The organism is Arthrobacter sp. FW306-1B-F12A (assembly GCF_058781865.1).
The window spans coordinates 55,482-170,824 of record NZ_JBYSXD010000005.1 but is presented as its reverse complement, the minus strand read 5'-3'; the positions used below and the strand labels follow the sequence as shown (position 1 = coordinate 170,824).

At 64.0% G+C, this 115,343-nt stretch carries 104 protein-coding genes, 1 pseudogene and 1 riboswitch (2 of these 106 cut by a window edge); of the genes and pseudogenes, 69 read left to right on the top strand and 36 right to left on the bottom strand.

The window, feature by feature from the left end; translation table 11 throughout:
• The 6 genes in view from AC3WJU_RS04745 to AC3WJU_RS04720 are tightly spaced (at most 56 nt apart) and all read right to left on the bottom strand, a layout consistent with a single transcriptional unit that may run on beyond the window.
• On the bottom strand, positions 1-1,833 hold the 5' portion of the coding sequence (locus tag AC3WJU_RS04745) for an ABC transporter permease (protein WP_306962117.1). It extends 201 nt beyond the left edge of the window; only the first 1,833 of its 2,034 coding nucleotides appear in the window; it begins with the start codon at positions 1,831-1,833; its stop codon lies off the left edge, out of view.
• Positions 1,833-2,867 (bottom strand): quaternary amine ABC transporter ATP-binding protein, encoded by a 1,035-nt coding sequence (locus AC3WJU_RS04740; RefSeq protein WP_059388152.1) that lies wholly within the window; start codon positions 2,865-2,867, stop codon positions 1,833-1,835. The genes AC3WJU_RS04745 and AC3WJU_RS04740 overlap by 1 nt, the downstream gene beginning before the upstream one ends.
• The gene (locus AC3WJU_RS04735; protein ID WP_492259268.1) at positions 2,864-4,384 is read right to left on the bottom strand and encodes an aldehyde dehydrogenase family protein; all 1,521 of its coding nucleotides are present in this window, start codon (positions 4,382-4,384) and stop codon (positions 2,864-2,866) included. The genes AC3WJU_RS04740 and AC3WJU_RS04735 overlap by 4 nt, the downstream gene beginning before the upstream one ends.
• On the bottom strand, positions 4,381-6,129 hold the full coding sequence (gene betA / locus AC3WJU_RS04730; protein ID WP_084784710.1) for a choline dehydrogenase: 1,749 nt from the start codon (positions 6,127-6,129) through the stop codon (positions 4,381-4,383). Before betA ends, AC3WJU_RS04735 begins: the two co-directional genes overlap by 4 nt.
• 56 nt (positions 6,130-6,185) lie before the next feature.
• Positions 6,186-8,693, bottom strand: a complete 2,508-nt coding sequence (locus AC3WJU_RS04725) for a GcvT family protein (RefSeq protein ID WP_492259267.1) — start codon at positions 8,691-8,693, stop codon at positions 6,186-6,188.
• A gap of 50 nt (positions 8,694-8,743) precedes the next feature.
• Positions 8,744-9,094 carry a bifunctional 3-phenylpropionate/cinnamic acid dioxygenase ferredoxin subunit gene (locus AC3WJU_RS04720; protein WP_306962126.1) on the bottom strand — a complete coding sequence of 117 codons (351 nt, stop codon included), beginning with the start codon at positions 9,092-9,094 and terminating at the stop codon, positions 8,744-8,746.
• Positions 9,095-9,326: 232 nt separating this feature from the next.
• On the opposite strand from AC3WJU_RS04720, the gene AC3WJU_RS04715 reads away from it, so the two are divergent.
• From AC3WJU_RS04715 to AC3WJU_RS04700, 4 genes are all read left to right on the top strand, one after another.
• The gene (locus tag AC3WJU_RS04715) at positions 9,327-10,523 is read left to right on the top strand and encodes an NAD(P)/FAD-dependent oxidoreductase (RefSeq protein WP_306962128.1); all 1,197 of its coding nucleotides are present in this window, start codon (positions 9,327-9,329) and stop codon (positions 10,521-10,523) included.
• A gap of 44 nt (positions 10,524-10,567) precedes the next feature.
• On the top strand, positions 10,568-11,704 hold the full coding sequence (locus tag AC3WJU_RS04710; protein WP_284989676.1) for an aromatic ring-hydroxylating oxygenase subunit alpha: 1,137 nt from the start codon (positions 10,568-10,570) through the stop codon (positions 11,702-11,704).
• A gap of 61 nt (positions 11,705-11,765) precedes the next feature.
• Complete coding sequence (locus AC3WJU_RS04705; RefSeq protein ID WP_492259266.1) at positions 11,766-12,854, top strand: S-(hydroxymethyl)mycothiol dehydrogenase; 1,089 nt, start codon at positions 11,766-11,768, stop codon at positions 12,852-12,854.
• Complete coding sequence (locus AC3WJU_RS04700; protein ID WP_492259265.1) at positions 12,851-13,492, top strand: MBL fold metallo-hydrolase; 642 nt, start codon at positions 12,851-12,853, stop codon at positions 13,490-13,492. The genes AC3WJU_RS04705 and AC3WJU_RS04700 overlap by 4 nt, the downstream gene beginning before the upstream one ends.
• Here AC3WJU_RS04700 and AC3WJU_RS04695 read toward each other — a convergent pair.
• Positions 13,489-14,313 (bottom strand): IclR family transcriptional regulator, encoded by an 825-nt coding sequence (locus AC3WJU_RS04695; RefSeq protein ID WP_492259264.1) that lies wholly within the window; start codon positions 14,311-14,313, stop codon positions 13,489-13,491. The genes AC3WJU_RS04700 and AC3WJU_RS04695 overlap by 4 nt on opposite strands.
• 105 nt (positions 14,314-14,418) lie before the next feature.
• Here AC3WJU_RS04695 and AC3WJU_RS04690 point away from each other — a divergent pair, with 105 nt between their 5' ends.
• Positions 14,419-15,156, top strand: a complete 738-nt coding sequence (locus tag AC3WJU_RS04690; RefSeq protein WP_441433346.1) for a VOC family protein — start codon at positions 14,419-14,421, stop codon at positions 15,154-15,156.
• Between the two features lie 207 nt (positions 15,157-15,363).
• Here the strand turns inward: AC3WJU_RS04690 and AC3WJU_RS04685 are convergent, their stop codons facing one another.
• Complete coding sequence (locus tag AC3WJU_RS04685) at positions 15,364-15,903, bottom strand: hypothetical protein (protein ID WP_307052812.1); 540 nt, start codon at positions 15,901-15,903, stop codon at positions 15,364-15,366.
• A gap of 47 nt (positions 15,904-15,950) precedes the next feature.
• Positions 15,951-17,762, bottom strand: coding sequence for a hypothetical protein (locus tag AC3WJU_RS04680; RefSeq protein WP_492259263.1), 1,812 nt, complete (start codon positions 17,760-17,762; stop codon positions 15,951-15,953).
• Between the two features lie 254 nt (positions 17,763-18,016).
• On the opposite strand from AC3WJU_RS04680, the gene AC3WJU_RS04675 reads away from it, so the two are divergent.
• A complete protein-coding gene (locus AC3WJU_RS04675) occupies positions 18,017-18,868 on the top strand; it encodes a hypothetical protein (RefSeq protein ID WP_332601675.1) in 852 nt (283 codons plus the stop codon).
• Positions 18,853-19,134 carry a hypothetical protein gene (locus AC3WJU_RS04670; protein WP_059388145.1) on the top strand — a complete coding sequence of 94 codons (282 nt, stop codon included), beginning with the start codon at positions 18,853-18,855 and terminating at the stop codon, positions 19,132-19,134. The genes AC3WJU_RS04675 and AC3WJU_RS04670 overlap by 16 nt, the downstream gene beginning before the upstream one ends.
• Before the next feature lie 375 nt (positions 19,135-19,509).
• Here AC3WJU_RS04670 and AC3WJU_RS04665 read toward each other — a convergent pair whose 3' ends face one another.
• A complete protein-coding gene (locus AC3WJU_RS04665; protein ID WP_059388144.1) occupies positions 19,510-20,181 on the bottom strand; it encodes a GntR family transcriptional regulator in 672 nt (223 codons plus the stop codon).
• Between the two features lie 153 nt (positions 20,182-20,334).
• On the opposite strand from AC3WJU_RS04665, the gene glyA reads away from it, so the two are divergent.
• From glyA to purU, 7 genes are read left to right on the top strand one after another with little or no spacing between them, the layout of a single operon-like run.
• A complete protein-coding gene (glyA, locus tag AC3WJU_RS04660) occupies positions 20,335-21,705 on the top strand; it encodes a serine hydroxymethyltransferase (RefSeq protein ID WP_284989680.1) in 1,371 nt (456 codons plus the stop codon).
• Positions 21,702-22,922 (top strand): sarcosine oxidase subunit beta family protein, encoded by a 1,221-nt coding sequence (locus AC3WJU_RS04655; RefSeq protein ID WP_078106196.1) that lies wholly within the window; start codon positions 21,702-21,704, stop codon positions 22,920-22,922. Before glyA ends, AC3WJU_RS04655 begins: the two co-directional genes overlap by 4 nt.
• 24 nt (positions 22,923-22,946) lie before the next feature.
• The gene (locus AC3WJU_RS04650) at positions 22,947-23,261 is read left to right on the top strand and encodes a sarcosine oxidase subunit delta (RefSeq protein WP_059390258.1); all 315 of its coding nucleotides are present in this window, start codon (positions 22,947-22,949) and stop codon (positions 23,259-23,261) included.
• Positions 23,258-26,203, top strand: a complete 2,946-nt coding sequence (locus AC3WJU_RS04645) for an FAD-dependent oxidoreductase (RefSeq protein ID WP_492259262.1) — start codon at positions 23,258-23,260, stop codon at positions 26,201-26,203. Before AC3WJU_RS04650 ends, AC3WJU_RS04645 begins: the two co-directional genes overlap by 4 nt.
• Positions 26,196-26,831, top strand: a complete 636-nt coding sequence (locus AC3WJU_RS04640) for a sarcosine oxidase subunit gamma (protein ID WP_284989683.1) — start codon at positions 26,196-26,198, stop codon at positions 26,829-26,831. Before AC3WJU_RS04645 ends, AC3WJU_RS04640 begins: the two co-directional genes overlap by 8 nt.
• Complete coding sequence (locus AC3WJU_RS04635; protein WP_492259261.1) at positions 26,831-28,222, top strand: L-serine ammonia-lyase; 1,392 nt, start codon at positions 26,831-26,833, stop codon at positions 28,220-28,222. Before AC3WJU_RS04640 ends, AC3WJU_RS04635 begins: the two co-directional genes overlap by 1 nt.
• A 2-nt stretch (positions 28,223-28,224) precedes the next feature.
• The gene (gene purU, locus AC3WJU_RS04630) at positions 28,225-29,133 is read left to right on the top strand and encodes a formyltetrahydrofolate deformylase (RefSeq protein WP_059388142.1); all 909 of its coding nucleotides are present in this window, start codon (positions 28,225-28,227) and stop codon (positions 29,131-29,133) included.
• Between the two features lie 42 nt (positions 29,134-29,175).
• Here purU and AC3WJU_RS04625 read toward each other — a convergent pair whose 3' ends face one another.
• Complete coding sequence (locus AC3WJU_RS04625; RefSeq protein WP_492259260.1) at positions 29,176-30,663, bottom strand: PucR family transcriptional regulator; 1,488 nt, start codon at positions 30,661-30,663, stop codon at positions 29,176-29,178.
• Positions 30,664-30,772: 109 nt separating this feature from the next.
• Between AC3WJU_RS04625 and AC3WJU_RS04620 the strand changes: the two genes are divergently transcribed.
• Positions 30,773-32,284 carry a purine-cytosine permease family protein gene (locus tag AC3WJU_RS04620; protein ID WP_306962159.1) on the top strand — a complete coding sequence of 504 codons (1,512 nt, stop codon included), beginning with the start codon at positions 30,773-30,775 and terminating at the stop codon, positions 32,282-32,284.
• 11 nt (positions 32,285-32,295) lie between these two features.
• Positions 32,296-33,249: a polysaccharide deacetylase family protein gene (locus AC3WJU_RS04615; protein WP_284989685.1), complete on the top strand. Its 954-nt coding sequence runs from the start codon at positions 32,296-32,298 to the stop codon at positions 33,247-33,249.
• A 102-nt stretch (positions 33,250-33,351) separates the two neighbouring features.
• Here AC3WJU_RS04615 and AC3WJU_RS04610 read toward each other — a convergent pair whose 3' ends face one another.
• Both AC3WJU_RS04610 and AC3WJU_RS04605 read right to left on the bottom strand, forming a co-directional pair.
• Entirely contained in the window at positions 33,352-34,272 is a 921-nt protein-coding gene (locus tag AC3WJU_RS04610; RefSeq protein WP_442880142.1) for a matrixin family metalloprotease, read from the bottom strand.
• Positions 34,273-34,319: 47 nt separating this feature from the next.
• A complete protein-coding gene (locus AC3WJU_RS04605; protein ID WP_492259259.1) occupies positions 34,320-35,426 on the bottom strand; it encodes a VIT1/CCC1 transporter family protein in 1,107 nt (368 codons plus the stop codon).
• A 348-nt stretch (positions 35,427-35,774) separates the two neighbouring features.
• Between AC3WJU_RS04605 and AC3WJU_RS04600 the strand changes: the two genes are divergently transcribed.
• Positions 35,775-35,963 carry a hypothetical protein gene (locus tag AC3WJU_RS04600; protein WP_059388139.1) on the top strand — a complete coding sequence of 63 codons (189 nt, stop codon included), beginning with the start codon at positions 35,775-35,777 and terminating at the stop codon, positions 35,961-35,963.
• A gap of 25 nt (positions 35,964-35,988) precedes the next feature.
• On the opposite strand, the gene AC3WJU_RS04595 is transcribed toward AC3WJU_RS04600, so the two are convergent.
• On the bottom strand, positions 35,989-36,309 hold the full coding sequence (locus AC3WJU_RS04595) for a hypothetical protein (protein ID WP_059388138.1): 321 nt from the start codon (positions 36,307-36,309) through the stop codon (positions 35,989-35,991).
• 14 nt (positions 36,310-36,323) lie between these two features.
• Positions 36,324-36,443: riboswitch (SAM riboswitch) on the bottom strand.
• Between the two features lie 81 nt (positions 36,444-36,524).
• Entirely contained in the window at positions 36,525-38,057 is a 1,533-nt protein-coding gene (locus AC3WJU_RS04590; protein WP_284989688.1) for a sodium:solute symporter family protein, read from the bottom strand.
• Positions 38,058-38,360: 303 nt separating this feature from the next.
• Here AC3WJU_RS04590 and AC3WJU_RS04585 point away from each other — a divergent pair, with 303 nt between their 5' ends.
• The 3 genes from AC3WJU_RS04585 to AC3WJU_RS04575 all read left to right on the top strand — a co-directional run bounded on the left by AC3WJU_RS04585 (position 38,361) and on the right by AC3WJU_RS04575 (position 40,960).
• Positions 38,361-38,936 (top strand): helix-turn-helix domain-containing protein, encoded by a 576-nt coding sequence (locus AC3WJU_RS04585; protein ID WP_059388136.1) that lies wholly within the window; start codon positions 38,361-38,363, stop codon positions 38,934-38,936.
• Between the two features lie 270 nt (positions 38,937-39,206).
• The gene (locus tag AC3WJU_RS04580) at positions 39,207-40,622 is read left to right on the top strand and encodes an ammonium transporter (protein WP_492259258.1); all 1,416 of its coding nucleotides are present in this window, start codon (positions 39,207-39,209) and stop codon (positions 40,620-40,622) included.
• The gene (locus tag AC3WJU_RS04575) at positions 40,619-40,960 is read left to right on the top strand and encodes a P-II family nitrogen regulator (RefSeq protein ID WP_059388134.1); all 342 of its coding nucleotides are present in this window, start codon (positions 40,619-40,621) and stop codon (positions 40,958-40,960) included. Before AC3WJU_RS04580 ends, AC3WJU_RS04575 begins: the two co-directional genes overlap by 4 nt.
• 75 nt (positions 40,961-41,035) lie before the next feature.
• Here AC3WJU_RS04575 and AC3WJU_RS04570 read toward each other — a convergent pair whose 3' ends face one another.
• A complete protein-coding gene (locus AC3WJU_RS04570; protein WP_284989690.1) occupies positions 41,036-43,024 on the bottom strand; it encodes an APC family permease in 1,989 nt (662 codons plus the stop codon).
• Positions 43,025-43,304: 280 nt separating this feature from the next.
• On the opposite strand from AC3WJU_RS04570, the gene AC3WJU_RS04565 reads away from it, so the two are divergent.
• The 13 genes from AC3WJU_RS04565 to AC3WJU_RS04505 all read left to right on the top strand — a co-directional run bounded on the left by AC3WJU_RS04565 (position 43,305) and on the right by AC3WJU_RS04505 (position 63,088).
• Positions 43,305-45,965 (top strand): exo-alpha-sialidase, encoded by a 2,661-nt coding sequence (locus AC3WJU_RS04565; protein ID WP_492259257.1) that lies wholly within the window; start codon positions 43,305-43,307, stop codon positions 45,963-45,965.
• 203 nt (positions 45,966-46,168) lie between these two features.
• Positions 46,169-47,242 (top strand): agmatinase, encoded by a 1,074-nt coding sequence (speB, locus tag AC3WJU_RS04560; protein WP_441433336.1) that lies wholly within the window; start codon positions 46,169-46,171, stop codon positions 47,240-47,242.
• Positions 47,239-48,969 (top strand): thiamine pyrophosphate-binding protein, encoded by a 1,731-nt coding sequence (locus AC3WJU_RS04555; protein WP_492259256.1) that lies wholly within the window; start codon positions 47,239-47,241, stop codon positions 48,967-48,969. The genes speB and AC3WJU_RS04555 overlap by 4 nt, the downstream gene beginning before the upstream one ends.
• A gap of 179 nt (positions 48,970-49,148) precedes the next feature.
• On the top strand, positions 49,149-49,631 hold the full coding sequence (locus AC3WJU_RS04550) for a MarR family winged helix-turn-helix transcriptional regulator (protein ID WP_059388130.1): 483 nt from the start codon (positions 49,149-49,151) through the stop codon (positions 49,629-49,631).
• An 11-nt stretch (positions 49,632-49,642) separates the two neighbouring features.
• Positions 49,643-51,682, top strand: a complete 2,040-nt coding sequence (locus tag AC3WJU_RS04545) for an MFS transporter (protein ID WP_332601664.1) — start codon at positions 49,643-49,645, stop codon at positions 51,680-51,682.
• Between the two features lie 270 nt (positions 51,683-51,952).
• Complete coding sequence (locus AC3WJU_RS04540) at positions 51,953-53,686, top strand: ABC transporter ATP-binding protein (protein ID WP_492259255.1); 1,734 nt, start codon at positions 51,953-51,955, stop codon at positions 53,684-53,686.
• Positions 53,683-55,779, top strand: a complete 2,097-nt coding sequence (locus AC3WJU_RS04535; RefSeq protein WP_492259254.1) for an ABC transporter ATP-binding protein — start codon at positions 53,683-53,685, stop codon at positions 55,777-55,779. Before AC3WJU_RS04540 ends, AC3WJU_RS04535 begins: the two co-directional genes overlap by 4 nt.
• Positions 55,780-55,805: 26 nt before the next feature.
• The gene (locus tag AC3WJU_RS04530; RefSeq protein ID WP_306962182.1) at positions 55,806-56,222 is read left to right on the top strand and encodes an acyl-CoA thioesterase; all 417 of its coding nucleotides are present in this window, start codon (positions 55,806-55,808) and stop codon (positions 56,220-56,222) included.
• A gap of 52 nt (positions 56,223-56,274) precedes the next feature.
• Positions 56,275-57,015 carry a copper homeostasis protein CutC gene (locus AC3WJU_RS04525; protein WP_492259253.1) on the top strand — a complete coding sequence of 247 codons (741 nt, stop codon included), beginning with the start codon at positions 56,275-56,277 and terminating at the stop codon, positions 57,013-57,015.
• 151 nt (positions 57,016-57,166) lie between these two features.
• Entirely contained in the window at positions 57,167-59,098 is a 1,932-nt protein-coding gene (locus tag AC3WJU_RS04520; protein WP_492259252.1) for a DUF5107 domain-containing protein, read from the top strand.
• 143 nt (positions 59,099-59,241) lie between these two features.
• Positions 59,242-61,476, top strand: coding sequence for an McrB family protein (locus tag AC3WJU_RS04515; protein WP_492259251.1), 2,235 nt, complete (start codon positions 59,242-59,244; stop codon positions 61,474-61,476).
• A gap of 91 nt (positions 61,477-61,567) precedes the next feature.
• A complete protein-coding gene (locus AC3WJU_RS04510) occupies positions 61,568-62,758 on the top strand; it encodes a 5-methylcytosine restriction system specificity protein McrC (protein WP_059388129.1) in 1,191 nt (396 codons plus the stop codon).
• 93 nt (positions 62,759-62,851) lie between these two features.
• Complete coding sequence (locus tag AC3WJU_RS04505) at positions 62,852-63,088, top strand: PLDc N-terminal domain-containing protein (RefSeq protein ID WP_284751463.1); 237 nt, start codon at positions 62,852-62,854, stop codon at positions 63,086-63,088.
• Here AC3WJU_RS04505 and AC3WJU_RS04500 read toward each other — a convergent pair.
• Positions 63,030-63,497 carry a very short patch repair endonuclease gene (locus tag AC3WJU_RS04500; RefSeq protein WP_492259250.1) on the bottom strand — a complete coding sequence of 156 codons (468 nt, stop codon included), beginning with the start codon at positions 63,495-63,497 and terminating at the stop codon, positions 63,030-63,032. The two genes, AC3WJU_RS04505 and AC3WJU_RS04500, sit on opposite strands and share 59 nt — an antisense overlap.
• A 243-nt stretch (positions 63,498-63,740) precedes the next feature.
• On the opposite strand from AC3WJU_RS04500, the gene AC3WJU_RS04495 reads away from it, so the two are divergent.
• Entirely contained in the window at positions 63,741-65,150 is a 1,410-nt protein-coding gene (locus AC3WJU_RS04495) for a glycosyltransferase family 2 protein (RefSeq protein ID WP_492259249.1), read from the top strand.
• 2 nt (positions 65,151-65,152) lie between these two features.
• Positions 65,153-65,410 (top strand): hypothetical protein, encoded by a 258-nt coding sequence (locus AC3WJU_RS04490; RefSeq protein WP_306962195.1) that lies wholly within the window; start codon positions 65,153-65,155, stop codon positions 65,408-65,410.
• On the opposite strand, the gene AC3WJU_RS04485 is transcribed toward AC3WJU_RS04490, so the two are convergent.
• Genes AC3WJU_RS04485 through bioB form a run of 6 tightly spaced genes read right to left on the bottom strand, consistent with a single transcriptional unit; the run spans position 65,394 to position 70,959 of the window.
• Complete coding sequence (locus AC3WJU_RS04485) at positions 65,394-66,518, bottom strand: cytochrome P450 (RefSeq protein WP_307054024.1); 1,125 nt, start codon at positions 66,516-66,518, stop codon at positions 65,394-65,396. The two genes, AC3WJU_RS04490 and AC3WJU_RS04485, sit on opposite strands and share 17 nt — an antisense overlap.
• Positions 66,515-67,195 carry a dethiobiotin synthase gene (gene bioD, locus AC3WJU_RS04480; protein ID WP_492259248.1) on the bottom strand — a complete coding sequence of 227 codons (681 nt, stop codon included), beginning with the start codon at positions 67,193-67,195 and terminating at the stop codon, positions 66,515-66,517. The genes AC3WJU_RS04485 and bioD overlap by 4 nt, the downstream gene beginning before the upstream one ends.
• Complete coding sequence (locus tag AC3WJU_RS04475; protein WP_492259271.1) at positions 67,192-68,367, bottom strand: 8-amino-7-oxononanoate synthase; 1,176 nt, start codon at positions 68,365-68,367, stop codon at positions 67,192-67,194. Before AC3WJU_RS04475 ends, bioD begins: the two co-directional genes overlap by 4 nt.
• An 8-nt stretch (positions 68,368-68,375) precedes the next feature.
• Positions 68,376-69,686, bottom strand: a complete 1,311-nt coding sequence (locus tag AC3WJU_RS04470; RefSeq protein ID WP_492259247.1) for an adenosylmethionine--8-amino-7-oxononanoate transaminase — start codon at positions 69,684-69,686, stop codon at positions 68,376-68,378.
• On the bottom strand, positions 69,683-69,934 hold the full coding sequence (gene bsaP, locus AC3WJU_RS04465) for a biotin synthase auxiliary protein BsaP (protein WP_492259246.1): 252 nt from the start codon (positions 69,932-69,934) through the stop codon (positions 69,683-69,685). The genes AC3WJU_RS04470 and bsaP overlap by 4 nt, the downstream gene beginning before the upstream one ends.
• On the bottom strand, positions 69,931-70,959 hold the full coding sequence (gene bioB / locus AC3WJU_RS04460) for a biotin synthase BioB (RefSeq protein ID WP_492259245.1): 1,029 nt from the start codon (positions 70,957-70,959) through the stop codon (positions 69,931-69,933). The genes bsaP and bioB overlap by 4 nt, the downstream gene beginning before the upstream one ends.
• 234 nt (positions 70,960-71,193) lie before the next feature.
• Between bioB and AC3WJU_RS04455 the strand changes: the two genes are divergently transcribed.
• Both AC3WJU_RS04455 and AC3WJU_RS04450 read left to right on the top strand, forming a co-directional pair.
• Complete coding sequence (locus AC3WJU_RS04455; RefSeq protein ID WP_492259244.1) at positions 71,194-72,945, top strand: purine-cytosine permease family protein; 1,752 nt, start codon at positions 71,194-71,196, stop codon at positions 72,943-72,945.
• 313 nt (positions 72,946-73,258) lie between these two features.
• Entirely contained in the window at positions 73,259-74,110 is an 852-nt protein-coding gene (locus AC3WJU_RS04450) for a DUF8757 domain-containing protein (RefSeq protein WP_492259243.1), read from the top strand.
• Here the strand turns inward: AC3WJU_RS04450 and AC3WJU_RS04445 are convergent.
• A complete protein-coding gene (locus AC3WJU_RS04445; protein ID WP_492259242.1) occupies positions 74,107-74,559 on the bottom strand; it encodes a DUF488 domain-containing protein in 453 nt (150 codons plus the stop codon). The two genes, AC3WJU_RS04450 and AC3WJU_RS04445, sit on opposite strands and share 4 nt — an antisense overlap.
• 361 nt (positions 74,560-74,920) lie before the next feature.
• Here AC3WJU_RS04445 and AC3WJU_RS04440 point away from each other — a divergent pair, with 361 nt between their 5' ends.
• The 11 genes from AC3WJU_RS04440 to AC3WJU_RS04390 all read left to right on the top strand — a co-directional run bounded on the left by AC3WJU_RS04440 (position 74,921) and on the right by AC3WJU_RS04390 (position 86,016).
• Positions 74,921-75,556 (top strand): DUF6318 family protein, encoded by a 636-nt coding sequence (locus AC3WJU_RS04440; RefSeq protein ID WP_492259241.1) that lies wholly within the window; start codon positions 74,921-74,923, stop codon positions 75,554-75,556.
• A 50-nt stretch (positions 75,557-75,606) separates the two neighbouring features.
• Positions 75,607-76,491: a hypothetical protein gene (locus AC3WJU_RS04435; RefSeq protein WP_492259240.1), complete on the top strand. Its 885-nt coding sequence runs from the start codon at positions 75,607-75,609 to the stop codon at positions 76,489-76,491.
• 89 nt (positions 76,492-76,580) lie between these two features.
• Positions 76,581-77,651: an alkene reductase gene (locus tag AC3WJU_RS04430; RefSeq protein WP_284989711.1), complete on the top strand. Its 1,071-nt coding sequence runs from the start codon at positions 76,581-76,583 to the stop codon at positions 77,649-77,651.
• Positions 77,652-77,783: 132 nt separating this feature from the next.
• Positions 77,784-78,482: a GntR family transcriptional regulator gene (locus tag AC3WJU_RS04425; protein WP_284989712.1), complete on the top strand. Its 699-nt coding sequence runs from the start codon at positions 77,784-77,786 to the stop codon at positions 78,480-78,482.
• 282 nt (positions 78,483-78,764) lie between these two features.
• On the top strand, positions 78,765-79,796 hold the full coding sequence (locus AC3WJU_RS04420; RefSeq protein WP_492259239.1) for a sugar phosphate isomerase/epimerase family protein: 1,032 nt from the start codon (positions 78,765-78,767) through the stop codon (positions 79,794-79,796).
• Between the two features lie 4 nt (positions 79,797-79,800).
• Complete coding sequence (gene dhaL / locus AC3WJU_RS04415; protein ID WP_492259238.1) at positions 79,801-81,540, top strand: dihydroxyacetone kinase subunit DhaL; 1,740 nt, start codon at positions 79,801-79,803, stop codon at positions 81,538-81,540.
• A complete protein-coding gene (locus AC3WJU_RS04410) occupies positions 81,537-82,019 on the top strand; it encodes a ribose-5-phosphate isomerase (protein WP_492259237.1) in 483 nt (160 codons plus the stop codon). The genes dhaL and AC3WJU_RS04410 overlap by 4 nt, the downstream gene beginning before the upstream one ends.
• 1 nt (position 82,020) lies before the next feature.
• Entirely contained in the window at positions 82,021-83,010 is a 990-nt protein-coding gene (locus tag AC3WJU_RS04405) for a 3-hydroxyacyl-CoA dehydrogenase family protein (protein WP_492259236.1), read from the top strand.
• A 23-nt stretch (positions 83,011-83,033) separates the two neighbouring features.
• Positions 83,034-83,801: an SDR family NAD(P)-dependent oxidoreductase gene (locus tag AC3WJU_RS04400; RefSeq protein ID WP_492259235.1), complete on the top strand. Its 768-nt coding sequence runs from the start codon at positions 83,034-83,036 to the stop codon at positions 83,799-83,801.
• Between the two features lie 81 nt (positions 83,802-83,882).
• Positions 83,883-85,232 (top strand): MFS transporter, encoded by a 1,350-nt coding sequence (locus tag AC3WJU_RS04395; RefSeq protein ID WP_059388113.1) that lies wholly within the window; start codon positions 83,883-83,885, stop codon positions 85,230-85,232.
• The gene (locus tag AC3WJU_RS04390) at positions 85,183-86,016 is read left to right on the top strand and encodes a triose-phosphate isomerase family protein (protein ID WP_492259234.1); all 834 of its coding nucleotides are present in this window, start codon (positions 85,183-85,185) and stop codon (positions 86,014-86,016) included. The genes AC3WJU_RS04395 and AC3WJU_RS04390 overlap by 50 nt, the downstream gene beginning before the upstream one ends.
• Positions 86,017-86,054: 38 nt before the next feature.
• On the opposite strand, the gene AC3WJU_RS04385 is transcribed toward AC3WJU_RS04390, so the two are convergent.
• The 4 genes from AC3WJU_RS04385 to AC3WJU_RS04370 all read right to left on the bottom strand — a co-directional run bounded on the left by AC3WJU_RS04385 (position 86,055) and on the right by AC3WJU_RS04370 (position 90,804).
• Entirely contained in the window at positions 86,055-89,720 is a 3,666-nt protein-coding gene (locus tag AC3WJU_RS04385) for a TM0106 family RecB-like putative nuclease (RefSeq protein ID WP_492259233.1), read from the bottom strand.
• 90 nt (positions 89,721-89,810) lie between these two features.
• The gene (locus tag AC3WJU_RS04380; RefSeq protein WP_307054039.1) at positions 89,811-89,966 is read right to left on the bottom strand and encodes a DUF5808 domain-containing protein; all 156 of its coding nucleotides are present in this window, start codon (positions 89,964-89,966) and stop codon (positions 89,811-89,813) included.
• 35 nt (positions 89,967-90,001) lie between these two features.
• A complete protein-coding gene (locus tag AC3WJU_RS04375) occupies positions 90,002-90,415 on the bottom strand; it encodes a hypothetical protein (RefSeq protein ID WP_492259232.1) in 414 nt (137 codons plus the stop codon).
• Entirely contained in the window at positions 90,412-90,804 is a 393-nt protein-coding gene (locus tag AC3WJU_RS04370) for a GntR family transcriptional regulator (RefSeq protein WP_307054041.1), read from the bottom strand. Before AC3WJU_RS04370 ends, AC3WJU_RS04375 begins: the two co-directional genes overlap by 4 nt.
• A gap of 79 nt (positions 90,805-90,883) precedes the next feature.
• Between AC3WJU_RS04370 and AC3WJU_RS04365 the strand changes: the two genes are divergently transcribed.
• The 4 genes from AC3WJU_RS04365 to AC3WJU_RS04350 all read left to right on the top strand — a co-directional run bounded on the left by AC3WJU_RS04365 (position 90,884) and on the right by AC3WJU_RS04350 (position 95,954).
• Positions 90,884-91,342 (top strand): nucleoside deaminase, encoded by a 459-nt coding sequence (locus tag AC3WJU_RS04365; RefSeq protein ID WP_492259231.1) that lies wholly within the window; start codon positions 90,884-90,886, stop codon positions 91,340-91,342.
• 132 nt (positions 91,343-91,474) lie between these two features.
• A complete protein-coding gene (locus tag AC3WJU_RS04360; RefSeq protein ID WP_284989722.1) occupies positions 91,475-91,912 on the top strand; it encodes a CBS domain-containing protein in 438 nt (145 codons plus the stop codon).
• A 108-nt stretch (positions 91,913-92,020) separates the two neighbouring features.
• Entirely contained in the window at positions 92,021-94,474 is a 2,454-nt protein-coding gene (locus tag AC3WJU_RS04355) for a Tex family protein (protein ID WP_492259230.1), read from the top strand.
• A gap of 166 nt (positions 94,475-94,640) precedes the next feature.
• Positions 94,641-95,954, top strand: coding sequence for a sensor domain-containing phosphodiesterase (locus tag AC3WJU_RS04350; protein WP_492259229.1), 1,314 nt, complete (start codon positions 94,641-94,643; stop codon positions 95,952-95,954).
• Positions 95,955-96,157: 203 nt separating this feature from the next.
• Here AC3WJU_RS04350 and AC3WJU_RS04345 read toward each other — a convergent pair whose 3' ends face one another.
• Positions 96,158-96,562 (bottom strand): DUF1622 domain-containing protein, encoded by a 405-nt coding sequence (locus tag AC3WJU_RS04345; protein ID WP_307054045.1) that lies wholly within the window; start codon positions 96,560-96,562, stop codon positions 96,158-96,160.
• Between the two features lie 18 nt (positions 96,563-96,580).
• Entirely contained in the window at positions 96,581-97,486 is a 906-nt protein-coding gene (locus tag AC3WJU_RS04340; RefSeq protein ID WP_284989727.1) for an MSMEG_6728 family protein, read from the bottom strand.
• Positions 97,487-97,628: 142 nt separating this feature from the next.
• Here AC3WJU_RS04340 and AC3WJU_RS04335 point away from each other — a divergent pair, with 142 nt between their 5' ends.
• Positions 97,629-98,651, top strand: a complete 1,023-nt coding sequence (locus AC3WJU_RS04335) for an adenosine deaminase (RefSeq protein WP_492259228.1) — start codon at positions 97,629-97,631, stop codon at positions 98,649-98,651.
• Between the two features lie 61 nt (positions 98,652-98,712).
• On the opposite strand, the gene AC3WJU_RS04330 is transcribed toward AC3WJU_RS04335, so the two are convergent.
• Positions 98,713-99,411 (bottom strand): hypothetical protein, encoded by a 699-nt coding sequence (locus AC3WJU_RS04330; RefSeq protein ID WP_059388097.1) that lies wholly within the window; start codon positions 99,409-99,411, stop codon positions 98,713-98,715.
• 308 nt (positions 99,412-99,719) lie between these two features.
• Here AC3WJU_RS04330 and AC3WJU_RS04325 point away from each other — a divergent pair, with 308 nt between their 5' ends.
• Entirely contained in the window at positions 99,720-100,544 is an 825-nt protein-coding gene (locus AC3WJU_RS04325; RefSeq protein ID WP_492259227.1) for a pullulanase X25 domain-containing protein, read from the top strand.
• A 113-nt stretch (positions 100,545-100,657) separates the two neighbouring features.
• On the top strand, positions 100,658-101,011 hold the full coding sequence (locus tag AC3WJU_RS04320) for a GNAT family N-acetyltransferase (protein ID WP_059388095.1): 354 nt from the start codon (positions 100,658-100,660) through the stop codon (positions 101,009-101,011).
• Between the two features lie 27 nt (positions 101,012-101,038).
• Here the strand turns inward: AC3WJU_RS04320 and AC3WJU_RS04315 are convergent, their stop codons facing one another.
• From AC3WJU_RS04315 to AC3WJU_RS04300, 4 genes and pseudogenes are all read right to left on the bottom strand, one after another.
• On the bottom strand, positions 101,039-101,794 hold the full coding sequence (locus AC3WJU_RS04315; protein WP_078106162.1) for an ArsR/SmtB family transcription factor: 756 nt from the start codon (positions 101,792-101,794) through the stop codon (positions 101,039-101,041).
• Positions 101,795-101,876: 82 nt separating this feature from the next.
• Positions 101,877-102,074: a hypothetical protein gene (locus AC3WJU_RS04310; protein WP_492259270.1), complete on the bottom strand. Its 198-nt coding sequence runs from the start codon at positions 102,072-102,074 to the stop codon at positions 101,877-101,879.
• A 346-nt stretch (positions 102,075-102,420) separates the two neighbouring features.
• Positions 102,421-103,416 (bottom strand): annotated as a pseudogene (locus AC3WJU_RS04305) (DUF222 domain-containing protein); the annotation flags it as partial.
• Positions 103,417-103,755: 339 nt separating this feature from the next.
• Positions 103,756-104,079: a hypothetical protein gene (locus AC3WJU_RS04300; protein WP_492259226.1), complete on the bottom strand. Its 324-nt coding sequence runs from the start codon at positions 104,077-104,079 to the stop codon at positions 103,756-103,758.
• Between the two features lie 131 nt (positions 104,080-104,210).
• Between AC3WJU_RS04300 and AC3WJU_RS04295 the strand changes: the two genes are divergently transcribed.
• Both AC3WJU_RS04295 and AC3WJU_RS04290 read left to right on the top strand, forming a co-directional pair.
• Entirely contained in the window at positions 104,211-104,363 is a 153-nt protein-coding gene (locus AC3WJU_RS04295; RefSeq protein WP_492259225.1) for a hypothetical protein, read from the top strand.
• A gap of 164 nt (positions 104,364-104,527) precedes the next feature.
• A complete protein-coding gene (locus AC3WJU_RS04290) occupies positions 104,528-105,031 on the top strand; it encodes a mycothiol transferase (protein ID WP_492259224.1) in 504 nt (167 codons plus the stop codon).
• A 6-nt stretch (positions 105,032-105,037) separates the two neighbouring features.
• Here the strand turns inward: AC3WJU_RS04290 and AC3WJU_RS04285 are convergent, their stop codons facing one another.
• A complete protein-coding gene (locus AC3WJU_RS04285) occupies positions 105,038-106,447 on the bottom strand; it encodes an MFS transporter (protein ID WP_492259223.1) in 1,410 nt (469 codons plus the stop codon).
• A gap of 115 nt (positions 106,448-106,562) precedes the next feature.
• On the opposite strand from AC3WJU_RS04285, the gene AC3WJU_RS04280 reads away from it, so the two are divergent.
• The 12 genes from AC3WJU_RS04280 to AC3WJU_RS04225 form a co-directional block, all read left to right on the top strand.
• Positions 106,563-107,111 (top strand): TetR/AcrR family transcriptional regulator, encoded by a 549-nt coding sequence (locus tag AC3WJU_RS04280; RefSeq protein WP_059388091.1) that lies wholly within the window; start codon positions 106,563-106,565, stop codon positions 107,109-107,111.
• 235 nt (positions 107,112-107,346) lie between these two features.
• Complete coding sequence (locus AC3WJU_RS04275) at positions 107,347-108,264, top strand: glycoside hydrolase family 25 domain-containing protein (protein WP_492259222.1); 918 nt, start codon at positions 107,347-107,349, stop codon at positions 108,262-108,264.
• Positions 108,265-108,463: 199 nt separating this feature from the next.
• On the top strand, positions 108,464-108,775 hold the full coding sequence (locus AC3WJU_RS04270; RefSeq protein WP_307054056.1) for a hypothetical protein: 312 nt from the start codon (positions 108,464-108,466) through the stop codon (positions 108,773-108,775).
• Between the two features lie 83 nt (positions 108,776-108,858).
• The gene (locus AC3WJU_RS04265) at positions 108,859-110,226 is read left to right on the top strand and encodes an MFS transporter (protein ID WP_284991798.1); all 1,368 of its coding nucleotides are present in this window, start codon (positions 108,859-108,861) and stop codon (positions 110,224-110,226) included.
• 586 nt (positions 110,227-110,812) lie between these two features.
• Positions 110,813-111,517 carry a hypothetical protein gene (locus tag AC3WJU_RS04260; RefSeq protein WP_492259221.1) on the top strand — a complete coding sequence of 235 codons (705 nt, stop codon included), beginning with the start codon at positions 110,813-110,815 and terminating at the stop codon, positions 111,515-111,517.
• A 512-nt stretch (positions 111,518-112,029) separates the two neighbouring features.
• Positions 112,030-112,455, top strand: a complete 426-nt coding sequence (locus tag AC3WJU_RS04255) for a hypothetical protein (RefSeq protein WP_492259220.1) — start codon at positions 112,030-112,032, stop codon at positions 112,453-112,455.
• Between the two features lie 8 nt (positions 112,456-112,463).
• The gene (locus tag AC3WJU_RS04250) at positions 112,464-112,673 is read left to right on the top strand and encodes a response regulator transcription factor (protein ID WP_307054060.1); all 210 of its coding nucleotides are present in this window, start codon (positions 112,464-112,466) and stop codon (positions 112,671-112,673) included.
• A 268-nt stretch (positions 112,674-112,941) separates the two neighbouring features.
• Positions 112,942-113,166, top strand: a complete 225-nt coding sequence (locus AC3WJU_RS04245; RefSeq protein ID WP_492259219.1) for a hypothetical protein — start codon at positions 112,942-112,944, stop codon at positions 113,164-113,166.
• 339 nt (positions 113,167-113,505) lie between these two features.
• Positions 113,506-113,946, top strand: a complete 441-nt coding sequence (locus AC3WJU_RS04240) for a hypothetical protein (RefSeq protein WP_148667453.1) — start codon at positions 113,506-113,508, stop codon at positions 113,944-113,946.
• A 48-nt stretch (positions 113,947-113,994) separates the two neighbouring features.
• Positions 113,995-114,498, top strand: coding sequence for a hypothetical protein (locus AC3WJU_RS04235; protein ID WP_306962273.1), 504 nt, complete (start codon positions 113,995-113,997; stop codon positions 114,496-114,498).
• Between the two features lie 168 nt (positions 114,499-114,666).
• Positions 114,667-115,284 (top strand): DUF1326 domain-containing protein, encoded by a 618-nt coding sequence (locus AC3WJU_RS04230; protein ID WP_492259218.1) that lies wholly within the window; start codon positions 114,667-114,669, stop codon positions 115,282-115,284.
• On the top strand, positions 115,281-115,343 hold the beginning of the coding sequence (locus AC3WJU_RS04225; RefSeq protein ID WP_441438248.1) for a DUF2182 domain-containing protein. Its footprint extends 768 nt past the window's final position; the window shows 63 of its 831 coding nt (coding positions 1-63); it begins with the start codon at positions 115,281-115,283; its stop codon lies off the right edge, out of view. The genes AC3WJU_RS04230 and AC3WJU_RS04225 overlap by 4 nt, the downstream gene beginning before the upstream one ends.

The following is a 115,343-nucleotide window of genomic DNA, read 5'->3' as shown; positions in this document are numbered from 1 at the left end:
CATGGCCAAGACGTAGATCAAGCCTTGGTTTGCGGCGAGGGCCAGGGATTTCCTGGCCATGGGGAGCTGGACCTTGGTGATGACCTGCCACGGGGTTGACCCGCTGGATACTGCAGCCTCCATGACGGTCGGGGAGATCGCCGCGATGCCGTCGGCCGTGATCTTGATGGCCACAGGCGCTGCGTAGATAATTCCAGCGACGATGGCCGTGAATCTCGTTGCGCCGAAGAGGCCTAGGAATGGAACCAAGTAGACAAAGGCAGGCATGGTCTGGCCCGCATCCAGCATGGGCCGCATGATCTGGTCCACCTTGTTGGACCTGCCCATCGCCACACCGAAGATGATGCCCAGCACCATGACGACGGCCGTGGCAACAAGGGTGCTGGCCAAGGTGACCATGGCATCGCTCCACAGGCCCAGGTAAATGATCGCAGCCAGGCATGAGGCGGTGACCAGTGCCAGTTTCCAACCGCCAAGTGCGTAAGCCGCTACAAGGACAACCGCGACGAGGAGGTAGAAGGGGGTCTCGGTCAGAAGGGATTGGAACGGGTTAAGGATTCCGTTGGTCAGGGCCTCGCGGAACGACACCGTAAACAGGGAAAGATTTGTCTGCAGCCATGCGCTGGCAGCGCTGACTCCGCTGACGATGTCCGGGCCAAAGTTGAGGTTCTTCGGAAAGGCTGCTGCCCAGAGCATGGTCCGGGAAAGCTGGACCATGGCAAGGACAACGGCGAGGCTGGCAGCGAGCAGGATGTACCTGCTTTTCCGCGATATCCGGCGCTTGCGGGCTGCTCCGGGTTCGGCCCGGCGGCTGGCGGCCGTGGTGACCCGGTCCAGCACAATGGCCAGGAGGACGATCGACAGACCTGCGTTGACAGCTGTCCCGACGTCGAGCGATTGCAAGGCACGCACAACCACTTGTCCCAGGCCCGGCGCCGCGATCAGCGCCGCGATGGTGACCATGGACAAAGCAGCCATGGTGCTTTGGTTGATCCCCATCACGATGGTGCGCCGTGCCAGGGGGAGCTGCAGGGTGAGAAGCCGCTGCAACCCTGTGGTGCCCAAGGAATCGGAGGCTTCCCTGGTGTTCTCCGGGATGTTCCGGATTCCGTGTGCCGTCAGTCGGATGAGAGGAGGCACCGCGTAGATCACCGTGGCGATGACGGCGGAGGCAGGGCCGATCAGGAAGATGAGGGCCAAAGGAGCCAGATAGACGAACGTGGGGAGGATTTGCATGAAGTCGAGGACCGGAGTGATCACTTGGGAAACCCGGCCCGAGATCCCGGCCAAGACTCCGAGCGGGATGCCGATCAGCAGGCTGAACAGCACGGCTGTGAGGACGAGGGCGAAGGTGTAAGCCGCTTCCGTAAACAGGCCCTGGAGCCCGAAGAACGTGAATGCGGCCGCCGTCAGCAATCCCACCCGGGCATTGCCGACCGCAAAGGCGATCCAGCTGAGCAGGCCGACAGTTCCCAGCCAGCCGATTTCCGGTAGGCGCAGCCCGGTGGAGCTGGCGGCAAAAGTGCTGGTGAACAGATTTGCGACTGAATCGACGGCGGAACGGAAGGGAGTGAAGACGTACTGGAAAACCGGATTGTCCGCCCGGTTCGATGCGACCCAGGCATTGAATTGGTTGAGCGAACGGTGCAGGTCAGTCAATTCCGACGCCGGCAGCGTGAGGGTCGATGTGCCGTGCAGGAACAAGAAACCGAGGAGCCAGAGGACTCCGGCGGCACCCAGGAGCAAAACTCGGCGACTCAGCCGCTTGCGCGGCGGGCGGAGGGTGTTGGCGCTGGCCTGAACCGGGGCGCGATCGCGAACTAGAGTGGACATCACGCCGCAACTTCCGTGCTGCGGATGACCGACAAGATGCTGTCGCGGTCGATCTGGCCCGTGATTTTGCCGGACTCTTCCACGAGCACGGGACACGTCGAGTTCATGACCGTGGGGATGGCGTCGCGGATGATGGTGCCTGCGCTCAGGACGGGAGCATCCCCGGGAGTGCCCAAAGCTACCGGATCGGTGATCCATTTGAGCGTCAGGACATCCGCGCGGGGTACTTCCGAGACGAAGTCGGCAATGTACTTGTCCGCTGGCGATCCGACAAGATCATCGCCGGTGCCGCACTGGACAGTCTCGCCGTTCCGCATGATCAGGATGCGGTCCCCGAGTTTGAGCGCTTCGGATAGGTCGTGGGTAACGAACACCATCGTCTTGCCCATCTCTTTGTGCAGCCGGATGACTTCGGCCTGCATATCGCGCCGGATGAGGGGATCCAGGGCCGAGAACGGCTCGTCGAAGAGGATGGTGTCCGGATCGCCCGCCAAGGCGCGGCCAAGCCCAACACGCTGCTGCATTCCGCCGGAAAGCTGATCGGGGAAATGCTGCTCGTAACCCTTGAGGCCTACCAGTTCGATGATTTCGCGGGATTTGGCGTAACGCTCGTTTTTCGACGCCCCGCGGATCTGCAAGCCGTAGGACACGTTGTCCAGCACGGTGCGGTGCGGTAGGAGGCCGAAGTGCTGGAAGACCATGGACATCTTCCTCCGGCGCAGTTCCCGAAGTTCGGTGGTTCCCGCATCCAACACGTCTTTTCCGTCCACCAGGACGCTTCCCGACGTCGGTTCGATCAGCCGGGTGAGGCATCGGATCAGGGTGGATTTTCCTGATCCGGAGAGGCCCATGACGACGAACACCTCGCCCTTGGCGACGTCGAAGTTCATGTCCCGCACGGCAGCATTGCAGCCAGTGCGTTCAAGCAATTCGCCGGAGCTCAAGCTCGACAGCTCGGGATTCTTGGGGATCTTTTCACCTCCGGGTCCGAAGACCTTCCAGAGGTTGCGCACTGATATGTCAGGACTGCTCATTGCTGTACTCCTGCCTGTGACGGCTCGAACCAATGGCTGGGCCCGGGGCTGATGTTTTGCCAGATGTGCTTTGTTTCTCGGTATTCGGCCAAGCCCGCGAGCCCCAATTCGCGGCCGTTGCCTGATTGTCCGAAGCCGCCCCATTCGGCTTGCGGAACGTATGGGTGGTAGTCGTTGATCCAGACCGTCCCGTGGCGCAGCGCTTCGGATACCCGCTGGGCCTTCGAGGCGTCTGCCGTCCACACGGCGCCGGCCAGTCCGTAGACGGTATCGTTGGCCAGCCGGACGGCCTCTTCCTCGGTGGTGAATGTTTCCACCGTCATGACGGGGCCAAAGGATTCCTCCTGGACCACGCGCATCGAGGTCTTGCACCCGTCCAATACGGTGGGCGGGTAGAAACTGCCACGCCCCAGTTCCGGGGTGTCCGGAATGAAGCCTCCGCACAGCAACCGGGCGCCCTCCGCAACCCCGGCCTGCACGTAGGCGTGGACCTTGTCCCGGTGGGCCGTGGAGATCAGCGGGCCGGTCTGGGCCTCCTGGTCGAAGGGGCCGCCCAGCCGGATCTGGCGTGCACGGCGAACCACCTCGGCCACGAACTCTTCGTGAATGGACTCTTCGACAATGAGCCGCGCCCCGGCCGAGCAAACTTGGCCGGAGTTCAGGAAAACAGCCGTCAGGGCGTTGTCGATGGCGGCCTCACGGTCAGCGTCGGCAAAGACCACATTCGGGTTCTTGCCGCCGAGTTCGAGGGCCACGCGCTTGACCGTCTCCGCCGCGGCCACCATGATCCGCTTGCCGGTCTCCAGTCCGCCCGTGAAGGAGACCAGATCGACCCGCGGATCCGAACTGAGCACAGCCCCCACTTCCGGTCCCGTTCCCGTCACGAGGTTCGCGACGCCGTCGGGCACGCCGGCTTCGCGCAGCGTGTCCATGAGCAGGATCGACGTCGAAGGCGTCAGTTCGCTCGGCTTGAGGACAAAGGTGTTCCCGGCGAGCAGTGCCGGCGCAACCTTCCACGAAGCCTGCAGAAGCGGATAGTTCCACGGCGTGATGAGGCCGCAGACGCCCACGGGTGCATGGACGACCCGGCTGATGGCGCCGGGCCGGCCGGTATCGATCACGCGGCCTGCGTCCGTGCCTGCGACGCTGCCGTAGTAGCGGAAGCAGGCGATGACGTCGTCGATGTCGTATTCGGCTTCGACCAGTCGCTTGCCGGTGTCGAGGGCTTCGGACGCGGCGTAGCCGGCTTTGTCCCGCTGGAGCAGCCCGGCCACGCGGAGCAGGATCGCGCCGCGTTCCAGTTCCGGTGTGCCCGGCCAGCCGCCGTCGTCGAACGCCTTCCGGGCACTCGCCACCGCTGCCTCGGCGTCGGCCGAGGTGCACTCTGCGACGTCGGCAACGTGCGTTCCGTCCGCCGGGCAGTTGATGCTGCGGATTCCTCCGGCGGACTGCCGCCAGCCGCCGTCAACGTAGCTGCCGCGCACCGTGTGGGTCTGGGAAAATTGTGGGCTGTTCATGCCGCTCCTTGGTTCCTCGCGGGAGTGACCTGGGGCCGGCTGTCCAGGCCTTCCAGGCTGTCCGGAACCGGGCTGCTGCCGTGCCGGTAGAACTCGGCGGCGATCGGAGCAAGGGGTTCGCGGCCCTGGATCAGGTCAGCGGCTTTCTCGGCCAGCATCATGACCGGCGCGTAGATGTTGCCGTTGGTCACGTAGGGCATTGCCGAAGCGTCAGCCACCCGCAGGCCCGAGGTGCCGTGCACCCTCATGCTGAGCGGGTCCACCACGGACATCGGATCGGTGGCCGGGCCCATCTTGGCCGTGCAGGACGGGTGCAGCGCGGTTTCTGCGTCGCGGGCTACCCAGTCGAGGATTTCCTCGTCCGTCTGGACGGTTGGACCGGGGGAGAGCTCCCCGCCATCGAAAGGCGCCATGGCCGACTGCTCGAGGATCTGCCGGGAAATCCGGATGGCTTCGACCCACTCGCGCCGGTCCTGCTCCGTGGAAAGGTAGTTGAATTTCATGGACGGGTGGACGGTGGGGTCCGTGGAGGTGATCTTCAGGCTGCCGCGCGCATCGGAGTACATGGGCCCGATGTGCACTTGGTAGCCATGCTTGGCATCGGCCTTCTGGCCGTCGTAGCGGACGGCCACCGGCAGGAAGTGGAACATGAGGTTGGGGTAGGCCACGTCCTCGTTGGAGCGCACAAAGCCGCCGCCCTCGAAGTGGTTGGTGGCAGCAGGTCCCTTGCGCCCGAACAGCCACTGCAGGCCGATCCACGGGTAGCGCCACAGGCTCAGGCTGGGTTGCATGGACACCGGCTGGGTGCAGGCGTGCTGGATGTAGACCTCCAGGTGGTCCTGCAGGTTTTCGCCGACGCCGGGCAGGTCAACTACGGGTTTGATGCCGAGGGACGTGAGGTGCGTGGAGTCCCCGACGCCGGACAACTGCAGGAGCTGCGGGGTGTTGATGGCCCCTCCGCACAGGACTACTTCCTGGGCATCCACGCTGTGCTGCTTGCCGTTGCGTCGATAGCTCACGCCCGTGGCCCTGACATCGGACGTTCCAATGCCGTCGAAGTTGATTTTCGAGACGAGGGCCCGGGTCCTGACCGTGAGGTTGGGCCGGTTGAGGTGCGGCCGCAAGTAAGCCCTGGAGGCGGAGAGCCGCTGGCCCTTGTGCACATTGCGGTCGAAGGGACCGAAGCCCTCCTGCCGGTACCCGTTGACATCGTTGGTCCGTGCGAATCCGGCTTGTTGGGCCGCGCGGAAGAAGGCTTGGAAGAGGGGATTGCGCGCCGGACCGCGTTCAAGGACCAGCGGTCCGTCGTGTCCGCGCAGTTCATCGTCGGGTTCCGCGGCCAGCGCGGTCTCCATGCGGTTGAAGTAGGGGAGGCAGTGAGCGAAGTCCCAGGTCTCCATCCCGGCGTCGGCTCCCCAGCGTTCGTAGTCCAAGGGGTTGCCGCGCTGGAAGATCATCCCGTTGATGGAACTGGAGCCGCCCAGGACCTTGCCGCGGGTGTGGGCGATCCGGCGTCCGTGCATGTGCGGCTCAGGGTCGGATTGGTAGCGCCAGTCATAGAACCTGTTCCCGCTGGGGAAGGTGAGCGCCGCGGGCATCTGGATGAACAGGTCCCAGGGGTAGTCGCTGCGGCCGGCCTCCAGGACCAGGACGGTCTTGGTGCGGTCTGCGCTGAGCCTGTCCGCCAGCACCGATCCGGCGCTGCCCCCACCCACAATGACGTAGTCAAACTTTTCGTTGGCCATTAGTTGAACTCCTTTGAAGTGATCCCCATTGCTGTGTCGAGTAGCCAGGAGGGGCGTCAGCCCCGTAGCTTTTCCATGGTTGGATCCACGAGGGGATCGGCAGAGATGGTGGCCGGGATCCGCTTCCCGAAGTATTCGATCTCGACGGTGTCACCCTCGCCCGCTTCGGCGGGCAGCCAAGCGTAGGCGATGGGCTTCCGGACGGTGTAGCCGTAGGCGGCGCTTGTGACGTAGCCGGCGGGCTCTCCCTTGAAATAGACAGGTTCCTTGCCCAACACAACGGACGTGCCGTCGTCGACCGTCAGGCAACGCAAGCGGCGGTTGATGGGCAGTTCGCGGCGGGCTTTGAGGGCCTCGGCACCGATGTATCCTTCCTTGTCCTTGCCGACGGAGAAGCCAAGGCCCGCTTGGAAGGGCTCATGCTCGGGGGTCATGTCGGTGCCCCACAGCCGGTAGCCCTTCTCGAGGCGGAGGCTGTTGAACGCGCCGCGGCCGGCCGCGATGATGCCCTGCTCCTGGCCGGCCTCGAACAAAAGGTCCCAGAGCTTTTGGCCGTTTTCCGCCGTCGTGTACAGCTCCCAGCCCAACTCGCCGACGTAGGACAGCCGCATCGCGGTGACAGGGATCCCGCCGATCCGGACTTTCTTGGTGCGGAAGTACTTCAATCCGTCGTTGCTGAAATCGTCGTCGCTCACCTTGGCCATGACCTCGCGGGCGAGCGGCCCCCAAAGCCCCACGCAGCACGTGGAACCCGTGATGTCCCTGACCTGGACCCACTGGGTGACGTCCCCAGCGGTCTGTTTGCGGGCTTCGGTGGTGAGGTAGGCGAAGTCGATGTTGCCGTTCGCGCCTACCTGGAACGTGGTTTCGTCGAGGCGGGCCACCGTGATGTCGCTGCGGATGCCGCCGTCGCCGTTGAGGAGCAGGCAGTACGTCACCGCACCCGGCTTCTTGTCGACTTTCCCGGCGCTGAGGCGCTGCAAGAGGGCTTCGGCGCCAGGGCCGGAAACCTCCAGCCGCTTGAGAGGCGTCATATCGTAGAGCGCGACGGCGGTGCGCGTCTTCCACGCTTCGGCAGCGGAAATGGGGGAATGGAACATGGCGGCCCACGGTTCGCGTTCAGGTGCGCGCCATTCTTCCGGGAGGATCTCCAGCAAGCCGCGGTTTGCCTCGAACCAGTGCGGGCGCTCCCAACCCTGGGCTTCGAGGAAGAACGCCCCGAGCTCCTTCTGCCGGGCATTGAATGGGCTCACGCGCAGTTCGCGGGGCGAGACGCGTGGCTGCAGCGGGTGCAGGACATCGTAGATCTCTACGAAGTTCTGCTGGGAGGTTTCGCTGACGTAGCTCTCCGCGGTCTGGATCTCTTCGAAGCGGGAGACTTCGCATTCGTGGAGCGGAATCCGGGATTGGCCCTCGATCAAGAGCTCGGCCACTGCCCTGGCCACGCCGGCGGAGTGCGTCACCCACACGGCCTCGGCAACGAAGAACCCCTCAACCTCTTTGGACTCGCCCACCAAGGGACCGCCGTCGGGGGTGAAGGAGAAGATGCCGTTGAAGCCATCCGCAATCCCCGCGCCGGCAAGTGCCGGAAGGAGTTCCTTGGAGTCCTCCCAACTCGGCAGGAAGTCCTCTTCGGTGAACGCCAGGCGGGACGGCATGCGGTGCTCGGACATGTCCGCCGCAGCAACCTCGGGGAGCTCCCGGAGGTCCACGGGCATGGGCTTGTGGGCGTAGGAGCCAATGCCCATCCGGTCCCCGTGCTCGCGGTAATAGAGGTCTTTGTCCTGGTGGCGAAGGATGGGCATCCACGCGCCGTTGGCGGGATCAAGCAGCCGCGAGGCATCGTTCCGGCCCACGAGCTCCGGTACGGAGGTGGTCTTGACGTATTGGTGGGCCAGCGGGAGGAGTGGCACGGACATGCCCACCATGGCGCCGATCTTGGGTCCCCAGAACCCGGCGCAGGAAACTACGATGTCCGCAGGGATCACACCGTCGGGCGTTTCGACTCCCGTGACTTTGCCGCCTGTCTGTTCAATGCCGGTGACGGGAGTGGAACCGCGGAACGTGACGCCTGCGGCGCTCGCCTTGGCGATGAGCAGGCCGACGGCGCGGGCCGCGGAGGCCAGGCCGTCGGAGGGGACGTAGAGTCCGCCGAGTACTTTCTCCTGGTTGAGCAGCGGGTAGTGCTTGGCGCACTCGTCCGGATCGATGAGCCGACCTTCCACACCCCACGACGCCGCGTAGCCCAGCTTGCGCTTGAGGTCCTCCAGGCGCCCTGGCGTGGTGGCCACCTCGAGGCCGCCCACCTGATTGAAGCAGGAGACGCCGGAATCGCTGAGGGAGAGTAGCTTGTCCACGGTGTAGGACGCGAATTCGGTCATGGCCTTGGAGGCGTTGGTCTGGAACACGAGGCCGGGGGCGTGCGAGGTTGAGCCACCCGCCAACGTCAACGGGCCCTGCTCGACCACGGTGATATTGGTCCAGCCGCGGGTGGACAGCTCATCCGCAAGATTGGCGCCGACGATGCCGGCTCCGATAATGACGACGCGGGGTGATGTGGACATGCGTGTTGCTCCTGAGGTAAGTCGTATCGAAGTTTGGGGCTCGCCGGAAGCTAGACGTGGCCGTCGACGGTCAACCCGGGCGGCAGGTTGGGCTCGTCCTCGGATTCCTTGACCATGATCTGGCCGTCCACTACCAGGACTTCGTGGACCCTGACGGGCAGTTTGGCGGGAGGCGCATCGGCGGCTCCCGTGCGGAGATTGAACTTTGAAGCATGGAGGGGGCACTCCACCCAGCAGTCCTCCACCCAGCCGTCGGCGAGTGAGGCGTCTTGGTGCGTGCAGGTGTCGTCGAGGGCAAAGAGTTCGCCGTCTTCGGTGTGGAATACGGCAATCGGCGGAGACGTCTCGAGTCGAATCGCGTCCCCCGGAGCCAACGAGCTAAGCGGACAAGCACTGTGCATCTCACGAACCTCTTTCACCGGATTGGTCGAAAACCTGGGGGCGGTTGTCTCATGATCAACGAAGATCACAATACGCAACAGAGTGATGGACCTCACAGGGGCTTGTCAAGAGGTGGAAATTACTGCGCAGATTGCTTGACAGGCGATGTGAAGGCCGTCACACTGTTTCGCATAACGAAGTTCGTTGCGTAATGCGCAATAAAATTTCGAACGGCTCAACGAGGAGGAAGCCATGGAGACATTGGCCATCGTGGGCGCATCATTGGCTGGACTTTCCGCCGCCCGCGCTGCCCGCGCGCAGGGTTTTTGTGGCCGGCTGATCATCATTGGAGATGAGCAGCAGCGGCCCTATGACCGTCCGCCCCTGTCCAAGGAGTTCCTGGCAGGAAAGATCGGCATCAAGCACTTGATGTTGGAAGCGGAAGAGGGGGGAATGGCGGATCCCCTGCAGGCTGAATGGCTGTTGGGCTCGCCTGCGAAGAGCTTTGACGCGGCCAGCAGGACCATCACCCTAGGCAACGGACGCACGGTGGTGGCTGACGGCGTCGTGATCGCCACCGGAGCTTCGGCCCGCACCCTGCCCGAACTTGCGGGCCTGTCCAACGTTTTTACTCTGCGGACTCTCGAGGATGCGCAGGACCTGGCTCCGGAACTCGTTCCGGGCGGCCGCCTGTTGGTGGTTGGCGCAGGCTTCATCGGCGCGGAAGTGGCGTCAACGGCCAAGGGCCTGGGAATGGACGTGACCATTATCTGCAAGAGCCCGATCCCGCTAAGCGCTCCGATCGGTCCGGAGATGGCTGGCGTCATGGCCACGCTCCATGGGATCAATGGAGTGGAACTGATTTGTGACACGGGAATCGACTCGTATTACAGCTACGAAGGAAATGTGACCGGCGTCCGGCTCAGCGATGGACAGTACCGTTCTGCCGACGTCGTACTTCTCGGAATCGGTGCGGTCCCCAACGTCGGGTGGCTGGCCGGTTCGGGGCTGGCGATCGACGACGGCGTCACGTGCGATTCGATGGGACGGACAAACGTCCCCGGCGTGGTCGCCGTGGGAGACTGCGCGGCCTGGTACGACGAACGCAGCGGGCAGCACCATCGCGTGGAGCATTGGAGCGGCGCCCAGGAACGTGCCGCCCTTGCCGTGACAGGGCTCTTGGATCACTCAGCAGCACCCCAACCGCTCAACCTGCCGTACTTCTGGTCGGACCAGTACGGAGTAACGCTCCAGTTCGCCGGCCATGCGCGGGACGCGGAGCGCGTCGAAATTGAGGCAGGGCAGCTCGAGAACCACAGCTTCCTGGCCGTGTATTACCGGGGCGAGGAACCAGTGGGCGTACTAGGTGTGAACCAGCCGCGACTGTTCACCCGTTGGCGCCGGCAACTCAACGCCCGCAATGCCCCGCCCGTCCTCGCAACCCCTTAGTCCTCTCGAGCGCAAACCACGTTCATCACTGAATAGGAGTCAGCATGACCACTGAAGTTGTTTCCCCCAGCCTGATCCCCACTCTCCCCGGCCACACTTATGTCAGTGAAGACATCTTCCGTGCCGAGCAGGAACACATCTTCGAACAAATGTGGTTCTGCGCTGTGCGGACCGCGGACCTGGAAAAGGCCGGCTCGTTCAAAACCGTGCAGATCGGCCGTGAGAGCGTACTCATCAACCGCACCCGCAAGGGCGAGATCCGCGCGTTCTACAACATCTGCCGGCACCGTGGCGTGAAACTGTGCATGGAGGAGTCCGGCGAGGCCAACCGCTCGTTCCAGTGCCCGTACCACGCCTGGACCTACGATCTTGAGGGAAAGCTCATCGCGGCCCCGAACCTCACCAAGATGCCGGATATCGATCGAAACGAATACGGGCTGGTCAAGGTCCACGTCCGGGAATACATGGGCTACGTCTGGGTCAGCCTCGCGGATGAGCCACCGTCGTTCGAGGAAGACGTCATGGGCGCGATCGAGGAGCGCCTCGGGGATCTGAGGGCTGTCGACGACTATGACATCGCGAACCTGAGCCTTGGCCGGCGCATCAAGTACGACGTGAAGGCCAACTGGAAGCTCATCATCGAAAACTTCATGGAGTGCTACCACTGCGCCACGATCCACCCCGAACTCACCGAAGTCCTGCCCGAGTTCGCCGACGGCCTTGCGGCGCAGTATTTTGTGGGCCACGGCGCCGAGTTCGGTGACGACATCAAGGGCTTCACGATTGATGGTTCCGAAGGCCTGGATCGGATTCCCGGAGTCGGCGACGACCATGACCGCCGGTACTACGCAGTGACCATCAAGCCGAATGTCTTCGTCAACCTTGTTCCGGACCACGTCATCATCCACCGCATGTTCCCGCTGGCTGCCGACCACACGATCGTCGAATGCGACTGGCTGTACCTGCCCAGCGTGGTGGAATCCGGCAAGGATGTGAGCGCTTCGGTGGAGCTCTTCCACCGGGTCAACGAGCAGGACTTCGACGCCTGCGAACGCTGCCAGCCGGCCATGGGCTCCAAGATCTACGCCAAGGGCGGCGTCCTGGTACCGAGCGAGCACCACATTGAGGCGTTCCACAGCTGGGTCACGAGCAAGATCGCCGACGTCCCCGCCGACAGCTAGCCTGAGGAATGTCTGTCGTCGTAACGAGTAACCCGGAACCTAGGAAAAGGAACGCAAGCCAATGGTTCATAAAGTAAAAGCCGTCATCGCCAAGGAAAAGAACGCCCCGGTCACGCTGGAGACCATCCTGGTGCCGGACCCTGGTCCGGGGGAGGCGCTCGTGGACATCCTCACCTGCGGTGTCTGCCACACCGACCTGCACTACAAGGAGGGCGGCATCACCGATGATTTCCCCATCCTGCTCGGCCACGAAGCCACCGGCGTGGTCAGCGCCGTTGGCCCGGACGTCACCGATGTGGCGCCGGGGGACAGGGTCATCCTGAACTGGCGCGCCGTGTGCGGCCACTGCCGTGCGTGCGCCAAGGGCCAGCCGCAGTACTGCTTCAACACGCACAATGCCACCCAGAAGATGACCCTGGAGGACGGCACGGAACTGACCCCGGCACTGGGGATCGGCGCCTTCGCGGAGAAGACCCTCGTGGCCGCCGGGCAGTGCACCAAAGTGGACGACGACGTCGATCCCGCCGCCGTCGGGCTGCTCGGCTGCGGTGTGATGGCAGGCATCGGTGCCGCCATCAACACCGGTGAGGTCAAGCGGGGCGAGTCCGTGGCCGTGATCGGTTGCGGCGGCGTCGGCATCGCCGCTATTGCCGGGGCAAAGCTCGCCGGCGCCACGACGATCATCGCCGTGGACATCGACGCCAACAAAATCGGGATGGCCATGTCCCTCGGAGCCACACACGGTGTCAACTCCAGCCAAGAGGACCCCGTCGAGGCCATCCGGGCCCTGACCGGCGGCAACGGCGCCGATGTGGTGATTGACGCCGTCGGGCGCCCGGAGACCTACAAGCAGGCCTTCTACGCGCGCGACCTCGCCGGCCGCGTAGTGCTGGTGGGCGTCCCGACGCCGGGCATGTTGCTCGACCTGCCGTTGCTGGATGTCTTCGGCCGCGGCGGTTCGCTGAAGTCCTCCTGGTACGGGGACTGCCTGCCTTCCCGGGACTTCCCGATGCTCGTGGCGCACTACAAGCAAGGCAACCTGGACCTGGACGCGTTCGTGTCCGAACGGATCACCATCGACCAGGTGGAAGAGGCGTTCGCCAAGATGCACGAGGGCAAAGTGCTCCGTTCGGTGGTGGAAATCGGATGAGCGTCAGCATCGAAAACCTCGTCACCTCGGGCACGTTTTCGCTCGACGGCGGCACGTGGGACGTGGACAACAATGTCTGGATCGTCGGCAACGACGACGAATGCGTGATCATCGATTCGCCGCACGACGCGGAGGCAATCATCGGCCAGGTCCGTGGCCGGAAGGTGCGCGCCATCCTGCTCACCCACGCGCACAATGACCACATCGGAGCAGCGCTCGACGTCGCGAAGGCAGTGAACGCGCCGATCCACCTTCACTCGGCAGACATGGTCCTGTGGGAGCAGGTGTACCCGGACGCCGGCCCGGACCGTTACATCACGGACGGCGACGTCTTCGAAGTGGCGGGCACGGCACTGCAAGCCATCCACACCCCCGGCCACTCACCGGGTTCCACGTGCTTCTACCTCGAAAGCGAAGGCACGGTGTTCACCGGCGACACCCTCTTCAACGGCGGCCCGGGAGCAACCGGAAGGTCGCACAGCGACCACCCGACCATCCTGGCCTCGATCCGGGAACGCCTCCTGACGCTTCCGCCGGAAACCGTGGTCCGGACCGGTCACGGCGACAACACCACTATCAAAGCCGAGGCGGAAAACCTCGCCCAGGCAGCGCTGGATCGCCAGGCCGACGGCGCTTAGGCGCCGCCGGCTGCTGTGTAACCCATCTTGACGCTGATTGAATACCCGGCTTGCTTGAGCGCATCGAGCAGGCCGGGTATTTTTTCCGGCTCGAAACGGAAGGCCGGCCCGGAAAGGCTGATGGCTCCGATCACCGTGCCGCTGTGGTTGCGGATCGGAACGGCGACGGCGTTGAGTCCGCGCTCGAGTTCTTCATACGTGGCGGCGTACCCGGCCTCCGCAATGACCGGCATTTGCCGCTCCAGCTCGTCGCGGTCGGTGATGGTCTGCGGAGTGTATCGTGCCTGGCCGGATTCCCTGAGAACGCGGTCACGCGTCCCAGGCGGCAGCGCTGCAAGCATGACCTTCCCGCTGGACGTGGCGTGGAGCGGGGTGAGCCCGCCGATCCAGTCCTGCGTGCCAAGCGTGTTGGGGCCAATGGCCTGGTCCACGTTGACCGCGAAATTTGACCGAAGCACGGCCAGGTTGGCGGTCTCGGCGAACTTCTCCGCAAGGGCTTCGAGATCTTCCCGGGCTTCCTTTACCAAGCTGAGGCGGGCCGGAATGGCGCTGGCCAGGCGCAGGATGTTGAATCCGAGTTGGTATTTTCCGCGCTCGTGGTTCTGCTGAACCATGCCACGGGCGTCCAGGGCGCTCAGCAGTCGCGATGCCGTTGACTTGTGGACGCCCATTTCCTCAGCGATCTCACTCACGCCGGCATCGCCGTTGCGGGCGATGATTTCGAGCACGGTGATGGCCCGGTCAACGGACTGCACACCCGCGTGGTGTGCGCCGGCCGGATCGGAATCGGGGTCGTTGGCAGGGCTAGCATCAGCGTCCATGTGGTTCATCGTCTCAAACACGGTCAAATGCGCGGCCTCTCCGGTCAGCGTGTCCTGGGATGTTGCCGCTCAGCCGGGTATTGCCTGGTTATAGGATCGGGCGGTATGGCACTGCGACTTGTTCAAGTGAATTTCAAGGCCCGGGACGACTCGGCTCTGGGCCGGTTTTGGGCGGAGGCGCTTGGTTGGGATATTTCCAGCGAAGGCCCCGGTGTGAGCAATGTTGAACCCGCGGGCTTCACCGGGCCGGACCCCGCCGCCGTCTGCGTCGATGTCGTCACTGTGCCTGACCCCGAAACGGTGAGGTATCGCGCCCACCTCGACCTCGCCACCGCCTCTGAGGCCCATCAAGCGGAGCTTGTGGCGCGCCTGGTGAAGCTCGGCGCGACGCCTGCCGATATCGGCCAGGGCGATGTGCCGTGGACGGTCCTGGCCGATCCGGAGGGCAACGTGTTCTGCGTGTTGGAGCCTCGGCCGATCTACCAGGACACCGGGCCGATCGCCGCGGTGGTGGTCAATTGTGCGGATCCGCGGGCCATGGTGCGGTTCTGGAGCGGGGCGATGGACTGGACTGTGCACGAGGAGACTGATGATTTTGCGAGGCTGCGTTCGGCCAAGGGCGTTGGGCCGTATTTGGAATTCGTCCGGACTCCCGCCGCGAATGCCGCGCGCGGCCGGGTCCATCTCGACCTGAGGCCGTACCCCGGAGATGATCAAGCGGCGGAGGTGGCCCGGTTGCGGGACCTGGGCGCCACGGACGCCGACGTCGGCCAGGGCGACGTGCCATGGGTGTGCCTCGCCGACACGGAGGGCAACGAGTTCTGCGTTCTCAGCCCCGGCTGACGCAGCGCTTCGGCTTCCAAGGCGCGTCCAGTGCAGAGTATGCAGGGGTCTTCCAGTGCTCCTCATGGCCGCTGACTTGTGGACGCTCGCCTCCGCGATCACTCACATCGGCTTCGCCCGTTGCGCGTCGGCGAGATCGGTATCGAGCCGCAGCCATGCGTCCGGCCGAGCTCGACAACGATGATGAGGAAGCGCCCCTCACGAGCGTCACTGGTCGGTGCTGCCGCCAATGAATCCTCTCGTCGTCACCGCGTGCACTAACGGTTGTACCCCTGCGTCGCCGAGGGTATTTCGCATCGCATCGATCAGCTCGTTCACTTGGTGGACGGTGAAATAGTCGCCGGGTGACGAGTTGCGAATGCGTTCCGCGAAGTGCGATGCCAGAACCGGGCCGTAAAGGGTGAGCGCTCCTTCCGGGAAGTCCGGACGGATGAACCGATCGCCGAGACCGATGCTGCGGTTGCGGAGCATCTCGGTCGCCTCGGGAATGCCATCGCCGAGGTAAGAGACGGTGTCAGCCCAGCAGGATAGTTCTTCGACGTTCAGCCTTCTCGGCACGCCGTTCAGTCGAGATGTCAGGTGGGCGCGAAGCCATCGCTTCCACACTTCAGCACCGTCGACCCCGTCTGCACGAAGGAAATACACCACCGCCTGAGCAAACTCCGCTTCGTGCGCTCCGTCGGCGGCAAGAACGCTCTGATCGAGCAGGGTTTGGCGCGACTCCGGGGCGATACCAGCGAAGGACACGATCGAGATGACCAGGCCGAAGAATTGATTCTGGAGCTCGTTGACCCTTAGCGAGTCGAGCCGCGCCCACTCTGCGATGATACTGTCCAGGAAACCAGCGGCGAGCAGCTTGTCGTTGTAGCGAGGGTGGCGAAGGTAGGGAGGCCAAAACAACGGCGCGGTCGCGTCAGCACGGAATAACGGGAGCAGGTGCTCTGTCGCGATGGCCGGGTCGGCAGCGAATAAGAAGAACAAGTGGCTCGCCAGAGCGGGTCCTGTGGCATCGAACGCGTGCGCCGGCCCGCAGAGAAGCTGCGTAAGAGCCTCGTGCTCGTCATCGCTGAGGCCCAACCAGTCATCACGATGTTTCCGCCATCGTCGATCAACCTCAGCCATCCAGTACTGGGCGAGGTCTCCTGGCCAAGAATTGAGGTAAGCGGTGCCATCGAGTTCGGGTCCGCTGCCTCGGAATGCGTGAACGAGTGGCCATGCTTCCTCCAAAGGTCGAGGGCGATGCGGCGCATCGCCGCGAGAGCCGGTGTCTCGTCACTCTCGATCTGCTTTCGAACCTGCTCCAGCAGGAATCGGCCGACTGAGCGAGCGGATTCTAAACTTGCGACTTGTGTTGTAACTCGTGCGACGACGGTGTTGGCAATCGCACCCAGAGCCGATTCCGCCCAACCATCGACAATAGCTCGGCGAAGGTCGTCGGCCTGAGAACCGCGGTCTGGCCGATCATCGACGAGGGCCCAAAGTTGTTCGCCGAGGTCGGGGCGGGACTCAGCCACTTGGCTCACGAGAGAAAGAGCGTCGCGCCACTCTGGTTCGTTCAAGCTCCGTTCCGAGTAGTCCCCGGCTAGGAGGTCATCGACGGTACCAGCGGGATCCTTTTCAAGGGACCCGATAAAGTCATCCAGTTCCATCGGCAGTTTTCCGCCCCAGGTGCCGGTCGTCATCCACTTGTCGAAGTCGGGATTCTCCCGCGGGGCGAAAACATGGTTTGCGTCCTGTGCCTCTGCAAGGGCTGTGCCGGCCTCAGCCCATCCGGGCGCAACTTGGGTCAGCCATACAAGCAAGTTGTAGGTTGCGTATTTGGTGTGCTGTTCACGGTCGAGGATGTCTTCCGTGACGTCTTTGGGAAGGCTAGGCCCGGCTTGTGCGGCCGAAAGGAGGTGATCTCGTGCTTCTTTCGATGCTTTTTCCGCCGACACTTTGAGGATGCGATAAGTCTCGTGTTTGAGAGTAGTTTCGTAGAGAGCAGATCGTTCTAGCAGCCACGAGATCTTCTCGTCGTACGACCGCGAGGCGTCAAGTGCGACCAAATGTAGCGCGAGACGTCGGAAGAGGTCTCGACCGATCGACCACCACCGTTCGAACAGGTCCGGCCGTGCGAGCAGGGCTTTCTCGCCGTACGCTCGCAGCCCATCGATGACTGCGTCCACGGGATGGCGAAACCGATCCTGCCCGTGCGGTTCGATTGCCGAGCGACGAAAGTTGAGCGGATCCCACGAGCGTAGGCCGTGATAAGCGTCGAGAAGGTCGTAAGCGGCGCTCAGTGAGTCTTCGAGTACCGCTCCCAGCATCAAGTCGCCGGGTACGGTCGCCTCGATGACCTTCAAGACGTGCTTGGTGAGACTGCGCTCCTTGGTGTTCCAATGCACTTCGGCGTCGGGGAGAGTTGTCAGATCCTCGGAGCCATCAAGGGACCATCGTCGCTTGAGCACGAGGTAAGGCCTGAGAGCCGCCCTGAGCACCGTAGGGTCTTCAGGGCGGCTGTTCGGCTGATACGACAAAAATGTCTCGGTGGCAACCGGCGCAGAGTGACCGTGAATTGAGGTCGCGAGGAATGCTTTCCATCTCCGCCCGGCGTCAGGATCCACCTTGCTCAGATCGGCGGCTGCCCAACCGGCACCCCGGAAGAGGCCCCCGCCGAGCGTTTGGCCCAACCGCTGCATCGTCTGCAGTGCTGCTCCGTGAAGTTCCGGTAACGCGATGAAGCTCTGACAGAACCAGTTCCCAAGGATGGTGGTCGTATCGTCGAAGCACGGCGGCTACGAACGTTCTAACGTGCTTCCCCTCGCTACCACTCAAATATGGGCGATTCGCCACTCATTTTGATTCGGAAGACCACTCAGTGCAGTTTTCCCTTGTTAGCGTTTGCGATGAAGGCCCCCGTCGCGCCTTAAAGAACTCGGTGTATCTGTTCTTTCGATTACCGAAAAGGAACATCGATGAGGCCTTCGTGAGGCGGGTCGTCGACCACGCCCATGACAGTTTCACGATTGGGGACCAAATGATTATCAAAAGGATCCTGGCCTGTCTGGCCATGGCTGCGCTCCTAGCCGCTTCAACAGCGACACCCGCCATAGCTGACGTCGATGCCAACGCGGGAGGCGCTCCGGCGAGAGTGGAAAACGCACCCAAGGAAGCTGCGAAGGCTGAGGCCGTAGCGCGCAAGGTCTTTGAGTCCGACAATCCCGAGCTTGCGGCCAAATCGCTCGGCTCGGAAGAGCTTGGTTTGTTTGAGGCCTATAGCGCGGTCGCGAATGTCATCAGTTCGCCGAAAAGCTACGCGCCGGCAGATAGTCTGGCCAAGAAATCCACATTGAAGGGAATAACGCCGGCTCAGTTCGGCACTCTGGCTTCCGGATGCTGGAACACTTCATCCTGGGTGATAGGCACGAATGCCTTTGGAGGGTGGCTTTACAAGCTGACCGTTAGTGGCGGATGGTGTGGCAACGGTTCGTCAGCAACACAATCATGGTTCAACGGCACGTGGGGTGAGACGTTTGCAATCGGGTGGCGCGACAATGGCCAGGTCTCCAGGCACGCAATCATCTCGGGCGGCTCGGCTAAAATTGTCGGACAGCGCGAATTCAAACTCGGTGTCGGGGGTTGGGACGTGTCGTCGCCTCGCCCCTGCGTGCGGATCATAGGTCACGGCAATGGTCAAAAAGGAGATGACCAATCATGCAGCCCTTGGTAAGGAAGCGCTCAGGCGTTGCGCTCTCCAGATTTTTCCTGCTGGGAGCGGCCATCTTGTTGATTTTGCCGCTCTATCCATTCACAGCTATCTCTGCTGTCCTGTCAGGATCTGCCCTCTTTCTTGCAGCCAGAGAAGCCCCGAGTCGGAACCGCACCCTCACCTTGGCCACGGCCGTTGTGCTGCTCGGAATGGTCATCCTCTTGACGCTCCTGAGCCTGCAGACGGGAACCATTGGCCCCCACAGCGGCGAGGTCTCGAAAGTGTAGCTCCCGCTGTTCAATGCTCAGGCGCGCACGACGGCGACACGCCCCGAAAAGGACACGTCGCCGTCGTTGTCAATTCCTTTAGTGCGGCCCGCCGTCGATCGCCAAAGCCGTTCCTTCTTGGGCGCCGTCGTGCCACACTTGGTGGACTATCGATTGACTGGGGGATCCGGGTCAGGAGATTGGTATGAGTGTTCTGATGCAACCCCGCACCTCGGGCGGCCGACTGGTGGTGATCGAGCCATGATCATCGGTTGGGCTTACTTCATGGCGGGAGTAATGACGGTTGATGCGCTCTTGCTGGGGCTGCTGCTGTTTAACGTGAAGTGGCCGAAGCACTGGAAGAGAAACGGCTAGGCGCCAGCGTAGGTGCTGGACCTAGAGGACCTTGCGGATCGACTCTTCGAAACTCGCCACGTGGTGCAGGGCGAGCGCTGCCGCCCGGTCCTCGTCGCCGTCGGCGATCGCACTGAGCAGTTCTGCGTGCTCTGCGACGTGGCTCGTCACTGAAGGCATCTTGTCCAGCATGTGGCACCAGATGCGGGTTGCCAGGTTGTCGTAGCGGATCAGCACGTCCTCGAGGTGCGGATTGGCCGCGGCCCTGTAGATGAGCCGGTGCACCTGGATGTCGTAGCGCATGAGGTCCTGCTGGCCGGCGTCGTGTGCCTCCAGGCCGCTGATGGCTGCGGCGACCTCGCGCAGTTCTTCCCTCAGCTTCGGGCTGGCCATGCGGGCAGCCCGCCGTGACGCCAAGGGCTCAAGCAGCTCGCGGATTTCGGAGACGTCCGCGAGTTGGGTGATGTCGACGCCGGTGGCGAAGGTTCCGCGGCGGGGATATGAGACTACAAGGTGGTCGCTTTCCAGTCGCTTGATGGCCTCGCGCACGGGTGTCCGTCCGATGCCGAGCTCCGCGGCGACCTGCCCGTCGTTGATGGGGTCTCCGGGTTTGATGTCCAGCATGATGAGCCGGTCGCGCAGGAGCAGGTAGGCGTTTTCCGCCAAGGACGTTCCCTGCGTGCCTGTGTCCGGTGCTTCCAGTGCAGTGCTCATGTGCCTCTCCCGTTTGCCACAATTCCAAGTCTGGCGGTTCAGTTGCCGCCGGACTGTTGACGGCTGTGTGATCTTCAACATACTATGGCAACAGTTCTAATATATCAGTTGCTGATTAGTCAGTAAATATAAGTATCTCAAAAGGAGACCACGATGGTTGAACCGCTGATCCGCCCACTCGCCCAGGCGGACCCGGAGGTTGAGCAGGCGATCGCCCAGGAACTCATTCGCCAGCAGTCCACGCTGGAAATGATCGCCTCCGAAAACTTCGCTCCTGCAGCCGTCATGCAGGCACAGGGCTCGGTCCTGACCAACAAGTACGCGGAAGGCTACCCCGGCAAGCGCTACTACGGCGGCTGCGAGCATGTGGACGTCATCGAGCAGCTGGCCATCGATCGCGTCAAGGCCCTCTTCGGCGCCGAAGCCGCAAATGTCCAGCCGCACTCCGGCGCCCAGGCCAACGCCGCAGCCATGTTCGCGCTCCTTGAACCGGGGGACACCATCATGGGCCTCGACCTGGCGCACGGTGGCCACCTGACCCACGGCATGCGCATCAACTTCTCCGGCAAGCTGTACAACGTCATCCCGTACCACGTCAGCGAATCCGACCTCCGGGTGGATATGGCGGAAGTGGAAGCCCTCGCCCTGGAACACCGCCCGAAGCTGATCGTTGCCGGTTGGTCCGCCTACTCGCGCCACTTGGATTTCGCAGAATTCCGCCGCATCGCCGACCTCGTGGGCGCCTACCTCATGGTGGACATGGCCCACTTCGCCGGCCTCGTCGCAGCGGGACTGCACCCCAACCCGGTGCCGTATGCCGACGTCGTGACCACCACAACCCACAAGACACTCGGCGGCCCGCGCGGCGGAGTCATCCTGTCGAAGGAACAATACGCACGCAAGATCAACAGCGCGGTTTTCCCCGGCCAGCAAGGCGGCCCGCTGGAGCATGTGATCGCGGCCAAGGCCGTGGCGTTCAAGATGGCGGCTGAGCCTGAATTCCAGGAACGCCAAGCACGGGTGCTGGAAGGCGCCAAGCTCCTGGCCGAACGACTCCTGAAGGACGACGTGGCCGCAGCAGGGATCTCGGTGGTCAACGGAGGCACCGACGTCCACTTGGTCCTCGTTGACCTGCGCCACTCGGAACTGGACGGCCAGCAGGCCGAGGACACCTTGCACCGCATCGGCATCACCGTGAACCGCAACGCCGTCCCTTTCGACCCCCGGCCGCCGATGGTTTCCTCCGGACTCCGCATCGGCACCCCGGCGCTCGCCGCACGCGGCTTCGGTGCCAAGGAATTCGCGGAGGTCGCGGACATCATCGCGACGGCGTTGATCGCCTCCGCCAGCACTGGCACAAACAGCAGCGGCACCTTGGGAGACGAGGCCGCCGTCGAACTCCGGGGGAGGGTTACCGCGCTCGCCGAGCAATTCCCGCTTTACCCGCACCTTTCCCAGGCTGGCAGCGGCAACGACGCCGCTTCCACCGAACTTGAGGCAGAAATGATTGGAGCAGCCCAGTGAGCGCAGACCAACTCCCCGAACACCCGGATTTCCTGTGGCGTAACCCGGAGCCCAAGGCTTCCTACGATGCCGTGATCGTGGGTGGTGGCGGCCACGGCTTGGCCACCGCGTACTTCCTGGCCAAGAACCACGGCATGACCAACATCGCCGTCCTGGAAAAGGGCTGGCTGGCCGGCGGCAACATGGCGCGCAACACCACCATCATCCGTTCCAACTACCTGTGGGACGAGAGCGCCGCCATCTACGAGCACGCCCTTAAGCTCTGGGAGATCCTGCCCGAGGAACTCGAATACGATTTCCTCTTCAGCCAGCGCGGCGTCATGAACCTCGCCCACACCCTCGGCGACGTCCGCGAAAGCGTCCGCCGCGTCGGCGCGAACAAGCTCAACGGGGTCGACGCCGAATGGCTGGACCCGCAGCAGGTCAAGGAACTCTGCCCCATCCTGAACATCAGCGACAACATCCGCTACCCGGTGATGGGCGCTACTTACCAGCCCCGGGCTGGCATCGCGAAGCACGACCACGTCGCCTGGGCTTTCGCCCGCAAGTGCGACGAGCTCGGCGTGGATATCATCCAGAACTGCGAAGTAACGGGCTTCCTGAAGGACGGCAACCGCGTGGTGGGCGTCAAGACCAACCAGGGAACCATCCACACCGAAAAGGTTGGCCTCGCGGCCGCCGGCCACAGCTCGGTTCTCGCCGAAATGGCCGGCTTCCGCCTCCCGATCCAGTCCCACCCCCTCCAGGCGCTGGTATCGGAGCTGCATGAGCCGGTCCACCCCACGGTGGTCATGTCCAACCACGTGCATGTCTATGTTTCCCAGGCGCACAAGGGCGAGTTGGTCATGGGCGCCGGCGTCGACTCTTACAACGGCTATGGCCAGCGCGGGTCCTTCCACGTGATCGAGCACCAGATGGCTGCCGCCGTCGAACTGTTCCCGATCTTCGCCCGGGCCCATGTGCTCCGGACTTGGGGCGGAATTGTGGACACCACCATGGATGCCTCGCCGATCGTCGGACTCTCGCCGGTTGAGAACATGTTCGTCAACTGTGGATGGGGAACGGGCGGCTTCAAGGGCACGCCCGCTGCGGGCCTGACCTTCGCCCACACCATCGCCACGGGAACGCCGCACGAGCTCAACAAGCCCTTTTCACTGGAACGCTTCGAGACCGGTGCCCTGATCGACGAACACGGCGCCGCCGCCGTCGCCCACTAGCCGCAGCCTTTTAGGAGACCAACCATGCTGCTCATCAGCTGCCCCAATTGCGGGCCACGAGACGAAACCGAATTCCACTACGGCGGCCAGGCCCACGTGGCCTACCCGGAAAACCCGGACGCGCTAACGGACCGCCAGTGGGCCGAGTACTTGTTCTACCGCGACAACACGAAAGGCGCCTTCGCCGAACGCTGGGTACACAGCACCGGTTGCCGCCAATGGTTCAACATGCTCCGTGACACCGTCAGCTATGACATCCAGGCCATCTACAAGATGGGCGAACCGCGCCCTGATGTGAACCCCACAGCAGCCACCACTCCGGAAGGAGCAACGAAGTGACCCCGCAGAACGCCCGCCTCGCCACCGGCGGCCGCATCGACCGCAGCATCTCCTGGCGGTTCACCGTGGACGGCCAGGAATACACCGGCCACCCGGGGGACACTGTTGCTTCCGCTCTGCTGGCCAACGGCCGCATCAACGCAGGCAACTCGCTCTACGAGGACCGGCCCCGCGGCATCATGTCCGCCGGCGTGGAAGAATCCAACGCCTTGGTCAAGGTGGCTGCCCGCTTCCCCGGCCATGTCGCCGAGTCGATGCTTCCGGCGACCACCGTGTCCCTCGTGGACGGGCTCAGCGTTGAGTTCCTGAACGGCCTCGGCAAGCTCGATCCCAACGAGGACCGCGCCGAGTACGACAAGAAGTACGTCCACACAGACGTCCTGGTGGTTGGCGGCGGCGTTTCCGGCCTCGCGGCAGCCCGCGAAGCCGTCCGCACCGGAGCCAGGGTCATCCTGATCGATGACCAGCCCGAACTCGGCGGCTCGCTGCTTTCCGGCTCCGCTGCCCCGGAATTCGCCGAAGTGATCGAAGGCAAGCCGGCGCTCGAATGGATCGCCGATGTCGAGGCGGAGCTCGTTTCCGCCGCCGAATGCACCGTCCTCAACCGCACCACGGCGTTCGGCTCCTACGACGCGAACTATGTGATCGCAGCACAGAACCGTACGGACCACCTCGGCAGCCCGGCCGCGGACGGCGTCTCCCGCCAGCGTATTTGGCACATCCGTGCCAAGCAGGTGGTCCTGGCCCCCGGTGCCCACGAGCGTCCGCTCGTCTTCGAGAACAACGACCGGCCCGGCATCATGCTGGCCTCGGCTGTCCGTAGCTACCTCAACCGCTACGCAGTCGCCGCCGGACGGCGGGTCGTCATCGGCACCACCAACGATTCGGCCTACTTGCTCGCTGCGGATTTGCTGGCCGCAGGCGTCAAGGTCGCCGCCGTCGTCGACGCCCGCCCCAAGCTCAGCGAGAAAGCGGCAACCGCCGTCGAAAGCGGTATCCGCGTCCTCGTCGGCAGCGCCGTCGCCGATACCTCCGGCGCGGGGGAGAACGGCAGGATCGACGGCGTCACTATCCGCAGCCTCAACGACGACGGCGAAGTCACCTCCGGCGTCGAACGGATCGCTTGCGATCTGCTGGCGGTTTCCGGTGGCTGGAGTCCCGTGGTCCACCTCCACAGCCAGCGCCAGGGCAAGTTGCGTTGGGACGATGACCTGGCCGGCTTCGTGCCGAGCTCCGTGGTCAGGGACCAGCATGTTGCCGGTTCAGGCCGTGGCAGCTACGAGCTCGAGGATTGCCTGAGCGAAGGCGCATCCGCCGGTGCCGCGGCCGCTATCGCCGCAGGCTTCAGCACCCAGACGGTGCCCGTCGAGCCGAAGGCGCCCGTGGCCTCCGCCCCGACCCGCCAGTTGTGGCTGGTGCCGGGGCAGAGCGGAAACGCGGGGGAGTGGCACCACCACTTCGTCGACTTCCAGCGCGACCAGTCCGTGGCCGACGTGCTCCGTTCCACCGGGGCCGGCATGCGCTCGGTGGAACACATCAAGCGGTACACCTCCATCAGCACGGCCAACGACCAGGGCAAGACCTCCGGGGTCAACGCCATCGGCGTGATCGCGGCGGCCCTCAAGCAGGCTGGAGAGGCAGCCCGTGGCATCGGGGACATCGGCACCACGACCTACCGTGCCCCGTTCACGCCGGTGGCCTTCGCGGCGTTGGCCGGACGTCAGCGCGGCGAGCTGTTCGATCCCGCCCGCGTCACCTCCATCCACCCCTGGCACGTTGCCCAGGGAGCGCTCTTCGAGGACGTCGGCCAGTGGAAGCGGCCGTGGTACTACCCGCAAGCGGGCGAGGACATGGACGCCGCGGTGCTCCGCGAATGCGCCGCAGTCCGCGAATCCGTGGGCTTCATGGACGCCACCACGCTCGGCAAGATCGAGATCCGTGGCAAGGACGCCGGTGAGTTCCTGAACCGCATCTACACCAACGCGTTCAAGAAGCTTGCCCCCGGTTCCGCACGCTACGGGGTCATGTGCACCCCGGACGGCATGATCTTCGACGACGGCGTGACCCTGCGCCTCGACGAGGGCCGCTACTTCATGACCACCACCACCGGCGGCGCCGCCAAGGTCCTCGACTGGCTCGAGGAATGGCACCAGACCGAGTGGCCCGAACTCGACGTCGTGTGCACGTCGGTGACTGAACAGTGGACGACGATTGCCGTCGTCGGGCCGAAATCCCGCGCCGTGATCGCCAAAGTCGCCCCGCAGTTGGCGGCCGACGGCGGGCTGGACGCCGAAGCGTTCCCGTTCATGACCTTCCGCGAGACCACGCTGGCCTCCGGAGTCCAGGCACGGGTTTGCCGGATCTCGTTCTCCGGTGAGCTTGCCTACGAAATCAATGTTCCGTCCTGGTACGGGCTCAACACCTGGGAAGCCGTTGCTGCCGCAGGTGCCGAGTTCAACATCACCCCGTACGGCACGGAAACCATGCACGTGCTGCGTGCCGAGAAGGGCTACCCGATCGTCGGGCAGGACACGGACGGGACTGTCACCCCGCAGGATGCCGGGATGGAGTGGATCGTTTCCAAAGCCAAGGACTTCATCGGCAAGCGTTCGTACAGCCGCGAGGACGCGGTCCGCACTGACCGCAAGCACCTGGTCAGCGTCCTGCCGGCGGACGGCTCGTTCCGTCTTCCGGAAGGCACCCAGCTCGTGGAAAAGGGAATCCCGGTCAACCCGGCTTACGGCCCCGTGCCGATGCAGGGCTTCGTGACCTCGAGCTACCACAGTGCCGCATTGGGCCGTTCCTTCGGCCTGGCTCTGATCACCAACGGCCGCAACCGCATCGGCGAGACCTTGGTGGCCTCCGTCGGCGACCAGTTGCTGGACGTCGTTGTCGGAGAAACCGTACTTTTCGACGCAGAAGGGACCCGTAAAGATGGCTGAAACAGCAACCCCCGCAAACCCTGAGACGCTCCGTGCGGCACGCCGCAGCCCGGCGTCGCACTTGGCACCGACCTTCGAGTCCGGCTCCGTGGCTGGAACAGTGGCGTTGAAGGAGATCCCGTTCCAAACCATGGTGGGGATCCGGGTTGACAGGAATTCCGACGCCGGAGCCCGCCTCGCGTCCGTGACAGGCGGCCTGCCGGCTGCCTGCGGCGACATCAGCGGGGGTGAGAGGGCCACCACCCTGTGGCTTGGGCCGGAAGAATTCCTGGTGGTCGCACCGGAATCGGCCCACGATTCACTGGGCGGAGACCTTGTCCGCGCCCTGGTGGAGGCCTTGGGCGACGACCCTGGACAGGTGGTGGACTTGTCCGCCAACCGCACCACCTTCGAACTGTCCGGGATCCGGGCGCGAGACGTCCTGGAGAAGGGTTGTTCGCTGGACCTGCACCCCCGCGCCTTCCGCACCGGAACGGCACTGGCCACGGAAATCGGCAACATCCCCGCCATGCTGTTCAAGACCGGCGAGGACAGCTTCCGGATCTTCCCGAGGGCGTCGTTCGCCGACTTCCTGGGCCGCTGGCTGCTTGACGGCATGAGGGAATACGCCTCTCCTGAGGTCCCCTGATGGCATTGAGCGTGCTTGACCTGTTTTCCATTGGCATCGGGCCGTCGTCTTCGCACACGGTCGGCCCGATGCGGGCGGCGAAGCAGTTCACCGACGGCCTGGAATCCTCCGGGCAACTCGCGGCAACGGTGCGCGTCCAGGCAGAGCTTTTCGGCTCGCTGGGCGCCACCGGCCGCGGCCACGGTTCGGACAAAGCCGTGGTGCTGGGACTACAGGGCCAATCACCGGAAACGGTGGACACGTCCACTGCCGATGACCAGGTTGCCGCGGCCGCCCTCGACGCCGAATTGCGGATAGCCGGACATCACCGCGTGGACTTCAACTGGGATGAGGACGTGGTCCTGCACCGACGCAAATCCCTGCCTGCCCACCCCAACGGCATGACCTTCCGTGCCCTCGACCACACCGGGGAAGTGCTCCGCGAACGGAGCTACTATTCGATCGGCGGCGGCTTCGTGGTGGACGGTGACGCGTCCGGAAACGACAAAGTGGTCGCTGACAGCACCGTGCTGCCCTATCCGTTCAGCACTGCGGACGAGCTCCTGGCGATCTGCGCACGGGAGGGCATGTCCATTTCCGATGTCATGCTCGCCAACGAACTCGTGTGGCGCAGCGAGGCCGAACTTCGCGAGCGGCTGCTGCAGATCTGGGCCGTCATGCGCGAATGCGTCGACAATGGCTGCGCCGCGGAAGGAATCCTGCCGGGAGGCTTGAACGTCAGGCGACGGGCGCCGTCGTTGTTCAAGTCGCTCAAGGCCACCGACGCCGGTCTGCAAGGCTCAAGGTCGGCAGACCCGCTGCTCGCCATGGAATGGGTGAACCTGTTCGCGCTGGCCGTGAACGAGGAAAACGCCGCGGGTGGCCGCATTGTCACGGCACCCACCAACGGTGCGGCGGGCATTGTTCCGGCGGTACTGCACTATTACACGAAATTCGTGCAGGGCGCCGACGACGACGGCGTGGTCCGCTTCCTGCTCGCGGCGGCCGCCGTCGGGATCCTGTTCAAGATCAACGCCTCCATTTCCGGCGCCGAAGTCGGCTGCCAGGGTGAAGTGGGCTCAGCCTGTTCGATGGCTGCCGCTGGTCTGTGCGAGGTCCTTGGAGGCACTCCCAAACAAGTGGAGAACGCCGCGGAAGTGGGCATCGAACACAACCTTGGCCTCACGTGCGATCCCGTAGGCGGGTTGGTGCAGATCCCGTGCATCGAACGCAACGCCATCGCCAGCGTGAAGGCCATCAACGCTGCCCGTCTTGCCCTGCACGGCGACGGCAGCCACAAAGTGTCCCTTGATAAAGCCATCAAAACCATGCGAGAGACAGGAGCGGACATGAAAAGCAAGTACAAGGAGACCTCCCGCGGAGGCCTCGCCGTCAACGTAGTGGAGTGCTAGCCATGACTGTCACACAGAATGAATCCGCCCCGCGGCCTGGAGCGGCCCTGCCGGCTACCACCGTTGAGCATGTCCTGACGCTCGATTGCCCGGAAACGCGGGGCATCGTGCACGCCGTCTCCGGCTTCCTCCTGGAACACGGCTGCGACATCATCGACAACAAGCAATTCGACTCCCAACTGGATCACCATTTCTTCATGCGGATCCACTTCGCATCGGAAGGTGACGAATCGACGATCGACTCGCTCCGGGAAGCCTTTGCGCCTGTTGCCGAAAAGTTTGGCATGCGCTGGCAGTTGCAACGCCACGGTGCCAAGCGGCGCGTCCTGATCATGGTCTCGAAGTTCGAGCACTGCCTCAACGATCTCCTGTTCCGGGCCCGTATCGGGGAACTGCCGGTCGAGATTGTCGGGGTGGTCTCCAACCATCCGGACCACAGGCGGACGGTCGAATGGCATGGCATTCCGTTCTTCCACGTGCCCGTCACCGCGGACACCAAGGCGGCGGCTGAAGGACAACTTCTTGACCTGATCGATCGCCTGGACGTCGAGCTGGTGGTCCTGGCCCGCTACATGCAGGTCCTCAGCGACGATCTTGCCCGCAAGCTCGACGGCCGGGCCATCAACATCCACCATTCATTCCTGCCCAGCTTCAAGGGTGCCAAGCCGTACCACCAGGCTTACGCCCGGGGCGTCAAGACCGTGGGTGCCACCGCGCACTACGTCAACGGTGAGTTGGATGAGGGACCGATCATCGCCCAGCAAGTGGTAGAAGTTGACCACACCTTCGGTCCTGACGACCTCGTGGCAGCCGGCCGCGACACCGAGTGCAAAGCACTCAGCAACGCCGTCCGCTGGCATTGCGAAGGGCGCGTGATCCTGCAAGGCAGCAGAACCGTAGTGCTCAAGTAGCGTTTGAACGGCCCACCCAACGGTGGGCCGTTCAGGCGTTGCCTAAAGCCGCGCCAAGCGTGTTGCCACGTGAAGCGCGACGAGCCTGCCCGTTCCCCGGGGGTCCCCGCCGCACAACTCGAAAATCCGCTGGAGCCTGTGGTGCATCGACTGCCGTTCCAAGTGCAGTTCCCGTGCCGCGTGAGCGGTATTGCACCCCGTATCCAGCCAGACGGCCAACGTCCGCATCAGCTCCGAGCGCCGCAGCTCGTCATGCTCGACGACGGCGCCGAGCTGCCGCCGCACGAATCCCTCACGGACTGCCGCGTCGAGGCTTCCTTGTGCCAGTCGCTCGACGGCGAAGTCCTCGGTATCGACTACGCCGTTCGCGGCTCCCGGCCCGGACCCCGGCATGAGCTCGAGCGTCCGGCGCGCCTCTGCCAGCGACCACGGCGCCTCGCCGATTCCCTGCGCCAGCGGACCCACGGCGATGACCGAGCCGTCGGGGACCTCCAGGGCCTCAAGCGCATGGATGAGCGCGATGCGCGAAGCCACTGCCCTGGTGCGGGGAAGCGCGGCCAAGGCAATCAATTCCGCGTTGTCCGCGTAGCTCGCGCTTTGCGGAACCGTGCCGTCCAGGATGCCGTCGAGCCGTGGCCGGAGCTGCCCCGCCGCAGGGGAACGCACCACGACGGCGGCCACCGGGCCGCTGGCGGGAAACCCCGACGCCGGTCCCAATTGCTGCAGTCGCCATGACTGCGTACCCGAACTGACGGCCCGCATGAGTTCGATGCCGGCAAGTTCCTTGAGTCCCGGCGGCATGCGTTGCAGCAGGGCCAAGCCGAGGATATCGACGCACCGCTCGCCGGCCACCTGCGCGAGGTTGGCGTCGCCGTCGTCGGGCACTTCCAACTCCAGCCGGGCCGCAAGGACGCCGCGGACGGGCACATCGACGGTGGTGGTGGTCCCGGACTCGGGCTGCGCGGCCGCCGTCGCGCTTCCCAAAGTGATGCCCGACGGCGAGACGAGCCTCGCGCTGGAACCCGTCCGGCTGGCCAGCACCGCGAGGAGTTGATCCAGTCCGCCTCCGTGCGCGAGTTCCGCCGCCATGGCATGGCTCGTTTCGTCACCGAACTGCAATTGTGCGACCGATTCGCTGACCAACAGCGAGTTGATGGCTTGCATGATGCCGACGAAAGGGGCCACTTTGCATAACTCGATGATGGGGAGCCCGGCCTCCTGGCCGGCGTCGATCATGGACTCCGGAATTGCGGGCAGCTCGGGACCCGTTTCGATCGCCAAAGCGGTGATGCCGCGCGCCGCCAGTTGGCGGACGTAGTCCACGCGCCGCTCGTCCGAGGCGGTGGCGAGGGCCTGCCCGCCGCTCAGGAGCAGCTCTCCGCCCCGCAGCAACGGAGCGATGTCCAGCACTTCGCTTGAATGCACCCAACGGAGCTGCCGGGACAGTGCCTCGGGCACATCCGTCCGGAGAACTGGTTCGGCGGCTTTCAGGCTTTCGTGTTCGAAGGCGTCGGCAAGGAGCAGAGACATGACACTCCGTAACTAATTATTGGAATCTATCGTACACATCGTATCTTGTTGCTGTGATGTGGGGCACATACATTGAAGGAGTCCCTTTCCTACACGGAGGATCCCCCCAATGCACGAGAACTTATCCACTGCGACGCCTGGGGCTGCAACGGCGCAGACCGACGTCGAACAGAACCTGCAGTCCATTCCCGAATCAGCGCGTACCCGCAGCGTTGCGGGCCAATTCTGGATCTGGGCAGGCGCGAACCTTGCCCCCATCAACTGGGTCCTCGGGGCCCTCGGCGTCCAGCTTGGACTGGGCTTTGCCGATACCGTCACGGTCCTGGTGGTGGGAAACCTGATCGGCATGGCGCTCTTTGGCTTGTTTGTCCTCCTGGGCCAGCGGACCGGTGCCACCGGCATGGTCCTGGCCCGGGCCGTCTTCGGCCGCCGCGGCAACTACCTCCCGAGCGCCATCCAGGCACTCCTCGGAATCGGTTGGTGCGCCGTCAACACCTGGATCATCCTGGACCTCGTGATGGCACTCCTCGGCAAGCTCGGCATGGTCGATCCCGAGCAGCCCAACGTAGGCCCCAAGATCCTGGTGGCCTTCCTGATCATGTCCGCCCAGGTCACCATCGCCTGGTTCGGCTACAAGGCCATCGCGGCCTTCGAGAAGTGGACCGTCCCGCCCACCATCGTGGTGCTGATCGCGATGTCCGCCGTGGCCTGGTTCGGAATGAACATCGATTGGGGCTACGCTGGCCCTCCCGGGGCTGTCCTTGAAGGCGGCGCGCGGATCGCGGCCATGACCACCGTGATGACGGTTATCGGCATCGGCTGGGGGATCACCTGGTTCACCTACGCGGCGGACTATTCACGCTTCGTCAGCAAGTCCGTCCCCAAGCACAAGGTCTACCTGGCCTCCGTATTCGGCCAGTTCCTCCCGGTGGTGTGGCTCGGCATCCTTGGCGCGAGCTTGGCAACGAAAAGCGGCACGGCCGATCCCGGCCACCTCATCGTGGACAACTTCGGCGTGCTGGCCATCCCGGTGCTCTTCCTGGTGCTGCACGGTCCCATCGCGACGAACATCCTGAACATCTACACCTTTTCGGTGGCCGCCCAGGCCCTGGACATCAAGGCCAAGCGTCGCTCCTTGAACCTCTTCGTCGGACTCCTGGCCCTGGTCGGCGTCGTGTTCTTCATCCTGCAGGAGGATTTCGCGTCAACGCTGAGCACGTGGCTCGGCGGGCTCGTGGCGTGGGTAGCCGCGTGGGGAGGCATCATGTTGGTGCACTACTTCTGGGTGGACAAGCGCAGCCCCGTAGCAGTCGACCGGCTCTTCGACCCTGTGGGTACCCGCCGGCTCCCGGCGTTCAACTGGGCCGGGATCACCGCGCTCCTGGTAGGCATCTTTGCCACGTGGCTGTTCATGTACGGCGTCCTGCCGATCATGCAAGGCCCCATCGCCACGGCCATGGGCGGGATCGACTTGTCCTGGCTGGCCGGCGGACTTGTTGCCGCGGCAGTCTATGGCGCGCTGGGCCCACGGGTCCATGCCCGGTACCTTCCGCTGTCTTCCGAGACCGCGGCGCCGCAGCCCGTTGCGGAAGACGCCGTCGCCAATCTGGTCAACGACTGAAAGGACACCCGATGACCACCAACGCTTTCCCCGACGAGGCACACTCGATCACTTGGCCTGAAGGCTTCAGGGCAGCGGCGTCCTTCACGTTCGACGTCGACGCCGAATCCTGCACCATCGCGCACGATCCCACGAGCACCAGGCGCATGTCCCTCATGAGCCACCAGTCGTATGGCCCGAGGGTTGCTGTTCCGCGACTCTTGAAGATCCTCGAGCGCCAAGAGATCCAGGGAACCTTCTTCATCCCGGGGTTCACGGCGGAGAGCTATCCGGACGTGGTGCGGCGGATCGTCGACGGCGGCCATGAAGTCGCCCACCACGGCTACCTGCACGAGCCAATGCAGGGAATCGACGCCGCCACCGAGGCCAACTACCTGGACCGCGGGCTCGACGCGCTCGCGAAGGTAGCCGGGGTCAGGCCGGTCGGCTACAGGGCACCGTGGTGGGAGCTCAACTGGCATTCGCCGGCGCTGCTCGCGGACCGTGGCTTCCTCTACGATTCAAGCCTGCTCGACGGCGATGCCCCCTACCGCATGGCGGTTGCCTCGGATTCGGGTGATTCGCGGGACATCGTGGAGATCCCGGTGGATTGGGCCTTGGACGATTGGGAACAATACGCGTTCTATCCGGGAGTGACAGGCAGCGGGGTCATCGAGAGTCCGGCCAAGGTGTTGGAGATGTGGACCCTCGAAGCCGAAGCCCACCACACCCAAGGCAGCTGTTTCGTCTTGACCAACCACCCCTTCATCTCCGGCCGTCCGTCCAAGGCGGTTGCCTTGGAGCAGCTGATCGGACGAGTCAAGGCCATGGACGGGATGTGGGTGACCACCTTGGAACGGATCGCCGAGCACACCAAGGCCACGGTGAACGAGATCCACAGCCACGCCCGGATCGAGGTCCCGTCCTACCCGGGCGCAGGAGCCAGCTTCACGTCCGCCCGCGTGCTGGAAACCGCCCCCAACTAAGCCCGTCCCCACCCAACTGACTCGCAGTTGTTGTCGTTATCAGGGCCCAAAACGACACCTAATGCGAGCTAGTTGGGTGGGCCGGGCTAAGGGTGGGCCGGGCTACAGGTCGGTGCGGCACAGAGCGGTGTGGAGTTTGTAGAGTCCATTCAGGTCTCCGGCCGCCAAACCATCAGGGGCGCCGATCTCCGGGTACATGAGCTGGATCGGATCGTCTACGTGGTCAAGGCCAACCACGTGGCCAAGTTCGTGTTGGATCACCGCGGAGACGTAATGGGCGCCGCCGGAGACGCCCAGCAGTTCCGTGATTTGCGGGGCGTCCAAGTCCAGGCTTCCCGAGACGTAGCTCTTGGGTCCGGTGCCGAAGCTGTACATGGTGCTGCCGCCGGTTCCGATGACGGATCCTGTCAATGCGGGAGCCGCCTCGGGAGTGGTCCAGGAAATCAGCAGCGGTGCCCAACGGTCTCCGTAGAGCGCGGGCTGGTAAGGCTTGCGCTTCTCGGAGGGGGTTTCCTTGCTGGTGCCGTCGTCAACGAATGTGAGGCCCGTAGCAGCGGCAATCTTTGCAATGGCGTCGGCGATGAGCCCCTCGGATCCGGCCGGGGCGAGAGCCGCGTTGACCACGTAGTGCAGTGGCCGGCACGGAGAGTAGCCCACGGGGGTGCCGTCGGCATTGGTGGCCAGGAACTTGAAGGAGTTGCTGGCCACCGCAGGCTTGGCGGGGGAGCCAAGCGGGTGGCCGGCTTCTTCCAGGCCAGGCGGCGGTGTATCCGGCGCGCGGGCCGCCTTTGGCTGACCCTGTCCGGGAGCCCCGCCCGGCCCGGAGCTGCTTGCCGTGGCGTGGGCGGACGGGGCCAGGTTCGGAAGCAAGCCGGTGATTCCAGGGTCGCCCCGGAGGAATCCACTGACCAACACGGCTACGGCAGCGACCACCGCCACCAGCATCAAATTTCGGAACAGCGCGAGCGCGGTGCTGGGGCGCTTGGGCGGCGGGCCGCCGTCGTACCCGTAGTTTGAATGCAAGTCTTCCCCCAAATCCCCGTACCCGGCACCCCAGCGGGCCGGCGGTACTAACCGATGACAGCGCCGAAGACGAAGCCCAGCCCATACGTGGCCGCGGCCGCGCCGAGACCGATGGCGAGCTGCCGGAGGCCGCGGGTCAGCGGCGAGGTTCCGGACAACAAGCCGACGACGGCGCCGGTCGACAGAAGCGCGATGCCCACCAGCGTACCGGCCACAGCAAGTGCCGCGAAGCCCGTCATGCCGAAGATGAACGGCAGGATGGGCACGATGGCGCCCGAAGCGAAGAAGCAGAAGCTCGAGATTGCGGCGCCCCAAGCGGAGCCTACGGCTTCGTGCTCATTGACGGTTTCTTCCACTTCGGGGTGGAGCGAGAGGCTGGGATCGCAATCGCAGCTGTAGAGGCCCATGCGTTCGGCGGCCCGGTGTTCGGCGGCCTCGCGGGACATGCCCCGGGCCAGATACACGAGGACCAGCTCGTTGTGCTCGATGTCCAGGGCCGGGGCTGCGGTCAGCGTGGCCTGGGTAGGGCGGGTGGCCTTGAGGAGCTCGAGCTGCGAGCGGACAGAGACATATTCGCCGGCACCCATGGACAGCGCGCCTGCCAGCAGGCCGGCGATGCCGCTGAACAGGACCACAGTGGCGGGGACGCCGGTGGCCGCCATGCCCATCACGAGTGAAAGGTTGCTGACAAGGCCGTCGTTGGCGCCGAATACGGCCGCGCGGAAAGTGCCGGACAACCTGTTGCGGCCGCGCGTCGCCAGGCCGCGGACTACTTCCTCGTGGATCTGTTCGTCAGCCGCCATGGCGCGGGTCGCTGCTGGATCCTTGGCGTAAGGCGAGCGGCCTTCAGCCCTTTGGGCGAGGGCCAGCACGAACACTGATCCAAAGTTCCGGGCGAGGAAGCCGAGCATTTGGCTTCGGATCGAGGCCGCCTTCGGCATGCCGGCATGTTCCCCGAGGAGCTTGAGCCAGTGTGCCTCGTGGCGGCCCTCGGCCTCTGCGAGTGCCAACAGGATTTCGCGTTCCTCGCCGTCGCGGCGCTGCGCCAGTTGGCGGTACACGGCGGCCTCGGCCCGCTCGTCCGCCAAGTACTGACGCCAGCGCTTGATGTCCGACGACGACGGGGGAGTCTTGGGGGCCGCTTCATCTTGCAATGGACTGCTTTGGTCCGAGGGATTGTCGGGATGCGCGTTGTCTGGATCTGTCGGGTTCTGTGGATCTGCGTGCGGGTGCACCGGGACTCCTGGGTTGCTGGGGCGGGCTTCATCGCCTCATTGCGGCTCCACTCTATCGCCAATTTCCGCGGTTTTTCGGCTGGCAATCCTCACTGGACGGTTTAGGCGCACCTCAAAAACGGGAGGCTCCCGGGAGGCCTTGACCGCGGCTGGGGGCAGTGCTGGGATGGATGGACAGGGTCCACGAATTGGCGGGGTAGCGTGGTGACCGGCTGCCTCATGTGCCTGTGCGATGGGCTCAGCGGCACGTCGAACGGAGGTTGCACCATGGACAGCACCGAAACCCACGCCCGCCACCCCGACCGTCCCACGGTCGAGGCCGATCCCGCCTACGACTACAGCGAAGACCTTGAGGTGGACGAGGACTGGGAGGAACAATCCGAGGTCCTCGACGACGACGAACGGGTGGTTCCGCTCGACGCAGAGGAACACCGCGAGGACGAAGAGTTCGAATAGCCCCGGGCTCGCTAAACCCGGGGAGCTAAAACGCGCTCAGGATGAAGTGCCTCTGCACGCCTGCCCGGTGCCCGGTTGCCGCCACCGTCAGGGTGAGTTTCCGTGTGGCGGGGAACCAGCGGGCGGGCTGGACCGCTTTTGAAAGGGCTTGGGTGATGAGCCGCGGCTCATGGTGCCAATAGCGTTCCAGGTTTCCGTCCACGACGAACGTGACGGAGCCTTGGGAGAGGTCGACGCCGGGAATCACCCGGACGAATTCGTCCACCCGGCGGGGGCGGGGCGACAAGAGGGTGCTGGGCTGGGTGGTGCGGTCGGCTATGGCGGTGGCGCCGTTTTCGAAAGGCATGGCCTTCTCCTGTGGAGTTGCTCTTGCCCGTTCGGTTGTCTCTGGTCCGAGCCGGGCCGCTTCTTCATCCGAACCACCCGTGAACATGGGGTTGGCGTGTGGCAAGTCGGAGCTTGGCGCCACATCTCTTGAAGCTCTTCCTACTGTACATGCGACGGCGGCGCCGCACCCCGGAAAAAGGTGCGGCGCCGCCGTCGTACTTGACTCTGTGAAACTTAGTGGCTGGCCACCGGGTGGGCCTCCAGCGGGAGTTCCTCGGTGACTCCTCCGGCGACGCGACGGTCCCATGCTTCGCGGACCTCGGGCTCTGTGGGAGGCGTCAGCAGCGAGACCACGACGTACACCAGCAACGAGGCTCCGAGGCCCCAGTAGATGGGATCGTTGGCGTAGACGCCGTCTTCGCTGGGAATGATTCCCGTGGCATAGGCGATCAGCAGGGCCAGTGTGAGTACGGACCCCACGGCCATGGACCAGGCCGCGGCAATACCGGTGCCCCGCTTCCAGACCAGGCCACCCAGGATGGCAACCAGCAGGCCGCCCACCAGGATGTCGTAGGCGATGGTCAGGGCGACCACGACGTCTTGCGCCGCCATGGATATCAACACGGCCACGATGCCCAGTCCGAGGACCCAGTAGCGGTTGGCCTTGACGTCGTGCTCGGGGTTCTCGGTGTCGTCGGTGTTGATGGTCTTGCCGAACCAGCTGGCCACGAACGGGACCACGTCGGCGCGGGCAACGGTGGCCGCGGCGATGAGGGCTCCGGAAGCGGTGGACATCATGGCCGCGACTGCTGCGGCCATCACGAGGCCGCCGATGCCGATCGGCAGGATGTGCGTGGCAACCTCGGCGTAGACGACGTCCTTGCCGAGGGCCTTCACGTCGATGTTGGGCAGTGCCACGCGGGCGGCAAGGCCGATCAATGCGCCGGCGACGCCGTACAGGACGCAGTAGATGCCCGCGGTGGCACCGCCCCAACGGGCCACCTTGGGAGTCTTGGCGGTGAAGACGCGCTGCCAGATGTCCTGGCCGATCAGCAGGCCCAGGGTGTAGACCACGAAGTACGTGATGATGGTTTGTGCTCCGATGCCGTCCAACTGGAAGAAGCTGGCGTCAACGCGGGCACGGATGCCATCGAAGCCGCCTGCGGCGTTCAGGACGAACGGGAGCATGAGGAAGAAGATGCCCACGGTCTTGATGATGAACTGCACCTGGTCGGCGAGGGTGATGGACCACATGCCGCCGATCGTTGAGTAGACCAGGACGATGGCGCCGCCGACGGCGATGGCGAGCCAGCGCTCCCAGCCGAAGAGGACAACGAAGATGGTGGCGTAGGCGCCCGTGGACGTGGCGCACAACATCAGGGTGTAGGCGAGCATGACGATGCCGGAAGTCTGTGTGGCGCGCTGTCCGTAACGCAGGCTCAGCATCTGGGAGACCGTGTAGATCTTCAGCCGCTGGATGGTGCCGGCGAAAAGCAGGCTCAGGAGGAGCACGCCCGAACCGATCGCGACAACCAGCCACATGCCGGAGACGCCGAACTTGTAGCCGAGGCCGACGCCGCCAACCGTCGATGCGCCGCCGAGGACGACTGCGGCCATGGTGCCGGTGTAGAGCATCGGACCGAGGCGGCGTCCTGCCACGAGGAAGTCGCTGTTGTTCTTGGTGCGCGACTTGCCCCACCAGCCGAAGGCCAGCATGGCGAGCAAATACACCACCACGATCGCAATATTGATGAACGAAGAGTCCACGGTTGGCTCCTGAAAGTGATGCGCAGAGCCCTTGGGGATTCCGACGCCGGTCCGCTGGGTTTCGTTGCGGGTTGCGGAAGGTCTCTGCGCTGGTGATTGGGGAGAGTAGTCTGTGATGTATGCCTCACAAACAACACTTGTTGCCTATGAGGATACGTAGTGATGCGAGTAACAGTCAAGGTGCTGTCTCGCCCAGCGGACTCATCGGCGCTCCTCCAGCTTGCCAAAGGCCCTGCCGCGCGGGCGATCCGGCTACTATTGCTGCAATGACAGGGCCGCAGAAACGGCCTGAAAGGTTCGTGAATGAAGGCTCTCCCCGTTGAACCGAGCAATGTCCCCGTTGCCATCGGTTCCAGAATCCGTGCCGCCCGCCAATCGCAGCGGCTCACCATCGAGCAGGTTGCCGACGCCACCGGCCTGACCAAAGGGTTCCTGAGCCGGGTGGAACGTGACCTGACATCGCCGTCGGTCGCTTCCCTTGTGACGCTTTGCCAAGTTCTTTCAGTCTCCATCGGCGATCTTTTCGCCGCACCTGAGACGCACCTGACGCGGCGCGACGATGGGCCCCGGATTTCGCTTGGCGGCCAGGGAATCGTGGAGCGGCTCCTGACCGCCCGGTCGGAACGACGGCTGCAGATCCTACAGGCTTCCATCGAGCCCCGCGGCCGGGGAGAAGCCGAGCTTTACGCCGTCGATTGCGACGTCGACGTCCTGCACGTGGTCAAGGGCCGCATCAAATTGATCCTCACCAACGAGGAGTACGAACTCGAAGAGGGGGACACGCTGTCCTTCCCGGGCCGCGAGCCGCACACCTGGGTCAATCCAACCGACGAGCCCGTTGAAGTGCTCTGGATCCTGGTGCCGGCAGCCAGCCGCTGACGCCGGCACTTTGCGATACGGGACCGCCTGTGGCCGACACGCGGCGTAACACGCCTGAAACATGACTGACTCCGGGATTTAACCCTGGGGCCTTCGGTGTTACGTGCCTGAAATGATCCGTGCCGACTGCTGAAACAGGGCGACTGTACCTTCGAGTCAAGGCAACTCGTCAAGGTCGGTATCCCGTGGGGTACCAGGACCTGTTCGTTTTAAAAATGGTCTCGCCGTGCGGGCGCCATGGAGCGCCGTATATGCAGGAAGGCTCCCGAAATGAACCCAGTATTCTTCAGCGTAGGGCTGGATGTGAACCCCCAGACCCTCGATCCAGGCGCAACAGCCTGGATGCTTGCAGCTTCCGCCCTCGTCCTTCTCATGACGCCAGGTTTGGCGTTCTTCTACGGCGGCCTGGTCAGGATGAAGTCCGTCCTCAACATCATGATGATGAGCTTTGGCGCCATCGGCGTTGTCGCGGTGGTCTGGGCCCTGTGGGGCTACGGACTCGCGTTCGGCCCGGATACCTTGGGCGGCTTCATCGGAGATCCCTTCGCGAACTTCGGACTCAGCGGACTGGCCAGCGTCATCGGCGGGAAAGCCCCGGGGTTGCCGGACATGGTCTTCATAGGATTCCAAGCCACCTTCGCCATCATCACGGTGGCACTGATCAGTGGCGCGGTGGCAGAACGTGTCAGGTTTGGCCCCTGGCTGCTGTTTGCCGGCCTCTGGGTCACCATTGTCTACGCTCCTATTGCCCACTGGGTCTGGGGCGGCGGCCTCTTCGGATCCACAGGGATCATCGGCAGCAAGATCTCGGCCCTCGACTTTGCCGGTGGCACCGTCGTCCACATGAACGCCGGCATGGCAGGGCTGATGCTTGCGGTAGTGCTCGGCAAGCGGCTCGGATTCATGAAAGACCCCAACATCCGGCCGCACAACCTCCCCTTCGTGATGCTCGGGGCAGGCCTGTTGTGGTTCGGGTGGTTCGGATTCAACGCCGGTTCGGAACTGGCCGCTGATGGAATTGCCGCGCTCGCCTGGACGAATACCCTCTTGGCTACAAGCGCGGCGCTCCTCGGTTGGCTGCTTGTCGAAAGGCTGCGCGACGGCCACGCGACGTCCCTTGGTGCCGCATCCGGCGCGGTCGCCGGCTTGGTGGCGGTCACCCCGGCCTGTGGATTCGTGGACCCCATTGGCGCCATCGTCATCGGCGTCATCGCGGGTGCGGTCTGTGCACTGGCCATCGGACTGAAGTTCAAGATCGGCCTGGACGACTCCTTGGATGTTGTTGCCGTCCACTTTGTCGGCGGCCTGTGGGGGACCCTGTCCCTCGGATTCTTCGCGGTACCCTCGGCAAAGACTGAAGGCGGCCTTTTCTACGGCGGCGGCCTGAGCCAATTCTGGCCCCAAATATTGACGGCCTTGGTGGTCACCGCCTGGACGGCGATCATGACGACGCTCATCGGGCTCGCCATCCACAAGACAGTGGGCATGCGCGTCAAGGAGCACGAAGAGCTGGCCGGCATCGACATCACGGAGCACGCGGAAACAGCCTACGAGCTGGCCATGATTGGCGGGTCCTTCAATCCCGGAGAACCGCAGAACGGCAAAACTCCGTCGAGTTCCAGCGGTGACCCAGAAGCCAGCTCCAACGGGAAAACAGATCGGATGCGCAGCAAGGCGTCGACGTGAAACTGGTCACGGCCATCGTGAGGCCGGAGCGGATCGACGAGGTCCGGGAAGCTTTGGAACACTTTGGAGTCAACGGGATGACCGTGAGCCAAGCCAACGGTTACGGCCAGCAACGGGGCTTCGTGGAGGTGTACCGGGGCGCGGAATACAATTCCGATCTCCTTCCCAAAATCCGGGTGGAGGTCCTGGCCACGGACGATCTCGTGGACGGAATAGTGGACGCCATCATCTCCGGTGCAAGTACGGGCCAGTTCGGAGACGGGAAGATCTGGACGGTCGACGTTTCGCAAGCCGTCCGGGTCCGGACCGGGGAGCGTGGCGCCTCCGCGATCAGCTAGAAGACTGTGTTGGTGCCGCTCTGTTGGTGCCGCTCTGCGGCGAGCGACACCAACACTGCCATGTTCAGCCCATGTTCAGCCCACGTGCACCCATGGCCTGCGCGTGATGTCCGGTTCGGCTTCGCGCAGCACTTCGCGGGTCACTGGTGCAATCTCGCCCTCGCCGAAGAAGAGGAACTTGCTCAGGTTGGCGATCGGATTGCCTTCGGTCCAGCGGAAATAGATGTGCGGCATGAGTCCCGTGACGTCGCGGATGTGGAGGAGCACCGCGGCCAGTGTGTTGGGCACGTTGTTGCTGTGGATCTCCAGGATCTTGAAGCCGTGCCGGACTTTGCCTTCCACGAGGAGTTCCTGCTCGAAATCTGAGCTGTCATCCACGATGATCTCGATGAAGATCGCGTGGCTGTCCACCGGCAAGTGGTTGGCTTGCTGGGCATGCTGCAGCTTCAACTCGTACCGGTCGGCGCTCAGCCGCTTGGGCTCGTGGGCGATGATCCGGATGGGGCCTTCCTCGTTCGATGCCGTGAACTCGAGGGCCATCTGGTCCATCTTGATGTGGGTAGCCCGCAGTTCGAAGGACCGGCGTACCCGCGACGCGAAGCTCACCAGGACAATGCCGAGGATGAACAGGGCAGCGATCCTGATACCGTCCGGGCGTTCCACCACATTGGCCACCGTGGTGTAGGCGAAGACCACCGCCACAGCACCGAAAGCGAGGGTCTTGCCCCGTTGCTTCTTCCGGCGCGCGGACAGGGTGACTGCGATCGAGGCCGAGGTCATGAGGACCAGGACGCCGGTGGCGTAGGCACCGCCTTGGGCCTCCACGTTTGCCTCGAAGACCAACGTGATGATGAATCCAACCGCCGTGAAGACCAGGACCAGCGGGCGGACGGCTTTGGTCCACGCCGGGGCCATGCCGAAACGCGGCAAATAGCGCGGCACGAGGTTCAACAAGCCGGCCATGGCGGAGGCCCCGGCAAACCACAAGATGGCGATAGTGCTGATGTCATACACCGTGCCGAAGCCGTCGCCCAGGAACTGGTGCGCAAGGAATGCGAGGGCTCGACCGTCGGCTTTCCCTCCCGGCTGGAATTCAGCGGCCGGAATCAGGAACGTGGTGATGAAGCTCGAGGCCACCAGGAAGGCACTCATGATGAGTGCCGCCGTCGTGAGCAGTTTGTGGGTGCCGCGGATGCGGCCCGCGGGATTTTCCTCCGTGTCGCTCGGGCTGCCCTTGATCTGGGGCATGACCGCGACGCCGGTCTCGAACCCTGAGAGCCCCAGGGCAAGTTTCGGGAAGACCAGGAGCGCGATGCCCACCATGATCAACGGGTTGCCGTGCTGCTGGTTCAATGCAGCCCACCAGTCGGTCGCCACATGCGCCTCGGTCACCACGTGCGCCAAGCCGACCGCGACGACGACGGCGTTCAGCACCAGATAGACGCCCACCAACACGACGGCGACGTTGATGGCCTCCTTGAATCCCCTGAGGAACACCACGCCAAGCCCGGCGATGAGCGCCAGGGTGATGGTGATTTCCTGCCCATGGAGCCATTCCGGTGCAAAAGGGTTTTCGATGGCGTGGGCGCTCGCATCCGCGGCGGAGAGCGTCATGGTGATCATGAAGTCCGTGGCGGCGAATCCCAGCAAGGCGAGGACGAAGAGTTTGCCGCCCCACCGGGGGAGGAGCCGCTCAAGCATCGCGATGGAGCCTTCGCCGCGGGCGCTTTCGGAAGCCACCCGGCGGTAGACCGGTAGGGCGCCGAGCAAGGTGACGGCCACCAGGACAATCGTGGCGAGCGGCGAAACGATACCCGCGGCGAGCGCCGCAATGGCGGGCTGGTAGCCGAGGGTGGAGAAGTAGTCGACGCCGGTGAGGCACATGACCTTCCACCAGGACTGGGGAGTGTGGCCCTCGTCCGGCTTGCCGTGTGGACCCTGGCGTTTTCCCGAGGTCTCAGGCATTCCGTCGAGCAGCCATCGCTTGAATTGCCCCTGTTTGATGTCGCCCGCGGGCTTGTGCCGGTCAGAGGGTTCGGCCGGCGGCCTGGTCAGCGTTGTCACATGGTCCTTTCGCGCAGCCTGGAAGCTGCTCCAGATGGAGCGTACGGGTGTACCGGGGAGTGGATGCCCGTCTTTATGGAATCTTTACGCCGCTTGTGAGGCGGGTCACTTCCAGGAAAGACGCATTCAAGCATTTGGCGTGTGAGCGGCATCACGTAGCATATAGAACGTCCTATGTTGGATGTGACCAAAAACGAAAGGGCTACGCATGAATAACCCGCTACTCAGTGACAGGGTCAGGAGGCGGCCGGGATGGAGTCGGGGCAGACTAGCCGTCTCCTTGGCAGCCGCCGCAGTTCTCGTGACGTCAACCGTTGTGCCCGCCTACGCCGCGTTGGATCCATTCCCGAGTCCCAACGTTCCCTCCAACCCTCCGGGAAGCTACGCTGAGCAGGTCCTGGCTTCCAACGGTGACAACGCCATCGACCCCGTGCTCGGCAAGTACTACCGGATCGTCGCGCTCGCGGATTTGGGCGACGGAGTCCTCTTGGCTTCCTACGATGGCCGTCCCGATGGGGGCGATTCACCCTCGGCCAACTCGATCGTCCAGCGGCGCAGCACCGACGGCGGAAAGACGTGGGGCAGTCCCACCTTCATCGCTCGGGGACAGATGGGCTCAGCGGGCGTACAGAAATACGGTTTCAGCGACCCCAGCTACGTCGTGGACAAAGTCACCGGGACGGTGTTCAACTTCCACGTCTACTCGAAGAACCAGGGATTTGCGGGCAGCGTGCTCGGCAACGACGACACCGACCCCAACGTGATCAGCTCGCAAGTGTCCGTCTCCACCGACCGCGGACTCACGTGGTCCACGGATCCGGTCAATCAGCCCACCCTGCCTGTGCCCTCCAGCTACGCGGCGGGTTCCGCCTACGCCGGGTTTGCAGGTCCGCTGGTCACCAGTACCGTCAAGCCAAACGGCAGCACTGTCAACGGCGTCCCCAACGTTGGCGGCGTGGTCAGCATGTTCGCTTCGTCCGGCGAGGGCATCCAGCTCAAGTACGGAGCGCACGCCGGAAGGCTCATCCAGCAGTTTGCCGGAACCATTGTCCAGCCCGATGGGAGCCGCCAGATCCAGGCGTACAGTGTCTACTCCGATGACCACGGCAAGACGTGGAACATGGGTAAGCCCACCGGAACGGGCATGGACGAGAACAAGGCGGTGGAACTCTCCGACGGCCGCGTCATGTTGAACTCGCGGGACAGCACCGGCGCCAATCCGCATTTCCGGAAGGTGGCGTATTCCTCCGACGGCGGTGTCACCTACAGCACGCCTGTTGCCGAGACGCAGCTCCCTGATCCGCGGAACAACGGCTCGATCACCAGGATGTATCCGGACGCGGCTCAAGGATCGGCGGATGCCAAGAAGCTGCTCTTCTCGAATTCGCCCACTCCCACCGCCGGCGGCGCGCGGGTGGACGGTACTGTCCGCTACTCTGCCGACGACGGCAAGACGTGGGGCTCCTCGCGCGTCTTCAAGCCCGGAAGCATGTCCTACTCCACCCTGAGTGCCCTTTCGGACGGGACTTTCGGCGTCCTGTACGAAGGTGACAGCAACACCATCACCTTCGGGAAATTCGACACGGCCTGGCTGAGCCCGGTTGCCGCCGTCGTCGTCCCCGGTGCCGTCACCGTCACGAACGGTGGCAGCACCCAGCTCAGCGTGACCGTCACCAACAACGACAGTTCACCGCTTCCGGCATCGACCGTCAGCCTTGATGCCTTGCAGGATTGGACGTCGACGACGGCGCAGCTCGCCTCCCTCGATCCGGGCGCCTCGGCGACTGTCCAGCTGACTGTCACGGCGCCGTCGTACGCCAAGGCAGGTGCGGTTCCCCTGACGGCCAGGTTGAGGATCGGCGCTTCTTCGATTACCGCGCCGGTGTCCGTGACGGTTTCGGGTGGTTCCGCCAGCAACGTGGTGGGCGCCTACATTTTCGGCGCCCGCAATGACGCCGGACGGGACCTGGCAAGCCACCCGTACGCCGTAGGTAGTACGGTGCCTTACAAGTTCCGGGTGTACAGCACGGGCAACGTCACGGAATCCGTTGTCCCGCAGTCCGGCAACTTCCAACCGTTCCTGCCGCCAGGCTCGGGCAACTGCCGGTTCAGCGCCCTTGCTGTGTGGGGCAATTACCTCTGCGGCACCCCACAGCACACCGTGACGGCAGACGAAGTGGCCCAGGGGTTCTTCGTACCGAGCACCGTCTGGCAGGTGACCGGTAGTGGGGCTGCCACCCAGAACTACGCGGTCACGGGTGACGAGGTGGATCTGATGGTCCGTCATCCCCAAGTGAACGGATCGGTGGTCCCCACCTTCAATGATGTTGACGGGGATGGATTTGCCGGTCCGGGCGATACCGTCACCTTCGCCTACACGGTGAGCAACAGCGGCAATGTGGCGTTGACGGACCTTTCGGCTGCGGCCATTGGTTTGTCCAAGCCAACCCTGGCCGTGGGCGAGTCGGTCAACCTTACCTCCACCTACACGCTGGCCGACGCCGACATCGCGGCCAAGCAACTCCCGGCAATCACCATCCCGGTCAGCGCGAACAACGGTGCCAAGCTTGCGTCCCTTCAGTTGGCCAGGCCAGCGGTCGAGCTGAAGGTCAAGCCTGCGAAGCCTGGTTCGGAGCCTGCCGTGGCTTCCCAGGAGTTGATCGGCGCGAATCCGCCGCTGGACTTGGGGCTCGGAACGGATAAGTACCGCAGCGGGCAGACCGTGACGGTCCACAACGTGGAGTACGGCCAGTGGTACTACGTCTACCTGAACAAGCGCAGCTACCGTTTGGGCTGGTTCTTCCCGACGCAGCAAAACACCCTGACCTTCGTGCTGCCCGACGATGTGAAAAACGGCATGGACAGCCTCGTTGTGCTGGATACGGACGGCCATCAAGTGTCGTTTGGAGACTTCCAAGTGACGCCCTTCGGGAACAAGTAGCCCGGGAGGAGGCATGAGATGACAAGCTGGGCCGGGCGCAAAGGTGCCCGGCCCGGTCGCGCGCCCCCCGGCCCCGGTCTTGTTGAGGGGACTATGGCGGTTTTTGCTGATGTAAACAAGTGATGCATATAAGACAACTTTGAGTGTATGATTGGTGTCACAGTCACTGTCCGATCCACCTATTCACAAAGGAGTGGCGCATTTTGGAAGAGCTTCGTATTGAGGCCAACGGCAACCTCGGTCCCATTGATTCGGCCCGAATCCCGCGCTATGCCGGTGCTGCCACCTATGCCCGCTTGCCGCGACTGGACCAGGTTGCCAAGGCCGATGTCACGGTGGTCGGCGTCCCCTTCGACTCCGGTGTTTCCTACCGCCCCGGCGCCCGCTTCGGCGCCAACCACGTGCGTGAAGCCAGCCGTTTGCTGCGCCCGTACAACCCGGCCTGGGACGTCAGCCCCTTTGAGAACATCCAGGTTGCCGACGCCGGCGACATGGCCGTGAACCCGTTCAACATCAACGAGGCTATCGAGACCATCCAGCAGAACGCGCTGGACCTGACCGCCAATGGAAGCAAGCTCGTGACGCTCGGTGGCGACCACACCATCGCCCTGCCGCTGCTCCGCGCCGCCGCCGAACGCGCCGGCGAGCCCGTTGCCATGCTTCACTTCGACGCCCACCTGGACACCTGGGACACTTACTTCGGCGCCGAGTACACCCACGGCACCCCGTTCCGCCGCGCCGTCGAAGAAGGCATCCTGGACACCGAGGCCATCAGCCACGTCGGCACCCGCGGCCCGCTCTACGGCAAGAAGGACCTCGACGACGACCACCGCTTCGGCTTCGGCATCGTCACCTCGGCGGACGTCTACTACCAGGGCGTCCTCGAAACCGTGGCCAAGATCCGGGACCGCATCGGCAACCGTCCGCTGTACATTTCGGTGGACATCGACGTCCTCGATCCGGCCCACGCTCCGGGTACCGGCACGCCTGAAGCCGGCGGCATCACCAGCCGCGAGCTCCTCGAAATCATCCGTGGCTTCCGCGGCATGAACCTCGTGGGCGCGGACATCGTCGAGGTCGCACCGGCCTACGACCACGCCGAGATCACGGGCGTCGCGGCCAGCCACGTTGCCTACGAGCTCGTCACCCTCATGGCGGACAACGCCGTCGAAGGCAGCCGCCACGGCGCCCTTAATGGCTACGCTGCCCAGGCGCTTGGCCAGGAATCCCGGCGCCCGGCCGGTTTCGTCGCCAACGCTGCGGAGGCCCTCAAGTGAATCCCCAGCCGCTCCCCACCCTCGCAAGCTCGGCCGGGGGCCCCTCGCGGCCGGAGGCCCCTGGCAGGCCTGTCCGCAACGGCGGGGACCTCGTCGTCGAGACCCTCGAGGCGCTCGGTGCGAAGACCGTCTTTGGGATCCCCGGCCAGCACGCCCTGGGCCTGTTTGACGCCATGGGCCGCGGCAAGCTTCACTTCGTGTCCTCCCGCGTGGAAAACAACTCGGCGTTCGCCGCGGACGGGTACTCCCGTGCCACCGGCGAGGTCGGGGTGCTGTTCCTCTCCACCGGTCCGGGGGCGCTGACGTCCCTGGCGGGATTGCAGGAAGCGTACGCGAGCGGCGTGCCGATGGTCGTCGTCGCGAGCCAGATCCCGTTGGAAGGTCTGGGGGCGCGCCGGAAGGGCATGCTCCACCAGCTCGATGACCAGAAAGCCTCGGCCGCGAACGTCACCAAGAGCCAGCGCCTCATCCAGCACGCGTCCGGGATTCCCTCGGCCATCCAGGATGCCTGGACCGAGGCCATTTCCTCTCCGCAGGGCCCGGTGTGGATCGAGATTCCGCAGAACGTGCTCCTGGACCCCATCATGGTTCCGCCGGTGGAGGACGCCCTCGCCGAAGCGGCCGACAACCCGCCGCGCGTCGAGCTGATCCGCGAAGCCGTCAAGTGGCTCTCGACGGCGAAGCGTCCGGCGATCATCGCCGGCGGCGGCACGCGCCGCGGCCGGGCCGAAAAGTCGCTCCTGTCTATCGCCGAGAAACTCCGCGCCCCGGTGATCTGCACGCCCGGTGGCAACGGAGCGTTCCCGTGGACCCACGAGCTGTCCCTGCAGTCCTGGATCGAAGACCGCCACATGACGGATGTCCTCGAGGACGCCGACGTGCTGATCGTCATTGGTTCCTCCCTGGGCGAGGTGACGTCCAACTACTTCACCTTCGAGCCGCGCGGTCGCATCATCCAGATCGACGCCGAGCCCCGGGTCCTCGAGTCCAACCGGGCCGGCCTGGGCATCCGCGCCGACGCCGGCCAGGCCCTTGCCGCCTTGGATTCTGCCTTGGACGAGGCACTTGCTGCGACGGCTGCGGCACCGGATTGGCACGGCATCACGCCCGAGGACCTCGTCAAGGAGTCCCTCGCCAAGGTCAAGGCGCGGCTTGAAGAGCAGGACCTCGGCAAGGAACTGAAGTTCATGGCCGATATCCGCGAGGCCGTTCCGGCGGACATGCAGACCTTCTGGGACATGACGATTTCCGCGTACTGGGGTTGGAGCTGCTGGGATTCCCGCGAGGGCCAGTTCCACTCGGCCCAGGGCGCTGGCGGCCTCGGCTACGGCTTCCCGGCGGCCATCGGCGGTGCCGTGGGACTGGAAACCGTGGGCAAGCCGAGCCGCGTGCTGGCCGTCTCCGGTGACGGGTCCTCCATGTACTCGATCTCCGAGCTGGCCACGGCCAAGCAGCACAACGTCCCGGTCACATGGCTGATCGTGGACGACGGCGGCTACGGCATCCTGCGCGAATACATGGTGGGCGCCTTCGGCAAGGCCACGGCCACCGAGCTCGCCCGCCCGGACTTCGTCAAGCTTGCCGAGGCCTTCGGCGTCCCGGCCCGCAGGGTGGCCCCGGAGGACGTCGGGGACGCACTCAAAGAGGGCTTCGCCGCGGACGGCCCCAACGTCGTCGTGGTTGAAACCCTCCTGAAGATGTTCGGCCCGACGCACTTGGGCGACTGACACCCCAGACGCTTCACACCCCAGCGCGAGCTGGCAGGTAATGACCCATTTTTCGAAAGATGAGGGCATTAACTGCCAGCTCGCGCTCGGTGTTTAACGCATCTCACACATCATTAGTTTCCCAAAGCAATCATTTAGGCGTATAGTTGCTTTAGGCAAACAAAAGTGAGGTGTCTTCCATGGCTGTAGCATCCAGCACAGCAACCGAACTCGTCCATCAGATTTTCGATCTCCAGCGGGTGCTGCGTTGCATCGTGACCGCGAACATCGCGAAGGATGCCGACGTCGGGTTCGCCTTGCAAGGCGTCATGCGCTTCATCGGCGAGGGGGAGTCCCGGGCCACGAAGCTCGCATCCCGGCTCGGCGTCAGCCCACCGGTCCTCAGCAGGCACATCGCCGAACTGGAGGAACTCGGTTTGGTGGTCCGCCGTCCCGATCCTGCCGACGGCAGGGCCCAATTGGTGGCCCTCTCCGAAGCCGGCATCGAAAAGGTCCGGAACTTCGAAGAACAGCGCAGCCTCAATTTGCGGGCCTACCTCGCGGAGTGGAGCGAGGAAGACGCCTTGGAAGCAGGGCAGGTCCTGGAGAAATTGACCACATCACTCAACCACTCAGTCCGGGCAACGGCGGCCGGCTCCCACCACTTGAACCACACAGCTTAGGAGCAGCAGCAATGGCAACCCGAATACAAGAACGTTCGACGGCGGTACCGGCGTCATCCGCGCCCATGACGCACCGCCAGATCATGGAGGCCCTGACGGGCCTCCTCGCGGCATTCTTCACCGCCATCCTGAGCAGCACCATCGTGGCCAACGCCCTCCCGACCATCATGTCCGATCTCCACGGCACGCAAACGGACTTCGCGTGGGTCATCACGGCCGCACTGCTGGCCAACGCCGCAACTACCCCGATCTGGGGCAAGCTCGCCGATCTCTTCGACAAGAAGCTCCTGGTCCAGCTGAGCATCGTGGTCTTCGTGGCCGGCTCGGTCATGGCGGGCTTCTCCACGAGCATTCCCTTCCTGCTCACCGCCCGCGTCATCCAGGGCATCGCGATGGGCGGCCTCACCGCCTTGGCCCAGGCCATCATCGGCACCATGATTCCGCCGCGGGACCGCGGCAAGTACTCGGGTTACATGGGCGCCGTCATGGCGGTCGGTACCGCAGGTGGCCCGCTGCTCGGCGGCTTCATCGTTGACAGCCCGCTCGGCTGGCGCTGGACGTTCTTCGTCTGCGTGCCGCTCGCCGTCGTCGCACTCATCCTGCTCCAGGTGACCCTCAAGATCCAGCACATCAAGCGCCCCGCCAAGATCGACTGGCTCGGCTCCATCCTGCTGACCTCGGGCGTGAGCCTGCTCCTGATCTGGGTTTCCTTCGCCGGCAACCCGGACTATTACGACTGGATCTCCTGGCAATCCGCCCTCATGGTGGGCGGCGGCGTGCTTCTCCTCGCCCTGCTGGTAGTGGTCGAATCCAAGGTGGCCCAGCCCATCATTCCGCTGAAGATCATCTCCCAGCGCACCACGGCTTTGGCGATCCTGGCCTCCGTCGCCGTCGGTATCGCGATGTTCAGCTCCTCCACGTTCCTTGGCCAGTACTTCCAGGTAGCCCGTGGCGCCACGCCTACCGAGGCCGGCCTCCTGACGCTGCCCATGATTGCGGGCAACCTCTTGGGCTCGGTGGCATCCGGCCAGCTGATCAGCCGCTTCGGAAAGTGGAAGCGCTTCCTCCTGGCGGGTACCGTGTTCCTGGCCGGTGGCCTTGCCTTCACCGGCACCATCGACCACACCACCGAACTGTGGATCACCTGCTGCTACACCGCCATTTTCGGGCTGGGCCTTGGCTTGCTCATGCAGAACCTGGTCCTCGCGGTCCAGAACACCGTCCGCGCGCAGGACATCGGCACCGCCAGCGCGTCCGTGGCATTCTTCCGCTCCGTCGGCGGTGCGATCGGTGTTTCGGTGCTCGGTGCCATCATGGCCACGCACGTCAAGGACCTTGCCACCCAAGGCCTCGCGGCGGCACACATCCCGGTGAGCGGCGGCTCCAGCAATGCGAGCATGGACCTGACGGATTTGCCGGCCCCGATCCGCGACATCATGCGGGCCGCCTACGGCGATGCCACCGCCCAGATCTTCATGATCTCCGCGGCGATTGCCCTGGTCGCGTTCATCGCAGTGCTCTTCATCAAGGAAGTTCCACTGCGGAAAACCGTGGACGCAACGCCTGAGAGGGAATTGCTGGCAAACGCTTCCGGCGAGGCCGGGATGACTCTGGACACCTCCACCCTGCCGGTGATCGAATCCGCTGGGTTTGTCCCAGCAGCCGACGACGCCGGCACCCCCTTGGGTGCCAGCCGCGCCCGAGCGGCAGCCGAGAAGGAGCACGATGAGCTAGACCTTGAGTTCGCCCGCATCCTGACGCAGGAACGGCCCGATCCGGCGGCTGGCCTGCGCGAAGTCCAGGACCAGCTGGCCCGCACCCAACGGTTGCTGGCCGAGCAACAGCTTCAGTTGAGCAAGGCGCAGCGCGAGCTCCAAGTACGCGTGCAAGAACAACTTGCCACCGCCGTCGAGCAGTCGCGGATCGCCGAGGAGTTGGCCGCGCTGCGCAAGGAACTCAAGCGGGAACGCCGCCGCCAGGAACGGGCTGCCTTGCTGCTCCTCGCCGGTGATGCCTCACGGGCGGGCGAAACCGGGCGGCACGCGGGCTAGGGGGAGTCCGCCCCACCGCCCGCGGGACGCGGGCCGGGAGCCTGCCAGGCTGGCGACGGGAGCCGCTGCAGCGAGTTTTGAAGCGCTGCAGCGGCTCAGCTACGCCGCAAGGATGATATTTGGCTATCGATATTTCGCTGGGGCAACGGATTTCGTAGAGTTGAGGGACTAATACTGTCAGCGCCTGCTGCTATCCATGTATTTAGTCATTCGCAGTATTTAGTCATTCGCAGTAATTCATTCGCGCACTCTCATTAAGGATCCGTGGGCATGCTTGTCACCCTGATACGGCGCTACTCCAAGCCGTATTTGCCGCAGATACTAGCCGTCATCATCTTCCAGCTGGCGTCTACCATTGCCACCCTTTACCTTCCAAGCCTCAACGCAAAAATCATCGATGAAGGGGTGTCCCGGGGGGATACCAACTACATCTGGCAAACCGGTGCCCTGATGCTCGCGGTCGCGCTCGGCCAGGTCGTCGCGGCCATTGCCGGTGTCTATTTCGGATCCCGCGTGGCCATGGCCATGGGCCGCGACTTGCGCAGGGACGTCTTCCGGAAGGTCAGCAGCTTCTCGGCCAAGGACGTCAACAGCTTCGGCGCACCCACGTTGATCACCCGTGGCACCAACGACGTCCAGCAGGTCCAGATGCTCATGCTGATGGGCCTGAACTTCATGGTGTCCACGCCCATCATGTGCGTCGGCGGCATCATCATGGCCTTGCGCGAGGACCTCAGCCTCTCGTGGCTCGTCTGGGTCTCGGTTCCCGTCCTCGTGGCCGTGGTTGGTTACCTCGTGGTCCGGCTCATGCCGCTCTTCCGTTCCATGCAGAAGAAGATCGACGCCATCAACGGTGTCCTGCGCGAGCAGATCATCGGCATCCGTGTGGTCCGGGCGTTCGTTCGTGAACCGTACGAGGCCAAGCACTTCGGCGATGCCAACAAGGACCTCACCCTGGTTTCGGTCAAGATCGGCAACCTGTTTGTCCTGATGTTCCCGGCCATCGGAATGATCCTGCACCTTTCCACCGCGGCAGTGCTGTGGTTTGGCGGCCAAAGGGTGGACGCGGGCAACATGCAGGTGGGTTCCCTGACGGCATTCCTGCAGTACCTCCTGCAGATCCTCATGGCCGTCATGATGGGTACCTTCATGGCCATGATGATCCCGCGCGCGTCCGTGTGCGCGGACCGCATCGGCGAGGTCCTCGACGTCGAACCCTCCATCCACGATCCGAAGGCGCCCGTGGCGCCCGCGGAAAAGAAGGGTCGCGTCGAATTCCGCGATGTCACCTTCAAATACCCCGGCGCTGAAGCTCCCGTGCTGAGCAACATCTCCTTCACCGCGGAGCCGGGCCAGACCCTCGCGATCATCGGCTCCACCGGCGCGGGCAAGACCACCTTGGTGTCGCTGCTTCCGCGCCTGTACGACGTTGCGTCCGGCGATGTATTGCTCGACGGCGTTCCAGTCACCAGCCTGGACCGCGACGAGATCACCAGCCGCGTGGCCACCGTGCCGCAGAAGCCGTACCTGTTCTCCGGAACCATCGAGCACAACCTGCGCTTCGGCAAGACCGACGCCACGGACCAGGAACTCTGGGATGCGCTGGAAACCGCACAGGCCAAGGACTTCGTCATGGAAAAGTCCTCCGGCCTCAACCGTCGTGTGGCCCAGGGCGGCACCAACGTCTCCGGTGGCCAGAGGCAGCGCCTCTGCATCGCCCGGGCGCTGGTGACGCAGCCCAAGGTCTATCTCTTTGACGACTCCTTCTCGGCCTTGGATGTGGCCACGGACGCCCGCCTTCGCAGGGCGCTCAAGGAAAAGACGCAGGATGCCACGGTCATCATCGTGGCCCAGCGCGTCTCCACCATTGCGGACGCGGACCAGATCCTGGTCCTGGACAACGGCAGAATCGTCGACCGCGGCACCCATGACGAACTCCTGGAAACATCACCCACGTACCAGGAGATCGTCGAATCCCAGCTGAGCGCGGAGGAAGTGGCATGAGCGAACAGAATCAGCAAAAGCGCGGCTGGGCCGCGAAAGCCGAAGCAGCGAAGGCCGCGCGCGACGCTGCGGAAGCGAAGGATGCCGACGCAGCCGGTGCCGTTACAGCGGTGGACGATGACGATATGGAGGAAACCGAATACACCCCGGGCGAAGCCGACGGCGGCATGTTCGGCAACCTGCCGGCCAAGAAGGCCAAGGCGTTCGGACCGTCGGCCAAGCGGCTCCTGGGGTTGCTCAAGCCGGAGGCCGCCGGAGTCGTCTTCGTCATCGGCCTCGTGGTGGTCTCGGTTGTCCTGAACGTCATCGCCCCGAAGTTCCTCGGCAGCGCCATGGACGTCATCTTCGGCGGCGTCATGGGCAAGCAATTGCCTCCCGGCGTGAGCCAAGCGGCCTTCGCCGAGGGCCTCCGCCAAGCCGGCCAGAACAACTTCGCTGACATGGTCTCCAAGATGGAGCTCACCAACGGGATCAACTTCTCCAAGCTCACGTTCCTGATCTCGATCGTGCTCTTGATGTACTTCGTGGCCAACATCTTCCTGTGGGCCCAGGGCTACATCCTGAACAAGATCGTCATGAAGGTCATCAACCGGCTCCGCAACGACGTCCAGGCCAAGCTCAACCGCTTGCCCCTGAACTACTTCGACACCCGCCAGCGCGGCGACATCCTCTCCCGCGTGACCAACGACGTAGACAATGTCCAGCAAGGGCTGCAGCAGGCGTTCGCGCAGCTGGTCAGCTCGGTGCTGACGGTCTTCGGCATCACCATCATGATGTTCATCGTGTCCTGGCAACTGGCCCTCATTGCGCTGGTCGCCTTGCCGCTCTCCGGCGTCCTTGCCGGCGTCATTGGCTCGCGGAGCCAGAAGCTGTTCGCCGCCCAGTGGAAGAACACCGGCTCGCTCAACGGCCAGATCGAGGAATCGTTCTCCGGTCACGAGCTCGTCAAGGTCTTCGGGCGTGACGCGGACATGCTGGAGCGTTTCGACGAACGCAACGAAGCCCTGTACAAGGCCTCGTTCGGGGCGCAGTTCGTTTCCGGCATCATCTTCCCGGCCATGAACTTCGTCTCCTACCTCAGCTACGTGGGCATCGCCGTCGTCGGTGGCTTGCGTGTGGCCTCCGGTTCCATGAGCCTTGGCGACGCCACGGCGTTCATCCAGTACTCGCGTGAGTTCACCCAGCCGCTCGGCCAGATCGCCGGCATGGCCAACATGCTCCAGTCCGGCGTCGCTTCCGCTGAGCGCGTTTTTGAGTTCCTGGATGCCGATGAGGAAATGCCGGAGAACGCGGCCCGCCACCTGCCCCCGCGCACGGACGGCCACGTCGAGTTCGAGAACGTCTCCTTCAGCTACGTGGCCAACAAGCCGCTCATCGAGAACCTTTCCCTCAGTGCGGAGCCCGGACACACCGTCGCGATTGTCGGACCCACAGGCGCGGGCAAGACTACCCTCGTCAACCTCGTCATGCGGTTCTACGAGCTCAATGCGGGCCGTATCACCTTGGACGAGGTGGATATCAAGGAGCTGAGCCGTTCCGAGCTTCGCTCCAAAGTGGGCATGGTGCTGCAGGACGCTTGGCTGTTCGGCGGGACCATCTACGACAACATCAAGTACGGCAACCTCGATGCCACCGAGGAGCAGATCATGGAGGCGGCCAAGGCCACCTACGTGGACCGCTTCGTGCGTGCGCTGCCGGATGGCTACCAGACCATCATCGACGAGGAAGGCAACAACGTCAGTGCGGGCGAGAAGCAGCTGATCACCATCGCGAGGGCCTTCGTTTCCGATCCTTCGCTGTTGATCCTGGACGAGGCCACAAGCTCCGTGGACACCCGTACGGAGCTGCTGTTGCAGAAGGCCATGGCGGCCCTCCGCACGGATCGCACCAGCTTTGTCATCGCCCACCGCTTGTCCACCATCCGCGACGCCGACACCATCCTGGTGATGGAAAACGGCAGCATCGTGGAGCAGGGCAACCACAACCAATTGCTCGCATTGCAGGGAGCGTACTACCGCCTCTACATGTCGCAGTTCGCCGGTGAGGATGCCGAGGAAACCGTTGTGGATGACTCGACGGCGGTGCACAGCTGAGCGAGCGAATTACGGTCCAAGTACCCATGCGTTGGGGAGACATGGACGCGTACGGGCACATCAACAACGTCCAGATCGTGCGCATGCTCGAAGAGGCCCGCATCGCGGCCTTCGGTCCGCCGCGCGGTGCCGGACTCCCCGGAGTGGAACCACCGGTCTCTGTTTTCGACTCCGTTGAGGACGGGGTCATGACCCTCGTGGTGGAGCACAAGGTCCGGTACGTCCGGACCTTGGAGTACCGGAACATTCCCGCACTGGTTGAGATCTGGGTAGGGGCCGTGAAGGGGGCAAGTTTTGACCTGCACTACGTCATCAAAGATCCCGTGACGGGCCAGGATTGCGTCAACGCGAGTACCCATCTGGCGTTCGTCAACGAGTCCACGGGCCGTGTCCGCAGGCTCACTCCCGAGCAGAAGGAGCAGTTGGAGCCCTATCGGGCCTAGCGAAGCATTGCAGCAGCGCCCTGGGCACTGCGGTGGCCGTTAGAGTTTTCCCATGAAACTCGAGATCGTCGCCGTCGGTGCCCAGGGCGCTGCCGTTGCCGCTGAAGAAGGCGCGGACCGGATTGAACTTTGCAGCGCCTTGGAGCTCGGGGGACTGACTCCGAGCCAAGGGCTGATGGAAGCCGCGCAGGAAGCTGCCGACGGACGGCTGGCGATCCACCCGCTGATCCGCAGCCGGCCAGGAGACTTCCTGTACTCCGACGCAGACTTGGACACCATGGACCGCGAGATCCGGTTCCTGCTCAGGCAAGGGGCTCACGGCGTGGTGATCGGAGTCCTCACGGCCGCCGGTGACATCGACGTCCAAGCCACGCGAAAGCTTGCCGACGCAGCCGTGGAGACCAACCCCGACGCCCAACTGACCTTCCACCGGGCCATCGACCAAACCCCGGACCCGGCGGTCGCCGTCGAGCAACTCGTGGAACTTGGTTTCACGCGGGTGCTCAGCTCCGGGGGCGCCGCGACGGTGGGAGCGGGGATCGAGACCCTCGAGCGCATGGTCCAGCGGGCGGCGGGGCGGCTTGAGGTCATGGCTGGCGGCGGACTCGTCTTGGACGATATCCCCGCCCTGCACGCCGCAGGATTGAGCGCGGTCCATTTGTCCGCCAAGGCCACGGTTTCCACGCGGAAGGACCGTGGGGACTCCTTCGGCACACCCGGCGAAGCAGACCCGACGGCGTACATGGTCACCAACCGGGACCTGGTGAGGGCCGCCCGCGCCGCCTCCCGCTGACATTCCCAACTGACTGGCAGTTAATGTCGTTTTGGGCCCTCAAAACGACATCAAATGCGAGCTAGTTGGGTGGCTCCCTTTACACAGCGGCGACTTGGGTCAAAGATGGGTGAAGTCTTGCGATCGAAAATAGCCTCCAGGAGTCATAAAGATGCAAAACGTGAGCTTCTCCACCATCACCCTGAACATGGCGGAGTTGGGTCCCAATAGCCCCCTGCCGGTGGTCATGGCTGAGTTGGACCAGCCGTACAGAATCGGCGACGGCGTCCCGGAGGAGCTGCGGGCGGCGGCCCGCTACGGCCAGGTGCCGAACATGTTCCCGTACCTGATGCAGGACGGCTACTCCCGCGAGCGGACTGCCCACGAGGTGCCCGCCGTCGTGCTCGAGAACAACAAACTGCGTGCCGTTGTCCTCCCCACCTTGGGCGGCCGGCTCTGGGAGCTCTTCGACAAGGCCTCGGGAAAGCAGCTCCTCCACACCCATGGGACACTGCAGTTCGCCAACATCGCCCTACGCAAGGCGTGGTTCGCCGGCGGGCTCGAATGGAACATCGGCACGCGCGGGCACTCGCCCACCACGTGCGATCCGCTGCACACGGCGATCGTCAAGTCCCCCGATGGCCACGACATTCTGCGCATGTGGGAGTTCGAACGCCTCCGCGAAGTGGTCTTCCAAGTGGACATGTGGCTTCCGGAGGACTCGGACGTCCTCCTCACGGCGGTCCGGATCCGGAACCCCCATGACCACGAGGTCCCCATGTACTGGTGGAGCAACGCAGCTGTTCCCGAGACGGCGGAAACGCGCGTGATCGCGCCCGCCTCCGAGGCTTTCGGTAGCGATTACACCACCGACATCGCCCGCGTCCGGCCCACGGAACACCAAGGTTTGGATGCCACCTGGCTGGTCAACAGCCCGCACGCGGCGGATTTCTTCTTCGACATCCAGCCTGGGCACCGGCATTGGATCGCCGCGGTAGACCACGACGGCGACGGCCTGGCCATGCTGTCCACGAGCCTCCTGCGGGGCAAGAAGCTGTTCGTCTGGGGCCAGGGCGACGGCGGGAAGCGCTGGCAGGAATGGCTCAGCCCGGGCGCTGGCCCCTACGCGGAGATCCAGGCTGGGCTCGCGCAGACACAGTTCGAGCATCTGGCCATGCCTGCCGGCGCCGAGTGGAGTTGGGTAGAGGCCTACGGCAACGCGAAGCTGGATCCCGCAACCTCCCACGGCCAGGATTGGGATGCGGCCGTGACCCACGCCAGCGCCCGGCTCGAAGACCTCGTCCCGGACGCGGAGCTCGAAGTCGCCCTTGCCGAAGCCTCGCGGAACTATGCCCTGCCTCCGGACGAGATGCTGGTCCGCGGCAGTGCTTGGGGTGCTTTGGAAAGTGCCCGACGGCGGCACTCAGGCCGCGGGTGGCTGGACGAAATCGGCACTCCCTTCGCGGACGACGCAACCCCTGAGGCCATCGAGGAAACGGGTCCGTGGCACAGCCTGCTGGACGGGGCCAGCTTCCTGGGCGCCGGGACCTTCGTTGCGGGAGCCGATTGGGAAGAACTGCTGGCCAAGGATGGCGGAGCGGAGGCACAGTTCCACCTGGCCACCATGAAGCACGCGCGCCAAGACCTCTCCGGTGCGATCGCCGGATACGGCGCCGCGCTGATTGCCGAGGACCTCTCGCTCCGTTCCAAGGTCCTCGCCACAAGGGGCCGGGCCCTCGCGCTGCTCGCCACCAACAAGACTGACGACGGCTTGGCGGAACTTGCCGCAGCGAGCCGGCTGGAACCGTCCAATCTCCCCTTGCTCAGCGAAGCCATGACCCTCAGCATCCGGCACGGAGACCCCGCCCAAGCACTCGCCCTGGCGAGCGAGGCACCTGCCGGAATGTCCGACGTCGGACGCGTCCGTTTCCTGACGGCGCTCGCCCTCGCGGGTGTCGGCCAAGGCCGGGAGGCAGCAGCGATGCTGCGGGACGGCGTCGAAATACCGGACATCCGGGAAGGCGAGGACGGGATCGCCGAGCTGTGGCAGGAAGTGTGTCCCGGGGAGCCAGTGCCTGCCGGCTATCGCTTCGGGATGCACTGAACTTCCCGGGCGCATCGGCCCGGGGCGCATGCGGCGGGAAGCGCGTTGTGGGACGCATGTGGCAGAACATGAGAGGCGGGACGCCTGTGGCGGGGGTGCCGACTTTCCTGATGCCAGCACCAAGAGAAACCATGTAAGTTGGCATGGTGACTCCCTCCACCAAAACCCCACTGACCCGTGCCCCCGGTATCTCCAAGGAGATCGAAGATGCGGCGTGGTTCGTGCTGGGCCCGGGGCTGCAAGGCAAGGCTTCGGCGCTCGACGCCAGTACCCGCACTTGGACGGTGGACGCCGCCGGCGAGCTCCTGGAGCGCCTGGAACGCGGCGTCGGAGATGCCAAGGCGCCCATGATGACCAACCTGCGCCAGAACCTGGAAGGGGCTTCCCGCGAGGCCAAGTTGCTCGCCGTCGAGCTTCTCTTCCTGCAGTCCCTGCCCCTGGCGCACGAGGTCAAATCGCTCAAGGTGAAGCGCGCCCGCGTCGCCGAAGCCGCGTCCTGGCTCGATCCCGAGCTCGAGCTCCCCAAGGAGCTGTACCAAGGGATGACCGATCACGGCGTCATCCGTGACAGGACTGCTGAGTTCAACTGGACGATCTGGGACCACCTGACCTGGTTGTGCCGGTTCGTGGCGCACGTCGATGGCCAGTCCAACGCGAGCATCAACAAAGCCCTCAAGGACCCGTTGAAATTCCACGAACTCGCGGCGGCAACCCCCGAGGACCAGCCGGCCATCCGGCGCAGCATCGAATACTTGGCGTGGCCCAGTTACTTCGAGCCCGTGGTCGCGGACGTTGAGCGGCGCGAAATCAGGGACGCCTTCGCCTCGCTCGTTGGCGGTGCCCACGGCGAAACGGAAGCCGACATCACCGCGGATGTCCACCGCATCCGGCTTCACCTGGACGAACAGGCCGGCCAGCGCATCGATTGGTACGACCGCCAGCTCGTCAGCCAGTGGCGCAAAGTGGGAGATCCTGGCCGCCGGGCGTGGCTGCTGCGCACGCACCAGGACTCCGCCGAGCTCCTCGCCGCGTGGCGGGACGAGGAAAAGGCGACGCTCGACGTCGAACACCTCCGCGAACTCACTCCCGGGGTGACGGCCGGGGTGGTCCAGCACGCCGTGGACGAGGACTACAAGCACCTCGGCTACGTGGAGCGGGAGGACACCAAGACTGCCGTTTTCGCGTTCCTGACCGTGATGAAGCCCGGCGACCTCGCGCTGTTCCAGAATTCCGGGGCCATCAGGATCGGAGTGGTCCTGGGCGAGCCGGAACACAATGAGGACAACCGTCGGCTCCGCCGTAAAGTGCGTTGGTTCGATGAGACCCACCCGATTGCCGAGGCTCCGCGGCACGTCCAGCGCCAACTCTCCACGTCGGGGATCGTCGTGGACGTTACAAGGGTCATCCAGTCGCTGCAGTCCCTCCTGCCGGCCGAAGCGGAGTCCGACGGCGAGGAAACCGCCGCCCCGGACGCCGTCGTCGAACCCGTGATTGAAGGGTTCCGCCCCCTCACGGAAGAGTTCGCGGCGTCCCTTCACATGGACCTCGAGCCGCTCAAGGAGATCGCCGAACTCCTGGAGGAGAACCGCCAATTGGTGCTCTACGGCCCTCCGGGAACGGGAAAGACCTACCTCGCCAAGCACTTGGCGGCCGAGCTCGCGGGCGACAGCACCGATGAGCGCGTCAAGCTGGTGCAGTTCCACCCGTCTTACGCGTATGAGGACTTCTTCGAGGGGTACCGGCCGGACAAGACCGACGACGGCCAGGTTTCGTTCAAGCTGGTGGCCGGACCGTTGCGTCGACTCGCGGAAGAAGCAGCGAAGCCCGGGAACTCCAACAAGCCGTACTTCCTCATCATCGACGAGATGAACCGGGCCAACCTGGCGAAAGTGTTCGGTGAGTTGTACTTCCTGTTGGAATACCGTGACGACCGCATCTACCTCCAGTACAGCCCCAACGAACCGTTCAGCCTGCCGGACAACCTCTACATCATCGGCACCATGAACACGGCGGACCGCTCCATCGCCATGATGGACGCGGCCATCCGCCGCCGCTTCGCATTCGTGGAGTTGCATCCGAAGGTGGAACCGATCCGCGGTTCGCTCCGGCGGTTCCTCGCGGCCCGCGGCCTGGACACCCTCAACGCGGACCTGCTTGACGCCTTGAACGACTCCATCGACGATTGGGACCGGGACCTGATGATCGGTCCCTCCTACTTCATGAAGAACGCGGCCCAGAACCCCGCAGGGCTGCGCCGGATCTGGAAGTACGAACTCATGCCACTCCTGGAAGAGCACTACCACGGTCAGTTGAACCGGGCCCAGCTGGAGGAGCGCTTCGGGCTGGACCAGTTGTTGGGTCGACTTGCGGTCCGCTAAGACCGCGCCACCGCGGCCGGCCCGCCCCCCGGGCATCGGAAAGCCTGCGGTCCGCGCTTCAACCAAGGCACCGGCGGTGCGGCACATCGTCATGGACGAGCTCTCCGGTGGCATCGTGGATAAGCTTGATCCGGACACGGCCGCCCTGCTCAACTCGAGCGGACTCGCGAAGGCCTCGCCGATGGGGATGGGGCTCTACCGCATCGAGCCTGTGGGCAAGGTGGGGTCGGTGCGGACGCCCACCGTCCAAATCGAGGTGCGGCCCAAGGACCGCCTTGGCTTGAGTCGGCTCCTCTTCCTCCTCAGCTACGCCGGGGACCAAGGATTCCGCGAGGATTCCGTGGCCGCCGTCGAGCACAAGGACCTGTGGAGCGCCCTGGCCGAGTCCCTCGCCCAGTTGGCGGAGCGGGCGCTCAGCCGAGGTCCGCTGCAGGGCTATCTCACTGTGGACGAGTCGCTCCGGACGGTCAAGGGCCGTATCCGGATCTCGGACCAGATCTCCCGGCGCCCCGGAATGCTGGTACCGCTGGAAGTCTCCTACGACGAATTCACCGAGGACATTGCCGAGAACCGCATTCTGCGTGCCGCCCTTGAGCGGATGGGCAAGGTCCCCGGCGTGCGGCAAAACGTCCTGAGCCGCTTGCGGCAGCTTAAGGGAAAGCTCGACGCCGTCACGCGGCTGCAGTCCGGAGCGCCGCTGCCGAAGTGGCAGGCCAACCGGATGAACCTCCGCTACCACCCTGTCCTCCGCTTGGCCGAGCTCATCCTGCGGAATGCCTCTGCGGAAGCGGGCGAGGGGAAGCAGCAGACCGCCTCGTTTGTAGTGGACATGTCCACTGTGTTTGAGGAATTCGTGGGTGTGGCTTTGCGGGCGGCCATGCGGGCACATCCGGGTGAAATGCGGCTTCAATACGGCGCCACCCTCAACGAAGCTGTGCGGGATTCGGACCGGCTCACCGTGCGCCCCGACGCCGTGCATTTCCTGGGTGGCCGGCCCGTGGTGGTGTACGACTCGAAATACGCCTCGGCCACGGATTCCGGGGCATCGCTCAACGCGGACCACTATCAACTCCTGGCCTACTGCACGGCGTTGCAAGTGCCCACGGCGTGGCTGGTCTACGCGGGCAAGGGCGAGATGAAGCTGCGACGGATCCTCAACACGGATATCGACATTGTGGAGTACCCGCTGGACTTGTCGCGGCCACCGGCGGAGATCCTTGCCGCCGTCACGGACCTGGCCCAGCAGTCCTGGGGCGAAGTGGTGCGCCAGGCTCGGCTATAGGGGCTCGCTCCTGTTCCGTCCGGTTCCGTCCTGTTCCGTCCGGGCGGCCGGCAGACTAGCCTGAGAGGGCAAGTCACTGCAGATGGAGGCATCATGCACGGCAAGAAAAAGAAGAAGTCCTGGAAGGACATGACTCCGGGGCAGCGGGTAGGCGTGCTTGTGGTGGGTGCGGGACAGATGGCGTTGCTCATCGCGGCACAGCGCAGCATTTCCAAGACCCCCGCGGCCCAGATCAGGGGGAACAAAGCCGTATGGCGGGCCGCAAGCTTCATCAATTTCTTTGGGCCGCTGAGCTACTTCCTGTTCGGCCGCCGTCGAGGAACTGCGTGAGCTGACTCTCCAAAGCCGAACGGTCCCGCAGTTCGCATTCCCACACGGTGAGAACCTCCCATCCCGAGGCCCTCAGCAATTCGCGCTGTCCGGCGTCGCGCTCCCGGGTGCGGTTGCGCTTGGCTGCCCAGAAATCCGCGTTGCCGGTCGGTGAGTGCTGGCCTGCCTTGCAATCGTGGAAGTGCCAGAAGCATCCGTTCACGAAAATCACCTTGCGCCGGCCGGCAAACACGAGATCCGGGCTGCCTGGCAATTTCCCGCCCGCAGCCCGGCCATGGAGCCGGTAGCGGTAACCCTTGGCATGCAGTAGCCGACGGACCAAGAGCTCGGGCTTGGTGTTCTTGCCCCGGATCTTGGACATGTTCAGGCTGCGTTGCTCAGGCGTCAGCAGGTCGCGGCTCTCGCCCATATCCTCAGTCTACGCAGCACCCCCTCCAACGCTCGCTCACGTATGTGGGTTTTTCCGTGGACGCCCGCTCACGTATGGCGCCCAAAACTAGAACCCTCGATCACATGATGTGAGCGGGCGTTGGCAGGAAAGGGCTTGTTTGTGAGCGAGGGTCGGCCGGAAAGGCCCATGATGTGAGCGAGCGTCGGCCTCGCGGGGTGCGACTGATAGCATTCGCCGGTGGGTCGAGGGATATTTCAGCGCATGGTCGGCATTGTGATCGCGGTAACAGTCGGCGGTGCAGCGGCCCTTTTGTGGTTCGCTATTGCCTCGACGGGGAATTCAGCGGTCGAATCGCGGGCTGAGGGGATTGTCCTCGGTGTCTGGAGGATTCTCTACGATTCAGTGGCGCCGCAGCCCCGCGTGATTCTCGTGGCCATCGCCTTTGCCCTTCTGCTATCCGCTGGTGTGGCTGTGCTGGAGCAGCGCATTGCCAACAGATCACGCCGCTCCGCGCATCCCCGGACACCGCTGGCGCCAAAGATCGTCATGGACGAAACCCGCGGTGTGTATGCTGGCCCGGTCACGGTGACCGTCTTGATCCCTGCGCACAATGAAGAAGCCTCGTTGCCGGCTACTATTGCTTCGCTTTTGTCCCAATCGCACCGCCCGGAGCGGGTGGTTGTGGTTGCAGACAACTGCACTGATGCAACTGCCGCCCTTGCCCGCGAGGCCGGGGTTGAGGTCTTCGAATCGGTGGACAACACGAAGAAGAAGGCCGGCGCACTCAACCAGGCGCTCAAGTGGCTGCTACCAGGCCAAGGCGACAACGACGTCGTCATGGTCATGGATGCCGACACCCGCCTTGACGATGGATTCCTGGAAGTCGCGGTTGCGCGGATGAGCAATGACCGGGCACTGATGGCTGTAGGTGGTCTTTTCTACGGGGAAGAGGGACACGGAATTGTCGGCCAATTCCAGCGCAACGAATATATCCGGTATTCCCGGGAAATCGGACGACGGCGTGGCCGCGTTTTTGTGCTGACCGGGACGGCCTCGCTTTTCCGTCCCCGTGCCTTGCGCACCGTTGCCCAGAGCCGGGGCGAATCGATCCCGGGAATTCAGGGAGACGTTTACGACACGGCATCGTTGACCGAGGACAATGAGCTCACGATTGCCTTGAAGTCCCTCGGCGGCCTCATGATTTCCCCCATGCAATGCACTGTGGTCACCGAGTTGATGCCGAATTTCCGCACCTTGTGGGCGCAACGACTCCGTTGGCAGCGGGGTGCCCTTGAAAACCTTGGGGCTTACGGGGCCACACCCCAGACGCTCCGCTACTGGGCGCAGCAGTTCGGCATTGGCTATGGAGTGATTGCCCTCAGCGCTTACCTCCTGCTGATCCTCTTGATGGTTTTGTCCCTGGACAACTGGGTCTGGTTCCCGTTCTGGCTGGGAATCGGCGTCGTCTTCTCAATCGAACGCGTCGTCACCGTGTGGAAGGGTGGCTGGCGGGCACGCCTCTTGGCAGTCACGCTCTTTCCGGAGTTGTTCTTCGACATGTTCCTCAACGTGGTGTATGTCAAGGGAATCATCGATATTTCCCTCGCCCGGCAAGCCACCTGGAAACACCTCAACCATTCACAAACCGGCGAACCATCGAAGGCAGGGTAATCATGGCTATTTCCGCCTCCCTTCCCACCGGAATACTGTTTCCCGAGGGAATTCTGCATTCCGATTGGTTTGCCGTCTTGGCGACCTTCGTCGCGATTAATACGTTGATGTATGGCGCGCTGGCCATCGCCAAAATCTTGCCGAAACTGCACCCCGGCGATTGGGTTCGCACCCGGAACCAGCGATCGGAAACCCGCAGCATCCACCCCGATGCGCCGGCAGTGAACGACGCCACCGACTTCCTCAAATCCCGACGCTGACCGTCCGCGGAGCTTGGAAAGATAGTAGGCGGAGCCACTCGGGGTTCGGCTCTGCCAAACGGACGCCATGCAGCGCTGCCGCGGTTTCCTGCACGACGACGGCGGCCTCCAGTTCCGCGAGCTTCGCACCAAGGCAACGGTGAATCCCTGAGCCGAAGGCCAGCCCGTAGGCCGTGGGACCCTGCTCGTGGGCCGCCGAAGCCCGGCCGGATGACGCGTGGTTGCCCGTGAGTTCCAGGAGGATTTCGGCGCCGGCGGGGACGCGCTCGCCGTCGAGCACTGTGTCCTGGGCGGCAACCCGGCGCCATGTGGGAACGGAGGATTCCGTAGCCAGGACGTGCCGGATGAGGTCCCGTGCAGTGGTTCCGGAGGCCGCGTTTTTCCAGTCAAAGCCGACTGATCCCTCGGCAAGCCGGAATAGCGCCGTGCTGATGAGCTGGGTGGTGGTTTCCTGCCCTGCGATGAGCAGGAAGTAGCCGAGGGAACAGATCTCCGGCGTGCTGAGGCCGTGCTCCGCCAAGGAGCGAAAGAGATTGCGTCCGGGGGATGCCACGGCTTCGAGGACGAGTTCCCGCAGCCAGCTGTAGAACCCGGCCGCGCTGTGCGCTAGTTCCAGTTGCCGCTCGGGATCCGGCCAGCCCCAGAAGAGCTCGAGAGAGTCCAGGCTCCAGGCTTTTAGCTCCGGAAGATCACGGACAGGGAGTCCCAGAAGCTCCAACATCACGATCGCCGGCGGGTACGCTGCCACGGCCTGCACCAGATCCACTTGCTCACCCGTTTCCAGCAGGCCAACAGCGGCGGCAGCGGCATCCCGCGCGATGCCGCGGATGCGCGGCTCAAAAGCACCCACCGTTGCCGGGGTAAAGAACCCGGCCACCACCTTGCGAATGCCAGCGTGGGAAGCCGTGTCATTGCTGGCCAGCACCGGCGGCAGCGCGAAGCGGGCGCGCTGCAGGACCCGCAACGATGGTCCGGACAAAGGTGTCACAGCGATGAGGGCATTCGCCGGGCTGAAGTCTTCCGGCCGGTGCAGGACTTCCCGCACAGCCGCGGGCTCCCGCAGCACCAGATACGGGCACGTCTGGGCGCTGGCAGTAGTGGTGTTCATGACCAAGCCCCGCTCAGCCAGTGCACACTCGCCGCCCGGAACGTCACGGGTGGGAGGTCCGCGGCGCGCTCGGGAAGCACCCCAAGAAGCGGCCGCAACATGCCGAGCGCCGCCCGGTTGCCGTGTTCCAGCACGCCCGGGTCGTCCGGCCAGGTTCCCAGAATCACTCCATGCACAGCCAAATCCCTGCGTTCCAGGGCTTCGAGCGTCAGCGCCGTGTGGTTCAGGGTTCCCAACGCGGGGCGGGCAACCACCACAAAAGTCGCGTCACTGCCAAGGCGGCTGCCCAGATCCGCCAGCGTGCCGCCGTCGGGGTCCAACTCCACGAGGAGACCGCCGGAACCCTCCACGAGAACATGGTCATGCGTGCCGGCAAGTTCGCGGACGCGCGCGGCATATGCCGCAAGCTGAGGCAGCGTGACGCCGTCCAGCGCGGCCGCGGGCACCGGGGCGAGGGGTTCTTGGAGCACGACGCCGGCCTCGGCTGTGAGCGGTCCGGCCAAGCGGGTGATTTCGGCGCAATCGGAGTCGCCCGTCCCGGCGCCGCTCTGGCACGGCTTGTACACGGCCACCGAGCGACCGTCCGCCTGCAGCGCGGACGCAAGCGCCGCCGTCGTGACTGTCTTGCCGACGCCGGTGTCCGTTCCGGTGACCAGCACTATGGGCGGCAGTTTCATGGCATTTCCTCCAGGATGCGGCGCAACGTTGCGCACGCGTAGTCGATGTCGCGGGGAGTGAGGGTGGCGCGGGCCGTCAGCCTGAGGCGCGAGACGCCGTCGGGCACCGAGGGCGGCCGGAAGCAGCCGACGCGGACACCCGCCCCGTGCGCCGCCTGGCTCGCCGCAAGTGCGGCCGCAGCGGAGGGCATGGGAACGGACTGAACGGCACCTGCCGTCTGGAGCGGCGCGCCAACGGGCACGACGGCGATGCCCGGCTCGCGCAGCACGGGCGCCAGTCCGGCGCTGAGGCTGGCGGCGTTGTGGTGAACTGCCGCCGCACGCCACGGTTCAGTGCGGATGATCCCGACGGCGGCCAGGGCAGCCGCCGCGGACGACGGTGCGAGCCCGGTGTCGAAGATGAAGCTGCGGGCCCGGTTGACGAGGTGCTCGCGGAGCAGCGCGCTGCCAAGCACGGCACCCCCTTGGCTGCCGAGCGACTTGGAAAGCGTCGCAGTCAGCACCACGTTGGGGTGGCCCGAGAGATCCGTTCCGGCCACTGCGCCGTGGCCCTCGAACGCGCCACGGCCCGAAACGCCGAGGCTATGGGCTTCGTCCACGATGAGCATCGCGTCGTGCTCTTCGGCCAGCGCCAACAGCCGGGGGAGCGGGGCGGCATCGCCGAAGACACTGTAGATGGACTCGACGGCGATCAGGGCCCTGGGCTCGGTACGGGTCCGCAGACAGTGCTCGGTAGCGCTGAGGTCGTTGTGCGGGACCGTTTCCACCCTCGACCGGCTCAAGCGGAAACCGTCAATCAGCGAAGCATGGCAATGCTCGTCGGCCACGATGAGCGTCCCGGGGCCTCCGAGCGCCGTAGTGACCCCTAGATTCGCCAAGTATCCGGACGAGAAGACCAACGCCGATTCCATGCCGGTGAGGCTCGCGAGCTCGGATTCGAGCTCGAGGTGCAGCGCCGTGGTACCGGCAACCAGCCGCGAGGACGTGGCACCGGTTCCCCAACGGCCAATCGCTTCGCGGGCGGCCTCTGCCAGCCTCGGGTCCGTCGCGAGTCCAAGATAGTCGTTGCTCGCCAGGTCCACCGCAGCGTCCGGACCGAGGCGCGTCAAGGGCGAACGGACGAGGCCGCGGCGCTCGCGGACCGCGGCCTGCTGTTCCAACCACGCGGTCATTGACCTGCTCATGGCCCGTGCACCTCGGCAACGGCCGCCACCATACCCTCTGCGATCCGCCGGATCTCCTCGGCGGTGCTGATGTAGGGCGGCATCGCGTAAACAAGGGTCCGGAACGGCCGCACCCACACTCCATGCCCGACGGCGGCACTCGTCACTGCGGCGACGTCCACTTCCGTGTTCAACTCGATGACGCCCACGGCGCCGATGGTGCGGACGTCCTTGACGGCGTCGAACGCATTTGCAGCTTCGAGGCCGGCCGCCAGGCCCGAGCCGATCCGGGCCACATCGCTGCGCCACCCGCCGCCGTCGAGAATTCCCAGGCTCGCATTGGCCACGGAACACGCGAGCGGATTGCCCATGAACGTCGGTCCGTGCAGCAAGGCGCCGGCACCGCCGCTCGATACGCGGGCCGCCACTTCGCCCGTGCAGAGCATCGCCGCGAGCGTGAGGTAACCGCCCGTGAGGGCTTTGCCGCCGCACATGATGTCTGGAACCACGCCGGCGTGCTGTGCGGCGAAGAGCTCGCCCGTGCGGCCGAAGCCCGTTGCGATCTCGTCGAGGATCAGGAGGATCCCGTGTCGATCGGCGATGTCGCGGAGGATGCGCAGGCATTCGGCGGGGTAGATGAACATGCCGCCGGCGCCTTGAAGCACGGGTTCCACGATGATCGCGGCGAGTTCGTTGGCGTGTTGTTGGGCGAGGGCTTCGGTGCACGCCTGCCATTCCGCGATTTCCTCGGGCGGCGCGCCCGCGGCGGGTGGCCTCGCGGCGAACACATTGGCTCCGAGCAGCCCGGGGAAGGCCGAGTGCATGCCGTCGACGGGGTCGCAGACCCCCATCGCCGCGAAGGTGTCGCCATGGTAACCGCCGCGGATGCTGAGGAAGCGTTGCCTCTTGGGGAACCCCGACGCAGTCTGGAACTGTACCGCGAGCTTGAGCGCCACCTCCACGGACACCGATCCAGAATCCGCCAGGAAAACCCGCTCCAACCTCGGCCGATCCGCCGCGGAAGGGGCCATGGCGACCAGCCGTTCGGCCAATTCGACGGCGGGTTTATGGGTGAGGCCGCCGAACATCACGTGGCTGAAGGTAGCTAGTTGGCGCTTCGCCGCGGCATCCAGGACGGGATTCCGGTACCCGTGGATGACCGACCACCAGGAGGACATGGCATCGAGCACCTCGTGGCGTTGGCCGGTTTCGTCGCGGAGCCGCAGCGTCACGCCGTCGGCGTCTTCGACTTCCCACAACGGCAGCGTCCCCGACGCCGGAGCGTAGGGATGCCAGAGGCTTGCCCGGTCACGCTGGATGACGCTCATGGCGTAACCCGGCCGTGGCGCGAGCATTCAGCGGTCCAGCCGAGCGGCGTGACCTGGACTTTCATGCGGCGCCGGCAGACAGCGCAATAGCGGGGAGGCTCCATCGCGAGGCGCTGCTGGCAGCCCAGGTGGGCGTCCGACGTCGGGCGCTCACCTTGGGGTACCGGGTCGCCCTGCATGGCGGGTCCGGCTTGCGTGGCGGGTCCGCCGCAGTGCCCGCAGAAGCCTGCCGTCTCAACAGTACTCACAGCGACTTCTGGAGTTCCTTGATGGGCATGTTCAGTTCCACGAGGAGGTTGAGGTCTGCGTCGGCGGGTCGGCCGAGCGTGGTGAGGTAGTTGCCGACGATCACCGCGTTGATGCCGCCCATGAGGCCTTCGCGCGTGCCGAGGTCGCCCAGGGTCAGTTCCCGTCCGCCGGCGTAACGCAGCACGGTCCGCGGCATGGCGAGGCGGAACGCCGCTATGGCGCGGAGGGCGTCCTTGCCGTCCATGATTCCCTGGTTTTCGAGGGGCGTTCCCGGGCGCGGATTGAGGAAGTTCAGCGGGACTTCGTGCGGTTCGAGGGCCGCAAGCTGGCTGGCGAGTTCGGCGCGCTGGGCGGTGGTTTCGCCCATGCCGATCAGGGCACCGCAGCACAGTTCCATGCCGGCCGCCTTGACCATGTTGCAAGTATCGAGGCGTTCCTCGTAGGTGTGCGTGGTGACGACTTCGGGGAAGTAGCTGCGCGCGGTTTCGAGGTTGTGGTTGTAGCGGTGGACGCCCCATTCGGCGAGTTGGTCCATTTGGCGCTGGGTGAGCATGCCCAGCGAGCACGCGATGTTGATGTCCACTTCTGCGTTGATGCGGTCGATCGCGAACTTGATCTGGTTCATGAGCTTGATGTCCGGGCCTCGGACGGCTGCGACGATGCAGAACTCCGTGGCCCCGGTGGCGGCGGTTTCCTTCGCGGCCTTCACGAGCTCGGGGATGTCGAGCCAGACGCCCCGGACCGGACTGTCAAAGAGGCCCGACTGGCTACAGAAGTGGCAGTCCTCAGGGCATCCTCCGGTCTTGATGGAGATGATTCCCTCCACTTCGACGTCCTCGCCGCAGTGCTCCAGGCGGACTTCGTGGGCAAGCTGCAGGGCTTCGGGAATGGCATCGTCCGGGAGCTCGAGGATCTCGAGCAGTTGGGCTTCGCTGAGTCCTTCGCCTTTCGCGAGGACTTGCTCGCGGGCTGTTTCCAGAATCGGATAGGTGGACGTACGCCTTGGGTTTGGCTGGGTGGTCATGATGCTCCTCGGCCGTTACTTGCAGGGGATGGTGCGTTCCTTCACGACGGTAGTGGGCCTGCGAGACCGCGATTTTGTTGGACGTCCACAAACCCGGAGCCGCAATCTTGGCGTCCAACTCGCTGGATAAGTTACAGCGCGGAAACATCGTGGTGACTCCGTGGTTCCATCCCGCCGATAGCGTCGAGCCCATGTTCATCGGGGAAAGATGTCGAGACGAGGAAAGTTGCGGGGATGACTGACGATTCGAAGACAACGCAAGTGCTTGAACCCCTGACGGCGGGTGGCTCCCCGGTGGGGGTCGCCGTCGTCGAACCTTCGGAGGCGCTAGGCGCAGGGAGCCGCACGGCTGGTAATGCCGATGCGATGAGCGCAGCGAAGGAGAGCCTGGAGGACTACACCCTCAGGTTCGCGCCACGGTCCTACCGCAAATGGGGTGCGGGTGTGGTGGCGACGAGTGCGCTCGGTGGAATCGCGTATTTGGCTGATTTCTCGATCGGTGCGAACATCGGTATTTCGTACGGCACCGTGAACGCTATTTTCGGAATCGTGGTGGCGGCCGTGGTCATTTTCGCCACCGGATTTCCCTTGGCCTACTACGCGGCCCGGTACAACATTGATCTTGACCTCATCACGCGGGGTTCCGGATTCGGCTATTACGGCTCGGTGGTCACCAACGTCATTTTCGCGACGTTCACGTTCATCTTCTTCGCGCTTGAGGGTTCCATCATGGCTCAAGGCCTGGAACTTGGGCTGGGCATCCCGCAGTGGCTCGGTTATGCGGCGTCCACGCTTATTGTGATTCCCTTGGTGATTTACGGGATGAAGGCCTTGTCCAAGTTGCAGGTGTGGACCACTCCTTTGTGGCTCCTGCTCATGGTGGTTCCCGTGGGGTATTTGGTGATTTCGCACCCGGACAGCATCGGGGAATTCTTCGCGTTCACGGGCAAATCCGGCGCTGAAGGCACCAACCTGGCCTCCGTGATGCTGGCCGCGGGTGTCTGCCTGTCGCTCATGGCGCAGATCGCGGAGCAGATTGACTATTTGCGTTTCATGCCTCCCAAGACCGCCGAGAACCGTGGTGCTTGGTGGCGTGCCGTGATCCTGGCGGGGCCGGGCTGGGTGATTTTCGGCGCGATCAAGCAGATCGTGGGCATGTTCATTGCCATCTACCTGATTGCGACCCAGGATCCAGCCGCCTCCGCGCATGCCAACGAGCCGGTGCATCAATTCCTTGGCGTGTACCAGGAAATGATGCCGGCTTGGCTGGCGATGACCTTGGCCGTGGTGCTTGTGGTCATTTCGCAAATCAAGATCAACGTGACCAATGCCTACTCCGGCTCGCTCGCGTGGACCAACAGCTTCACGCGCATCACCAAGAGTTACCCGGGGCGCATGGTGTTCGTGGTGGTGAACCTGGTGATTGCGCTGGTGCTGATGGAAGCGAATATGTTCGAGTTCCTGAACACCATCCTTGGGTTCTACGCGAATTGCGCCATGGCATGGGTGGTTACCGTTGCGTCCGATATTGCCATCAACAAGTATTTGCTCAAGATTTCGCCCAAGGTTCCCGAATTCCGCCGAGGCATGCTTTACGCCGTCAACCCGGTGGGCTTCGTGTCGATGTTGGTTTCGGCCGTTATCTCGATTGCGGTGTTCTTCGGCGCTTTCGGCTCGGCCGTGCAGCCATATTCGCCGATCTTCGCCGTTGGGCTTGCGCTTGTGCTGCCGCCAGCGCTGGCCGTGTTGACCCGCGGGAAGTACTACCTACGCCGCTCCGACGACGGAATCGATCTGCCGATGTTCGACGCCGACGGCAACCCGAGCGACGCCAAGCTGCTGTGCCACGTGACCGGACTGGAGTTCGAGCGCCCGGACATGGTCCGCTCGGCCCAGGATGGGCCCGACGGCGAACCGCAGTTCATCTCTTCGCTCGCTTTGTCGACGGATAAGTCGGGCGGGTTGGTCCTGCCGGCCCAAAAGTAGGCGGGTGCTCAAGGTCCCATAGGCCTCGACGACGGATGGGCGGCCTGGCCGCGGTCCCGTCGTCGGGGCCTTTGGTTTGTGTTTGTTGTGGTGGGCTGGTTGTGCTGGGCCACGCTGGTGACACCCACAGCCGAATCCTCTACTCCGACATCCAGAGCTTTTCGGATGCTGATCCGTTGAGATTTACCATGCGCAGAATGCCGTTAGTGAACCGAACCAACGAACGTGGTGAACTGGGGCAGGAATCACAACTTTTCAACAACAAACAACGGTTCTCCTGTGCATAATTATTGAAACAGGATTGGGGAAATGAATGTTTGATCAGTTGCCACTCGATGGCGAGGGCCGGAGCTACTACCCGAAGGAAGCAGGCAGCCGCTGGGATAGTGCAGACGTCTTGGTTGTAGTAAAGGCCGCGCCCCAGCCGTCGGCAGCTTATGGAGATACCGTCTGCGTTGCAGGCATCCGCATGCGTGACACGGGCCCGGAATGGATAAGGTTGTATCCCATTCCGTTTCGGTCGATGGAGGAATATCTCAAGTTCACAAAATACGATTTGATAAGGGTGCAAGTTAAACCTGCGATGAAGGACCCGAGAAGCGAAAGCTACATTCCGGATCGTTCAACAATACAAGCGATTACGCACCTAAAGCCATGGAAACCGCGCCATCGATATGTGTCACCGCTTTCGTCGCAGTGGACCATGTGCGGGATACTCGGGGCTCAGAGGGAAGGGAAAGCGTTCCCCTCCCTCGCCGTCGTCCGCCCGCGTGAGGTTCGAGATTTCAAACTGACCCTTCATCAAGGCTGGACTCCCGAGCAGATGCAGAAACTAGAGGTGAACCTTGGTCAAGAGGATCTATTCGGCGATGCTCCCAAAGTGGAACTTTTGGAGGCGCCTCGGTTCGAGGGAAAGTACTCATACTTCTGCGAGGAAGTGAATTGTCGAGGGCATTTCCAAGGCTTGCTTGATTGGGAGCTCGTTGCGCTGGAGCGGAGGCTCAAGCACCTCGATGACTCGACGGCGATGTCCGAGATTCGCAAGAGGTTCTTCACCGAGATGTGTGCTCCTGATCGTCGGCCCTTGTTCTTCGTGGGCAATCAATTGAAGCATCCCTTGGCATTCAGTGTTATTGGAGTCTACAGGTCTCAGTCTCCAAACTAAATGTGAGCCAGCGCCCCAGCTTCAGCCTCAACCGCTTCGAGAATGAGTCGACGATGGCAGCAAATCTCTGAGGCTTCAAAGCAGAGCAGTGCCACATGTTCGCTCGTCCCGAGTTTGGCGAGGTTCATGAGCGCGGCATGGGCCGGAGCGGCACGCAGCAGCTCGCGATACCGCTCGTGGGCTTGTTTCGCTGCATTCGTACCAGGCGACCAGAATCCGTCGCGGTTGTCTTTGGGATTGCCCAGGGTTGGAAGATGCTGGTAGCGAATGCCGGCTTCGGCCAAGGCCGATGAGAGCGCATTCTTAGAGAATCCCTTTTTTCGCGAGATAGCGTTCAGGCGCACGTCGACAAGCACATCGATCTTCCAAGGCTCAAGAAACGCGATGAACGAGGAAATATCGTGCCCCTCGTAGCCCACGCCGATGATCCCGCTGGTCTCCGTCCACATCACACCATTCTTTCACGGGACACGGAGCTGAGATTTCACTGCGCTCGGGGGACTGGTCGTATTGCCTCGCCGCCTCCATTGGATAGCGGGTCAAATACAGTGGCGGAGAAGGCCAACGAGTGCGGAGCGTGGGTCTGCCCACCGCCGCAAGGGCTCGCTGGAGATGACGTGCCGCAGCCACGGAAGTATGTCCACTTGGGTCCGGCGGCGACTTTGCCCCTCCTCTACTTTCCCCTTTCTGCTACGCCGTGCTGGTGGAGAAAAAGTTGGAGCCTGTGGATAACTTTCCCGCCACGACGGGCAATTAAGCTACCCTTTTTGGAAACGTTTAGTCTTGAAAACTATTTGGGGATAGCAAACCATGACTCCACGCACCTCGGTTTCTGCTCGCTTTTTCATGATTGTCAGCCTTGGCACGGCGTTGACGCTGACTGCGTGCGGGAACACTACCCAGCCGCAGTCTGCGTCGCCTACAGATTCTGCTTCAGACAGTGCCACCGCTACTCCCTCTCCGACCCCGACGGCTGTTTACAAACCCGCGGACGCCAAAGGGAAAGCCGAGAACGTCCCGGTTCCCGTGTTGCCGGAGGCCGCGAAGGCGAACACGAAGGAAGGCGCGGAGGCGTTTACAGCCCATTGGTTTCAGGTAATGGGTTATGCGTATGAGACCGGCGACGTTGGGCCGCTCACAAAGATCACCGGAGGAAGCTGTGAGATGTGTGAGGGCGTCAAGAGAGTTGTTCCGAAAGCCTATACCAGCGACCGCTGGATTAGCGGTGGTATCTTTTCGACGCCGTCGGTTTCATCCACCTTCAAGCCGCAACCCGATCAGAGCATTCCGGTAGTTGTTCAAGTAATCCAGAGCAAGATCTACTACTGGAGCCCGGACGGCACTGAATATCGGAAACCGACTGAGGCAACCAACACGGGCAACGTTGCATTCTTACGATTTGTCGATGGTGTCTGGAGGCTCGACGCAGTGAATCCCTTGCAATGAGCCGGGGAAGCTGGCTCCGAGTAGGTCTAGGTGCGATATGGCTTTTTCTCTTGGTCGGCGTTGGTGAGCGGCCAGCTGGCGCCGCAGCTGATAGTGAAGAGATTGGCTGGACCAACCTGGGCGTAAAACCGATTGTCTATGTCCGTGACCCCCAGACCGGCGAATTCATGCTCGCCCCTCCAAACTTCGTCAGCGATGACCCCAACCAATACAAGGCAGAGCTCCAATGCCAGGTTGACGAGAATGCCTTGGACAAGAAGTGCCTTCCCGGACAGGTTCAATGCCTGCCCCGCGAGCCCGGTGGGAAGTCCGGAACGCCTGTCATCTGGAAGGTAGCGCCCAAAGCGCTTTCAAATCCCACGTGGGTCGACTGGAAATCGGGTAACAACGGTCCGTCGTGCCTGTACGACGAAAAGCCCGAAGATGTCTTGCAGAGGATTGCAGCGAGAATCGAGAGCGACTTCCGCAACCTTCCCATCAAACCGGCTAGCCTTACCGCTCAACCAAGCCCGCACACGCTCAAGGGCGCTGAAACAAACATCTTCGCGGACGCCGTTGAGCAGCAATTCGATGTCACGATCCTCGGCCAGCGAGTCCACATAGTCGCAACCCCCGTGGAGTACACCTATGCCTACGGGGACGGCAGCAGCCTCGGGCCAACACCGTTTGCTGGCGGGCCGCTTCCGGAGTCCGAATGGGGCCAAAAGACCAGAACAAGCCACGTGTATCAACAGACCGGTGACTTTCAGATCTCCCTGACCACCACCTTCCGCGGCACCTACTCCGTGAACGGCGGTCCTGACATGCCGATTCCCGGCACAGGACAATTTGCGTCGCCGTCCCAGAAGGTGAGCGTCTGGAGGTCGATCACGCGCAACTACGCCGACAACTGCATCGTGAATCCGCGGGGCGAAGGCTGCCCGGGCGTTCCCTAAGGGCGTGTGATCCGCGTCTCAACAGGAATAGTTGCAGGCGCGCGGCAGTTGCCCCCAGTGGACCTGTTCCCGTTTGAAAGGCACTGCCCATGTTGTTTTCCCCTTTGACTCTCGGCGAGATTGAAATTCCCAACCGCTTGGTCATGGCGCCGCTGACCCGCCTCCGTTCGGGCGTCGAAGGCGTTCCCGGCCCGCTGGTCGCGGAGCACTATCGGCAGCGTGCTTCCCTCGGGCTGATCGTCAGCGAGGGCACGTACCCCACGCCCGCGGGCCAGTCCTACCCGGGACAGCCTGGCCTCGTCACCGAGGAACAGATCGCCGGCTGGAAGAAAGTGACGGACGCCGTCCATGCCGAGGGTGGCCGGATTTTCGCCCAAGTCATGCACGGTGGCCGCGTTTCCCACTCGGACATCACGGGCGGTCAGGAGATCGTGGCACCCAGTGCCGTGGCCATCGACGGCGAAGTGCGCACGCCGAACGGCAAGAAGCCCTATCCGGTGCCCCGCGAACTGAGCACCGATGAACTTCCCTCGGTGATCCAGGAAATCGTCACGGCTTCCCGGAACGCCGTCGAGGCAGGATTCGACGGCGTCGAGCTCCACTCTGCGAATGGCTACCTGCTGCACGAATTCCTGGCACCCAACACCAACGTCCGCACTGACAGCTACGGCGGTTCGCCGGAAAACCGTGCACGCTTTGTGATCGAGACCGTCAACGCGGTGGTAGAAGCCTTGGGCGCCAACCGGGTCGGCATCCGGATTTCCCCTGAGCACTCGGTCCAGGGAATCGCCGAGACAGACCCCGCGGATGTCCGCGCCACCTATGAAGTCCTGGTGGACACCATCGCCTCGCTCAACCTCGCCTACCTCAGCATCCTCCACCATGATCCCAAGGGTGAGCTCGTCCAGGACCTGCGCGAGCGCTTCAACGGCACCTTCCTCGTCAACACCGGCTTTGGCGTAGTGACCACCCGGGATGAAGCCCTGGCACTCGTGGCCGACGGTCACGCCGACGCCGTGGTGGTTGGCCGCCCGGCCATCGCCAACCCGGACCTTGCGCGCAGGTGGCGTGAAGGCCTCCCGCTCAATGAACCGGATCCGTCCACGTTCTACGGCGAAGGCGCGAAGGGGTACACCGACTACCCGTTCTACGCCAACTAGAACCCCCGAAACCGCGACGGCGGCACCTGCGAAAGGGGCCGCCGTCGGGGTTTAACCGTGCCCGCGAGGCTTCAGAGTCCGCATAGGGCGTCCGGAGCCGCCGCAAAGAGACCATTCCTATAGGATTTGTTTATGAAACTCGCTTCCTCCCGGGACCGCGCCCCCGGCCGGCCCGTCAGCCGCCAGGTTCTCGCCGACCACGTGTATGAGGAACTTCTCGCGTGGCTCATGGACGGCCGGCTCGAACCGGGAGCCGCGGTCAGCATCGACGGGACGGCGCGGGAATTGGACGTTTCGCCTACGCCGGTGCGCGAGGCACTGGCGCGGCTGGAGCACACAGGCATGGTCCGCCGGGTTGCCCTCAAGGGGTACAGGGTGGCCCCGGTTTTCACGCGCGAGGATTTTGCCGAACTCATGGAGGCCCGGCTCGCGATTGAGCCCGTGAATGCCCGCTTGGCGTGCAGCCGGATCACTCCGGAGGGTTTGGCGGATCTGCGGGAGGCTGTGAAGGACCTGGAGACTGCTCCTCGAGGCCCGTCTTTCGTGGAATTCCGGGACTATCTCGACGCCGATGAGCGCTTCCATAAGCTGATCGCCGAGCAGTCCGGCAACCAATTCATGCTTGCTGCCTACGCCGCGCTGGGTGGCCAGGTCCAGCGGTTCCGACTGTTCGGGGGAGTGGGCATCACCGACGCAGACCAGGCCATTGCGGAACACCAAGCAGTGCTCGACGCGCTGGCGAGCGGTGACCCGGAACAGGCCGCGGCCGCCATGGCCGACCACGTGCACAAGGTCCGCGCCCGGGCCATCGCCGACGCACCCGCTGACTGATCTCCCGCCGCCCAAGCCGAGTCCGACGGCGATCCAGGACGGCGACCCGACGCCGCCAGACCCCGAAGGCCCGCCTAACGGCGGGCCTTTTGCGTGCGCGGCGAACGCGGCGTCCGGTGACCCACTTCACAAACATATGTAAGACATATAGGATCTTTGATGACGCGGAGCTAGGGTGCGAAGAGGCGGGGCCAGCCCACGGAAGTCCGAATAAATATGTTGACAGCCTTGCCTGAATAGTAAATCCTATAGGAAACAGGATTCCACGAAGGAGTGAAAACTATGGCTTACACCGCCGAAACCTGGCCCATCACCGCGGCCCTACTCCAGTTCCCCGGCACTGACGCCACGGGACAGCACATCAACGACGCCGATGCTTCCGCTTGGGCCGAGGTCCTGCAGGAAGTCAAGGACGCAGGATTTGCCAACGCAGACCTCACGGACAGCTGGGTCCGCCCGGGGGACCTCGGCAAGGAACGCCTCGCCGAGTTCAAGCAGACCGCGGAGCACGTTGGCATTGGCATCCCGGTCATCTCGGCTATCCGCCGCAGTATCATCCACACCCGCGACTGGGCCGAGAACCTGGCGTACAGCCACCGGACCATCGATGCCGCAGCCGAACTCGGCTGCGAGGTTGTCTCCTTCGGACTGCACCAGGCCATCACCGCCGAGCAGCGAAAGCAGCTGTGGTTCTGGACGGTGGAAGGCTACAAGGACCCGGCGGGGGACAAGGAAGCCTGGGGCAACGCCGTCGCCCGCTTGCGGGAACTCGGTGAGCACGCCGCGCAAACCGGCATCCTCCTCTCCCTGGAAATGTATGAGGACACCTACCTCGGCACCGCCGATTCCTCGGTCCGGCTGGTGCAGGATATCGGGCTGGACAACGTTGGCCTCAACCCGGACCTTGGCAACCTCATCCGCCTCCACCGTCCCATCGAGGACTGGCGCGAGATGGTGGCCAAGACCCTGCCCTACTCCAACTACTGGCACATGAAGAACTACATCCGCGACGAAGACGTGGCCCGGGACAGCTACATCACCATGCCCGCGCCGATGGAGAGCGGCCTGATCAACTACCGCGAGGCTTTCAAACTCGCGCTGTCGGTAGGCTTCCAGGGCATCTTGTGCACCGAGCACTACGGCGGCGACGGGCTCAGCGTCACGGCGAGCAACCAGGAATACCTCCGGCGGCAAGTTCTTCCGAAGACCGAGAACTACGTCCTCGGCCAGAGCCAGGTAGCCCAGGGCCGGCAGCAGCCTTCCGGCCGGACCGGCTCCAACCAGTCCGCACCCTCCCAACTGGCTGGCGTCTAGAACCATGACAAGGATTTTCGACAACCCCGCAGACTTCGCGGACGATGCCCTGGACGGATTCGTCGCCGCCAACCGCGGCTATGTTGCCCGGGTGGACGGCGGAGTGGTCCGTTCCACCGAAGTCCCCGCCGGACAGGTCGCCCTCGTGGTGGGCGGCGGCTCGGGACACTACCCTGCTTTCGCCGGACTGGTCGGGCCAGGCTTGGCAACTGCCTCGGCGTGCGGCAACATGTTCGCTTCCCCGGCGGCCGGCCAGGTCTACCGCGTGGCCAAAGCAGCCAACGCGGGCGGCGGCATCTTGCTCAGCTACGGCAACTACGCCGGCGACGTGCTGCACTTCGGCCAGGCCCAGTTGCGGCTCAACGCCGAAGGCATCGAAACCCGCACCGTGACTGTTACCGACGACATCGCCAGCGCGCCGCTGGACCAGATCGAGAAGCGACGGGGGATCGCGGGCGACCTCACGGTCTTCAAGATCGCCGGGGCCGCGGCCGAAGCGGGACTGGACCTCGACGCCGTCGAGCGCTTGGCCATCAAAACGAACTACCGCACGCGTTCGCTCGGGGTGGCCTTCGACGGTTGCACCCTCCCGGGCGCCTCGGATCCGCTGTTCCACGCTCCGGCCGGCCAAATGTCCCTCGGCCTGGGCATCCACGGTGAACCGGGCATTTCCGAGCACAAAATGCCCACCGCGTCCGAGCTCGCCGAACTGCTCGTCTCCAAGCTCCTCAACGACAAACCGGACGACGCCGGAAACCGCGTGGTGGCCATCGTCAACGGCCTCGGCACCGTCAAGTACGACGAGCTCTTCCTGCTCTTCGGCAAAATCGAAAAGCTCCTCGGCAAGGCTGGCCTCACGGTAGTCGAACCCGAGTGCGGCGAGCTCGTGACAAGCCTGGACATGTCCGGTCTTTCACTCACGCTGCTCTGGCTGGACGAGGAGCTCGAACAGTATTGGGCAGCGCCCGCGGACACTCCGGCGTTCCGCAAGGGCAACCTCGCGCCCCGCCCGCCCCGCAACTTGGCGAGCGTCACCGCGGTGGACGAGTCCGACGTCGAGCAGCCCACCGCGGCCGCTGCCGAACTCGGCCGGCAGGCCGTAGCCGTGCTCGCCCAGGTGCGGGACGTCGTCGTCGAACATGAAGAAGAGCTCGGCAAACTGGACGCGATTGCCGGCGACGGCGACCACGGCATCGGTATGCGACGCGGCGTTGAAGCGGCATTCAGCGCAGCAGAGGCGGCAAGCGGAACCTCTGTGGGGCGGGTCCTGACGGCGGCAGGTGAGGCCTGGAGCGAACGCGCCGGCGGTACCTCGGGCGCATTGTGGGGCTCGGCGATCATTGCGGCCGGACAGGCGCTCGGCAACAAAGCGGGCTACTCGGGCGAGGATGCCGCGGCCGCTGTCACTGGCTTTGTGGACGCGATCACGGAACTCGGCAAGGCCGAACCCGGCGACAAGACCATGGTGGACGCGCTGCTGCCGTTCCGGGATGCGTTCCTCACAGAGTTCGACGCCGGAGCCCCGGTTGACCGGGCCCTCGCGGCTGCTGCTGCGGCGGCCGAGTCCGCGGCAGCTGACACGGCGCGGTTGCGTCCGCTCAAGGGCAGGGCCCGTCCGCTCGCGGAGAAGAGCCTGGGCCACCCCGATCCCGGAGCGGTCTCCTTCGGGCTGATCACGGCGAGGATCTCACAACATATCGACGCGCAGCTGGCGTCCCCGGCAGGAAACGGAGTTCAAGCATGAGCACATCAGAGGGCTGGCGGATCATCGTCGGCAATGACGAAGCGGGCGTCGAATACAAGCAGGCACTCATGGCGCTGCTTGAGACCGATCCCCGGGTGGCGTCCGTCACCGACGTGGGCGTCGGCGCCAACGACTCCACGGCCTACCCGCACGTTGCCGTGGACGCAGCGCGCAAAGTTGCCGAGGGCGAGGCAGATCGCGCCCTCCTGATCTGCGGCACGGGCCTGGGCGTGGCTATCGCGGCCAACAAGGTTCCCGGAATCCGGGCCGTCACCGCGCACGACAGCTACTCCGTGGAACGCTCGGTCCTCAGCAACAACGCCCAGGTCCTGACCTTGGGACAGCGGGTGATTGGCTTGGAACTGGCCAAGAAACTGGTGGGCGAATGGCTGGGCCACCACTTCGACGAAACATCATCTTCCGCCGCCAAGGTGGACGCCATCTGCTCCTACGAGCCCGATTACACAAAGGCAGTGTGACATGACTGAATCAGCAAGCAGCGCCACAGGCGACGGAGGCGCGGCCCGGAAGATCGCCGTCGTCGGCTCCGGTTACATGGGCGGCGGGATCGCGCAGGTCCTGGCCCTCGGGGGAGCGCGCGTGGCGTTGGCGGATGTGTCCGCCGAAATCGCGCAGAAGAACTACGACCGCCTGCTGGTGGAGTCGGACGAATTCGTGGCCGCAGGTCTCTTTCCGGAAGGTTCCACGGCAATCCTGAAGGCCAATCTGTGGGCCGCGAAGGACATCGAAGAGGCCGTGGCGGACGCCGACTTCATCGAAGAAGCCGTCCCCGAGGTCCTCGACATCAAGCACCAGACCCTGGCCCGCATCAGCGCGGCCGCCCGTCGGGACGCGCTGATCGGCTCCAACACCTCTACCATTTCCATCGCCGATCTCGCCGAGGCCGTTGTCGGCCCCGAGCGATTCCTGGGAGTGCACTTCTCCAACCCGTCGCCGTTCATCCCCGGCGTCGAGATCATCCCCCACGCCGGCACCACGCCGGAGACCGTGGCTGCGGCCCGCGAACTGGTCCACGCGGCCGGCAAGCAAACCGCCGTCGTCAAGGACGTCACCGGTTTCGTGCTCAACCGGCTTCAGTACGCGCTTTTCCACGAGGCCGCCCAGTTGGTGGAGCAGGGGATCGCAACAGCGGACGACGTCGACACCCTGGTCCGTACGACGTTCGGCTTCCGCTTGCCGTTCTTTGGCCCATTCGCGATCGCGGACATGGCCGGACTGGACGTCTACAACTTCTGCTACAAATCCCTGCAGACCGGATTCCCGGAACGCTTCGCGACCCCGAAGATCCTGAGCGACCTCGTGGAGGCGGGGAAGCTGGGCACCAAGACCGGCGCGGGCTTCCTCAACGTCCCGGCGGAACGCACGCCCGAACTCATCGCTTACCGGAACAAGGCCTACGTGGCCATGCAGAAGCTCCTTGATGAGCTTGGCCCGGCACCGATCAACTAGCCCACATTCACAGGAGAATACCCATGAGCACCTTCCCCGCAGAACGCACCGCAATCGTCACCGGCGCTGTTTCCGAGCGCGGCATCGGCCGGGCCACCGTCAACTACCTCGCAGCACAGGGCTGGAATATCGGCATCATCGACCTCGACGACGCTCTCTGCAGGAGCACCGCCAAGGAAATCGCCGCCGAATATGGAGTCCAGGCCTACGGCGTCGGCGCCAACGTGGCTTCCGAAGCCGAGGTACGGTCGGCGATCGACACCCTCGAGGCCGAGTTGCCGCAGATCGTCGCACTGGCCAACGTCGCAGGCGTCAGCTCACCGGTTCCGTACCTGGAACTCGAGCCCGCTGAATGGGACCGCGTCCTGAACATCAACCTCAACGGCGTCCACTACGCCACCCGCCGCGTGGCCGAATCCATGGTCAAGAAGCGGATCGGACGCATCGTGAACATCTCCTCGGTTTCCGCCCAGCGCGGCGGCGGGACGTTCTCCAAGACCCCGTATTCGGTGGCCAAGGCCGGCGTCATCGGTTTGACCCGCGCCACAGCGCGCGAACTGGGGGAATACGACATCACCGTCAACGCCATCTCTCCCGGCCCCATCGACACCGACATCATGGGCGGCACCCTCAGCGAGGAACGCAAGGACGAACTCACCAAGGACCTCGTGGTGAACCGCGTGGGCTCCACGCGGGACATCGCCGCCGCCATCGCCTTCCTCATCAGCGAAGACTCCGGCTACATCTCGGGCCAGACGCTGAATGTCGACGGCGGTTTGTACATGCACTAAAGCGCGGCTCCACCACCGTTGCCCAAACCCTGACTACTCAACACTGATTTCTCAACACTGATTACTCAACGAGGAGTTTCGATGTCCGCTGTAACAACCTCCACGAAGGAGATGCTGGATTCGCCGGTCCTGAAATCGGCGATCCGCAAGGCTGCCTTCCGGCTCATGCCGATGCTGGTCATCCTCTATGTGGTCTCCTTCCTCGACCGCACCAACGTCGGATTCGCCGAAGCTGCACTCGGCGCCGACAAAGGCGTCTCGGCCGGGGCGTTCGCGCTCGGTGCCGGTATTTTCTTCATCGGTTACGCGATCTTTGAAATCCCCAGCAACCTGCTGCTCAAGAAGGTCGGAGCCAAGGTCTGGCTTGCCCGCATCGCGATCACGTGGGGTATCGTCTCTGCCTGCTTTGCATTCGTGCAGGGTGAGACGTCCTTCGTGATCCTGCGGTTCCTGCTCGGCGTGACGGAGGCGGGCCTGTTCCCCGGCGTCATCATGTACTTGGCCGAGTGGTTCCCGAACAAGGTGCGCGTGCAGATGTTCGCGATCTTCTACCTCGCCCAGCCGTTCTCCCAAATGATCGGCAACCCGCTCTCCGGCTGGCTCATCAACATCGGCGACCAGCTTCCTGGGGTCCGTGGCTGGCAGGTCATGTTCTTCACCGAGGGCATCCTGGCGGTACTCGCCGGCGTTGCGGCGTTCTTCTTCCTCATCAACGGGCCGGAGAAGGCCAAGTTCCTCAACGTCGACGAGAAGTTCGCGCTCAAGGAGATCATGACGCAGGAAGACACGGTCAAGGATGAAACCGGGCCGCGGGGAGTCTTCGCTGCGATGCGCAACGGCCGCGTCTGGTACTTCACCCTCATCTACTTCTGCCTGCAGATCGCCGTCTACGGCGTGACCTTCTTCCTCCCGCAGCAGGTGTCCTCGCTGACAGGCCAGAAGGTGGGCCTCGCCGTCGGGCTCCTGATCGCGGTGCCGTGGTTCTTTGGCATCTTCTCCTGCTACCTGATCGGCCGGGCCGCCAATACGGTGGCCAAGCGCCGCATGTTCGGCACGGTGCTGTTCGTCTCCACCGGTGTGTGCATCCTCGGTTCGGCATGGGCCGGCACCAACCACCAGCCGGTCCTCGGACTGATCTTCATCACCCTCGCCGTCTGCAGCTTCCTCGCCGTCGGGCCGGTGGTCTGGGCCTACCCCACGGCGTTCCTTGCGGGTTCGGCAGCCGCGGCGGGCATCGGCCTGATCAACTCGCTGGGCAACCTGGGCGGTTTCGTGGCTCCGATCCTTCGGACCGCGGTCAACAGCGCCACGGCGGACCCCACCGGATCCGCCGGGGTCTACGCGCTCGGAATCCTGCCCTTCCTGGCGGCCGCCATGATGTATGGCACGCGGGCATTCAGGAACAAGGCCGACGATCTCCTGGACAAGTAGTCCGTTGTACATCGGGGTCAGCACCAAGATGTACATGGGGTACCGGCAAAGCATGTCTTGGCTGGAGCAACTCCGAAGCGAAGTGGACGCCCGTCCGGCCCTCGTGGCCGGGCGGGTGGTCCCGTTTGTGATCCCGTCGTTCCCCATGTTGCCTGAGGCGGCCCGAATTCTGGACGGCTCTCCTGTCCACCTGGGTGCGCAGAACTGCGGCTGGGCCGAGGGTCCATGGACGGGGGAAGTGTCACCGTCGTTGCTGGTGGAGCTCGGTGTGCGGCTCGTGGAGATCGGACACGCTGAACGACGCCGGCACTTCGTCGAGGACGACGCCGTGGTCGCATTGAAGGTCCGGGCCGCCGTGGAGGCAGGGTTGACCCCGCTGCTGTGTGTCGGCGAGGAGGCCGTCGCCGATCCGGCGGTGTCGGCGTCGTTCGTGTTCCGGCAGATCTCTGCGGCCGTCCGGGACGACTGGGCGACCGCGGCCCGCCTGGTTATTGCGTACGAACCGGTGTGGGCCATCGGCGCTGCCGAGCCAGCCGGCGCAGCCTACGTGTCCGATGTCGTCGCCCATCTCCGGGACTTGCTCGCCAAACTTGGCCTCGCCGGGCTGCCGATCATTTACGGTGGCTCGGCCAAACCGGGTCTCCTGCCCGAACTGCGGGGCGTGTCAGGCCTCTTCCTAGGCCGCTTCGCCCACGACGCCGCGAACTTCGGGGCGGTACTGGATGAGGCGCTGCGGCTGGACGAGGCGCTGGGCTTGCCCGAGGCCCTGGGATTGCCCAACTAACTCGCAGTAGTTGTCGTTTTCAGCCGTCAAAACGACAACTACTGCCAGTCAGTTGGGTCTCCACGCTGGCAGAGTCCCACAAAGCCGCCCAGATGCTCCAGCCCTTCCGGCCGGGTCGGCAGGTAGTTTGTCAGCTCCGGTGAGCGAACGACGACGGCGCGCCACTGACCGCGCGACACCGCCACATTGATCCGGTTGCGCGAGAGCAGGAACTCCATGCCGCGCGGCACCTCGGCGGCTGCGGACGCAGCCATGGACACAATCACCACGGGAGCTTCCTGACCCTGGAACTTGTCCACGGTCCCCACCCGCACACCGCGAAGTCCGGCTGCCCTTAGTTCGTGCTGGATGAGCTGGACCTGGGCGTTGTAGGCAGCCACCACGAGGATGTCCTTTTCGGCCAGCGGCTGCTCCTCGGTTGATTCCCGGGGGTCCAGCCAAGCCAGCCCGAGGTGGGCCCTAACTTGCCGGACTACCTCCGCGGCTTCCTCGGGAGACTGGGTGGAGTTGCCGCCGTGCGGGACGTAGACGCATTCGACGCCGGCCCGAACGCCCGAGAGCCGCCGCTTGGAAGCAGCCGGTGCTGAATGCAGCCGACCATCGTAGGACAATTCCGAAACCGCGGCGCACAAATCCGGGTGCATGCGCCACGACGTCGCCAGGAAGTAGCCGAGCTTTGCGGGCAGCGTGTGCGCGCCGTGGGCCAGCCAGCCGAGAGCGGATTCATCGACGGGTTCCGGGTGCTTGCCCTGGGTGACCTGGGGAAGTTGCTGGGGGTCGCCAAGGAGCAGGAGCCGCTTCGTTGCCCGGCTCACGGCGAGGGTGTTGGCGAGCGAGAACTGACCGGCTTCGTCGATCACCAGCAAGTCCAGGGATCCCGGAGGAACGGTGCGGCCCGTCATGGTCCATGCCGTGCCGCCTACCAAGCAGCCTCCCCGCGATCCAAGCAGCCGCTCAATGTCGTCCTTGGCCTGCTGGTCCCAGGGAACGGGGTCGTCATGCTTCATTTCCTTGGCGATGAGCGAAGGATCCACCCCGGCCTTCACTGCGGCGTGCAGCATGTTCTCGACGACGGCATGGGACTGTGCAACAACCCCTACCTTCCAGCCCGCACGCACCAGGCGCTCGACAACATGCGAACCAACGTACGTCTTGCCCGTTCCCGGCGGGCCTTGGACAGCGAGATATGACTGGTCAAGATCCGACACGGCAGCGGTGATGGCATCCACATATGCATCGTCGCCAGGCCCGACGGCGGGCAGTTCCGCAAGCGTGGCCAGCCTCGGTGGGACGCGGCGCAACAGATCCAGCGCCGGATCCTTGGGCCACGACGGCAGACTGGAACGCACCCTGATGGCCAGTTCGCTCAAGGCCTTCCTCTGCCCGTCGGTGTTGACCGGAGCATCGGGCGTCAGGGCCATGGGAAGCTGGGAGTATTCCTCGCCACCCTTGGGCAGCCGCTCCGAAATGGTCACGGCATCCGAAGCGCCGTCGTCGGGACCCGAAAGCAGGCCGCCGTCATCGAGGCCCTCTGGATCGCCGACCTCGGTCACCTCCGTGCCGGACATTCCCGACCTGCCCAGGGCGCTGACTGCCTTACCGTCGAAAGCCTCCGGCACGGGAGGCTCGTACATCCGGAAGTACTTCTTGCCGGGCGCGAAACCGGAGCCATCGGCTGCGTGGCCGAACAGCCTTACCTTCCGTGCCGGGTTGCTTCGGGGCGTCGGCTTGGCCCAGTCCTCCAGCACGTCGCCGCCCTCCACGATGAAGCAGTCCCTGGTGTCCTCCCATTCGGAGACTGGCCGGTCCAGGCGGTCGAAGTGTCCCCACCAGAATTGCTTGTCCTCACGCCGGTGAAAGCCGACCGCGGCCGCCACCAAGGCCACCGCCCTGTTGTCGTCGGAGCGGAGGGCATCGTCCGGCAAGTCGGCAAGGTACTCGAGGAGGGCTGTTTCCTCGGGCGCGGCCTGGTACTTGTCCGGCTCGGTCTCCGCGGGTAGCCCGGGTCCCGAGGTACCCGGAAAACCGGGTTCAATGGAGCGTTCGGCTGCCAGGCCCAGCAGCCAATTCCGCAGTTCCAGAGTGGAGAGGCAGTCATATTCGTTGTAGTCAGAGATGCCCGCCAGGATCGTTGCCGCTTCCTCTTCGCGGTGTGCGTCCCTGGCCGTGCAGTAGTTGGCATAGGCAACCACGGAGGCCCCGGCGTCGGTCACGTCACCCGAGCGCAAATGTTCGCCCATGTACAGGGGCTCGAGTTTCTTGATGCTATAGGAGTCTTCGGAGATACGGATGCTGTGCCGCACGGTGTCGTAGAGGTCAACCAACACGCCTTCGCGGAGGAGGTTGTCCACGGCGGCTTCGCCAACGGTATGGATGACAGACAGGTTCCGCAGCGCTGTTTTCTCATAGGCCGCGTAGTGGTAGATCCGCATGTCCGGATACTTCATGCGGCGTTCTTCCACGTAGTCGAGGAAATCGATGAACGCCTGCCGTTCTTCAGCCCGGGAGTGTGCCCAGAACGGCTTGAACACGGGAGTTCCGCCCGGCTCGGCCGGATTTTCGATCACCCCGAACAAGTACTCCAGTCCCCAGCGGCCCGTTACCGGGTCCTGCCACAGGGGGTCTCCCTCGAAGTCAAAGAAGATGTCTCCCGCGTCCGGCCGGGGGAGTCGGGCCAAGGAGTTGGACTCGAGAACGGAATAGCTGATGCTCTTGGCTGCGCCGGTCTTGTCGGTGTACGTGACGGTGCCATCGGGGGTGGCTGTTCTGGTCTGTAGTCGGGCCTGTTCCTGCAGGCGCCGCGTCGCGGAATCGGCGGCGTCGGGCATCTGGGCAAGGGCATCAATGGTGAAGATGCCGTTTTCCATGAGCTTCTTGCGCCGCGTGATTCTCATGCCCGCCACCATCAGCAGGTCCCGGTGGAGGCGCACTTGTTCCTTGCAGTAGTCGCAGCGGCCGCATGCGGTGACTCCGGGTGCGCCCCATTCGATGGGCTCCAGCCGCGATCGGTGCGTGTCCGTCAATGCGAGGAAGCGGTCCCGGCGTTCGCGGAAGACCGGCAAGACGTCGGCGAGCCGGTGGTCGCTGTGCACGTAGTCGAAGCCGCCCCGGCCGTCCGATCCAGCAGACTCCCGCTGAATCGTAGCCCCGAGGACAAGGGTCAGACCCGGGGACGGTGTGATTCCCGCCTTGAGCAGCTGATCGCCGTAGGCAGCCAATTGCAGCAGGGCCGTGACCTTGGCGTGGCGGGCGAGCTTGGTGTCGTACACCGCGTAGCTGCCATCCTGCTGCTTGACGAGGAAATCGGACCGTCCGTGAAACTGGCCGTCGAAGAACGCGGCTTGGAAGACCACATCCGCGCCCGATCGCAAAGCCTCGATCGATTCCGCATGCTTGGCTTGCAAGGTAGCGCGGTCCATCGCTTCGGCGGGAACGACGTCGAACACGCCCTTGCGCGTGAGCGGATCCCAGGTGCCGAACTCGGCCACGAAACGGTCCAGCACCCTGTGCTCGTGGACGTCGCCGAGCGCGGCGGTGCGCTCCAGCATTTCGTCGACGTCGAAGGCCGGCTTCTGCGAGAGGCCCAGCTTCTCGTCCAACTTGCGCAGCAACTGGTACTCGCACGTGGAGGCCGTGACGAGGTCGCTGGCGGAAAACACCAAATCCTGCGCTTGCCCTGCATCTTCTGAATCGAGAAAAAACACCGTGCCCCCAGACCTTTGAGCTGATGATGCCAAGCTATCAGTGCGGTCCGACAGTAAGGCAGCCCCGGCAAGGGACCAAGGCAGTGGGGGTCAGCCGCTGAAGCGGATGGTGATCACGAGGCCGATGAGCGCGACCACGCCGGCCAGGATCATGGCTGCCCTGGGATTGCCGAAGTTGAGGGTCCATCCCAGGCCGAAGCGCCGCGGAACCATGAGCGCGTGGTCTTCGCGGTTGACGTAGAACAAGCCGCTCCGCCAGTATTTGTCGTCCTCCCGGTGGGTCAGTCCGGCCAGGGAAACCGTGGTGGATCGGTCCGCAGTTCGGTATCCACCGCGATGACTTGGTGCGCTCCCTCATACCAACCTCCGGCGGCCTTCGCGGCCCGGATCTCGCGGTTGGCAAGGAAGAAGCAGCCATACCAGGCCCCGACGAGCACCAGCACGGACAGCGGCAAGAGCAACGTTTCGCCGGTCACGCCATAAATGGCAAGGCAGACCCCGATGGCGACGATACCGCTCAGGAGAACCCGCCAGCGATAGATGCGGGTCTGCCTGACCACTGTAGGGTCCTCGGCACGCCGGGCCGGTACCCGGACCCCGAAAGGCACCGTCGGGCTGTTGATCGCGGGCAGGACCAGCGCGATGGCGAGCACCAGTGCCGCCAACGCGGAGCTCAGGACTATCGCGACGGTCATGGTGTTTCCTCTGGCTGCGTGGTTCCAAATGAATCGAGTATCGACCGGCAGGACGTGAGAACTTCCTCGGCCGAAAGTCCGCGGGCGACGGCTTCGGCGAGCAGGGTCCGTGCCCTCGCCGTCCACTCCGCGTCGAACGGCGGGTCCGCGACCGCCGGGGTCACCACCGCGCCGGTCTTGCGGTTGAGCTGGATCAGGCCCTGCTGGCGCAACAGGTCATAGGCTTTGTTCACGGTGTGGAAATTGATCCCGAAGTCCGCAGCGAGGGTCCTGGTGGCCGGCAGCGAACTGCCTTCGACCAGCACGCCGTCGGCGATTGCCTCCACGATTTGGTCCCGCAGCTGCTGGTAGATCGGCACGTCGCTGGCCAGGTCTACGTTGAGGATCATGACTCCCACCTCCGTCTTTATTATATAAGTTATAGAACAACTAGCGGAAGATCCCCTCCTCCCCGAAAGCAGGCTCCGAATGACCCAGTCTGACGCCCAAGCCGCCCAAGATCCCGAGTTCGAAGCCGCGTACCAGGCAGCCCAAAAGAGCCTTCGCGAAGGCGGCATTCCCATCGGCGCAGCTCTCGCCCGTGGTGGGCTGGTGATCGCGAGCGGGCACAACGAACGTGTCCAGAACGGCGATCCCATCGCCCACGGGGAAATGTCGGCCCTCCGCGCAGCCGGCCGGCAGAAGAGCTACCGGGACACCACCCTCTATACGACCCTCGCTCCGTGTGCCATGTGCACGGGCACCATCATCCAGTTCAAAATCCCGCGCGTGGTGGTGGGGGAGGCCCGCACCTTCAGCGGCGAATTCGAGCTGCTGCGGTCCCGGGGCGTAGAGGTTGTGGTCCTCGATGACCAGCGGTGCGTGGACATGATGCGCACGTTCCAGGAAGGGAATCCGGAACTGTGGGCCGAGGACATCGCCGAATAAGACCGGCGCGAGCAGCGGGAAACCCGGCGAATCAAACGGCATCTGGCCACAGCCAAGGCCCAAGCGTAGGCTGACAGCATCGGCGTCGGTGCCGGGGGTCCGCGTCGATACCCAATCGATCAAGGAGGACTCATGAGTGTTGTGCGCGAATTCATGACCACCAATGCCCAGTGCGTCAAAGAAGAGCAGTCGCTGCGTGACGCGGCTGTCCTGATGCGCGATCTGGACGTCGGTTCGCTGCCCATTTGCGGCAACGATGGAAGACTCAAAGGATTCATCACTGACCGCGACATTGTGGTCAGGTGCGTTGCTGAGGGACTGGATGCTGACCGGCTCACTGCGGCAGATCTCGCCCAGGGCACGCCGATCTGGATCGATGCCGACGCCAGCATCGACGCAGCTATCGACCTGATGGAAAAGCACCAGATCCGGCGCCTTCCGGTCATCACCGACCACAAGTTGGTGGGCATCATCAGCCAGGGCGACATCGCCCGCAACTACACCGAGGAGCGCGTAGGCGAATTGGTGGAGCACATCTCCGCCAAGACCCCCATGGCGCAACTGGGCTAACCGCAACTTTCGCACCCATCAAGCGTCACGGCCCGCCGGCCGTGGCGCTTCCGTGTGCGGTACTCCGCTCCGTCTTTAGCCACGGCGAACCCCGTAAGGGAAAATGTCATGGTGACCCATCTTCCCCAAAGCCCGTCAGTACAGCCCCAGTCGGCAGACGCCGTCATCTACGCACTGATCGCCGAAGAGCTCGGTGTGAAGGCCTGGCAGGTCAAGGCCGCGGTTGAATTGCTCGACGCCGGATCCACCGTCCCCTTCATCGCCCGGTACCGCAAGGAAGTCACCGGGACGCTCGATGACACCCAGTTACGCGAGCTCGAGGAACGGCTCCGGTACCTGCGGGACCTGGAGGACCGCCGTCGAACGGTGCTTGAGGCGATCGCCGCCCAAGGCAAGCTGACTCCGGAACTGGAGGCCGCCGTCGTCGGGGCGGACACCAAGTCGCGGCTGGAAGACATCTACCTTCCCTTCAAGTCCAAGCGCCGTACCAAAGCGCAGATCGCCCGCGAGGCCGGCCTCGAGCCGCTTGCCGAGGCGCTTCTCGCGAACCCGCAGCTCGAACCTGAGCGCGAGGCCGCGAAGTACCTCAATGCCGAGCACTCCATCGACGACGCCTCCGCGGCGCTCGCCGGTGCGCGCTCGATCCTCGTGGAGCGGGTCTCCCAAGATCCCGATCTCGCCGAGACGCTGCGCGAGCGCTTGTGGACGCAGGGGCGGATGGTTTCGCGTGTGAAGAAGGGAAAGGAACTCGAGGGGCAGAAGTTCAAGGACTACTTCGAGTTCTCCCAAGTGCCTTCCGGCATGCCCGGCCACCGCGTACTCGCGCTCTTGCGTGGCGAGAACGACGGCGTCCTGGAGCTTGATCTCGCCGAGGCAGAACCAGCCGACGACGACGCCCTGGCCGCCGCTCGCGGCCGCTACGAGAACGCTGTGGCCAAGTGCCTCGGGGTCGCCGAGCGTGGCCGGCCCGCCGATGCGTGGCTTGTGCAGACGGCACAGATCGCTTGGCGCTCGCGGATCCTGGACCGTTTGAGCAACGACTTGCGCGGCCGCATGTTCGCGCAAGCCGAGGACGAAGCCGTGCGGGTCTTCGCCGCTAACCTGCGCGATGTGCTCCTTGCAGCCCCGGCCGGAAACCGCGCAACGCTGGGCCTGGACCCGGGATTGCGTACGGGCGTGAAGGTGGCCGTCGTCGATGGTACCGGCAAGGTCGTCGCCACCGACACCATCTATCCGCACGCCCCGGCCAAGAAGTGGGACGAGGCCTTGGTGACGCTGGAGCGCTTGGCGCGGCAGCACGGCGTCGAGCTCGTGGCGATCGGCAACGGCACGGCGTCGCGCGAGACGGACAAGCTCGCGGTGCAGCTCATCAAGTCGCTGGCTGCGTCCGGCGGTCCCACGCTGCAGAAACTCGTGGTGTCCGAGGCGGGTGCCTCGGTGTACTCGGCGTCGGCGCTCGCGGCCGCGGAACTGCCGGGCATGGACGTGTCCCTGCGCGGGGCCGTTTCCATCGCCCGACGTTTGCAGGATCCGCTGGCCGAATTGGTGAAGATCGAGCCGAAGTCGATCGGTGTGGGTCAGTACCAGCACGATGTCACGGCGGCGAAGCTGGACCGTTCGTTGGACGCCGTCGTCGAAGACTGCGTGAATGCGGTGGGCGTGGACGTGAACACGGCGTCGCCCGCGCTGCTGGCCCGGGTGGCCGGCGTCGGGCCGCTCCTGAGCGAGAACATCGTTGCGTACCGCAATGAGAACGGCCCCTTTGCCAAGCGGGCCGACCTCAAGAAGGTGCCGCGGCTGGGTGCGAAAGCATTTGAGCAGTGTGCGGGCTTCCTGCGGATCACCGGGGGAGCGGAACCGCTCGACGCGTCCAGCGTCCACCCGGAAGCGTATTCGGTGGCCCGGAAGATCGTGGCCGCCGCGCGTGGAGCTGCCGTGTCATCGCTCGATCCGCAAGCGTTCGTGGATGGGACGTTCGGCCTGCCCACCGTGCGCGACATCATGTCCGAGCTCGAGAAGCCGGGCCGCGACCCTCGCCCGGCCTTCGCTGCAGCGACGTTCTCCGAGGGCATCGAGAAGATTTCCGACCTCGAACCCGGCATGATCCTGGAAGGCACGGTCACCAATGTGGCGGCGTTCGGGGCTTTCGTTGATGTCGGAGTGCACCAGGACGGCCTGGTCCACGTGTCCGCGCTCTCCAACAAGTTCGTGTCCGATCCCCGTGAGATCGTGAAATCCGGACAGATCGTCCGCGTGAAGGTCCTTGAGGCAGACCCCGAGCGGAAGCGGATTTCGCTGACTCTGAGGCTCGACGACGAACCCGGCACCCCAGGTGGCTCCGGTTCGCGCGGTGGCTCCGGTTCCCGGGGCGGCGGGCGTGACCGCGGCCCGCGTGGTGGCGAGCGCGGCGAGCGGCGTCCGGCACCGCAGGCCGGACAGGGCGCGAAGGGGGCCCCGGCGAAGGCGGCCCCCGCGAAGGCGGCTCCGGCGAAGGCGGCTCCTCAAGCGCCGGTCAACACGGCCATGGCGGAAGCGTTGCGCCGGGCCGGGCTGGGGAAGTAGCCACGGCCGCCTATCCCGTGCGGTGATTTCGAAGCAATGCTGCCGATTCCTGAAGCATGAGTGGCATCATGTAGGAGATCAGAAGCGTTAGCCTGTGCCAGGGGGGGCCATGTTTCGAACGCGCGGGCAAAGGAAGAGGACACGGACGTTCAGGCCTCGATGGTGGTTGTACGCCATCTTCGCCATGGAGTTGTGTGTTGCCTTGGCGGTGGGCCTGCCGTACCTCTTCGGCGATGATTCTTGGGAGGCTTGGGGATGGCCGGTCTGGATTGCGGACGTTTTTTCGTTGCTCGTGGTGCCGCTTGTGGTTTTCGCATCGTTTTCCTTGGTACGCCAGCAGCTCCGGGAGCGGGCTGAAGCGTCCCGGACCACGCGCTTGATGGATACGGTGCTGACCACCAGCCGGGAGTGGTTGTGGGCCATAGGACCTGACGGGCGCTTCACCTTCTCCAGCCCGGCGGGCGTGGAGTTGACCGGATACGAGCCTTCAGAATTACTAGGCAGGCATTTCCGGCTGATCATTGACCCTGATGATCTGGCCGACGCCCTGCAAGGAAGGGCTTCCACCGAGGACGCTGCCGCGGGCTGGTCCGGACTTCACGCCGTGTGCCGCCACAAGGACGGCAGCAGGGTTCTGGTGGAGGTGTCTGGAAGAACGCTTCGCGACGCCGCGGGACGCCCTGCTGGTTTCGAAGGAACCAGCAGGGCGCTTGACCCCGGGACGGCGGACACGCTGGCTACCGGCGAGATCAGGAGCCGGGTCGAGGCGGTGCTCGCCGGGCGTTCCTTGATGACGGCATTCCAACCCATCCGCTCTCTGGAATCAGATTCAATCGTTGGGGCTGAAGCCTTGACCCGGTTCCCGGGCTCTCCGGATATTTCCCCGGAGGTGATGTTCGCTGAGGCGACGGCTGTCGAATTGGATGTTGAGCTTGAGATTCTTGCCTTCGAGACCGCACTTGCGGCTGCGAAGGGGCTGCCAATCGCGTTGTCGGTTTCCGTGAATCTCTCACCCCGGGCATGCCTTGACGCGAGACTCTCCGATATTCTCGCGGACTCTGGAATATCGACCAGCCGGATCGTGCTCGAGGTGACGGAACGCCACCACGTTGTTGACTATGGTCCCCTCGCAGCGGCACTTGCACCTTTGCGCTGCCGCGGCTTAAGGATCGCAGTTGATGACGCCGGTGCGGGTTTTGCTTCCATGCGCCACGTCCTGTTGCTCAAGCCTGATGTGATCAAGCTGGACAGGGAAATCATTGCCGGCATCGATACTGACCCGGGCCAACGGGCCTTGGGGGCGGCCATGGTCGGCTTCGCGAAGGAAATCGGGGCAGCTTTGGTCGCCGAGGGGATCGAAACCGAAGCTGAGTTGAGCGCGGTGGCGGAGCTCGGCATGACCGCCGGGCAGGGCTACCTTCTCGGGCGGCCCTCGGTGCGGCCAGAGGACTGGGCGCAGTGGGATGAGGCGCCCAACTAACTCGCATTTGTTGTCGTTTTGAGGCCTGAAAACGACGTTAACTGCGAGTTAGTTGCGTTAGGGATGGCCTGAGCTGGCACTCATCGGGAACCAGAGTATTCACCAAACGGCCTAGCGGGCATCTCCGATGAAACTGTTACTCATTCGTCCCAAGCAAGAGCGGCACGGTTGGGGAAGTAGCTTCTCCGGCGCCTACTCGTGTGTCACGAAGCCGGTGATGTCGGATGGGCTCCGGAGTCCGGGGAGGGAGCGGGAGCCTTCTGCCACGGCCAACGCCCGGTAATCTCAAGCTCGATGGAGAAGCTCAAGAACGTCCGGATCAGCACGATGACCGCCAGGACCCCCACGCTCTCGAAGGTGGGGGTGACTGCGACTGTACGAATGATGTCCGCGGCCACCAGAAATTCGAGGCCAAGCAGAATGGAGCGTCCCAGCAGCTGCCTGTAGGAGCGGTACACCGAAAGCGGCGCCGAGCTTGCAGGCAGGCGTTTGGGCTTGTAACCGCGCAGGGCAAGGGGTATTGACGCGATAGCTCCCACAACCATCACTGCCACACCCGCAAAGTCCATGTACCGGCCGACAGCCTCGATGATTTGCTGGAAATCCATCAGTTCCCTTGTCCCAGGCTAGGGTGCCGGGATCGGGAAGAACGCCCGAGGATCCTGCAGCAACGCGGGGTAGTCGAAGTCCGTGCGGTCGATGATCTTGGTGACCTCGAAGTTGCGGCCGAAACGGCCGTCTTCCAAAGTGATGGGGCGGCCATGGATCTTCCCCAAGGCGAACTTGGCGCCGCCCTCGATGGGGACGAGAACTGGCGTGTTGCCGGGGAGCGTCCGGAAGGCCTCATCTTGGCGCTGGCGATTGCGCGTGGGCTTCTTCACCAGCTGCTTCGGGGCCTTGCGGGCGGTCTTGCCCGGACGGCGGGACGTTTCCGAGGCATAAACGAATTGGTAGCCGTCGCCCTCACTGTTCGCGGCCTTCGCCTTGCCTGCTGCCGGCATCCCCACCTTGTCGATCTTCTCGGGTTCGACGTCGCCCACCGGAGCGCGAAGCACCCAGATGAAGTCGTCGTAGGGGTCTTCGGGGATGAACTCGTGACTGGGCTCGGGCCAGAGGTACTCGAGGTCGTTCGGAGTGTCCGGGAAGAGCTCGGCGTAGAAGCGGGGCTCCTTTTGGAGCAGCTTGGAGCGGTGGCTCAGGTGGAAATCGGCGTCGCCCAGCCACGGCGGCATCGGAATCTTGGAGGCGTAGTCCGGGTGGGCTGCCTGGGGTGCGAACTCGGTGATGCTGGCGCGGGTGTTGTCCGGATTGCCGCGGGCGACCCATTCGTCCACCATGGCCAGGCCGTAGAGGGTGAGCGCGGGAACGTAGCCCATCCACATGCGGATAGCGGGGTGGGAGGGCCGGCCGAACTCGGGGATCACCAGTGCGCGAAGGATCTGCAGTGCTTCGACACGCTGCTTGCCAAGCCTTGCGGTGTCCAAGACGGCAGCACTTTGCTTGAAATCGGGGAACGGGAGGAAGGTCTGCATCCTTTCAGTTTGGGGGCCGAACGGCGTAGATCCAAGTTGACGCGGTGTGGCCTTCCCCTCGCTCGTGTTATTGGCGCCCTTTGATCGCTGTTTGCCGGGCGCTCAGATGGGGCGCGTCCAGTATTCGTCCTAGTCTTGTCGAGTGGAAACTTTTGGCGAATCGACGACGGCGGCACCTCCGGTTGCCGAACTGCACCTACACATCGAAGGGACGCTTCAGCCCGAGCTGATTTTCGCGCTCGCGGAACGGAACGGGATTGAGCTTCCGTACGCGGATTTGGACGAGCTGCGCGCAAGGTACGAGTTCACGGATCTGCAGTCATTCCTTGATCTGTACTACGCCAACATGGCTGTGTTGCGCACCGAGCAGGATTTCGCGGACATGACCAGGGCCTATTTGGCACGTGCCGCGGCCGGTGGCGTGCGGCACGTCGAGGTCATGATGGATCCTCAGGCGCACATCTCGCGCGGCGTGGCCCTCGAGACATGCGTGAACGGTGTGGCGTCCGCGCTCGCGACGTCGGTGGAGGACTTCGGCGTCTCGACGCTCCTGATTGCCGCGTTCTTGAGGGACATGTCCGAGGAATCTGCGCTGGAGGTTTTGGAGCAGCTTCTAACCATGAAGGCGCCGATTGCCGGCATCGGCCTGGACTCGGCTGAGGTGGGCAATCCGCCGTCGAAGTTCGAGCGACTATACCGCCGCGCGGCGGAGGCCGGACTGCGACGGATCGCGCACGCGGGCGAGGAAGGCCCGGCTTCGTATATTTACGAGGCCCTCGATCTGCTCGGCGCGGAGAGGATCGACCACGGCATCCGTTGCATGGAAGATACGGCTCTCGTGGAACGATTGGTGGCAGGACAGATTCCGTTGACCGTGTGTCCCTTGTCCAACGTCCGGCTGCGCGCGGTGGACACCTTGGCCGATCACCCTTTGCCTGCGATGTTGGCAGCCGGACTGAATGTCAGCGTGAACTCGGACGATCCCGCGTACTTTGGCGGCTATGTGGACGACAACTTCGAGCAGCTTGTCGCCGTGCACCGTTTGTCCGTTGCGGACCGAGCACGCCTGGCCGCGAACTCGGTGCGTTCGTCGTTCGCGGACGAGGCCCGGAAGGCTGAGCTGCTGGCCGAGGTTTCGGAGTGGGAGAAGGCTGCCATCAATTAGTCGGTCGCGGGTCGATCACCGCGCTGCGCGGAGCTAAGCCCTCGCTGTCGGCCCACCAGCCCTATCGAAGTTCCCGGACCACTTCCTGAAACGCGAAGTGAGTTGGATAGCCTTGATTGCTCATTGCATGCACCATGGCTTTGGTCATCCAATCCTGGGGGAGCCATGTCCGGTCGGTCATCTGGGGATGGGTCGGATTACAGACGGACGCCCAGAGCATGAAGACGAGTTCGGCCCAATCAGAGTGAAGGATCCACTTGATCGGGCCATTCTCCGAAACTCCGTCGATGCTGAGCTGCCCTGGACCCACCAATGAGGCCATATGGATGCTGTGCCAGTTCCAGGCATGGATGCCAGTGGGGGAGTGAAGGTAAAACCCAAAGTTGCTCACGGCGACCGTCCCGTGGTCGATTGGAACCCAACGCGGCTGGGCCATTTCAGCTGCCTGCCGGCGTCGTGATGCGTTGCCAATAGCCTGCGCGGCGGCGAAACCGGCCATCATGGCCAGTCCACCTCTTCCGGTGGCAACCATCATTCCGTGGCTGTGGGCGTAACTACCGTCACCGGGTGCATGCCAGGAGAGCAGCTGAAACCCTCCATGTGCAACGATCCTCTCCTCGGGTCCGCCCAGCCGAAGGGCGAACGGTACTGGAAGGTGCTGACGTTGCCCCAACTGGCCGCGCATCGTGAGGACTGCCAATTCCGCGGTGGTCCAAAGTGCCTCGTCGCGGGCAGTCCATTGCTCGTTTTCGTCTTGCATAGGCTTTTTCCCCATGGGGTTTAAGCTAGCCGATTCCCGAGGGGATATGCCCGCCGAGGAGCAAGGTTGTGGATATCGGCGCACACGGCGCCGCTCGGAAGGAAGCGGATTCTGGCCGGGGCTCTCCGGAGGCCCTCGAGGGTACCCCAAGCGCCAGCTACCGGCCGGTACCCGAGAGCCCTCCATCACTTGCCGTCGTTTGGGCGTAATAGTGGGTCACGACACACGGTGTTTACCAAGAACAGTCGCCAGAATTTACAGAACATTGGCAGACTGCTGAAGGAATGTTCGCCGTTGAAGGAGACCCAGTGGCCAAGTCCACCGTCGAAAAAAGCAGTGCCCGTCTCAAGACCGTCCTGGACGTCTTGGCTGAGGGAACGTGGTCCGAGAAGTCGTTGAATGCCGGCGAGATCCTGGCAGAGGCGATTGTCCGTGTCCCGCTGGATGAGCGTGAGAGTGAGCTGCTCAGTGGAGGCATTCCGCGCGGCCATAAGAGCCTGACGACGGAGACAGCGAAGCTGGTCAAGGCTGGCTGGCTCGTCAAGGGCCGTTCGGGCTGGACCATCACCGACGACGGCCTGCGTGCCACGGTCGCTTTCGCCAAGCCGGACGAGTTCGTCACGGCGCTGACTGAGGGCATCCCCGTCCCGGCAGATACCCCGCTTCCCACAGCTCCCGTCAAGAAGGCTCCCGCCAGGAAGACCGCGGCCAAGAAGGCTCCCGCAGTGGAAAAGGCACCTGCTGCCAAAGCCGCAGCAACGAAGGCCCCCGCCGCCAGGGCAACGCCCAAGAAAGCTGCAGCACCCAAAGCGGCTGCCGCCGTCGAGAAGCTCGAGCAGCCGTCCGCCGTCGCGATCGCTGGTGACTTCAACACGATTCTCGGCGCGCCGGAGGACTGGGCTCCGCAGTACGACGAGGTGCAGATGAAGTTCAACGCCCGTCGCAAGGTGTGGACCCTCGCCGCCACGTTGCCTGCCGGTTTCTACACGTACAAGATCGCGCTGAACCGTTCGTGGGACGAGAACTACGGCGCGTTCGGCGCACGTGACGGTGCCAACCACGAGCTAAAGCACGACGGCGGCAAGGTCACCTTCACGTACGACCACGCCACACGCGACATCGTCACGGCTTAGCCAGTTCTCCCACGTTTTCTCCAAGTCCACATGCGACTTGGAGAAAACTTGGGAACAAGCGCCCAGGCTCCGAGGTTAGGGTAGGTCAACAGAACCTAACCGAGGAGCTAGCGATGACCGATGCCACTTTCCGCCACAACGTTGACCGCGAACGCTTTGAGGTGCTCGTTGACGGCCACGTAATCGGGAAGGCCGCGTACAAGGCGTACGACGACGGCGGGTCCCCGCAGCGGATCTTCTACCACACCGTGATCAACGAGGAGTTCGGCGGACAAGGGCTTGCGGGCAGGCTCGCCGAGGTGGCCCTGAACGAGACCATGAGCGAGGGACTCCGGATTGTGCCGGTGTGCCCTTTCATCAAGAAGTTCCTCACCAAGCACCCGGAATACGCGGCGAACGTTACTGCCCCGACGCTGGCGCACCTGGAGTACCTCAACGCGGCCCTCGTCCCCGCTGCCAGGGCCTAAAACCGCGGGTCGCGCCGCCGTCGAGCCTCACGAATACATCAATGAACCGGGAGTCGTCAGGACTTCGCCGGTCTCCAGCCAGGTCTTGAGGCCGGAGAGGATCATCGGCCAACCGCCGTAGATCTGGTCGTTGCCGCCTTCGCGGAGGTCGCTGTGGGTGACGGTCAGGTGGCAGGAATCGCCGACCGGTTCGATCTCCCACGTGACGCGTGATGTGCCCTCGGCTTTGACGTCCTCACCCCAGAGCGCGCGCATGGTCTGCACGAGCCGGCGCGGGGGATCGACCTCCACGTTTTCGCCTTCGCCCAGGACCATTCCGTTCGCCTTGGGATTGTGCATCTCGTAGTGGCCGCCCGGCGTCCAGTCGGCAGTGTGGGTGTTGCCGAACTGGTACTTGCTGCGGGTGTCGCTGTCCGTGATGGCTTCCCAGAGCCGCTCCGGAGTGGTCTTGATGTAGATTTCGAAGATCTTTTCCACGGGACTTTCCAATCTGGTCTTGAGGTCGCTCAACGCAGCGGCCCATGGTTCTGCATATTTGCTCACCCAGCGGTCGTGGACGAGCCTGATGGGTACCGGATTCAGGTAGTGGAGCTTTTCGCGACCACGACGGCGGGTCACAACCAGCCCGGCTTCCTCAAGGATCTTGAGGTGCTTCATGATCCCGAAACGGGTCATGTCGAACCGTGCTTCCAGCGCGCTGAGCGTCTGCCCGTCCTCGCGGAACAGCTCGTCGAGCAGATCCCTGCGGGTGGGGTCGGAAAGTGCCTTGAAGACGGCGTCCATGCATTCAGAATAGGTGACCATTTGGTCACATGTCAACGGATTTTGGCGGACTGGGTCCGGCGCATTTCCTGCGTGGGCGGGTTTATGTCCGGGTAGGTCTGAAGTGGTGGTTGCGGCGCGGTGTTTGGCGGGGGTCGAGGTGGGGTGGTGGTTTGAACCATGCGGTGCCGTTGTCCAGGGTGATGGTCCAGTGTTCTTTGTGGATGACGTGGTGGTGGTGGCTGCAGAGCAGGGTGCCGTTGTCGGTTCCGGTGGTGCCTTGGTTGGACCAGTAGGTGATGTGGTGGGCTTCGCACCAGGGTGCGGGGATGGTGCAGTCGGGGAAGGCGCAGCCTTGGTCGCGGGCGATGATGGCTTTGCGGATGTGGGGCGGGAAGATGCGGGTGGTGCGGCCGATGTCCAGGACGCGGCTTTTGCTGCCGAGGAGGACGGGGATGATGTCCGCGTCGCAGGCGATCTTGCGGATGATGGCGGGGTGGATGGGGCCCTGGAACGTGGACGCGCCGCTGCTGAGGCGCGGGACGCGCGCCGGCGGGCGTTTCGCGGTCGAGGTGGTCGAGGTGTTGGAGGCGGCCGAGGAGGTCTTGGTAGTCGATGGTGACCATGACCTGGGGCCGGAGGCCGCCGTTGGCGGGCAGTTGCCCGGTGGTCAGGGCCGCTGCGCAGGCGCCGGTGAGCCCGTCGAGGAGTTTCTGGGCCCGGGAGCGGCGGTCCAGGGCGGGGTGCGCGCCGGTGTCAGCCGAGCCGTCGTCGGCTGCGCCGCCGGCGTCGGCTGCGTTGGTGTCGGTGGTGTGCTGGAGGCGGGGGTTGGTGGCGGTGTTCATGGCGGTGGCGAGGGTTTCGTATTGTTCGGCGGTGGCGAAGATTTCCAGGTGGTGCAGGCCGTGGCGGGGTTTGCGGATGAACGCTCCCTGGCGGTGGCGGAGTTCTTCCTCGCCGGGTTCGGTTCCGTCCTGGTCGATGGCGTCGACCCAGCGTTTGGCCGTCCGGTGCACGAAGTCGGGATCGCTCTCCAGGGCGGTGCGGGTCAGGGAGTGTTCCATCTGCCGGGCGGTGTCCGGGTCGGCGTGGTGGCGTACCTGCTCCAGGGCCGTGCTGATGATCGTGGCCGAGCGGGTCGGCACGGCTGCGGTGGACAGGGCCGCGGCGAGGAGTTCGTGGCGTGCGGGGAGGTCTTGTCCGGTGAGTCCTGTCTGCGGGAGCACGCCGGCGGCCAGGGCGAGCCGGCGCCGGGCTTCGCCGATGCCGATCCGCAGCCGGGCGCGCAGGAATTCGGCGGCGTTCCGGTAGCCGTCGTCGACCGCGGCCGCTGCTGTGGGGCCGGGCGCGGACCCCGGCGCATCCGCCGCGTCCGGCGCGTCTGCCGGAATTCCCGCGTCCGCTGCTGCGGTTCCCGTATCGGCTGCGGCGGGTTCGCTCCAGCCGGTCCGCCAGCCCGGCGCCGCGGACGGCCGGCGGGAGGCCTGGGCTTCGCTGCGGGTCCGTTCCACGGCCTGGGCCGCGACGAGCTGCAGGAACTCGACCGTCCGGGAGATCTCTTCGACCGTGCCGGCGAAATCCGCGGCATCAAGGAAACCGAACGAGCGGGCGTCGGCGACGGCGGTTGAGCGCAGCGCATCCATCGCCGCGACCGCCCGGTCAAGGCCACCCGCGGCGGACGGCACGGCGGCCGGGTTTCGGAGCCGGGAAGGGTTTTGGAACTGGGAAGGGTTTTGGAACTGCGCTGGGTTTTGGAACTGCGCTGCGAATTGGAACTGCGCGTGCCGGGCGGGGACGGGCTTCAGCCGGCGGGACAGGCGTCCCGGCGACGGGATCCCGCCGTCGGGCGCGGCTGCCCGAGGTGCGACGAGTTGACCGATGCCTTCCATGAATAAACCCTGTCACGGGGGTCTGACATTTTTACCTCCCGCACGGCCGTTCGGCGTCGCGACAAGCGAAACAAGGAAAACACGTCCCAAGAATCAGGTGCTGAGCTCCCAGTGAACCCGGATCGCGTCGGCGATCGGGCCGGCGGTGACGTCAACTTGGAAGGCCACAGGGGCGGTCCCTGTCGCTTCAATGACGGTGTCGTGGTAGACCCGGCCGCAGGACGGACACAAGGTGTAGAGGTCCTCATCGTCGGGCCACGGGGCGAGTCCGGCGGGCACGGGCTTGTCGGCCCCGGCGAAAACAGGGACGCCCTGCGAGTTGGCCTGAATCAATCCCTCTTTGCTGACGGTGTTTCCGCACAGGCAAGTGATCGTCGTGACATCATGACCGATGACATCAGCGAATTCAGTGTCCATTTGAGCTCCCCGGCGTCGGAAGAGACGTTCTGCTTGTAGCTTATGCCCGCGGATCGCCTCCCGTCGCTGCATACGTGGTCATTTTGAATACCCGGGCAGGGTGCGCCCGATCTGCTGCCTAGACTCCTTGGATGGCTATGGACCTTGAGAGTGTTTTCCTCAACGGCACGGTTGGTGCCGGCAAGACGAGCACCGGCGAAGCCTTGCACTGGCTTCTCGCCGACGACGGAAGCAACGCCGTGATTGACCTCGAAACAGACACGAGCCGAACAGCCAGGAGCTGACCTGGCACCTGGATCGCAGCGTGGAGCTCGGTGAAATCCTGAGCGAGACCCAAGTCGAAACTCATGTGGTGCCGACGGGACCACGAACCCCACAACAGGTTGCCCAGGCGGTTCGGGCTCTGATTGGGTGGTAGGCGTAGCCAACGCACCACTGAAAGGACGCGATGAGATCCAACGAACTGCTGCTGGATTCCTTTGGCCGGGTCCGTGACGTCGTGGCCGCAACGCTGGAAGGGGTCGACGACGAGTCCTTGATCCACCGGCCCGCCGGCACCGGAAATTCGATTGCGTGGTTGATCTGGCACCTCAGCCGGGTGGAGGACGTCCAAGTCGCGTCCGCCGCCGGCGTCGAACAGGTGTGGACTTCGCAGGAGTTCGCGGGCCGCTTCAAGCTGCCGCTACCCGAACGCGACACCGGCTATGGCCACTCGAGCGATAAAGTCGACGCGGTTCAAGCTCCGCCGGAGCTGTTGCTCGAATACTACGACGCCGTGCACCGGCAGACGGCTGCGTTCCTGAAAACGCTCGACGACACGGACCTTGATCGCATCGTCGACACCCGCTGGGACCCGCCCGTCACTCTCGGCGTGCGCCTGGTCAGCACGATTGCCGATTGCCTTCAGCACGCGGGTCAGGCCGCCTACGCCAAAGGCCTAGGCGGCCGGTAAAACTGTTCAGACCGCTTTCCGGGGTTTGAAGATCAACCCCAGGACGGCTGCCAGCGCGAGCACGGACAGGACGGTTGCAGACCAGAACCCGGCCCGCCCGCCGGTCAGGAAGTCGCCGGGGATCGCGAAGGCCGCGTAGATCGAAGCCACGATGGCCAGGCCGACAGCTCCGCCCAGCTGCTGCATCGTCTGGAAGAGTCCGGACGCAGACCCTGCGTGCTCGGGTTCGACGTTGCGCAGCGCGAGCGTGGTGAGCGGCATGAACGTCATGCCGGCCGAGATTCCAGTGCCCAGCAGTGCAAGCAAAACGAGGGCGAGCGGGGTGTCCGTGTTCAGTTGCGTCAGCGGCAGGAAGGCGACGACGCGGAGCGCGGTACCGACGATGACCAGCCGGACGGCCCCGAAGCGCTCAAGTAGGCGCGGGACGATCCGCGACATCGCGAAGATGCTGAGCGGCATCGGCAGGAAGGCCAGTCCGGTGACCATCGGCGTGAGGTGCAGATCGTCTTCGAGGTACTGGACCATGAGGAAGAACATCGCCAGCATCCCGCCGTAGGTTGCTGCCATCGCTGCCAGCGCCGCCACTCGGCTCGGGCTGCGCAGCAGTTGCGGACGAAGCAGCGGGTGGGCCACCCTCCGCTCGGTAACGGCGAGAATTGCGATCAGTGCGGCCCCGACAACCAGGCCGCCGATCGTGCGCGGGCTGGACCATCCGACGTCGCCCGCTTGGATGAGACCCCACACGATGGCGATGGCGCCGCCCGTGGCGGTCACGGCTCCGAGGATGTCGAAGCGTCCGGGCCGCCGGGGCGTTTCCGCGACAAGGCGCGGCACCGCAATGAGGACGACGACGCCGATCGGCACGTTGATGAAGAGGGTCCAACGCCAGCTGGTGGTGTCGGTGAGGAGCCCCCCGAGGATGAGCCCGAGCGCGCCACCCATTGAGGCAATGGCGGAGAACAGGGCGAGCGCCCGGTTCCGCGCGCCGTCGTCCTTTGCGCTGGTGGTGATGAGCGCGAGAACGCTCGGGGCGGCGAATGCGGCGCCGAGGCCCTGGAGCGCGCGTGCGATAACAAGGAGGAGGGGCGACGTGGCGAGGCCACCAAGCAGGGAGAAGAGCGTGAAGGCTGCGACGCCCACCAGGAAGGTGCGACGGCGGCCCATCACGTCTCCGATCCGTCCGCCGAGCAGCAGGAGGCCGCCGAAAGCGACGGCGTAGCCGTTCAGGACCCAGCTGAGCTCGGCCCGGTCGAAGTGGAGGTCGGTGGCGATGTGGGGGAGCGCGACGTTAACGACGGTCGCGTCGAGGACAAGCATGAGTTGGGCCAGCATGACCAGCCAGAGGCCAATGCTGCCGGCCCGACGGCCGGATGTAACGATCCCGGCTGGGGCGCGTGTGGCGATTGTGGGTGTCATGGGAGGTGTCCTGTTCTAGCCGAGGGGGCTGACGTACACTAAGAGGAGAGTTGCTCCGTTTAGAACTATACGGAGACACTCTCCGTTTTTCAAGGGTGAATCGAAAGGTGTTTCTGTGCGCGCTGACGCTCAACGCAACCGCGACCGGATCGTGGAGGTTGCGCGTGCACTCTTCCGCGTCAAAGGCTTCGAAGCCGTTTCGATGGACGAAGTCGCCAAAGCGGCCGAGGTGGGACCCGGCACGCTCTACCGGCACTTCCCCACCAAGGAGTCGTTGTACGACGCCGTCCTCGAGGCGTGGGCAGAGAAGGTCCGCACCGCCGTCGACCGGGCCCTGTCCCTCGACGCCCCGGCACGGGAACGGTTGTTGAGCTGGCTAACCGACTATGCGTCGATGCTGACAGAACACAAAGGCGCCGCCGCGCGGATCACCGCAGCGCTGGGCGACCCCGGATCCCCGTTTGCCGCGAAGTGCCAGACCTACCTCGGCGCCAATCAGCGCGTGATCGAAGCGTTGGACTCGGCCTTGCGCCCCGGAGTCGATGCGATGCAGATCAGCAGGCTTGTCGGCGGCGTGGCCGCGGTAGTGGACAACAGCGAACTTCCCGCCGATGCGGCAGCATCAATGCTGGCGGTAGTCGCAGATGGACTCGTCGCTTCCTGACCGAGGTCTGGCGCAGAGCTGAGTACTCCGGCGTCTGAGCTGTACTCCAAGTGCACCACGCCACTTACTCGCAAATTCGTTAACCAAGTCCAGTAGAGATCACTCAAGGCTGCCCAGAAGCCCGTCCGTAGGATCCGTAGTGAGCCGAAGATGGCTCACTGCCATTGCTTTTGGGATGCAATGTGCGGCAGTACCAACCCCGGCAGGGCCCTGAACCATGCCAAGGACGCACATCATGAAAACTGCAAAAATCATGGCCGTTGCTTGCCTCTTGTTAGCTACGACCGCCACACCATTATCCGCCGCTAATGCCGCTCCCATGGAAGTTTCTGGGATCTCCTTGGGCAGCGACATTTCCTGGCCCCAATGTGGTGGCGGACTTCCTTCCGGCCAGGCGTTCGGAATTGTCGGCGTGAACGGCGGCCGTCCGGGCACCGCCAATCCCTGTTTCGCCGAGCAGCTGGGCTGGGCCAGCGGCTCGGCGGGCGGGACGAGCCAACCCGCAGCCGCTGTGTACGTCAACACCGCCAATCCCGCGGGCTATGGCGCGTGGTGGCCCGGATCCGATGCGGAGGTGGGTCTGGTCGGGCCCAACCCGTATGGGAGCTGCGACGGGTCAGCTTCGGCGGCGTGCGCCTACCTTTACGGTTACGGAATGGCCTTCGACGCCGTCACCCGGTACGGCGTGCCCGATCCCGCCAAGCGCCTGTGGTGGCTGGATGTGGAGACCGGGAATGCATGGTCTTGGGACACCGTGGCCAACGCCGCCGACATTGAAGGCATGGCCGCGTTCCTGCAAAGCATCGGCGCCCAGGTTGGCATCTACTCAACCTCGTACCAGTTCGGGCTCATCGCCGGCCAGCTTCATCCCGATAGCAATCTGAACGGGCTTAAGAGCTGGCTTGCCGGAGCAACATCACCAGAGACTGCGGCGGAACTCTGCTCGGCCCCGCCCCTGACTGCCGGCGGCGTGGTTGTGCTCACCCAATTCACCACGGACTTCGACTACAACTACTCCTGCCTTCCGCCCGCACCGCCGCCACCACCACCGGCACCTGCGCCGGTAGTGGCCCCGCCGAAGCCTCCGGCCCCGACGCTGACCCAAGACGCCAGCGGCAAAAAGAAGCCGGTACTGTCCGTAGCGCAGAGCTGAGGGCCCGGCAGCGAGGGTCCGGGGCTGGACTAGCGCAGCACCACAGCAAGATTTCCCGAAGATTGACCTAGTTTGCACCGTCGGCAGCGGTAGCTAAGTAACTTCGATCGGGGGACGAACGACGGGGCCGGTAAATGCGGTTGACGGGCGACTCCCGACATTGCTATTCGCAGCGACAAAGCCGTCGAAAGGTCTCGAAATGTCCCAGCCAAACTACAACCAGCCTTACCAATACCCGAACTACCCGAACGTCCAGCAGAACAACTCCCTTGAGCACTTTCAGGGGAGCAAGTTCAAAGAAAAGTCGATAATCTTTGGGGTCATCGGTTTCTTTTTCCTGGGCATTGTTTTCGGGCCGCTGGCGATTTCCAATGCACGAAAGGCCGAAGCCCTGCACCATTCGGCAACCTTGGGGAAGGTCCTGGGTTGGGTCGACACAATCGCTTCCGTGTTGGGGCTTCTGGTCTTCCTTCTCCTTTTCCTTCCGGCGGCGTTCCGCGGGGGACACTAACCCTGCGGGCCTGATGGCCCGGCAGCGAGGTTCGTGACGCGCCGTTTCGTGACCTCAGGCAACGATGGACCAGACTTAGGGACGTGACCAACAAACCCCGCCCCGGCCTAGCGATCGCTGCACTGAGTCTCGGGACGGCGCTGAATCCGCTGAACTCGTCGATGATCGCGGTCGCACTGGTGGTGCTGCGCCAGGACTTCGCGCTCGACGTCGCCACCGTCACCTGGGTGATCACGTCCTTCTACCTCGCCTCGGCGGCCGGCCAGCCGCTCATGGGCCGGCTCGCGGACCGCTTCGGTCCGCGAAGGTTGTTCACCTTTGGCATGGCGGTGGTCGCCGTTTCCTGCCTTCTGGCGCCGTTCTCGCCGAACTTCGCACTGGTCTGCGTGGCCCGCGCACTCATGGCGGTAGGGACCGCGACGGCGTACCCGTGCGCCGTCGTCATGGTCTCGACGCTCAGCCGGCAGGCGAACATCAGCTCAACCCGACCCCTGGGGCGGATCCAGATGGCGAACACGTCGGCAGCGGCGGTGGGACCCGTCGTCGGCGGCCTCCTGGTGAGCCTGGTCGGCTGGCAGGCGCTGTTCGCGATCAACGTGCCGATCTCGCTTCTGGCCCTCATTGTGGTGCAGCGGGTGGCGCCGCCCGACGTCGGACGCGAAAGCGGCAAGCTCTCCGCCCTCCTGCGCGATTCCGACATTCCGGGCATCCTGGCGTTCATCGCCTCACTGACGCTCGCGATGATGGCGCTGCTTAACGTGATGCCGGCTTATCGCTGGTGGTTCATCGCCGTCGCTGTTGTCCTTGCGGGGCTGTTCGCGTGGCGCGAGTTCCGGTTCAGTCCGCCGTTCCTGGACTTGCGGCTGCTCGGCCGGAACCGGCCGCTGCTGCTGTTGTACCTGGGTTTCGCGGTGTTCAGTGCGGTCTACTATTTTGCGTTCTTCGGCCTTCCGCAGTTGCTGCAGCAGGCTGGAAAGTACGACGCCGGCGTGGTCGGCCTGCTGATGCTGCCCCTTGCTGCCATGTCGGTTTTCATGACGCCGGTGACGGTGCGGTTCATTGAGCGGTTCGGCGTGCGGTCCGTGATGATCGCCGGCGTCGTGCTTTTGGCGCTGGCTTCCGGTGCGCTCGGAGTGTTGACGCTGTCCTTCTGGCCGCCGCTGGTGCTCGTGCTCACGGCGCTGATGGGTGTGCCGTATGGCGTGGTCAGTACGGCATCGAACCAAGGTTTGTACGTGTCCGCACGGCCGGAGGACAGGGGAGTGGCAGCCGGGATTTTCCAGACGTGCCGATACCTCGGGGCCATCACGGCGACGGTGCTCATTGGTGTGCTGTACGGTCCCGGGGTGAACCAGGCAAACTGGGGGCTCATGGTGTTGGTGATGCTGGGGTTGAGCGCGGTGGTGTTTGTGTTGGCGCTGGCTTGGCGGAAGCCGGGGGCAGTGGGTTAAGTCCCGTCGAGCGGCTCCGAAACCCGCTGCGGCTCTCGAGAGACCCCTATACCTACTCCGACCCACCTTGCCCACTCATTTTCAGTGCAATGCACACTGAGTGATCATTTTCGCCCGTAGCGTTGGATAGATTGTCAGGCTAGGGCTCTGGGGGCGCTCTCCGCAGATTTGGAAGGCCACTAGGCTCTCACATTTCAAAGCTGCGTTAGGAGTTGGGAGTTGTTCGAAGAGGAAACCCGACGGGCACTCGACTACGTGTCTCGCGGCGTGAGTGTACGGATCGTCGGCGGCCCCGGAAGTGGAAAATCAACGGTCCTGCAGTCGATCGCCGCTGGCCTTGAAAAGGCCGGTGTCACGGTCTACAGCCTCTCGGGTTCGCGGCTCCTGAATGAGACTCCGTTCGCAGGGATTGGCGCACTCGGACTGGAAGGGCGCGGGCAAGAGAATGGGCCGCTAGGAGTCGCGAACGTGCTTGCCGAACGGTTGGCTCGGCGAGGCCGCCGGGCACTCGTTGGTGACAATGGACGATGCCCCACTGTATTCAATGGCCTCCGTGTTCACGCCTGCCCGATGGCCGGAGACAACGATGCGACTCAGTCCTCTTGACTACGATCAAGTCAACAAACTCCTGGCCCAAACGCTCGGGTCGCCGCCGGACGTGGATTTGACCACCGCCGTGCTCATGAAATCCGGTGGCAACCCGCGGCTCGTGGTCAGGATCGCCCAAAGCGCGGAGCTGAGCGAGCAGCTTGTTCTCCTTGACGGACAGTGGAGCATGAGCGGGCACACACTCTCGAACGAATATCTCCAGAGCACCGTCCAGGAACTACTTCACGGACTAAGCGCCGATGAGCGGAGGGCTTTGCATACCCTGTCCGTGGTGGGAGCCCGGCCGCTGGGGCCCCTCATGCAGATAGTTGAGGCAGACATCCTGGACAGCCTCGAGGTGCGGGGGCTGGTTGCGCTGACCGAAGACAGCGGCGGAGCCATATGGGTAAGCGTCAGTCCGCACGTTGGTGCCGACTATTTCCGGGACCCTTACGTGCGATCCTCCCGCAGGGTGCTGGCGGATCGGAGTAACCGGGTGATCGATTCCCCCTCCCGGCGGGTAAAGAGTCCCTCTCTTGAGCTTCTGGCCGCGTTGATCAGAGACCTGCGGAGTGAAGCCGGCGACGGCACGGCTGCGACGCTGCATTTCCAGGAACAGCTACGGGAACTGGAGGAATCACAATTCAGCGTCTGGGAGTCCGAAAAGACCATGTCCAACGCAGCGTTCCTCAAGTTCTACTGAGGTGGGCCGATCGATCCCTCACGCATCGAACAAGTCTTCAGCGAAACTGAGGCGGTAGGAGCTGATTCCGGCGATCACTTCTTCTTCGCCATGACCCGGGCGCTGTGGGCCATAGTCAACGGCGGCCAGTTAGCTGTGGCGACGGACATACTCCAGGCGATCGGCCAAGCTCACCCCGATTGGAAAGCAGAAGCCCAGGCGTTCGCACTCTACTTGAAGGCGTCGTTTGACCGAATGCCTTTGAACCTCGACGAGACCCTGGACAGGCTATGCAGCCGCCACCCCAAGAGTGGCGTTCTGCCAGTCATCAGGGGCATTCTGGAGCTCTACCGCTTCGATGCGCAGGCTGCCCTCCGGGCCCTTGATTCAGCAGATGGCTTCGACCTTGCCGCTGGCATGGAGCCGTTTGTCCGTGGACTCGCTCTCCAGCAAGAATGTCCACTCGCTGGGGATTCAGGCGCGCAAAGACGTCGCCGACATCGGGCCCCTGCCTGGAACCGGAAAAGCAGTCTATGAGCTCGTTACCCGGAAATACGCCGATCCAGCCGAATTTGATGAAAGGGGCTGCCGACCTTCTGGAACAACAACTAGACCGGGGTTACATCACCGAAGCCGTGTATGCCTCACTGTTCATGCTTTCCCTCTATCCCGGGCATAAGATCCTGGAGATCACGCAACGGTTACTGCAAGAGAACGCGGTGACATCGCATGCCAAGTTCATCGCCATCGCCGGTGCCGTCCGTGACCGCGACCACCAACTGCTAAAAATCCTGTTGGACCAATATGAAGCCGACTCCGACCTTCCCGCGATCACCAGGCTGCTGAAAGGCGTGGTGAAGGATCACCTCCTCAAACGCCACCGGGGAGTGGCCAAGACCTTTCATCAGATCATCTCAACTTTCGAAAACCGCTTCCCGGCACAAAAGGGGTACAACTGACCCTCGACATGGGAGGGCATCCCCAGGGTCTGACTCCTTGCGAGAGGGAAGTTGCCCTCCTGGCAGCCAGCCAACGCACCCCAGAAATCGCTGCCCTCCTGGGGATCAGTCCCCGGACCGTGGAAAACCACATCTCCAGGGCCCTTGCCAAGACCGGAACCACTACGCGCCAGTCCCTTCATACGCACGCTCGAAACTCCCAAACAAACGGCGGATAATTGGACGCCCGGCTGTAGCTCCTCGGCTGCGCCCGCCACGGTGAGTACGGGCCCTGCCTGAGTTGGGGCTTGACTCACTCCCTATCTGCCGGTGTCAAGCGTTTTGCCTTTAATGAGTGGTGAGTACTCGAAATTGAGTATGTAAGGACCTCAAATTGAGTGGTCCCAAAGCCGGAATTGAGTATTAGCGAAGCCCGCACGGACGCAAAAATCAATTCTGGTTCTGACCTTAAAATTAAAGTCCTCCATCGGCTATTGATTTTTTATATTGATTGCAAATATTGTTGATGAACAAGCTTTTGGCTTACCTTTTTGGGGGAGATCCGTTATGTTCAATTTCCGCAAGACACTTGGCTCAATCGCGCTTTCTTCAGTGTTGGCCTTTTCGGGCACCAGCGTCGGTATCGCCACCGCCGCCCCGACTACGGGCTTTGCTGGCGCCGTTGTGGATGCAACCATGGAGCCGCAGGTTGCCCTTGTTTGGAACGTCTAGCAAGACAACTTCTACAGTAAAGAGACGTGTAAAAGGGCTTCCTTCGCAGTCCTGAGCATGCACGGCTATATTCGTGACTATGACTGTCTTCAGAATCGTCCCGGCACCTTCAACGCCGGCCGCTGGTCGCTCTGGGTGTTGGTTCCTGATTCCGTGCGGTAACTACGCCCTATGAATAGAAACAGATCATCAAACAGCGGCCAGCAATTGCTTTCTGTCCAAGACGGAAGCTTGGTCGAAGCGCGCGGTCGCCTGTTCACGGGAGCCGACGGACGTGCTTATGTGCGGCCGAGAATGCACCCCGATGAACCGCATATCGGTTTGCCCGAGCAGGCTCAAATGGACACAACAACACTAAGAATCAGGGTCACGGGCCTTGAAACTGGTGAATCCGTGCTTGGCAACCTAGAGGGTTCCTGGCATACCATCCGAGGCGTTCTAAGCGGGATGAGGATCGAAGTAACTGCTGTGCTCGATACCCCTGCGCAATGGCTCGACTCGTGGGAGGAAGCGGACCCAAGATATGCAGAGTCGAAGCCTGATGCGCCGTCGGAGTGGTTCCTTAGTCCAGACCGCCAGAAGCTTCTGGAAGGAATCTTTGCCAGCTTTGATGAGCACAAGGACTTCTATCCCCTTATTTCATTGGGACTTAACGGCACCTACGAAGGCACCTTCCGCGCCAAGTTGTACATGCTTGCGATCAACGAGAGCTTCGCATTGTGGGCAGAGAATTACAGTCCCGGTGATCTCCTTGTTAGATCGTTCGTGAGGGCCTTGTAGCTGGCGGGTGTTGTGCGTTGGAGAAGCAATGCAGGCATAGTTTCAGCGATGCTGATCTGCGGAGACGCGTTGACTGCGTGCGACAAGGGTGTCCAACGTCATGCCGGCTCAATACGAGTTACGGATCCGGTCCAGATTACCGAAGCGGCACCGCAGGACGGGGCGCTGGCGTCAGCGGCAAGCCTCCTCACCAAAGAGTTGAGCGGCGACCCCAACTTCGGGTCAGTCGCCCTTGGACAGGGGAAGCTCGTCATCACGTGGCACGGCCCGGAGAACGACCGCATCGCACTTTTGCGCGACCAACTCCCCGGCGTTGATATCTCGCTCCGTTCCGCAGCGTGCGTTCCGGGAACTGCCATGGACCGGGCGGGAACCCTTTTAGCAGAAGATGTAAGAGTCAGGGTCGTCGGGATGGCCAATGACGGATCCCATGTGGTGGCCACTGTTTCAGAGGGCGCAGACAGCAGTGCCCTTGCCGCCGCTTACGAAGCCCGGCTCGGCTACCCGGTCCGCCTCGAAACAGGGGGCGTGGTCCCGGCCACGGGGAACTGAAGGGCTTCTTTGAGACGCTCGCGTTGTGGCTTAGCAGAGCTTGTTGACACCCCTATCCGGTGGGAATAATCTCGGCCTTACGAGGTTCGTGGGTCTCATAGTGAGTGTTTTCGGCGCTGCCTCTGGGGGAGCTCCGCTAGTCGAATGAACTAGCGAGGAGAGTCCTCAATGTCTTGGGAAATGTCCGGAAAATATGTTGCCAATTGCAGTTGCGCTTTGATCTGTCCCTGTCCGGTGGACGGCAGACCCAACAGTGCCAACGGCGAATGCCGCGGCGTGGCAGTGTTCCATGTTGCGAACGGGAAGCTCGATGACACCGACCTTTCGGGTGTCGACTTCGCCTTCGTCAATTTCTTCCCGTCGAACCTCACAGCGGGCGACTGGAAGATCGGCGTCGTCGTCGATGAAGGCGCTTCCGATGGGCAGACGACCGCCCTTGAAAGCATCCTGCACGGCGAGGTCGGCGGACCGTTCGGGGATCTGGCGGCCCTGTACGGCGAATGGCTGGGCGTGCAGCGGGCCGCTGTCGCGTTCTCGGATGGCGATAACCCGTCCGCCTCGGTGGGAGACAGTGTGAACTACGCACTGGAAACGCTGCCCGGACCGGGTGGCAGCGTCACTACCGTCAAGAACGCGATGTACGCCTTCGCGTCCGACTACATGATCGGGAAGGCGCCCGGTCACTCGGATCTCTTCGGCCTGGACTTCGATGGGATCTACGGCGAGAGCGGAGAGTTCGCCTACGCAAGCGAAATGGCTGAAGGCGCCCCCAAGGGCAGGGCATGACAGCCGGGAACCTGCCTCGTAGAAAGTTGATTCGGGGAGCTGTGGCGGCCGGTACGCCG

Coding starts and splice junctions, on each gene's coding strand:
- AC3WJU_RS04510 (WP_059388129.1), top strand. CDS start 61,568: ATGGACGAGCTCTCCGGTGGCATCGTGGATAAGCTTGATCCGGACACG.
- AC3WJU_RS04360 (WP_284989722.1), top strand. CDS start 91,475: ATGAGTGTTGTGCGCGAATTCATGACCACCAATGCCCAGTGCGTCAAA.
- AC3WJU_RS04505 (WP_284751463.1), top strand. CDS start 62,852: ATGCACGGCAAGAAAAAGAAGAAGTCCTGGAAGGACATGACTCCGGGG.
- AC3WJU_RS04715 (WP_306962128.1), top strand. CDS start 9,327: ATGGAGACATTGGCCATCGTGGGCGCATCATTGGCTGGACTTTCCGCC.
- AC3WJU_RS04540 (WP_492259255.1), top strand. CDS start 51,953: ATGCTTGTCACCCTGATACGGCGCTACTCCAAGCCGTATTTGCCGCAG.
- AC3WJU_RS04230 (WP_492259218.1), top strand. CDS start 114,667: ATGTCTTGGGAAATGTCCGGAAAATATGTTGCCAATTGCAGTTGCGCT.
- AC3WJU_RS04345 (WP_307054045.1), bottom strand. CDS start 96,562: ATGGATTTCCAGCAAATCATCGAGGCTGTCGGCCGGTACATGGACTTT.
- AC3WJU_RS04320 (WP_059388095.1), top strand. CDS start 100,658: ATGACCGATGCCACTTTCCGCCACAACGTTGACCGCGAACGCTTTGAG.
- AC3WJU_RS04485 (WP_307054024.1), bottom strand. CDS start 66,518: ATGAACACCACTACTGCCAGCGCCCAGACGTGCCCGTATCTGGTGCTG.
- AC3WJU_RS04650 (WP_059390258.1), top strand. CDS start 22,947: ATGCTGCTCATCAGCTGCCCCAATTGCGGGCCACGAGACGAAACCGAA.
- dhaL (WP_492259238.1), top strand. CDS start 79,801: ATGACAAGGATTTTCGACAACCCCGCAGACTTCGCGGACGATGCCCTG.
- AC3WJU_RS04545 (WP_332601664.1), top strand. CDS start 49,643: ATGGCAACCCGAATACAAGAACGTTCGACGGCGGTACCGGCGTCATCC.
- AC3WJU_RS04260 (WP_492259221.1), top strand. CDS start 110,813: ATGCGACTCAGTCCTCTTGACTACGATCAAGTCAACAAACTCCTGGCC.
- AC3WJU_RS04595 (WP_059388138.1), bottom strand. CDS start 36,309: ATGCCTTTCGAAAACGGCGCCACCGCCATAGCCGACCGCACCACCCAG.
- AC3WJU_RS04740 (WP_059388152.1), bottom strand. CDS start 2,867: ATGAGCAGTCCTGACATATCAGTGCGCAACCTCTGGAAGGTCTTCGGA.
- glyA (WP_284989680.1), top strand. CDS start 20,335: ATGGTTGAACCGCTGATCCGCCCACTCGCCCAGGCGGACCCGGAGGTT.
- AC3WJU_RS04455 (WP_492259244.1), top strand. CDS start 71,194: ATGACTGACGATTCGAAGACAACGCAAGTGCTTGAACCCCTGACGGCG.
- AC3WJU_RS04450 (WP_492259243.1), top strand. CDS start 73,259: ATGTTTGATCAGTTGCCACTCGATGGCGAGGGCCGGAGCTACTACCCG.
- AC3WJU_RS04400 (WP_492259235.1), top strand. CDS start 83,034: ATGAGCACCTTCCCCGCAGAACGCACCGCAATCGTCACCGGCGCTGTT.
- AC3WJU_RS04720 (WP_306962126.1), bottom strand. CDS start 9,094: ATGCACAGTGCTTGTCCGCTTAGCTCGTTGGCTCCGGGGGACGCGATT.
- AC3WJU_RS04725 (WP_492259267.1), bottom strand. CDS start 8,693: ATGTCCACATCACCCCGCGTCGTCATTATCGGAGCCGGCATCGTCGGC.
- AC3WJU_RS04490 (WP_306962195.1), top strand. CDS start 65,153: ATGGCTATTTCCGCCTCCCTTCCCACCGGAATACTGTTTCCCGAGGGA.
- AC3WJU_RS04635 (WP_492259261.1), top strand. CDS start 26,831: ATGGCATTGAGCGTGCTTGACCTGTTTTCCATTGGCATCGGGCCGTCG.
- AC3WJU_RS04535 (WP_492259254.1), top strand. CDS start 53,683: ATGAGCGAACAGAATCAGCAAAAGCGCGGCTGGGCCGCGAAAGCCGAA.
- AC3WJU_RS04600 (WP_059388139.1), top strand. CDS start 35,775: ATGGACAGCACCGAAACCCACGCCCGCCACCCCGACCGTCCCACGGTC.
- AC3WJU_RS04515 (WP_492259251.1), top strand. CDS start 59,242: ATGGTGACTCCCTCCACCAAAACCCCACTGACCCGTGCCCCCGGTATC.
- AC3WJU_RS04615 (WP_284989685.1), top strand. CDS start 32,296: ATGACCACCAACGCTTTCCCCGACGAGGCACACTCGATCACTTGGCCT.
- betA (WP_084784710.1), bottom strand. CDS start 6,129: ATGGCCAACGAAAAGTTTGACTACGTCATTGTGGGTGGGGGCAGCGCC.
- AC3WJU_RS04330 (WP_059388097.1), bottom strand. CDS start 99,411: ATGCAAGACGAAAACGAGCAATGGACTGCCCGCGACGAGGCACTTTGG.
- AC3WJU_RS04295 (WP_492259225.1), top strand. CDS start 104,211: ATGGCTATGGACCTTGAGAGTGTTTTCCTCAACGGCACGGTTGGTGCC.
- AC3WJU_RS04525 (WP_492259253.1), top strand. CDS start 56,275: ATGAAACTCGAGATCGTCGCCGTCGGTGCCCAGGGCGCTGCCGTTGCC.
- AC3WJU_RS04250 (WP_307054060.1), top strand. CDS start 112,464: ATGGGAGGGCATCCCCAGGGTCTGACTCCTTGCGAGAGGGAAGTTGCC.
- AC3WJU_RS04735 (WP_492259268.1), bottom strand. CDS start 4,384: ATGAACAGCCCACAATTTTCCCAGACCCACACGGTGCGCGGCAGCTAC.
- AC3WJU_RS04695 (WP_492259264.1), bottom strand. CDS start 14,313: ATGGACGCTGATGCTAGCCCTGCCAACGACCCCGATTCCGATCCGGCC.
- AC3WJU_RS04405 (WP_492259236.1), top strand. CDS start 82,021: ATGACTGAATCAGCAAGCAGCGCCACAGGCGACGGAGGCGCGGCCCGG.
- AC3WJU_RS04275 (WP_492259222.1), top strand. CDS start 107,347: ATGAAAACTGCAAAAATCATGGCCGTTGCTTGCCTCTTGTTAGCTACG.
- AC3WJU_RS04520 (WP_492259252.1), top strand. CDS start 57,167: ATGCAAAACGTGAGCTTCTCCACCATCACCCTGAACATGGCGGAGTTG.
- AC3WJU_RS04640 (WP_284989683.1), top strand. CDS start 26,196: ATGGCTGAAACAGCAACCCCCGCAAACCCTGAGACGCTCCGTGCGGCA.
- AC3WJU_RS04395 (WP_059388113.1), top strand. CDS start 83,883: ATGTCCGCTGTAACAACCTCCACGAAGGAGATGCTGGATTCGCCGGTC.
- AC3WJU_RS04550 (WP_059388130.1), top strand. CDS start 49,149: ATGGCTGTAGCATCCAGCACAGCAACCGAACTCGTCCATCAGATTTTC.
- AC3WJU_RS04255 (WP_492259220.1), top strand. CDS start 112,030: ATGAGCTCGTTACCCGGAAATACGCCGATCCAGCCGAATTTGATGAAA.
- AC3WJU_RS04670 (WP_059388145.1), top strand. CDS start 18,853: ATGCAGCCCTTGGTAAGGAAGCGCTCAGGCGTTGCGCTCTCCAGATTT.
- AC3WJU_RS04300 (WP_492259226.1), bottom strand. CDS start 104,079: ATGGACACTGAATTCGCTGATGTCATCGGTCATGATGTCACGACGATC.
- AC3WJU_RS04580 (WP_492259258.1), top strand. CDS start 39,207: ATGAACCCAGTATTCTTCAGCGTAGGGCTGGATGTGAACCCCCAGACC.
- AC3WJU_RS04420 (WP_492259239.1), top strand. CDS start 78,765: ATGGCTTACACCGCCGAAACCTGGCCCATCACCGCGGCCCTACTCCAG.
- purU (WP_059388142.1), top strand. CDS start 28,225: ATGACTGTCACACAGAATGAATCCGCCCCGCGGCCTGGAGCGGCCCTG.
- AC3WJU_RS04290 (WP_492259224.1), top strand. CDS start 104,528: ATGAGATCCAACGAACTGCTGCTGGATTCCTTTGGCCGGGTCCGTGAC.
- AC3WJU_RS04355 (WP_492259230.1), top strand. CDS start 92,021: ATGGTGACCCATCTTCCCCAAAGCCCGTCAGTACAGCCCCAGTCGGCA.
- AC3WJU_RS04585 (WP_059388136.1), top strand. CDS start 38,361: ATGAAGGCTCTCCCCGTTGAACCGAGCAATGTCCCCGTTGCCATCGGT.
- AC3WJU_RS04430 (WP_284989711.1), top strand. CDS start 76,581: ATGTTGTTTTCCCCTTTGACTCTCGGCGAGATTGAAATTCCCAACCGC.
- AC3WJU_RS04700 (WP_492259265.1), top strand. CDS start 12,851: ATGAGCGTCAGCATCGAAAACCTCGTCACCTCGGGCACGTTTTCGCTC.
- AC3WJU_RS04315 (WP_078106162.1), bottom strand. CDS start 101,794: ATGGACGCCGTCTTCAAGGCACTTTCCGACCCCACCCGCAGGGATCTG.
- AC3WJU_RS04410 (WP_492259237.1), top strand. CDS start 81,537: ATGAGCACATCAGAGGGCTGGCGGATCATCGTCGGCAATGACGAAGCG.
- bioB (WP_492259245.1), bottom strand. CDS start 70,959: ATGACCACCCAGCCAAACCCAAGGCGTACGTCCACCTATCCGATTCTG.
- AC3WJU_RS04390 (WP_492259234.1), top strand. CDS start 85,183: ATGGCACGCGGGCATTCAGGAACAAGGCCGACGATCTCCTGGACAAGT.
- AC3WJU_RS04285 (WP_492259223.1), bottom strand. CDS start 106,447: ATGACACCCACAATCGCCACACGCGCCCCAGCCGGGATCGTTACATCC.
- AC3WJU_RS04530 (WP_306962182.1), top strand. CDS start 55,806: ATGCGTTGGGGAGACATGGACGCGTACGGGCACATCAACAACGTCCAG.
- AC3WJU_RS04365 (WP_492259231.1), top strand. CDS start 90,884: ATGACCCAGTCTGACGCCCAAGCCGCCCAAGATCCCGAGTTCGAAGCC.
- AC3WJU_RS04625 (WP_492259260.1), bottom strand. CDS start 30,663: ATGTCTCTGCTCCTTGCCGACGCCTTCGAACACGAAAGCCTGAAAGCC.
- bioD (WP_492259248.1), bottom strand. CDS start 67,195: ATGAAACTGCCGCCCATAGTGCTGGTCACCGGAACGGACACCGGCGTC.
- AC3WJU_RS04620 (WP_306962159.1), top strand. CDS start 30,773: ATGCACGAGAACTTATCCACTGCGACGCCTGGGGCTGCAACGGCGCAG.
- AC3WJU_RS04470 (WP_492259247.1), bottom strand. CDS start 69,686: ATGAGCGTCATCCAGCGTGACCGGGCAAGCCTCTGGCATCCCTACGCT.
- AC3WJU_RS04235 (WP_306962273.1), top strand. CDS start 113,995: ATGCTGATCTGCGGAGACGCGTTGACTGCGTGCGACAAGGGTGTCCAA.
- AC3WJU_RS04500 (WP_492259250.1), bottom strand. CDS start 63,497: ATGGGCGAGAGCCGCGACCTGCTGACGCCTGAGCAACGCAGCCTGAAC.
- AC3WJU_RS04495 (WP_492259249.1), top strand. CDS start 63,741: ATGGTCGGCATTGTGATCGCGGTAACAGTCGGCGGTGCAGCGGCCCTT.
- AC3WJU_RS04340 (WP_284989727.1), bottom strand. CDS start 97,486: ATGCAGACCTTCCTCCCGTTCCCCGATTTCAAGCAAAGTGCTGCCGTC.
- AC3WJU_RS04375 (WP_492259232.1), bottom strand. CDS start 90,415: ATGACCGTCGCGATAGTCCTGAGCTCCGCGTTGGCGGCACTGGTGCTC.
- AC3WJU_RS04270 (WP_307054056.1), top strand. CDS start 108,464: ATGTCCCAGCCAAACTACAACCAGCCTTACCAATACCCGAACTACCCG.
- AC3WJU_RS04705 (WP_492259266.1), top strand. CDS start 11,766: ATGGTTCATAAAGTAAAAGCCGTCATCGCCAAGGAAAAGAACGCCCCG.
- AC3WJU_RS04240 (WP_148667453.1), top strand. CDS start 113,506: ATGGACACAACAACACTAAGAATCAGGGTCACGGGCCTTGAAACTGGT.
- AC3WJU_RS04425 (WP_284989712.1), top strand. CDS start 77,784: ATGAAACTCGCTTCCTCCCGGGACCGCGCCCCCGGCCGGCCCGTCAGC.
- AC3WJU_RS04690 (WP_441433346.1), top strand. CDS start 14,419: ATGGCACTGCGACTTGTTCAAGTGAATTTCAAGGCCCGGGACGACTCG.
- AC3WJU_RS04370 (WP_307054041.1), bottom strand. CDS start 90,804: ATGATCCTCAACGTAGACCTGGCCAGCGACGTGCCGATCTACCAGCAG.
- AC3WJU_RS04440 (WP_492259241.1), top strand. CDS start 74,921: ATGACTCCACGCACCTCGGTTTCTGCTCGCTTTTTCATGATTGTCAGC.
- AC3WJU_RS04445 (WP_492259242.1), bottom strand. CDS start 74,559: ATGTGGACGGAGACCAGCGGGATCATCGGCGTGGGCTACGAGGGGCAC.
- AC3WJU_RS04475 (WP_492259271.1), bottom strand. CDS start 68,367: ATGACCGCGTGGTTGGAACAGCAGGCCGCGGTCCGCGAGCGCCGCGGC.
- AC3WJU_RS04665 (WP_059388144.1), bottom strand. CDS start 20,181: ATGAGCACTGCACTGGAAGCACCGGACACAGGCACGCAGGGAACGTCC.
- AC3WJU_RS04710 (WP_284989676.1), top strand. CDS start 10,568: ATGACCACTGAAGTTGTTTCCCCCAGCCTGATCCCCACTCTCCCCGGC.